Origin of the sequence: Salmonella sp. 2020_1459 (genome assembly GCF_043847915.1) — a bacterium.
GTDB lineage: Bacteria > Pseudomonadota > Gammaproteobacteria > Enterobacterales > Enterobacteriaceae > Salmonella > Salmonella enterica.
In genome coordinates this window covers 398,954-512,078 of the sequence record NZ_JBCMFA010000001.1, presented here as the reverse complement: position 1 = coordinate 512,078, position 113,125 = coordinate 398,954, and the positions used below count along the sequence as shown (strand labels likewise).

Annotated in this window: 116 protein-coding genes, 2 tRNA genes and 2 pseudogenes (2 of these 120 cut by a window edge); 42 read left to right on the top strand and 78 right to left on the bottom strand. The window is 52.3% G+C overall.

Going from position 1 to position 113,125, the window contains the following annotated elements; translation table 11 throughout:
* Positions 1-21: the 3' portion of an SPI-2 type III secretion system apparatus protein SsaU gene (ssaU, locus tag ACH0VJ_RS02610; RefSeq protein ID WP_001291722.1), read on the top strand. 1,038 nt of this gene lie to the left of the window's left edge; 21 of the gene's 1,059 nt are visible here — the last part of the coding sequence; the start codon falls outside the window, past its left edge; its stop codon occupies positions 19-21.
* Between the two features lie 157 nt (positions 22-178).
* Here ssaU and ACH0VJ_RS02605 read toward each other — a convergent pair.
* The 3 genes from ACH0VJ_RS02605 to mdtK form a co-directional block, all read right to left on the bottom strand.
* Positions 179-255 (bottom strand) — tRNA-Val (locus tag ACH0VJ_RS02605).
* A 10-nt stretch (positions 256-265) separates the two neighbouring features.
* A tRNA-Val gene (locus ACH0VJ_RS02600) sits at positions 266-342 on the bottom strand.
* Positions 343-493: 151 nt separating this feature from the next.
* Positions 494-1,867 carry a multidrug efflux MATE transporter MdtK gene (mdtK, locus tag ACH0VJ_RS02595; RefSeq protein WP_001175072.1) on the bottom strand — a complete coding sequence of 458 codons (1,374 nt, stop codon included), beginning with the start codon at positions 1,865-1,867 and terminating at the stop codon, positions 494-496.
* 216 nt (positions 1,868-2,083) lie between these two features.
* Here mdtK and ACH0VJ_RS02590 point away from each other — a divergent pair, with 216 nt between their 5' ends.
* On the top strand, positions 2,084-2,725 hold the full coding sequence (locus tag ACH0VJ_RS02590; RefSeq protein WP_000493973.1) for a riboflavin synthase: 642 nt from the start codon (positions 2,084-2,086) through the stop codon (positions 2,723-2,725).
* A 41-nt stretch (positions 2,726-2,766) separates the two neighbouring features.
* On the opposite strand, the gene cfa is transcribed toward ACH0VJ_RS02590, so the two are convergent.
* On the bottom strand, positions 2,767-3,915 hold the full coding sequence (gene cfa / locus ACH0VJ_RS02585) for a cyclopropane fatty acyl phospholipid synthase (protein ID WP_000098879.1): 1,149 nt from the start codon (positions 3,913-3,915) through the stop codon (positions 2,767-2,769).
* Between the two features lie 289 nt (positions 3,916-4,204).
* A complete protein-coding gene (gene punC / locus ACH0VJ_RS02580; protein WP_001182309.1) occupies positions 4,205-5,410 on the bottom strand; it encodes a purine nucleoside transporter PunC in 1,206 nt (401 codons plus the stop codon).
* 112 nt (positions 5,411-5,522) lie between these two features.
* Between punC and punR the strand changes: the two genes are divergently transcribed.
* A complete protein-coding gene (gene punR / locus ACH0VJ_RS02575; protein WP_000269523.1) occupies positions 5,523-6,455 on the top strand; it encodes a DNA-binding transcriptional activator PunR in 933 nt (310 codons plus the stop codon).
* Here the strand turns inward: punR and purR are convergent.
* The gene (purR, locus tag ACH0VJ_RS02570) at positions 6,452-7,477 is read right to left on the bottom strand and encodes an HTH-type transcriptional repressor PurR (RefSeq protein ID WP_000190992.1); all 1,026 of its coding nucleotides are present in this window, start codon (positions 7,475-7,477) and stop codon (positions 6,452-6,454) included. The genes punR and purR overlap by 4 nt on opposite strands.
* Before the next feature lie 295 nt (positions 7,478-7,772).
* Between purR and ACH0VJ_RS02565 the strand changes: the two genes are divergently transcribed.
* Positions 7,773-7,862 carry a YnhF family membrane protein gene (locus ACH0VJ_RS02565; RefSeq protein WP_000102277.1) on the top strand — a complete coding sequence of 30 codons (90 nt, stop codon included), beginning with the start codon at positions 7,773-7,775 and terminating at the stop codon, positions 7,860-7,862.
* An 82-nt stretch (positions 7,863-7,944) separates the two neighbouring features.
* Here ACH0VJ_RS02565 and sodB read toward each other — a convergent pair whose 3' ends face one another.
* Both sodB and ACH0VJ_RS02555 read right to left on the bottom strand, forming a co-directional pair.
* On the bottom strand, positions 7,945-8,526 hold the full coding sequence (sodB, locus tag ACH0VJ_RS02560) for a superoxide dismutase [Fe] (RefSeq protein ID WP_000007294.1): 582 nt from the start codon (positions 8,524-8,526) through the stop codon (positions 7,945-7,947).
* A 126-nt stretch (positions 8,527-8,652) separates the two neighbouring features.
* On the bottom strand, positions 8,653-9,474 hold the full coding sequence (locus tag ACH0VJ_RS02555; protein WP_001537211.1) for a C40 family peptidase: 822 nt from the start codon (positions 9,472-9,474) through the stop codon (positions 8,653-8,655).
* Positions 9,475-9,808: 334 nt separating this feature from the next.
* On the opposite strand from ACH0VJ_RS02555, the gene grxD reads away from it, so the two are divergent.
* Positions 9,809-10,156: a monothiol glutaredoxin 4 gene (gene grxD, locus ACH0VJ_RS02550; protein WP_000108176.1), complete on the top strand. Its 348-nt coding sequence runs from the start codon at positions 9,809-9,811 to the stop codon at positions 10,154-10,156.
* A 77-nt stretch (positions 10,157-10,233) separates the two neighbouring features.
* Here grxD and rnt read toward each other — a convergent pair whose 3' ends face one another.
* The 4 genes from rnt to ACH0VJ_RS02530 all read right to left on the bottom strand — a co-directional run bounded on the left by rnt (position 10,234) and on the right by ACH0VJ_RS02530 (position 13,213).
* Positions 10,234-10,881, bottom strand: coding sequence for a ribonuclease T (gene rnt, locus ACH0VJ_RS02545; RefSeq protein WP_001282267.1), 648 nt, complete (start codon positions 10,879-10,881; stop codon positions 10,234-10,236).
* A gap of 100 nt (positions 10,882-10,981) precedes the next feature.
* A complete protein-coding gene (gene gloA, locus ACH0VJ_RS02540; protein ID WP_001237787.1) occupies positions 10,982-11,389 on the bottom strand; it encodes a lactoylglutathione lyase in 408 nt (135 codons plus the stop codon).
* Positions 11,390-11,457: 68 nt separating this feature from the next.
* On the bottom strand, positions 11,458-12,555 hold the full coding sequence (locus tag ACH0VJ_RS02535; RefSeq protein WP_000092942.1) for an alkene reductase: 1,098 nt from the start codon (positions 12,553-12,555) through the stop codon (positions 11,458-11,460).
* A gap of 58 nt (positions 12,556-12,613) precedes the next feature.
* The gene (locus ACH0VJ_RS02530) at positions 12,614-13,213 is read right to left on the bottom strand and encodes a TetR/AcrR family transcriptional regulator (protein ID WP_001041824.1); all 600 of its coding nucleotides are present in this window, start codon (positions 13,211-13,213) and stop codon (positions 12,614-12,616) included.
* A gap of 102 nt (positions 13,214-13,315) precedes the next feature.
* Between ACH0VJ_RS02530 and ACH0VJ_RS02525 the strand changes: the two genes are divergently transcribed.
* The 3 genes from ACH0VJ_RS02525 (at position 13,316) to sodC2 (ending at position 15,103) form a co-directional block, all read left to right on the top strand.
* Positions 13,316-13,555 (top strand): DUF1289 domain-containing protein, encoded by a 240-nt coding sequence (locus tag ACH0VJ_RS02525; RefSeq protein WP_001538148.1) that lies wholly within the window; start codon positions 13,316-13,318, stop codon positions 13,553-13,555.
* A 50-nt stretch (positions 13,556-13,605) separates the two neighbouring features.
* Entirely contained in the window at positions 13,606-14,502 is an 897-nt protein-coding gene (locus ACH0VJ_RS02520; protein ID WP_000250727.1) for an aldo/keto reductase family oxidoreductase, read from the top strand.
* 79 nt (positions 14,503-14,581) lie between these two features.
* The gene (gene sodC2, locus ACH0VJ_RS02515) at positions 14,582-15,103 is read left to right on the top strand and encodes a superoxide dismutase [Cu-Zn] SodC2 (RefSeq protein WP_000826820.1); all 522 of its coding nucleotides are present in this window, start codon (positions 14,582-14,584) and stop codon (positions 15,101-15,103) included.
* Here the strand turns inward: sodC2 and ACH0VJ_RS02510 are convergent.
* The 3 genes from ACH0VJ_RS02510 to ACH0VJ_RS02500 are packed head-to-tail and all read right to left on the bottom strand — an operon-like array spanning position 15,079 to position 18,217.
* The gene (locus ACH0VJ_RS02510; protein WP_000777636.1) at positions 15,079-17,118 is read right to left on the bottom strand and encodes an FUSC family protein; all 2,040 of its coding nucleotides are present in this window, start codon (positions 17,116-17,118) and stop codon (positions 15,079-15,081) included. The genes sodC2 and ACH0VJ_RS02510 overlap by 25 nt on opposite strands.
* Complete coding sequence (locus tag ACH0VJ_RS02505) at positions 17,118-17,978, bottom strand: HlyD family secretion protein (RefSeq protein ID WP_023196207.1); 861 nt, start codon at positions 17,976-17,978, stop codon at positions 17,118-17,120. Before ACH0VJ_RS02505 ends, ACH0VJ_RS02510 begins: the two co-directional genes overlap by 1 nt.
* A gap of 2 nt (positions 17,979-17,980) precedes the next feature.
* Positions 17,981-18,217, bottom strand: coding sequence for a DUF1656 domain-containing protein (locus ACH0VJ_RS02500; protein ID WP_000649755.1), 237 nt, complete (start codon positions 18,215-18,217; stop codon positions 17,981-17,983).
* A 194-nt stretch (positions 18,218-18,411) separates the two neighbouring features.
* On the opposite strand from ACH0VJ_RS02500, the gene slyA reads away from it, so the two are divergent.
* Positions 18,412-18,852 (top strand): transcriptional regulator SlyA, encoded by a 441-nt coding sequence (gene slyA, locus ACH0VJ_RS02495; RefSeq protein ID WP_000764554.1) that lies wholly within the window; start codon positions 18,412-18,414, stop codon positions 18,850-18,852.
* A 47-nt stretch (positions 18,853-18,899) separates the two neighbouring features.
* Here slyA and slyB read toward each other — a convergent pair whose 3' ends face one another.
* On the bottom strand, positions 18,900-19,367 hold the full coding sequence (gene slyB, locus ACH0VJ_RS02490; protein WP_000597179.1) for an outer membrane lipoprotein SlyB: 468 nt from the start codon (positions 19,365-19,367) through the stop codon (positions 18,900-18,902).
* Between the two features lie 271 nt (positions 19,368-19,638).
* Here slyB and anmK point away from each other — a divergent pair, with 271 nt between their 5' ends.
* From anmK to pdxY, 5 genes are all read left to right on the top strand, one after another.
* The gene (gene anmK / locus ACH0VJ_RS02485; protein WP_000835021.1) at positions 19,639-20,760 is read left to right on the top strand and encodes an anhydro-N-acetylmuramic acid kinase; all 1,122 of its coding nucleotides are present in this window, start codon (positions 19,639-19,641) and stop codon (positions 20,758-20,760) included.
* An 87-nt stretch (positions 20,761-20,847) separates the two neighbouring features.
* Positions 20,848-21,177, top strand: a complete 330-nt coding sequence (gene mliC / locus ACH0VJ_RS02480; protein ID WP_001132085.1) for a C-type lysozyme inhibitor — start codon at positions 20,848-20,850, stop codon at positions 21,175-21,177.
* Positions 21,178-21,235: 58 nt separating this feature from the next.
* Positions 21,236-21,892: a pyridoxamine 5'-phosphate oxidase gene (gene pdxH, locus ACH0VJ_RS02475; protein WP_001282334.1), complete on the top strand. Its 657-nt coding sequence runs from the start codon at positions 21,236-21,238 to the stop codon at positions 21,890-21,892.
* A 126-nt stretch (positions 21,893-22,018) separates the two neighbouring features.
* Positions 22,019-23,293, top strand: coding sequence for a tyrosine--tRNA ligase (tyrS, locus tag ACH0VJ_RS02470; protein ID WP_000168625.1), 1,275 nt, complete (start codon positions 22,019-22,021; stop codon positions 23,291-23,293).
* 59 nt (positions 23,294-23,352) lie between these two features.
* Positions 23,353-24,213: a pyridoxal kinase PdxY gene (gene pdxY / locus ACH0VJ_RS02465; protein WP_000789732.1), complete on the top strand. Its 861-nt coding sequence runs from the start codon at positions 23,353-23,355 to the stop codon at positions 24,211-24,213.
* 58 nt (positions 24,214-24,271) lie between these two features.
* Here pdxY and gstA read toward each other — a convergent pair whose 3' ends face one another.
* The 12 genes from gstA to blr all read right to left on the bottom strand — a co-directional run bounded on the left by gstA (position 24,272) and on the right by blr (position 34,705).
* Positions 24,272-24,877, bottom strand: a complete 606-nt coding sequence (gstA, locus tag ACH0VJ_RS02460) for a glutathione transferase GstA (protein WP_000765723.1) — start codon at positions 24,875-24,877, stop codon at positions 24,272-24,274.
* A gap of 104 nt (positions 24,878-24,981) precedes the next feature.
* Complete coding sequence (gene dtpA, locus ACH0VJ_RS02455) at positions 24,982-26,487, bottom strand: dipeptide/tripeptide permease DtpA (protein ID WP_000100911.1); 1,506 nt, start codon at positions 26,485-26,487, stop codon at positions 24,982-24,984.
* Between the two features lie 601 nt (positions 26,488-27,088).
* Positions 27,089-27,724, bottom strand: a complete 636-nt coding sequence (gene nth / locus ACH0VJ_RS02450; protein WP_001030325.1) for an endonuclease III — start codon at positions 27,722-27,724, stop codon at positions 27,089-27,091.
* On the bottom strand, positions 27,724-28,416 hold the full coding sequence (locus ACH0VJ_RS02445; RefSeq protein WP_001289628.1) for an electron transport complex subunit E: 693 nt from the start codon (positions 28,414-28,416) through the stop codon (positions 27,724-27,726). Before ACH0VJ_RS02445 ends, nth begins: the two co-directional genes overlap by 1 nt.
* Before the next feature lie 2 nt (positions 28,417-28,418).
* Positions 28,419-29,039: an electron transport complex subunit RsxG gene (rsxG, locus tag ACH0VJ_RS02440; protein ID WP_000920822.1), complete on the bottom strand. Its 621-nt coding sequence runs from the start codon at positions 29,037-29,039 to the stop codon at positions 28,419-28,421.
* 3 nt (positions 29,040-29,042) lie between these two features.
* Positions 29,043-30,101 carry an electron transport complex subunit RsxD gene (gene rsxD / locus ACH0VJ_RS02435; RefSeq protein WP_000231891.1) on the bottom strand — a complete coding sequence of 353 codons (1,059 nt, stop codon included), beginning with the start codon at positions 30,099-30,101 and terminating at the stop codon, positions 29,043-29,045.
* Positions 30,102-32,309 (bottom strand): electron transport complex subunit RsxC, encoded by a 2,208-nt coding sequence (gene rsxC, locus ACH0VJ_RS02430; RefSeq protein WP_000915623.1) that lies wholly within the window; start codon positions 32,307-32,309, stop codon positions 30,102-30,104.
* Positions 32,302-32,880 (bottom strand): electron transport complex subunit RsxB, encoded by a 579-nt coding sequence (gene rsxB, locus ACH0VJ_RS02425; RefSeq protein ID WP_001092600.1) that lies wholly within the window; start codon positions 32,878-32,880, stop codon positions 32,302-32,304. Before rsxB ends, rsxC begins: the two co-directional genes overlap by 8 nt.
* The gene (rsxA, locus tag ACH0VJ_RS02420) at positions 32,880-33,461 is read right to left on the bottom strand and encodes an electron transport complex subunit RsxA (RefSeq protein ID WP_000133178.1); all 582 of its coding nucleotides are present in this window, start codon (positions 33,459-33,461) and stop codon (positions 32,880-32,882) included. Before rsxA ends, rsxB begins: the two co-directional genes overlap by 1 nt.
* Positions 33,462-33,537: 76 nt before the next feature.
* A complete protein-coding gene (locus tag ACH0VJ_RS02415) occupies positions 33,538-33,978 on the bottom strand; it encodes a DUF2569 domain-containing protein (protein WP_000214061.1) in 441 nt (146 codons plus the stop codon).
* An 88-nt stretch (positions 33,979-34,066) separates the two neighbouring features.
* Positions 34,067-34,282: a transcription modulator YdgT gene (ydgT, locus tag ACH0VJ_RS02410; protein WP_000217946.1), complete on the bottom strand. Its 216-nt coding sequence runs from the start codon at positions 34,280-34,282 to the stop codon at positions 34,067-34,069.
* Between the two features lie 297 nt (positions 34,283-34,579).
* Complete coding sequence (gene blr, locus ACH0VJ_RS02405) at positions 34,580-34,705, bottom strand: division septum protein Blr (RefSeq protein ID WP_001708800.1); 126 nt, start codon at positions 34,703-34,705, stop codon at positions 34,580-34,582.
* A gap of 207 nt (positions 34,706-34,912) precedes the next feature.
* Between blr and ACH0VJ_RS02400 the strand changes: the two genes are divergently transcribed.
* Positions 34,913-35,953, top strand: a complete 1,041-nt coding sequence (locus tag ACH0VJ_RS02400) for an oxidoreductase (protein WP_000998242.1) — start codon at positions 34,913-34,915, stop codon at positions 35,951-35,953.
* A 73-nt stretch (positions 35,954-36,026) separates the two neighbouring features.
* On the opposite strand, the gene add is transcribed toward ACH0VJ_RS02400, so the two are convergent.
* The 5 genes and pseudogenes from add to manA form a co-directional block, all read right to left on the bottom strand.
* Entirely contained in the window at positions 36,027-37,028 is a 1,002-nt protein-coding gene (add, locus tag ACH0VJ_RS02395; RefSeq protein ID WP_000565565.1) for an adenosine deaminase, read from the bottom strand.
* Between the two features lie 226 nt (positions 37,029-37,254).
* Positions 37,255-37,386 (bottom strand): annotated as a pseudogene (locus tag ACH0VJ_RS02390) (transcriptional regulator); the annotation flags it as partial.
* A gap of 9 nt (positions 37,387-37,395) precedes the next feature.
* A pseudogene (locus ACH0VJ_RS02385) lies at positions 37,396-37,616 on the bottom strand (glucose PTS transporter subunit EIIB); the annotation flags it as partial.
* A gap of 118 nt (positions 37,617-37,734) precedes the next feature.
* Positions 37,735-39,243, bottom strand: a complete 1,509-nt coding sequence (locus tag ACH0VJ_RS02380) for a YdgA family protein (protein WP_000753334.1) — start codon at positions 39,241-39,243, stop codon at positions 37,735-37,737.
* Between the two features lie 102 nt (positions 39,244-39,345).
* Positions 39,346-40,521 carry a mannose-6-phosphate isomerase gene (gene manA / locus ACH0VJ_RS02375; RefSeq protein ID WP_001170618.1) on the bottom strand — a complete coding sequence of 392 codons (1,176 nt, stop codon included), beginning with the start codon at positions 40,519-40,521 and terminating at the stop codon, positions 39,346-39,348.
* Positions 40,522-40,720: 199 nt separating this feature from the next.
* Between manA and fumB the strand changes: the two genes are divergently transcribed.
* Entirely contained in the window at positions 40,721-42,367 is a 1,647-nt protein-coding gene (gene fumB, locus ACH0VJ_RS02370; RefSeq protein ID WP_000066607.1) for a class I fumarate hydratase, read from the top strand.
* Between the two features lie 167 nt (positions 42,368-42,534).
* The gene (fumC, locus tag ACH0VJ_RS02365) at positions 42,535-43,938 is read left to right on the top strand and encodes a class II fumarate hydratase (protein ID WP_000259121.1); all 1,404 of its coding nucleotides are present in this window, start codon (positions 42,535-42,537) and stop codon (positions 43,936-43,938) included.
* Here the strand turns inward: fumC and tus are convergent.
* From tus to rstA, 5 genes are all read right to left on the bottom strand, one after another.
* On the bottom strand, positions 43,935-44,864 hold the full coding sequence (gene tus, locus ACH0VJ_RS02360; protein WP_000092493.1) for a DNA replication terminus site-binding protein: 930 nt from the start codon (positions 44,862-44,864) through the stop codon (positions 43,935-43,937). The genes fumC and tus overlap by 4 nt on opposite strands.
* Before the next feature lie 75 nt (positions 44,865-44,939).
* Positions 44,940-46,241, bottom strand: coding sequence for a two-component system sensor histidine kinase RstB (gene rstB, locus ACH0VJ_RS02355; protein WP_000732955.1), 1,302 nt, complete (start codon positions 46,239-46,241; stop codon positions 44,940-44,942).
* A gap of 110 nt (positions 46,242-46,351) precedes the next feature.
* Entirely contained in the window at positions 46,352-48,058 is a 1,707-nt protein-coding gene (locus tag ACH0VJ_RS02350; protein WP_000928665.1) for an amidohydrolase, read from the bottom strand.
* Positions 48,059-48,210: 152 nt separating this feature from the next.
* A complete protein-coding gene (gene ompC, locus ACH0VJ_RS02345; protein ID WP_000824315.1) occupies positions 48,211-49,362 on the bottom strand; it encodes a porin OmpC in 1,152 nt (383 codons plus the stop codon).
* Positions 49,363-49,841: 479 nt separating this feature from the next.
* Positions 49,842-50,573, bottom strand: coding sequence for a two-component system response regulator RstA (gene rstA, locus ACH0VJ_RS02340; RefSeq protein ID WP_001080048.1), 732 nt, complete (start codon positions 50,571-50,573; stop codon positions 49,842-49,844).
* A gap of 126 nt (positions 50,574-50,699) precedes the next feature.
* Between rstA and ACH0VJ_RS02335 the strand changes: the two genes are divergently transcribed.
* The gene (locus tag ACH0VJ_RS02335) at positions 50,700-51,035 is read left to right on the top strand and encodes a GlpM family protein (RefSeq protein WP_000524877.1); all 336 of its coding nucleotides are present in this window, start codon (positions 50,700-50,702) and stop codon (positions 51,033-51,035) included.
* A 61-nt stretch (positions 51,036-51,096) separates the two neighbouring features.
* On the opposite strand, the gene ACH0VJ_RS02330 is transcribed toward ACH0VJ_RS02335, so the two are convergent.
* Both ACH0VJ_RS02330 and ydgH read right to left on the bottom strand, forming a co-directional pair.
* A complete protein-coding gene (locus ACH0VJ_RS02330) occupies positions 51,097-52,479 on the bottom strand; it encodes an amino acid permease (RefSeq protein ID WP_000412353.1) in 1,383 nt (460 codons plus the stop codon).
* Positions 52,480-52,777: 298 nt separating this feature from the next.
* The gene (ydgH, locus tag ACH0VJ_RS02325; protein WP_000769294.1) at positions 52,778-53,722 is read right to left on the bottom strand and encodes a DUF1471 family protein YdgH; all 945 of its coding nucleotides are present in this window, start codon (positions 53,720-53,722) and stop codon (positions 52,778-52,780) included.
* A 526-nt stretch (positions 53,723-54,248) separates the two neighbouring features.
* On the opposite strand from ydgH, the gene pntA reads away from it, so the two are divergent.
* Positions 54,249-55,778, top strand: a complete 1,530-nt coding sequence (gene pntA / locus ACH0VJ_RS02320) for a Re/Si-specific NAD(P)(+) transhydrogenase subunit alpha (RefSeq protein WP_001219362.1) — start codon at positions 54,249-54,251, stop codon at positions 55,776-55,778.
* 10 nt (positions 55,779-55,788) lie between these two features.
* Positions 55,789-57,177 (top strand): Re/Si-specific NAD(P)(+) transhydrogenase subunit beta, encoded by a 1,389-nt coding sequence (gene pntB, locus ACH0VJ_RS02315; RefSeq protein ID WP_000014056.1) that lies wholly within the window; start codon positions 55,789-55,791, stop codon positions 57,175-57,177.
* A 174-nt stretch (positions 57,178-57,351) separates the two neighbouring features.
* On the opposite strand, the gene ACH0VJ_RS02310 is transcribed toward pntB, so the two are convergent.
* Positions 57,352-58,386, bottom strand: coding sequence for an AI-2E family transporter (locus ACH0VJ_RS02310; RefSeq protein WP_001118268.1), 1,035 nt, complete (start codon positions 58,384-58,386; stop codon positions 57,352-57,354).
* 417 nt (positions 58,387-58,803) lie between these two features.
* On the opposite strand from ACH0VJ_RS02310, the gene mdtJ reads away from it, so the two are divergent.
* The gene (mdtJ, locus tag ACH0VJ_RS02305) at positions 58,804-59,166 is read left to right on the top strand and encodes a multidrug/spermidine efflux SMR transporter subunit MdtJ (protein WP_000500278.1); all 363 of its coding nucleotides are present in this window, start codon (positions 58,804-58,806) and stop codon (positions 59,164-59,166) included.
* On the top strand, positions 59,153-59,482 hold the full coding sequence (mdtI, locus tag ACH0VJ_RS02300; protein ID WP_001183821.1) for a multidrug/spermidine efflux SMR transporter subunit MdtI: 330 nt from the start codon (positions 59,153-59,155) through the stop codon (positions 59,480-59,482). Before mdtJ ends, mdtI begins: the two co-directional genes overlap by 14 nt.
* 34 nt (positions 59,483-59,516) lie before the next feature.
* On the opposite strand, the gene ACH0VJ_RS02295 is transcribed toward mdtI, so the two are convergent.
* Both ACH0VJ_RS02295 and asr read right to left on the bottom strand, forming a co-directional pair.
* Positions 59,517-60,338: a serine protease gene (locus ACH0VJ_RS02295; protein ID WP_000549641.1), complete on the bottom strand. Its 822-nt coding sequence runs from the start codon at positions 60,336-60,338 to the stop codon at positions 59,517-59,519.
* Positions 60,339-60,606: 268 nt separating this feature from the next.
* Positions 60,607-60,858, bottom strand: a complete 252-nt coding sequence (gene asr / locus ACH0VJ_RS02290; protein ID WP_000756315.1) for an acid resistance repetitive basic protein Asr — start codon at positions 60,856-60,858, stop codon at positions 60,607-60,609.
* Between the two features lie 235 nt (positions 60,859-61,093).
* Between asr and ACH0VJ_RS02285 the strand changes: the two genes are divergently transcribed.
* Positions 61,094-61,186, top strand: a complete 93-nt coding sequence (locus tag ACH0VJ_RS02285) for a KPN_01571 family protein (RefSeq protein WP_001068154.1) — start codon at positions 61,094-61,096, stop codon at positions 61,184-61,186.
* A gap of 66 nt (positions 61,187-61,252) precedes the next feature.
* Here ACH0VJ_RS02285 and ACH0VJ_RS02280 read toward each other — a convergent pair whose 3' ends face one another.
* Positions 61,253-62,506 (bottom strand): MFS transporter, encoded by a 1,254-nt coding sequence (locus ACH0VJ_RS02280; protein ID WP_000091796.1) that lies wholly within the window; start codon positions 62,504-62,506, stop codon positions 61,253-61,255.
* 119 nt (positions 62,507-62,625) lie between these two features.
* On the opposite strand from ACH0VJ_RS02280, the gene ACH0VJ_RS02275 reads away from it, so the two are divergent.
* From ACH0VJ_RS02275 to bioD, 3 genes are all read left to right on the top strand, one after another.
* Positions 62,626-63,525 carry a LysR family transcriptional regulator gene (locus ACH0VJ_RS02275; protein WP_001019577.1) on the top strand — a complete coding sequence of 300 codons (900 nt, stop codon included), beginning with the start codon at positions 62,626-62,628 and terminating at the stop codon, positions 63,523-63,525.
* Between the two features lie 127 nt (positions 63,526-63,652).
* Complete coding sequence (gene mlc, locus ACH0VJ_RS02270) at positions 63,653-64,873, top strand: sugar metabolism global transcriptional regulator Mlc (RefSeq protein WP_000225095.1); 1,221 nt, start codon at positions 63,653-63,655, stop codon at positions 64,871-64,873.
* Positions 64,874-64,998: 125 nt separating this feature from the next.
* On the top strand, positions 64,999-65,694 hold the full coding sequence (bioD, locus tag ACH0VJ_RS02265; RefSeq protein WP_000919206.1) for a dethiobiotin synthase: 696 nt from the start codon (positions 64,999-65,001) through the stop codon (positions 65,692-65,694).
* Here the strand turns inward: bioD and clcB are convergent.
* The 11 genes from clcB to ACH0VJ_RS02210 form a co-directional block, all read right to left on the bottom strand.
* A complete protein-coding gene (clcB, locus tag ACH0VJ_RS02260; RefSeq protein WP_000554918.1) occupies positions 65,650-66,939 on the bottom strand; it encodes a voltage-gated ClC-type chloride channel ClcB in 1,290 nt (429 codons plus the stop codon). The two genes, bioD and clcB, sit on opposite strands and share 45 nt — an antisense overlap.
* A gap of 135 nt (positions 66,940-67,074) precedes the next feature.
* Complete coding sequence (osmV, locus tag ACH0VJ_RS02255; RefSeq protein ID WP_000593088.1) at positions 67,075-68,223, bottom strand: osmoprotectant ABC transporter ATP-binding protein OsmV; 1,149 nt, start codon at positions 68,221-68,223, stop codon at positions 67,075-67,077.
* The gene (gene osmW / locus ACH0VJ_RS02250) at positions 68,223-68,870 is read right to left on the bottom strand and encodes an osmoprotectant ABC transporter permease OsmW (protein WP_000379677.1); all 648 of its coding nucleotides are present in this window, start codon (positions 68,868-68,870) and stop codon (positions 68,223-68,225) included. The genes osmV and osmW overlap by 1 nt, the downstream gene beginning before the upstream one ends.
* Positions 68,871-68,879: 9 nt before the next feature.
* Positions 68,880-69,782: an osmoprotectant ABC transporter substrate-binding protein OsmX gene (gene osmX, locus ACH0VJ_RS02245; protein WP_001211193.1), complete on the bottom strand. Its 903-nt coding sequence runs from the start codon at positions 69,780-69,782 to the stop codon at positions 68,880-68,882.
* Positions 69,783-69,810: 28 nt separating this feature from the next.
* Positions 69,811-70,521: an osmoprotectant ABC transporter permease OsmY gene (gene osmY / locus ACH0VJ_RS02240; RefSeq protein WP_000556891.1), complete on the bottom strand. Its 711-nt coding sequence runs from the start codon at positions 70,519-70,521 to the stop codon at positions 69,811-69,813.
* A gap of 304 nt (positions 70,522-70,825) precedes the next feature.
* Positions 70,826-71,440: a Tat proofreading chaperone DmsD gene (gene dmsD, locus ACH0VJ_RS02235; protein WP_000206567.1), complete on the bottom strand. Its 615-nt coding sequence runs from the start codon at positions 71,438-71,440 to the stop codon at positions 70,826-70,828.
* A gap of 42 nt (positions 71,441-71,482) precedes the next feature.
* The gene (locus ACH0VJ_RS02230) at positions 71,483-72,337 is read right to left on the bottom strand and encodes a dimethyl sulfoxide reductase anchor subunit family protein (RefSeq protein ID WP_000534720.1); all 855 of its coding nucleotides are present in this window, start codon (positions 72,335-72,337) and stop codon (positions 71,483-71,485) included.
* Between the two features lies 1 nt (position 72,338).
* Positions 72,339-72,956 carry a dimethylsulfoxide reductase iron-sulfur subunit DmsB gene (gene dmsB, locus ACH0VJ_RS02225; RefSeq protein WP_000213068.1) on the bottom strand — a complete coding sequence of 206 codons (618 nt, stop codon included), beginning with the start codon at positions 72,954-72,956 and terminating at the stop codon, positions 72,339-72,341.
* Between the two features lie 10 nt (positions 72,957-72,966).
* Positions 72,967-75,402 (bottom strand): selenate/tellurate reductase subunit YnfF, encoded by a 2,436-nt coding sequence (ynfF, locus tag ACH0VJ_RS02220; RefSeq protein WP_000705274.1) that lies wholly within the window; start codon positions 75,400-75,402, stop codon positions 72,967-72,969.
* A 98-nt stretch (positions 75,403-75,500) separates the two neighbouring features.
* Positions 75,501-77,939, bottom strand: a complete 2,439-nt coding sequence (gene ynfE, locus ACH0VJ_RS02215) for a selenate/tellurate reductase subunit YnfE (protein ID WP_001117619.1) — start codon at positions 77,937-77,939, stop codon at positions 75,501-75,503.
* Positions 77,940-78,095: 156 nt separating this feature from the next.
* Entirely contained in the window at positions 78,096-78,404 is a 309-nt protein-coding gene (locus tag ACH0VJ_RS02210; RefSeq protein ID WP_000975516.1) for a DUF1161 domain-containing protein, read from the bottom strand.
* 102 nt (positions 78,405-78,506) lie between these two features.
* On the opposite strand from ACH0VJ_RS02210, the gene ACH0VJ_RS02205 reads away from it, so the two are divergent.
* Positions 78,507-79,217, top strand: a complete 711-nt coding sequence (locus tag ACH0VJ_RS02205) for a YnfC family lipoprotein (protein WP_000743122.1) — start codon at positions 78,507-78,509, stop codon at positions 79,215-79,217.
* Between the two features lie 40 nt (positions 79,218-79,257).
* Here the strand turns inward: ACH0VJ_RS02205 and speG are convergent, their stop codons facing one another.
* Together speG and ACH0VJ_RS02195 are read right to left on the bottom strand one after the other, a co-directional pair.
* A complete protein-coding gene (speG, locus tag ACH0VJ_RS02200) occupies positions 79,258-79,818 on the bottom strand; it encodes a spermidine N1-acetyltransferase (protein WP_000199997.1) in 561 nt (186 codons plus the stop codon).
* Positions 79,819-79,853: 35 nt separating this feature from the next.
* Positions 79,854-80,195, bottom strand: coding sequence for a DUF1283 family protein (locus ACH0VJ_RS02195; protein WP_001066440.1), 342 nt, complete (start codon positions 80,193-80,195; stop codon positions 79,854-79,856).
* 152 nt (positions 80,196-80,347) lie between these two features.
* On the opposite strand from ACH0VJ_RS02195, the gene ACH0VJ_RS02190 reads away from it, so the two are divergent.
* From ACH0VJ_RS02190 to ACH0VJ_RS02170, 5 genes are all read left to right on the top strand, one after another.
* Positions 80,348-80,674, top strand: a complete 327-nt coding sequence (locus ACH0VJ_RS02190) for a YnfA family protein (RefSeq protein WP_000921389.1) — start codon at positions 80,348-80,350, stop codon at positions 80,672-80,674.
* Positions 80,675-80,795: 121 nt separating this feature from the next.
* Entirely contained in the window at positions 80,796-82,010 is a 1,215-nt protein-coding gene (rspA, locus tag ACH0VJ_RS02185; RefSeq protein WP_000706265.1) for a starvation-sensing protein RspA, read from the top strand.
* 10 nt (positions 82,011-82,020) lie between these two features.
* Positions 82,021-83,040, top strand: a complete 1,020-nt coding sequence (locus tag ACH0VJ_RS02180; RefSeq protein WP_000836494.1) for a Zn-dependent oxidoreductase — start codon at positions 82,021-82,023, stop codon at positions 83,038-83,040.
* A gap of 53 nt (positions 83,041-83,093) precedes the next feature.
* On the top strand, positions 83,094-84,473 hold the full coding sequence (locus tag ACH0VJ_RS02175) for an MFS transporter (protein ID WP_114049884.1): 1,380 nt from the start codon (positions 83,094-83,096) through the stop codon (positions 84,471-84,473).
* 143 nt (positions 84,474-84,616) lie between these two features.
* The gene (locus ACH0VJ_RS02170; protein ID WP_001181261.1) at positions 84,617-86,083 is read left to right on the top strand and encodes a mannitol dehydrogenase family protein; all 1,467 of its coding nucleotides are present in this window, start codon (positions 84,617-84,619) and stop codon (positions 86,081-86,083) included.
* Between the two features lie 66 nt (positions 86,084-86,149).
* Here the strand turns inward: ACH0VJ_RS02170 and ydfZ are convergent, their stop codons facing one another.
* From ydfZ to ydfG, 3 genes are all read right to left on the bottom strand, one after another.
* Complete coding sequence (gene ydfZ / locus ACH0VJ_RS02165; RefSeq protein ID WP_000989267.1) at positions 86,150-86,353, bottom strand: putative selenium delivery protein YdfZ; 204 nt, start codon at positions 86,351-86,353, stop codon at positions 86,150-86,152.
* Positions 86,354-86,533: 180 nt separating this feature from the next.
* Entirely contained in the window at positions 86,534-87,220 is a 687-nt protein-coding gene (locus tag ACH0VJ_RS02160; RefSeq protein WP_000215562.1) for a GntR family transcriptional regulator, read from the bottom strand.
* 129 nt (positions 87,221-87,349) lie between these two features.
* Positions 87,350-88,096, bottom strand: coding sequence for a bifunctional NADP-dependent 3-hydroxy acid dehydrogenase/3-hydroxypropionate dehydrogenase YdfG (gene ydfG / locus ACH0VJ_RS02155; protein WP_000636564.1), 747 nt, complete (start codon positions 88,094-88,096; stop codon positions 87,350-87,352).
* A gap of 138 nt (positions 88,097-88,234) precedes the next feature.
* Between ydfG and dcp the strand changes: the two genes are divergently transcribed.
* Positions 88,235-90,277: a peptidyl-dipeptidase Dcp gene (dcp, locus tag ACH0VJ_RS02150; RefSeq protein WP_000106271.1), complete on the top strand. Its 2,043-nt coding sequence runs from the start codon at positions 88,235-88,237 to the stop codon at positions 90,275-90,277.
* A 344-nt stretch (positions 90,278-90,621) separates the two neighbouring features.
* On the top strand, positions 90,622-90,804 hold the full coding sequence (locus ACH0VJ_RS02145; protein ID WP_000807643.1) for a general stress protein: 183 nt from the start codon (positions 90,622-90,624) through the stop codon (positions 90,802-90,804).
* Positions 90,805-90,923: 119 nt separating this feature from the next.
* Here ACH0VJ_RS02145 and ACH0VJ_RS02140 read toward each other — a convergent pair whose 3' ends face one another.
* Positions 90,924-91,451 (bottom strand): 2-oxo-tetronate isomerase, encoded by a 528-nt coding sequence (locus ACH0VJ_RS02140; RefSeq protein WP_001235357.1) that lies wholly within the window; start codon positions 91,449-91,451, stop codon positions 90,924-90,926.
* A gap of 382 nt (positions 91,452-91,833) precedes the next feature.
* On the opposite strand from ACH0VJ_RS02140, the gene ACH0VJ_RS02135 reads away from it, so the two are divergent.
* On the top strand, positions 91,834-92,226 hold the full coding sequence (locus tag ACH0VJ_RS02135) for a YdeI family stress tolerance OB fold protein (RefSeq protein WP_000776348.1): 393 nt from the start codon (positions 91,834-91,836) through the stop codon (positions 92,224-92,226).
* Between the two features lie 347 nt (positions 92,227-92,573).
* Here the strand turns inward: ACH0VJ_RS02135 and mgtS are convergent, their stop codons facing one another.
* Both mgtS and ydeE read right to left on the bottom strand, forming a co-directional pair.
* Complete coding sequence (gene mgtS, locus ACH0VJ_RS02130; protein ID WP_000901531.1) at positions 92,574-92,669, bottom strand: protein MgtS; 96 nt, start codon at positions 92,667-92,669, stop codon at positions 92,574-92,576.
* 247 nt (positions 92,670-92,916) lie between these two features.
* Positions 92,917-94,104, bottom strand: a complete 1,188-nt coding sequence (ydeE, locus tag ACH0VJ_RS02125; RefSeq protein WP_001068043.1) for an efflux MFS transporter YdeE — start codon at positions 94,102-94,104, stop codon at positions 92,917-92,919.
* Between the two features lie 227 nt (positions 94,105-94,331).
* On the opposite strand from ydeE, the gene eamA reads away from it, so the two are divergent.
* Positions 94,332-95,234 (top strand): O-acetylserine/cysteine exporter, encoded by a 903-nt coding sequence (gene eamA / locus ACH0VJ_RS02120; RefSeq protein ID WP_000987750.1) that lies wholly within the window; start codon positions 94,332-94,334, stop codon positions 95,232-95,234.
* A gap of 118 nt (positions 95,235-95,352) precedes the next feature.
* Here eamA and marB read toward each other — a convergent pair whose 3' ends face one another.
* Genes marB through marR form a run of 3 tightly spaced genes read right to left on the bottom strand, consistent with a single transcriptional unit; the run spans position 95,353 to position 96,434 of the window.
* The gene (gene marB, locus ACH0VJ_RS02115; RefSeq protein WP_000783049.1) at positions 95,353-95,568 is read right to left on the bottom strand and encodes a multiple antibiotic resistance protein MarB; all 216 of its coding nucleotides are present in this window, start codon (positions 95,566-95,568) and stop codon (positions 95,353-95,355) included.
* Positions 95,569-95,596: 28 nt separating this feature from the next.
* Positions 95,597-95,980, bottom strand: coding sequence for an MDR efflux pump AcrAB transcriptional activator MarA (gene marA, locus ACH0VJ_RS02110; protein WP_000091194.1), 384 nt, complete (start codon positions 95,978-95,980; stop codon positions 95,597-95,599).
* A gap of 19 nt (positions 95,981-95,999) precedes the next feature.
* Positions 96,000-96,434 carry a multiple antibiotic resistance transcriptional regulator MarR gene (gene marR / locus ACH0VJ_RS02105; protein WP_000843434.1) on the bottom strand — a complete coding sequence of 145 codons (435 nt, stop codon included), beginning with the start codon at positions 96,432-96,434 and terminating at the stop codon, positions 96,000-96,002.
* A gap of 258 nt (positions 96,435-96,692) precedes the next feature.
* On the opposite strand from marR, the gene ACH0VJ_RS02100 reads away from it, so the two are divergent.
* Positions 96,693-97,358 carry a MarC family NAAT transporter gene (locus ACH0VJ_RS02100; protein ID WP_000968968.1) on the top strand — a complete coding sequence of 222 codons (666 nt, stop codon included), beginning with the start codon at positions 96,693-96,695 and terminating at the stop codon, positions 97,356-97,358.
* Positions 97,359-97,404: 46 nt separating this feature from the next.
* Here the strand turns inward: ACH0VJ_RS02100 and ACH0VJ_RS02095 are convergent, their stop codons facing one another.
* Entirely contained in the window at positions 97,405-98,595 is a 1,191-nt protein-coding gene (locus tag ACH0VJ_RS02095; protein WP_079833525.1) for a sugar transporter, read from the bottom strand.
* A gap of 115 nt (positions 98,596-98,710) precedes the next feature.
* Positions 98,711-99,583: a LysR family transcriptional regulator gene (locus ACH0VJ_RS02090; RefSeq protein WP_000366537.1), complete on the bottom strand. Its 873-nt coding sequence runs from the start codon at positions 99,581-99,583 to the stop codon at positions 98,711-98,713.
* A gap of 102 nt (positions 99,584-99,685) precedes the next feature.
* Here ACH0VJ_RS02090 and sad point away from each other — a divergent pair, with 102 nt between their 5' ends.
* The 4 genes from sad (at position 99,686) to ACH0VJ_RS02070 (ending at position 103,602) form a co-directional block, all read left to right on the top strand.
* Entirely contained in the window at positions 99,686-101,074 is a 1,389-nt protein-coding gene (gene sad, locus ACH0VJ_RS02085; protein ID WP_000178412.1) for a succinate-semialdehyde dehydrogenase, read from the top strand.
* 72 nt (positions 101,075-101,146) lie between these two features.
* Positions 101,147-102,073: a glutaminase B gene (gene glsB, locus ACH0VJ_RS02080; RefSeq protein WP_000090080.1), complete on the top strand. Its 927-nt coding sequence runs from the start codon at positions 101,147-101,149 to the stop codon at positions 102,071-102,073.
* The gene (locus ACH0VJ_RS02075) at positions 102,073-102,432 is read left to right on the top strand and encodes a DUF4186 domain-containing protein (RefSeq protein ID WP_000992449.1); all 360 of its coding nucleotides are present in this window, start codon (positions 102,073-102,075) and stop codon (positions 102,430-102,432) included. Before glsB ends, ACH0VJ_RS02075 begins: the two co-directional genes overlap by 1 nt.
* Positions 102,433-102,687: 255 nt before the next feature.
* Positions 102,688-103,602 carry a bestrophin family protein gene (locus ACH0VJ_RS02070; RefSeq protein ID WP_023196380.1) on the top strand — a complete coding sequence of 305 codons (915 nt, stop codon included), beginning with the start codon at positions 102,688-102,690 and terminating at the stop codon, positions 103,600-103,602.
* Positions 103,603-103,657: 55 nt separating this feature from the next.
* Here the strand turns inward: ACH0VJ_RS02070 and ACH0VJ_RS02065 are convergent, their stop codons facing one another.
* Positions 103,658-104,200, bottom strand: coding sequence for a DUF4440 domain-containing protein (locus ACH0VJ_RS02065; protein WP_000513124.1), 543 nt, complete (start codon positions 104,198-104,200; stop codon positions 103,658-103,660).
* 716 nt (positions 104,201-104,916) lie between these two features.
* Here ACH0VJ_RS02065 and ompC (ACH0VJ_RS02060) point away from each other — a divergent pair.
* Positions 104,917-106,035 (top strand): porin OmpC, encoded by a 1,119-nt coding sequence (ompC, locus tag ACH0VJ_RS02060; protein ID WP_000758335.1) that lies wholly within the window; start codon positions 104,917-104,919, stop codon positions 106,033-106,035.
* A 140-nt stretch (positions 106,036-106,175) separates the two neighbouring features.
* Here the strand turns inward: ompC (ACH0VJ_RS02060) and hypA are convergent, their stop codons facing one another.
* The 9 genes in view from hypA to ACH0VJ_RS02015 are tightly spaced (at most 17 nt apart) and all read right to left on the bottom strand, a layout consistent with a single transcriptional unit that may run on beyond the window.
* A complete protein-coding gene (hypA, locus tag ACH0VJ_RS02055) occupies positions 106,176-106,517 on the bottom strand; it encodes a hydrogenase maturation nickel metallochaperone HypA (RefSeq protein ID WP_000544772.1) in 342 nt (113 codons plus the stop codon).
* A 12-nt stretch (positions 106,518-106,529) separates the two neighbouring features.
* The gene (locus ACH0VJ_RS02050; RefSeq protein WP_001189401.1) at positions 106,530-107,417 is read right to left on the bottom strand and encodes an ATP/GTP-binding protein; all 888 of its coding nucleotides are present in this window, start codon (positions 107,415-107,417) and stop codon (positions 106,530-106,532) included.
* Positions 107,405-108,466 carry a hydrogenase expression/formation C-terminal domain-containing protein gene (locus tag ACH0VJ_RS02045; RefSeq protein WP_001109926.1) on the bottom strand — a complete coding sequence of 354 codons (1,062 nt, stop codon included), beginning with the start codon at positions 108,464-108,466 and terminating at the stop codon, positions 107,405-107,407. Before ACH0VJ_RS02045 ends, ACH0VJ_RS02050 begins: the two co-directional genes overlap by 13 nt.
* 17 nt (positions 108,467-108,483) lie before the next feature.
* Positions 108,484-108,894, bottom strand: a complete 411-nt coding sequence (locus tag ACH0VJ_RS02040) for a hydrogenase (RefSeq protein WP_000155985.1) — start codon at positions 108,892-108,894, stop codon at positions 108,484-108,486.
* On the bottom strand, positions 108,891-109,190 hold the full coding sequence (gene hypC, locus ACH0VJ_RS02035; RefSeq protein ID WP_000334904.1) for a HypC/HybG/HupF family hydrogenase formation chaperone: 300 nt from the start codon (positions 109,188-109,190) through the stop codon (positions 108,891-108,893). The genes ACH0VJ_RS02040 and hypC overlap by 4 nt, the downstream gene beginning before the upstream one ends.
* Positions 109,190-109,798, bottom strand: coding sequence for a HyaD/HybD family hydrogenase maturation endopeptidase (gene hybD, locus ACH0VJ_RS02030; RefSeq protein ID WP_000852664.1), 609 nt, complete (start codon positions 109,796-109,798; stop codon positions 109,190-109,192). Before hybD ends, hypC begins: the two co-directional genes overlap by 1 nt.
* Before the next feature lie 5 nt (positions 109,799-109,803).
* On the bottom strand, positions 109,804-110,547 hold the full coding sequence (gene cybH / locus ACH0VJ_RS02025; protein ID WP_000924456.1) for a Ni/Fe-hydrogenase, b-type cytochrome subunit: 744 nt from the start codon (positions 110,545-110,547) through the stop codon (positions 109,804-109,806).
* Entirely contained in the window at positions 110,498-112,300 is a 1,803-nt protein-coding gene (locus ACH0VJ_RS02020; RefSeq protein ID WP_000331200.1) for a nickel-dependent hydrogenase large subunit, read from the bottom strand. Before ACH0VJ_RS02020 ends, cybH begins: the two co-directional genes overlap by 50 nt.
* Before the next feature lie 2 nt (positions 112,301-112,302).
* A protein-coding gene (locus ACH0VJ_RS02015) for a hydrogenase small subunit (protein ID WP_001194448.1) crosses the window boundary here: on the bottom strand, positions 112,303-113,125 show its 3' portion. 281 nt of this gene lie beyond the right edge of the window; only the last 823 of its 1,104 coding nucleotides appear in the window; the start codon falls outside the window, past its right edge; the stop codon is at positions 112,303-112,305.

Here is a 113,125-nt window from a genome sequence, read left to right as displayed (position 1 = left end):
CATTCTACCGAAACACCATAAATGCTTTTGGTATGCTTCTTCAGGCCACTGCGAAGGTTAAGAGGGTAATAGCGTATAGAGCAGTGCTTGACGATAAAGGTGAGAGACTGAAAATAATCGCTTTTAGCCTGGCACAAGCACCAGATAGCGTATTATAAAATTAAACAAGATAATGGATTGGTGCGTCTGAATGGACTCGAACCATCGACCCCCACCATGTCAAGGTGGTGCTCTAACCAACTGAGCTACAGACGCATTAAAATGATGGTGCGTTCAATTGGACTCGAACCAACGACCCCCACCATGTCAAGGTGGTGCTCTAACCAACTGAGCTATGAACGCAACGTTGTAGGTGACAACGGGGACGAATATTAGCGTCACAACCGCAATGAGGCAAGAGGGAAATCGCAATTTTCTTCCTGAAATCACCTGATTGCGGTGGAAATATGCAACATGTCGAGAAAATAGCCGCCATGCGACGGCTATCGTCGTATTATCGCGCAGCGCGCTGCAAAATGATGGCGGACGGCTGACGTTGTAGATAGCGCATCCGTAGCATCATTAACACCGCCGCCGAGGTCAGGCCGATGATGAACCCCATCCAGAAGCCTGCCGGTCCCATACGATCCACCACCAAATCCGTTAACGCCAGGATATAACCGCTGGGTAAACCTAACACCCAGTAGGCGGTAAAGGTGATAAAAAAGATGGAACGCGTATCTTTATAACCGCGCAGAATACCGCTGCCGATAACCTGTATAGAGTCGGAAATCTGGTAAACCGCAGCGAGCAGCATTAATTGCGCGGCAAGCGCCACGACCTCAGGGTTGTCATTGTAGAGCAAAGCAATATGCTTACGCAGAGTAACGGTAAAAATAGCGGTAACCACAGCCATACAAATGCCGACGCCTAAACCGGTACGCGCTGCGGTTTGCGCATCCAGCGTTGAGCCCTGGCCCAGACGATAACCCACTCGAATCGTTACCGCCGCAGCCAGCGACATCGGCAGTACGAACATCAGCGAGCTAAAGTTAAGCGCAATCTGATGACCGGCGACATCCACAATACCTAATGGCGAAACCAGCAGCGCAACGACCGCAAATAACGTCACTTCAAAGAACAGCGCCAGCGCAATCGGCAACCCCAGTTGAATCAGGCGCTTCATGGCGACGCTATCAGGTTTGCCAAAGCCTTTTTCATTACGAATATCACGCATTGAACGCGCGTGTTTAATGTAAGAAAGCATGGCGATAAACATCACCCAATAGACCGCCGCAGTCGCAACGCCGCAGCCGATACCGCCGAGTTCCGGCATACCAAAATGGCCATAGATAAAAATATAGTTCACCGGAATATTCACCAGCAGGCCCAAAAATCCCATCACCATACCCGGTTTGGTTTTGGCCAGACCTTCGCACTGGTTTCGCGCTACCTGAAAGAAAAGGTATCCTGGCGCGCCCCACAGCAGCGCGCGAAGATAACCCACGGCTTTATCGGCCAGCGCCGGATCAATATTATGCATAGAGCGGATAATGTATCCGGCATTCCACAGGACGATCATCACCAGCACGGAGACAAAGCCCGCCAGCCAGAACCCTTGTCGAACCTGATGCGCGATACGCTCACGACGGCCGGAGCCATTGAGTTGCGCAATCACAGGCGTCAAGGCCAGCAGTAAGCCGTGACCAAACAAAATGGCGGGAAGCCAGATAGAGGTGCCGATAGCGACGGCAGCCATGTCCGTAGCGCTATAGCCTCCCGCCATGACGGTATCGACGAATCCCATTGCGGTCTGTGCCACTTGCGCAAGGATCACCGGTATCGCTAACGCTAATAACTGACGCGCTTCACTGGTATACTTCTGCACGTATTCACCTTTTATTTTGTTGTTATATGAAAGACTAAAAAGCCGCCGTAGTGGCAGCCAAAAGAAATAGCAGGGGAAATTTCAGTCTATTGTAGCGGGGTATTACTATTTCTCCAGTGAAAAAACAGTTGTTAACGGCGCATTGCTGGCAAGCTGTTTTTCCACCTGCTATTGTGCTGAACAGTTCTGCTTTTATTTATTTCAGGAGTTGAAGATATGTTTACGGGGATCGTACAGGGTACCGCGAAACTGGTATCGATTGATGAAAAACCCAACTTTCGCACCCATGTGGTGACGTTACCGGACTACATGCTGGAGGGGCTGGAGACGGGGGCGTCGGTAGCGCATAACGGATGCTGTTTGACGGTGACTGAAATAAACGGTAACCAGATAAGTTTTGATCTGATGAAAGAAACGTTGCGCATCACCAATCTGGGCGCGTTGAGGGTAGGTGATGAGGTCAACGTAGAGCGCGCCGCCAAATTCAGCGATGAAATCGGTGGTCATCTGATGTCGGGGCATATTATTACGACGGCGGAGATCGCGAAAATCCTGACCTCCGAAAATAACCATCAGGTGTGGTTTAAAGTGCAGGATGCGTCCCTGATGAAGTATATCCTGTACAAAGGCTTTATCGGCGTCGACGGCATCAGTTTGACCGTCGGCGAGGTAACGCCAACGCGCTTCTGCGTGCATCTCATTCCGGAAACGCTGGAACGTACTACGCTTGGCAGAAAAAAACTGGGTGAGCGTGTGAATATCGAGATCGATCCGCAAACGCAGGCGGTTGTCGATACCGTAGAACGCGTACTGGCTACACGAGAAAATGTGGTCAGAAATCAGGCCGACATTGGCTAACGGAAAATAAGATTCCCCCGCATGAAATGCGGGGGAGATGATTAGCGAGGAACGCGCAGACCGTTTTCAACGCCGCGCGTAAATACCACCTGCCAAAGCTGGATATCACGCGCGCGAAACGCACCCGCGCAGGCGTTGAGATAATAGCTGAACATACGTTTAAAGCGCTCGTTATAATTGCCCGCAATCTCTGGCCAGGCATTGATAAAGCGCTCATGCCACGCCATCAGAGTCGTGTCATAGTCGGCGCCAAAGTTATGCCAGTCTTCCATTACAAAGTGTGATTCGCTGGCCTCGGCGATTTGACGAACAGACGGCAAACAACCGTTGGGGAAAATATACTTATTGATCCACGGATCGACATTATGATCGGTTTTTTTAGAACCAATAGTATGGAGCAGGAAAAGACCATCCGGTTTTAAATTCCTGTCAACGACTTCAAAATAGGTGTTGTAGTTTTTTGGCCCGACATGTTCGAACATGCCGACGGAGACGATTCGGTCAAACTGATCGTTAAGGTCGCGATAATCTTCCAGGAGAATGGAGACATCCAGACCTTCGCAACGCGTCTGCGCCATTTTTTGTTGTTCAGCGGAGATCGTTACGCCCACCACGCTAACGCCATAATGGGTCGCCATATATTGCGACAGGCCGCCCCAGCCGCAGCCGATATCCAGCACACGCATCCCCGGTTGTAGCTGTAGCTTTTCGCAAATTAATTTCAGCTTGGCTTGCTGTGCCGCTTCCAGCGTATCGGCATCTTTCCAGTAGGCGCAAGAATATTGCATATAGGGATCGAGCATACGGGAAAAAAGGTCATTACCAAGATCGTAATGTTCCTTGCCGACAATCCAGGCGCGTTTTTTACTTTGTAGATTAATCAGACGCGCGCCGAGGATACGGAGCGTATCTTTAACATGGTGGGGGAGTTGATTTTCAAGACCGGCACGTAAGACTTTGCTGAAGAAAATATCCAGACGCTCGCATTCCCACCAGCCATCCATGTAACTCTCACCTAACCCCAACGATCCTTCCTGAAGGACGCGTTTAAAAAAATCGGGATTCTTAACACGAATGTCAGACGGGGCGGAACCATTAATTGTAATATCCGCGCGACTTAACAATTCGTTGGCGATTCGGTACCAGTTATCATCCGGTACGCTGACTTCTTCTATACACGATGAACTCATAGCTTCTCCATCACTGGACGGTGATCAGAACCTTAAAACAGCGTAGACGCTTTTTTGGCTTTGTGAGAAATCCCACGGACAATTCCGTGAGCCAGTTATCCGACGTAGAACAGAGGAAGGGAGGAGCCCTTGCCGAAAAGGCCATCCATGGTGAATCGGGAACGCTCCGGTTCCCGTTAATGCCTAATAATTATCGTAATATAAACAACCGGGAATCAGTATAGGCCGCAATTTTTGATGATTCAACCGAAAATTGTTAGCGTGCTAATTACCAGCGGTTAACAAGTCTTTAGTGAGACTTGTCGTGGGCGACATTGGCATGGGGAAATCCGGTCTCAGCGCAATCTGCATGAGACTGCATTTTGTAACCTAACGCCGCCAGAACAACGGTAGAGAGCATTACGCTGGTGGTGGTCAGCAGCGGCGTGCTGATGAGCCATGAAACCACCAGGCTTGCCAGGAAACATAACCCCAGTTGCAGCGTATTTTGTAGCGCCGCAGCGCGCCCCGTGGCTTGAGGGAAAGGGCGTAACGCTTGCGCGACGACGATAGGGTAGATGGCACCATTAGCAATCGCCATTACGCAGAAAGGAATCAGGATCTCCACCAGTGAGGCATTATTCAGAAGGCCCGCTCCCCAGGTGGCGATAACGCTCAGCGCATACAGCCCTAACAGCCACGGAAGCAATTGGTAGCCCTGCCATTTTTGTAGCGCCGCGCGGCAACCATATCCGCCAATCAGAAAAGCGATGGTTTGCGGAACATAGCTCAGGCCAATCACTGCCGGGCTGTAACCCATCGCGCTGAGAATAAATGGGGACCCTGTTAGCCACGCAAAAAAGCTGGCGGAACAGGCGGCATAAATCAGCACATTACCGCGATAGGTTTTAGAGCGTAACAACGTCGCGAAAGTGAGTTTATCCTGTCCTTCGGTACGCGCTTTTCCCGATGGTTTTAAGCGCAGCGCCGGCAACATCAGCAACAACGTAATCACGAACAGAGTGGCGAAAATCGCCTGCCATGAGAAATGCGTCAGTATCCAGCTTCCCAGTAAGGGCGCAAGCGCCGGGGATAATCCCACCAGTGGCATGATCGTGGCGAAGATACGGTTAATTTTTTGCGAAGGATAATAATCGGTCACCAGCGCTTGCCAGATTACCGTTGCCGCGCAAACGCCGACGGCCTGCACGAAGCGCAGCGTCAGCAGTGCTGCCGCGCTTTCTACCCACAGCATCCCCAGACTTCCGAGCGCAAAGATAGATAACCCCAGCAGTAAAATCGGTTTACGGCCATAACGATCCGATAGCGGTCCCCAGAGGAGTTGCGCGACGGCAAAGCCAGCTAAAAACAGGCTGAGGCTGGCGCTGACCGCGGCGGCAGGCGTTTGTAAATCCGCCTGTATGGCGGCAAACGCGGGCAGGTACATGTCCGTAGCCAGAAATCCCAGCACGCTAAGGCCGGCTAACCAGACTAAAAAACCTTTTCCAGGTTGCATATTTGTTTCTCTTTCTTATCAGACAGACATTGTCGCAGAGTGTAGGGAGTGAAATTACGGTTGTGAAACGTTAATATTTGTCCAGTGAATTCAAAATTTTTGTAGGCAAATTATGTGGTCGGAATACTCGCTTGAAGTGGTTGACGCCGTGGCGCGCAATGGCAGTTTTAGCGCGGCGGCGCAGGAACTGCACCGTGTGCCTTCAGCAGTCAGTTACACCGTTCGTCAGTTAGAGGAGTGGCTGGCCGTACCGCTTTTTGTACGACGTCACCGTGATGTTGAACTGACGCCTGCTGGCGTCTGGTTTTTAAAAGAAGGGCGTTCTGTTATCAAAAAAATGCAGATCACTCGCCAGCAGTGTCAGCAAATTGCTAATGGCTGGCGCGGGCAGTTAGCTATTGCGGTGGACAATATCGTCAGACCAGAACGTACCCGGCAGATGATCGTCGATTTCTATCGCCATTTTGACGATGTGGAACTGCTGGTTTTTCAGGAGGTGTTTAACGGCGTCTGGGACGCGCTCTCCGACGGGCGTGTCGAACTGGCGATTGGGGCGACGCAGGCGATTCCGGTAGGGGGGCGTTACGCTTTTCGGGATATGGGGACCCTGAGCTGGAGCTGCGTAGTGGCAAGCGATCACCCGCTGGCGTCGATGCCTGGGCCGTTAAGCGATGATACCCTGCGCAACTGGCCGTCGCTGGTCAGGGAAGACACTTCGCGAACCTTACCGAAACGGATTACCTGGCTGCTGGATAACCAAAAAAGGGTCGTCGTACCGGACTGGGAGTCATCGGCAACCTGCCTGTCGGCAGGACTATGCGTGGGAATGGTGCCGACGCATTTTGCCCGACAGTGGATAGACAGCGGAAAATGGGTGGCGCTGACGTTAGAGAATCCGTTTCCCGATGCGGCCTGTTGCGTGACGTGGCAGCAAAACGAAGCCTCGCCCGCGCTGGCATGGCTGCTGGACTATTTGGGCGATAGCGAAACGTTGAATCGGGAGTGGCTGCGGGAGCCAGAAGAGGCTCCCGACAGTGGGGATTAACGCCGATAGTCGCGGAACGGGCCGTCAGCGACCGAGCGACGCTCAACCAGGCGTGGATGAACTTCAATAGACTGTGACTCTTCACGCTTATTGACGATGCGATCCAATAGCATATTAAATGCGGTTTCACCTAAAGAGTCTTTGGGCTGGTGAATCGTCGTCAGCGCCGGGGTAAAGAAACGGGCGTTACGCACATTGTCATAACCGATCACCGAAACGTCCTGCGGTACGCGAAGCCCCATTTCGTCAGCCGCGCAAAGCGCGCCCATCGCCATAATATCGCCGCCGCAGAAAACGGCGGTAGGGCGATGTGACTGCGATAAAATTTGCTGCATCGCGTGGTAACCGGATTCCGGCTCGAAGTCGCCCTGAACAATCCAGTTGTCCGGCACGTTGATCAGCGCCTCCTCCATGGCTTTCATAAAGCCTGCCAGCCGGCCCGCGCCGGTGTTGCGCTCCAGCGGGCCGGGAATAACGCCGATATCCCGGTGGCCGCGTTCAACCAGATAACGACCCGCCATATAGCCGCCTGCAAAGGCGTTATCAATCACCGTGTCGGTAAAATCGGCCTTCGCCTCACCCCAGTCCATCACCACCATCGGAATATGGCGATACTCTTCCAGCATGGAAAGCAGAGGTTCTGGATACTCAGAACACATCACCAGCAGGCCATCCACGCGCTTTTGCGCCATCATGGACAGGTAGGCGCGCTGTTTTTCCAGGTTATTCCAGGCGTTGCCTAAAATCAGCGTATAGCCTTTCTGGAAACAGTTTTTTTCAACTGCCTCGATAATTTCGGCAAAATAGGCCGCTTCGCTGCTGGTCGCCAGTAAGCCTATCGACTTGGTATGGTTAACCTTCAGGCTACGCGCGACGGCGCTGGGAGAGTAGTGCAGCTCTTTAATTGCCGCCCAGACCGCGTTACGCGTTTCTTCAGCGACAAAACGCGTTTTGTTGATTACGTGTGATACAGTTGTAGTGGAAACGTTTGCTCGTTTCGCTACATCTTTAATTGTTGCCATTACATTTCACTCCAGACCCTCGCTAAGCTCCTGAGAAACGCCAGGTAAACGTTTGCCTACACACACCCTAATCGCAACATCAGGGTTGCGGCACGCCGGAAAAACGACACGGAACGTCAGGAAGGGGTCAATGGCCGTTACGCTAATTCAGTAAGCCTGGAATTTTGTCTGATCTTGAGGAAAAGGGGAAGCGTTAAAAACAGTTATCAATATAAAACATGAGAGATTTTTGTGCGGGAATGTGCAAAAATGCGCTACATCACTTTTTGTGTGGGAATAAAAAGGAGAAAACTTGATGAGTACCGACCTGAAATTTTCGTTGATTACTACGCTGATTGTTCTGGGCGTGATTGTCGCAGGTGGATTAACGGCCGCTCTGCACTGATTTCCTCTCTTCTGAGGGTGGGCGTCTCCTCTATTCTATCCCTCTCTAAAACGCAGAAGGCGTACCTTCTGCGTACTCAGACTTATGCGGCGAGATTTTTCGCAACAAATTCCCAGTTAACCAGCGCCCAGAAATGCTCCAGATAGTTTGGACGGGCGTTGCGGTAGTCGATGTAATACGCGTGTTCCCACACATCAACCGTCAGCAACGGCGTTGCATCCGTAGTCAGCGGCGTACCGGCATTTGAGGTAGAAACGATAGCCAGTTTGCCATCAGCGCTTTTTACCAGCCATGTCCATCCGGAACCAAAGTTTTTGATAGCGGCATCGGTGAATTGCGCTTTAAATTCCGCGAAGCTGCCAAAAGATGCCGCGATAGCATCAGCCAGTTTCCCGGTCGGTTCGCCACCGGCGTTTGGCGCCAGGCAGTTCCAGTAGAAGGTGTGGTTCCACACCTGAGCGGCGTTATTAAAGATGCCGCCTTCGGAGGCGCGCACGATCTCTTCCAGCGATTTGCCTTCAAACGCCGTGCCTTTGATCAAATTGTTAAGATTGGTCACGTAAGTCTGATGATGTTTGCCATAGTGATATTCCAGCGTCTCAGCAGAAATATGCGGCGCCAGAGCATCTTTGGCATACGGTAATGCAGGTAATTCGAACGACATTGCTTCTCTCCTTATTATTAATATTGCGCACGCACAATACCCCTGGTGCGCGTAAGGATAGGGTAGCAAATTGAGCGGTGGCGCAAAAGAAGAAGTTATCCTGTCGTTAAACGACAGGATAAAATATTAGCGAATTGTTTTAGGCGTCATCACCCGGCGGGCGCCGACATAATGACGTTGCCAGTATTCTTCGTTCAGTGAGGTGATCTTAATTTCCTGACCGCTGCGCGGAGACTGGATAAACTTACCGTTGCCGACATAGACGCCAACGTGATCGGCGGTGCCGCGCCCCTGCGTACGGAAGAACACCAGATCGCCGTTTTTCAACTCGCTACGCTCAATGGGCGCCGCGTCACGCAGGTGATACATCTCATTCGCCGTTCGGGGGATACGGATCTTCACTAAATCTTTATAGGCATAATAAACCAGACCGCTGCAATCAAAACCGGTGCGCGGCGACGCGCCTCCCCAGTGATACGGTTTACCAATCTGATTCATGAGTTTGGACATCGCGGTTTTCGTCGCTTTTTGTACTTTTGCACGATGCGCATCGGCAATAGAGGCCGGCAATGTTCCTTTCCCCTTCACGCAGTGCGGCTTACGGCCTTTACGCGTCGTGCATTTTTCCGTTACGTCGAGGGCGGCGATTGACGTGGGCGCGGTTCTGTTACGACGATGCGTCGTATGACGAGATTTTGTGGCGGCGGTGGTACGTTTTGGCGTAGAAGCGGAAGAAGAACGGCTGGTTTTTGAGGTTTTTTTTACGTTTTTTTTGCTGGTTTTACTGATCTTTTTCGTTGTGCTTTTCTTTTTATCTGCCGTTTTCGTGACATGAGAAACAGCAGGCGTCGCTTTGGCTTGCCTGGAAGCATGGGCCATTGGCGTAAAAGGGAGAGTAGTAAAAAGTAAAGCACAGAGCGTGATCGAGATTTTGTTTATCCGCGCCACTGAGCAATCCTCTGTTAAAGGCAGGCGATTCATGCCTGCGTATGATTTACAAAACCTGATAATTCTAATCTACAAAAGCACAGATTGGTAATTGCTTTTGGTTTCTGAAGCTGTGTTTCGTTAACAGATGTAAAAAAATAGCAATTAATGCTAAACACGAACGCGTTATCGACGAATCACTGCGTGGCAACCCGCTTAAAAGATATTTTGTATACAACTTATTCCCGCAGACGGTAAAATAATAAGGCATGATGAAAATGTTATTTTCCGTTGCCAGCCTGACCCGTTACAATGACAGGCTTCAGTCGTAAAAGTAGTTTAAGGAAGCGAGACAATGAGCACCACTATCGAAAAAATTCAGCGCCAGATCGCTGAAAACCCGATTCTCCTGTATATGAAAGGTTCACCGAAACTGCCAAGCTGTGGTTTCTCTGCGCAGGCCGTTCAGGCGCTTTCAGCCTGCGGGGAACGTTTTGCCTATGTTGATATCCTGCAAAACCCGGATATTCGCGCTGAATTACCGAAATACGCCAACTGGCCGACATTCCCACAACTGTGGGTGGACGGCGAGCTGGTCGGCGGGTGTGATATTGTGATTGAAATGTATCAGCGTGGTGAGTTGCAGCAGCTTATTAAAGAAACTGCGGCAAAATATAAAACTCAGGAGCCGGACGCAGAGTAATCTGTGCAAGGAGAAAGCGACCTGTAAAGGTCGCTTTTTTACCGCCATCGTGAGCAAGAGCGGCGTTGTTAGCCTCGTTATTTGTCCGTCGGCAAAGGTAACGGCCAGCCGCCCAGGCGCTTCCAGCGATTGACAATTTCACAAAACAGCACCGCTGTCCGCTCGGTATCATACAAAGCGGAGTGGGCCTTTTCACCGTCAAACTCCATACCTGCCGCCAGGCACGCTTTTGATAACACCGTTTGTCCCAGCGCCAGTCCGCTCAATGCCGCAGTATCAAAGGTGACGAACGGATGAAACGGGTTACGTTTCAGCGAGGCGCGCTCTGCGGCGGCCATCATAAAACTGTGATCAAAAGTGGCGTTATGCGCGACCATAATGGCGCGGCTACAACCGCTGTCTTTGATACCTTTACGCACCATTTTGAAAATAGCGTGTAGCGCCTCATATTCACTCACCGCGCCGCGTAGCGGGTTAGAGGGATCGATACCGTTAAACGCGAGCGCTTCCGGCTGTAAGTTGGCTCCAGCGAACGGCTCCACATGGAAATGCAGCGTCATGTCCGGCATCAGCCAGCCTTGTTCATCCATTTTCAGCGTGATGGCGGCGATTTCGAGCAGCGCATCGGTTTTAGCGTTAAATCCTGCAGTTTCAACGTCGATGACGACAGGATAAAAACCACGAAAACGGTCGCACAGACCGGAAAGTTGAGCGTTATCGGACATCTGAGTCTCTTAATACGAAAAAATGCAGCGCGTATTATGGCAAATTTTACGCCGGGATGCAGTAAAACAACGGGCGCAGTGACCTGCGCCCGGCGGGGGATCAGTTACCCAGACCGCGGCCTGCGTCTTTAGCTTCAATCAATTCGATTTTATAGCCATCCGGATCTTCAACGAAGGCGATGATGGTCGAACCGCCTTTTACCGGCCCCGCTTCACGGGTCACGTTGCCGCCGTTCTGACGAATGCGTTCACAGGCTTCAGCGGCATTGTCAACGCTCAGCGCGATATGCCCGTACGCATTGCCCATGTCATAGCTCTCAACGCCCCAGTTATAGGTTAGTTCGATGACCGCTTCTTCCGTTTCCGGACCATATCCCACAAAGGCCAGCGAGTATTTGTATTCCGGATTCTCACTGGTACGCAGCAATTTCATGCCCAGAACGTTGGTGTAAAAAGCGATGGAACGCTGCAAATCGCCGACGCGCAGCATAGTATGCAATAAACGCATTTTCGTTGTCCTTAAAATAGTCAAGATATTCAAAGTATAGCGGCGATGTGAGGCCGCTATCAATGAAATTACAGAGTAGGGTAGTCAGTGTAGCCTTCCGCGCCGCCGCCATAAAAACTTTCGGGACGCTGTGGATTAAGTTCCGCTTTACGTTGCAGACGCGCCACCAGATCCGGGTTAGCGATGTAATCGCGACCAAACGCCACGGCGTCAATCAGCCCTTTTTCGATCAGATCTTCCGCTTTTTCTGGCGTATAGGCGCCAGCGCCGATGATGGGGCCGTGGAAACACGCGCGCACTTTTTCACGGAATGCGTCGCTGTACGGTTCTCCGCCCGCCCAGTCTGGTTCAGACATATGCAGATAAGCAATGCCGCGTTTGCCTAACGCTTCAATCAGATAAAGGGCGTCAGCTTCTTCATTCGGGCCGTTATCGACATTCTGGAAAGTGCCGACAGGAGAAAGGCGGATGCCGATACGGTCCGCGCCCCATTCCTTAATGCCGGCATCAACCACTTCCAGCACCAGACGGGCGCGATTCTCTACGCTGCCGCCGTACCGATCGGTACGGTGATTAGAAGACGGTGAGAGGAACTGGTGCAGCAGATAACCGTGCGCGGAATGCAGCTCCACCAGGTCGAAGCCTGCCTCTCGGGCATTGGCGATAGCCTGGCGGAAATCGTTGACGATCCCGGGGATCTCATGAGTCTCCAGCGCGCGCGGCGTGGAAGTTTCTACGCGGATGGCCTGACCGTTTTCGTCACGCAAAGAGGTGCGGGTTCCCGCATTGATAGCGGATGGCGCGACGGGCGCTTGTCCGCCTGGTTGCAGGCTGGCGTGTGAAATACGGCCCGTATGCCACAGTTGCACCGCCATATGGCCGCCCTGATCATGAACTCCCTGAGTGATTTTTTTCCAGGCGGCGATCTGCTCATCGCTGTGTAATCCCGGTGCGCCGGCATAGCCTTTCGCCTGTGCGGAGATTTGTGTGGCTTCGCTGATGATCAATCCGGCGCTGGCGCGTTGACGGTAATATTCCGCCATTAACGGCGTAGGAATGTCGCCCGGTTCAATACTCCGCAAACGCGTCAAAGGCGCCATAAATACGCGATTTGTCGCCGTGATGGCACCCACCTTGAGGGGGGTAAACAGTTTTGCTGATGACATAGTGGCTCCTGATATAAGTAGACCGGTCGTCTTGTAAGAAAGGAAATAAAAACGCCTGTTACTGCTCAGGCGTTGCAATGATGGTCTTAACATGCGCCAACGCATTTTCCAGCGGCGCGGCGCTACGGGATATTTTGGCCTGCAAATTGGCACCCAGCCACAGGGCATAAAGTACCTGCGCCTGTGGCAACGGCTGGCCGGTGAAATGTAAACAGTGGCTATTACGGCCCTCTTCCAGCGCGCGTGCAAGCAGTGCCATGATCTCCTGCGCTCCTTTATCCATCGTAGAGCGCATATCCTCCGACAGATCGCAGACCTCCGCTGACAGTTTCACCGTCAGGCAACCGCTAATGGCGCCTTGCTGGCAAAACTGCTTTAACGTTTCCTGATACCAGGCGAGAAGACGATCGCGATGATTACCGGGACCGGAGGTGAAGTGCGCCGTAAGACGCTGATGATAGCAGGCGTAATGTCGCTCAAGCATGGCGACGCCGAAGGCTTCTTTCGAGCGAAAGTAGTGATAAAACGACCCTTTAGGCACCTGGGCGGTTTTGAGCAACTCGCTAAGCCCCATGCCGGTAAAACCCCGTTGCATACAAAGCTGCTCGCCGGTGGCCAGCAGATGTTCGCGGGTATCGTGTTCGGTTTGCTTATTCATAGCAGGCAGTATAGTAGACCAGTCGGTCTACTGCAAGCAGAGTTGCCATAATGTCAGTTAGCGTCTTCAATAGTCATAAGCGTCAAACGTTGAGGAGGGGATGTGGCCGAGCAGTTGGAGTTTTTTCCTGTAGCAAGCCCATGTCGCGGTATCTGCCAGTCTGATGAGCGTGGCTTTTGTCGGGGCTGTATGCGCAGCCGCGACGAACGGTTTAACTGGCAAAAAATGAGCGATGCCGAGAAACAAAATGTACTGCGGCTTTGTCGCCAGCGTTTCTTGCGTAAAATACGCGCAAATAAGCCTCTCCCATCGGAAGATCCTCAACAACCTTCACTCTTTTAAGCGCGGAATTGCGTATACTCAACCTCATTATTCTCTATGAGGAATCTGTTATGGTTCAGCGTGTCACCATCGCTCCACAAGGTCCGGAGTTTTCGCGTTTTGTCATGGGTTACTGGCGTTTGATGGACTGGAATATGTCCGCGCGTCAGCTAGTGAGTTTTATCGAAGAACATCTGGATTTGGGCGTCACTACCGTTGACCATGCGGACATTTATGGCGGTTATCAGTGCGAAGCGGCGTTTGGCGAGGCGCTAACGCTGGCGCCGCATTTGCGGGAAAGACTGCAAATCGTCACCAAATGCGGTATTGCCACCACTGCCAGAGCGGAAAATAGGCTCGGTCATTATATTACCGATCGCCGCCATATTATTCTGAGCGCCGAACAGTCATTAAAAAATCTGGCGACAGATTATCTGGATATGTTGTTAATTCACCGTCCCGATCCGTTAATGGATGCGGATGACGTCGCCGAGGCGTTTCAACATCTGCATCAAAGCGGCAAAGTGCGCCATTTTGGCGTTTCTAATTTTACGCCAGCGCAATTTACGTTGCTGCAATCGCGCCTGCCGTTCACCCTGGCGACCAACCAGGTGGAGATCTCGCCAGTTCACCAGCCTTTGTTGCTGGACGGCACATTAGATCAATTACAGCAACTGCGTATTCGTCCGATGGCCTGGTCATGTCTTGGCGGCGGTCGGCTGTTTAATGATGAGGCTTATCAGCCGTTGCGCCAGGAACTTTCCGTTATCGCACAAGAACTCAACGCTAGTTCTATTGAACAGGTGGTCTATGCCTGGATTTTACGTTTGCCGTCGCAGCCGCTGCCGATTATTGGCTCGGGTAAAATCGAACGCGTACGCGCCGCACTAGAAGCGGAAACGCTGTCATTGTCGCGTCAACAGTGGTTCCGAATCCGCAAGGCGGCGCTGGGTTATGACGTGCCGTAATCGCCAACTCGTTGACTTTCCGTACATGTTTTCGCCAGTGGTTTACACTTAACAGGCGACCACATGTAACGGAGGTTTTATGAAGCGATTAAGTTTAGCGATGGTGACGCTGCTGGCCTGTGCGGGTGCGCAGGCTGCCAGCGAGAAAGTAGAGATGAATCTGGTGACGGCGCAAGGCGTAGGACAGTCTATCGGCACCGTCGTCATCGATGAAACCGAAGGCGGCTTAAAATTTACCCCACACCTTAAAGCGTTGCCGCCGGGCGAGCATGGTTTTCACATTCATGCCAACGGTAGCTGCCAGCCCGCGATTAAAGACGGCAAAGCGGTTGCCGCAGAAGCCGCTGGTGGTCATCTGGACCCACAAAATACCGGTAAGCATGAAGGACCGGAAGGTCAGGGGCATCTGGGCGACCTCCCGGTGTTAGTCGTTAATAATGATGGTATCGCCACCGAACCGGTTACTGCGCCACGTCTGAAGTCTCTTGATGAAGTGAAAGATAAAGCGCTCATGATCCATGTGGGCGGCGATAACATGTCCGATCAGCCGAAACCGCTCGGCGGCGGCGGAATGCGTTACGCCTGCGGCGTCATTAAATAACCCGGAGACAGTGTTCCCTGCGCTGGAGCCTGTTCCAGCTGCGACAGCGAACAGTGTAAACGCCAGATAATCGCCGCCAGCTCATGCGCGGCGGGTTGATGATGATGTGCGAGCGTGTCGCAGATACGCTGTAGTTCCTGTAGCGTGACGGCAAGCGGGCGTTGCTGCACGCCGCGCTCGCTCATCACATCGCGCAGCAGGGATATACAAATATCCCGCACCCGGGAAAGCGGATCGGAACGCGACTCCCAGGCGCGCAGCTGCCACACCACATGCGAGCAGTTCAGCAGCACCACTCCCCAACGTAATAACCACCGGCGCGCCAGCGCATCCTGACTATTGCTGAGCTGACTGACGTGATGATAGGTCAGCGATTCAAACTCGCTTTCGCTATGGGAAGGGTGACGGCTAAGCTGATCGACGAAATCCCGGCGTAGCGCGCGGATATGGCGGCGGCTTTTTACGGCATCGGAACCGGGGCGCAAAATCGCAAACGCCAGCCAGGAAATCGCGACGCCGACGATCTTGGCGGTATTATCGTTAAGGAAATCGGCGAAGTCGTACACCGGCGGATTGGTCACGGCGATGAATGAGCCCATAAAGACGATAAGCTGCCCCCACAGTCCCGCCAGCTTAGGCATCTGCAGTTTAAGCAGTTGCATCGTGACGAACAGCGGAAAAAGGAAAAGTAAGAATTGCCACAGATCGGTGATTTGCACCATCAGGCCAAATTTCACCACGAAGCTGAATAAGGACAGCAGCACTAAAGTACGCATTAATAAGGTGAGCGACTTAAACGGCGTGGCGACGATGGAGTAGAGGACGCAACTGATCGCCGCCAGGGTTAATGCGCCGGGCCCGGATTCCCATTGCGCGCCAATACTCCAGGCGCCAATCACCGTGAGCGTGCAAAAGGTACGCACGCCGCTCCAGATGGCCTCTGCGTTATCCGTATGCCGCGCAAGGCCGGGAGTGCGGCGGATATGGATTTGATCCACCGGCGCGCCGCTTTCGATCAGATATAACTGGCGGCTGCTGCGCAGATATAAGTGGCAAAAATAGCGTAATCGCTGCCAGAACGCGAGGTGACGATAATCCTGTTCATCCTGCGGGCGTAGCGGCGCAATAATCCGCGCCACGGTGTAGCTGTCCGCGCGCGGTTTTGCCAACTCAGCTAAGAGTTGTTCAATGACTTCGCGGCTGTTTTCCGGCGGCGTCGGCCAGTTTAAAAGCATTCTACGCAGACTGGAGATCACGCTGGTTAGCCGTAATTGCTGGTGTAACAATGCATTTAGCAATGCATTCTGGCGGCGAAAACGGTAGTGACTCCAGAAGGCCTGAATACGCAGCAGGTTCATGGTCAGGATTTGCCCAATAACCCCCTCATGCGCGGAGCGGATAGCGTCGGTAGTCTCCGGCTGCCATAGTAGACTGGCATGTTCCAGCAAGCGCGCATGCATGTTTTTCAACGCGGTGAGCAGGGCAGTGCCATCCGATGTGCTGGGTAGGATCATCATCATCATGCCGCCACAGAGGATGCCGACGATAACTTCACATACACGTGCCTGGGCGATATCCCACAACTGCGTGATTTCTACAATATTAACCATCGGGAACGCGATGATCGCCGCCGTGTAGCCGGACAACTGGAAAGCATAAGCGACATTATTGGTAAAATGCGCGCAGGCCCAGGTACAAAAACCGATCCAGGCGGCCATGCTAAATAAGAACAACCAGGGTTCATTCAGCGTATGGCCAGCAATAATCAACGCGGCGGTCGCGCCGAGTAAACTCCCGGCAATACGCCCCAGACTTTTACTGATTACGCCGCCTACGGTCGGAAAGCTCACCACTGCGGCCGAAGTCATCGCCCAGTAGGGCTCATCCAGATTGAGATAATAAGCGAATGTCAGCGCGAGACACATGGCAATGGTATTGCGCAACGCGTAACGCCACTGGCCGGAGGTCGCTTTAAACCAGGGCGTATTTCGCAGGGCCGGCAGGGAGAGTTTCATTACTGCTGTCCAATGGCTACGCTGCAGGTAGTGCCGGAGACGAGCGTGATATCCTGCGGCAAAGCGTCAAATTCGATACGTACCGGTACGCGTTGCGCCAGACGTACCCACGGTACGTTGGGTTTGATATCGGGCACTAAACCGGAGTCACTTTCCACGCTTTGATCGTAAATAGCGCGCCCGATACTGCCAACGTGACCCTGTAACTTAACATTGCCACTATACAGTGTTATTAATGCAGGCTCACCTTCGCGGATGTGGCGTAGTTTGGTTTCTTCGAAATATCCCATTACATAAAATGAATGGCTATCTACCAGGGCGAAAAGTGGCTTACCGGTGCTGGCATAATCACCGGTACGCGTGGAAAGGTTGGTCACCCAGCCGGATACCGGCGCTTTTACTTCCGTCTGGCTAAGCTGCCACTGCGCCTGTTTTAACGTTGCCAGTGCGACATCTACGTTGGCCTGCATCGCTTTAACATTCAGATTGGCGCTATCCAGATCTTCAGCAGAGATGTAGTTACGCGATAAATGTCGACGTCGATCGGCTTCATTATTCGCTTTTGCCAGATCGGACTGCGCTTTGGCCAACTGCGCCTGCGCGTTAAGTTCTGCAATATGGAAGGGCGTTTTATCAATGACAAAGAGAACGTCCCCGGCGTTGACGAACTGATTATCTTTGATATTGAGTTGGGTAATGCTGCCAGAAACCTGTGGCGTTACGCTGACCTGTTCCGCGCGGATTTTACCATCGCGCGTCCACGGTGACTGCATATAGTAATTCCATAACCACCACGCGGCCAGAACGGCGACGACGGCGACAATGAGAGTAGAAAAATATTTTATTGTTTTTAACGACATATTTACCACGCGATCAGTAAAACGAGGCCCAGACATACGCACAGCGTAAAGAGGGAGAGATCCATTAACAGGGGATGCCAGATTTCATCAGAGTATATCCGGTCACGCAGGAGTCGGTGAATAAACAACCAGATAACGAACCCAAGCGCAAAGGCTTTAAAGAATGGCGGAAAGTAAACAGATGCTCCCAACATGAGATCTTGTAAGGGCAATCCTGTGGCGTTGAGTATACACTTCACAAGCAATGTTCCTTTGCGTCAGACATCGATGCTTTAGTTTTAGCCAAAACTGAAGCTACAGGTGCCAGGTGCGCACTATGTCTGAAAAAATGTCTATTGGTAAGCAAATTTAGCAATACATTTGTTTTGAGAATACAAATACTGCACACTATTCTAAAATCAGCATAATAACTTAGCAAGCTAATTATAAGGAGATGAAATTGGAATCGCCACTAGGTTCTGATCTGGCACGGTTGGTGCGCATTTGGCGTGCTCTGATTGACCATCGCCTCAAGCCTCTGGAATTGACGCAGACACATTGGGTCACGTTGCACAATATTCATCAATTGCCGCCTGACCAGTCGCAGATTCAATTGGCTAAAGCGATAGGCATTGAGCAGCCATCGCTGGTACGCACGTTGGATCAACTTGAAGATAAGGGGCTAATTTCGCGGCAAACCTGCGCCAGCGATCGTCGCGCTAAGCGGATTAAACTGACCGAAAAAGCGGAGCCGCTGATCGCTGAGATGGAAGAGGTCATTCATAAAACGCGCGGTGAAATTTTGGCTGGGATTTCTTCAGAGGAGATTGAGCTTCTGATTAAACTTGTCGCTAAACTTGAACACAACATTATGGAATTGCACTCTCACGATTGAGGTGCAGGGGCATACGTGTGGCCATGTGACCACACGTAAAGCCTGGTTTAGCGTGGAGAGACAGTAACCTGGCTGCCGTTGCTGGCCAGCACGACACGCTGACCTGCCGAGAAACGCGTATTTCCTTGTTTCTGCACAACCATAATGGTGTTGCCATCGTCTTTACGAATTTCCAGTTCCACACCCTGGGTTTTATTCATTGCGCTCTGGACGCCCTGGCCCGCTACGCCACCAGCCACCGCGCCTGCCGCGGTCGCCAGTGAACGACCCGTACCGCCGCCGATAGTGTTGCCGAGGAATCCGCCCAACACCGCGCCGCCGATAGCGCCAATCACGTTAGAATCATCACCGCCCTGAATTTGAACCGGACGAACGTTAACGATAGTACCGTACGTTACATTCTGAACTTGTTTAGCCTCGGATGCGGTATAAACATCACCCGAAAGGCTATCATTGTTAACACACCCAGCTAAGGATAACCCCATCAGTGAAACGGCCAGTACACGTTTAATCATTTACCCATCTCCTGTTCTTCACGAAACGCTATTTCAGCATCCCTATAGCTAAATTATATGGCATTTATGCAGTTAAGGTCATATCTTCTGCTGAAAGAATGTAAAAATCATAATCAGAAGTTAATTAACCAATCTTAAACGAAGTCGGAAGCAAGAAAAGATAGGTCATTGATATCCGTGGACGACACGGCAAAAAACGTGACGTGGGCATAGCATTACAAAATACGTTATGCCGAGTGTTAAGGCTTAACCCAGCTTAAAAGGAAGAGGTATGAAATCGGGCCGTTTTATTGGCGTTATGTCCGGAACCAGCCTTGATGGCGTGGATGTTGTACTGGCGGCAATTGATGAAACCATGGTTGCGCAACAGGCAAGTCTCACCTGGCCTATTCCCGTTCATCTGAAAAAAGGCATTCTCGATATTTGCCAGGGACAGCCGCTTACGCTCTCGCAACTCGGCCAGCTTGATACCCAGTTAGGCCGGCTTTTTGCACAGGCGGTTAATGCGCTGTTAGCGCAACAACGTTTGCAGCCGCGGGATATCGTCGCCATTGGTTGTCATGGGCAAACGGTCTGGCATGAGCCGACCGGCGAGGCCCCGCATACGCTGCAAATTGGCGATAATAATCACATCGTCGCCCATACGGGGATTACAGTGGTCGGCGATTTTCGGCGGCGGGATATTGCGCTGGGCGGACAAGGCGCGCCGCTGGTGCCCGCTTTCCATCACGCGCTGTTGGGACATCCGACGGAAAAACGTATGGTCCTGAATATCGGCGGCATCGCCAATTTATCTCTGCTTTTCCCCGGACAGGCGGTGCGCGGGTACGACACGGGGCCGGGTAATATGTTGATGGATGCGTGGATTTGGCGACAATGCGCGCAGCCCTACGACAAAGACGCGGCATGGGCGAAAGAAGGTCAGGTTATTCTTCCATTGCTGCAAAAGATGTTGCGCGATCCGTACTTTGCTGCGTCGGCGCCCAAAAGTACAGGACGCGAATATTTCAACTATGGCTGGTTAGAGCGTCATCTTACGGCTTTCCCTGGCGCAGACGCGCGCGATGTACAGGCCACGCTGGCGGAGCTGACGGCGGTCTCCATCGCCCAACAGGTGCTGCTCAATGGCGGCTGCGAGCGGCTGATGGTCTGTGGCGGCGGAAGCCGGAATCCGTTAGTGATGGCCCGTCTGGCGGCGCTGTTGCCCGGTATCGAGGTTTCGACCACCGATAAGGCGGGGATCAGCGGCGATGATATGGAAGCGCTGGCCTTTGCATGGCTTGCCTGGCGAACGCTCGCGGGCCTGCCGGGAAATTTACCTTCCGTGACGGGGGCTACAGAAGCCAGTGTTTTAGGCGCTATTTACCCGGCTAACCCAATAACTCAGAGTTAACTGAATTTTTCCCGGACCCTATATCGGTAAACTAGCAAGGTCAGGAAGGGGCGTTTGCCCTTCCAGAAGCAGGAGAGCTTTCGGGATATGCCTATGAAAAAGATCGCAATAATGTGTTTACCTGTGCTGCTGACCGGCTGTAGCGTTTATCAACAATTTGTTGAACGTATGCAAACGGATACGCTGGAATACCAGTGTGATGAGAAGCCGCTTACCGTTAAAGTCAATAACCCGCGTGAAGAGGTCAGTTTTGTTTATGACAATAAGCTGCTGACCCTGAAGCAAGGAATCTCGGCCTCGGGCGCGCGTTATACCGACGGGATTTATGTTTTCTGGTCGCAAGGCGAGAGCGCCACGGTCTATAAACGAGACAGAATTGTGCTTGATAACTGTCAGTTACAAAATCCGAAGCGTTGAGATTTTCAGTATGGGGGCGCACAATAGCGCCACCCACTGATTATTTCTGATCAACGCCATGTCTGATAACGACCAATTGCAGCAGATCGCGCATCTGCGCCGTGAATACACGAAAGGCGGCTTGCGTCGCCGCGATTTACCCGCTGAACCGTTAACCTTATTTGAGCGCTGGCTTGGGCAAGCGTGCGACGCCAGACTGGCCGATCCAACGGCAATGGTCGTGGCGACCGTAGATGACAAGGGTCAACCGTACCAGCGTATTGTGTTGCTCAAGCATTATGATGAAAAAGGCCTGGTCTTTTATACCAACCTGGGAAGCCGCAAGGCGCATCAGATTGAGCACAATCCGCGTATCAGCCTGTTATTTCCCTGGCATATGCTTGAACGCCAGGTGATGGTGACAGGCAAAGCCGAGCGTCTCTCCACTCTTGAGGTGGTGAGGTATTTCCACAGCCGTCCGCGCGACAGCCAGATCGGCGCATGGGTCTCTAAACAATCCAGCCGCATTTCCGCGCGCGGTATCCTCGAAAGCAAATTCCTGGAGCTCAAGCAGAAGTTTCAACAGGGCGAAGTGCCGTTACCCAGCTTTTGGGGTGGTTTTCGCGTGAGTATCGAACAGATGGAGTTCTGGCAGGGCGGCGAACATCGTCTGCACGATCGCTTTTTATACCAACGCGACGACGGCGCGTGGAAAATCGACCGTCTTGCGCCCTAAAGATGCAAAAATCTTGTTTTAAGCACTGGTGCGGATGAATCCGCCGTTTTATGCTATGTCTCTTTCGCGTCTGGCGAAAAGTCGTGTACCGGCAAAGGTGCAGTCGTTTTATACATGGAGATTTTGATGGCAAGCAGTAACTTGATTAAACAATTGCAAGAGCGGGGGCTGGTAGCCCAGGTGACGGACGAAGACGCGTTGGCAGAGCGACTGGCGCAAGGCCCGATCGCGCTCTATTGCGGCTTCGATCCTACCGCTGACAGCTTGCATTTGGGGCATCTGGTTCCATTGTTATGCCTGAAACGCTTCCAGCAGGCAGGGCACAAACCTGTTGCGCTGGTAGGCGGCGCGACCGGTCTGATTGGCGACCCGAGCTTTAAAGCCGCCGAGCGTAAACTGAACACTGAAGAGACCGTTCAGGAGTGGGTGGCGAAAATTCGTAAACAGGTTGCCCCATTCCTGGACTTTGATTGCGGCGAAAACTCCGCCATCGCGGCCAATAACTATGACTGGTTCGGCAGCATGAATGTGCTGACTTTCCTGCGCGATATCGGTAAACATTTTTCCGTTAATCAGATGATCAACAAAGAAGCGGTGAAGCAGCGTCTGAACCGTGACGATCAGGGTATCTCTTTCACGGAGTTCTCTTATAACCTGCTACAGGGGTACGACTTCGCTTGTCTGAATAAACTGCACGGCGTTGCCTTACAGATTGGCGGTTCTGACCAGTGGGGGAACATCACTTCCGGTATCGACCTGACCCGTCGCCTGCACCAGAATCAGGTATTTGGTTTGACCGTTCCGCTGATCACCAAAGCTGACGGCACGAAATTCGGTAAAACCGAAGGCGGCGCTGTCTGGCTGGATCCGAAGAAAACCAGTCCGTACAAATTCTACCAGTTCTGGATTAACACCGCAGATGCCGATGTTTATCGCTTCCTGAAATTCTTCACTTTTATGGACATTGAGGAGATCAATGCCCTGGAAGAAGAAGATAAAAACAGCGGTAAAGCGCCGCGCGCGCAGTATGTGCTGGCCGAGCAGGTGACGCGCCTGGTTCATGGTGAAGAGGGGCTGGTCGCGGCGAAACGGATCACTGAATGCCTGTTCAGCGGTTCACTGAGCGCGCTGAGCGAAGCTGACTTTGAGCAGTTGGCCCAGGACGGCGTACCGATGGTTGAAATGGAAAAAGGCGCCGACCTGATGCAGGCGCTGGTAGACGCCGAACTCCAGCCGTCGCGTGGTCAGGCGCGTAAGACTATCGCCTCCAACGCTGTCACTATCAATGGTGAAAAACAACCCGATCCTGAATACATCTTTAACGATGAGGACCGTCTGTTTGGCCGCTATACCTTATTACGTCGCGGCAAAAAGAACTATTGTCTGATTTGCTGGAAATAAGGCATTAAGTAACAGGGAGTGAGAAATCACTCCCTTATTTTTGATGTTCAGGTAAAAAAATGAAGAATATCCTCGCTATCCAGTCCCATGTTGTTTTCGGACATGCGGGCAACAGCGCCGCCGAATTTCCCATGCGCCGTCTTGGCGCGAATGTTTGGCCGCTGAATACCGTTCAGTTTTCTAACCACACGCAATATGGTAAATGGACCGGCTGTGTCATGCCGCCCAGCCATCTGACTGAGATTGTCCAGGGGATTGCGGACATTGGCCAGTTAGCGCACTGCGACGCCGTACTTAGCGGTTACCTGGGATCTGCCGAGCAGGGAGAACACATTCTCGGTATTGTGCGCCAGGTTAAAGCGGCAAATCCGCAGGCAAAATATTTCTGCGATCCCGTGATGGGGCATCCGGAAAAGGGCTGTATCGTGGCGCCTGGCGTCGCAGAGTTCCATGTGCGTTATGCGCTACCCGCCAGCGATATTATCGCGCCTAACCTGATTGAACTGGAAATTCTCAGCAAACATAGCGTGAATAATGTGGATGACGCCGTGCAGGCGGCGCGTGAACTGATTGCTCAGGGGCCAGAAATTGTACTGGTAAAACATCTCGCCCGCGCCGGTTACAGTTCAGAACGCTTTGAAATGCTGCTGGTGACAGCGCAGGAAGCCTGGCATATTAGCCGTCCGCTGGTGGATTTCGGTTCACGTCAGCCGGTTGGCGTTGGCGATGTCACCAGTGGTTTATTGCTGGTCAAACTTTTGCAGGGCGCGACGTTGCAGCAGGCGCTGGAGCACGTTACGGCGGCAGTCTATGAGATTATGATCGCCACCAAAACGATGCAGGAGTACGAACTGCAGGTCGTGGCGGCCCAGGACAGGATCGCTAACCCTGAACATTACTTCAGCGCAACGCGGCTGTAATTATTGCTGCTAAAAAGAGGCCGGATGGCGGTACAGCGAGCTATCCGGCAACATGACATTAATTCAGTCCTTCCGCTTTAAGCGCTGCCGCAACGGTCGGTCTTTTTGCGACACGCTGCATATAACTTTCAATATGCGTTAACCCGTCCATATTCAGTTTTACGCCATAGGCCCAACGCAATACGGTAAACAGATAAGCGTCTGCGATGGTAAAACGCTGGCCGCAAATCCACTGGTCGTCTGAAAGCGACTCATCCACATACTGAAATTTCTTTTCCAGACCGGCGCGAACGGCGGGTTTGAGTGTTTCCGGCGTGTCAGGGCGGAACAGCGGGGTAAAGCCTTTATGCAGTTCCGTTGCAATATAGTTGAGCCATTCCAGCGTATGATAGCGAGCAAGGCTACTTACCGGCGCCAGAAGCTGGCGGTCGGGAACGCTGTCGGCGAGGTACTGCATAATGGCGACGCCTTCAGTCAACAGTGTACCGTCATCCAGCAGCAGAGCCGGAACCTGTCCTTTAGGGTTGACTGCCAGGTAATCATCACCGTTTTCCAGGCGTTTTTTTGCGAGATCGACGCCATCAAGCGTAAAGTCTTTGCCAATTTCGCGCAGGGTAATATGGGAAGCAAGAGAGCAGGCACCCGGTTTGTAGAACAGTTTCATCGGTAACTCCTTTTTGCTGAGGTTTAAAGTATGGTAGTGCGGGGACGAGCAAAAAAAAAGCCGCTAACGTACAGTTAGCGGCCTGAATGTTGTTTCCCGGAAAATTAAACTGTAGCGGCTTTAGAGCCTTTTTCAGCGGTATCATCGTCCTGGGTCATACGGTTCAGCTTAGGCGCTGTCAGCAGCATCAGGACGGCGATAACGGCGGTTGCTATGCCAATCTGCATAAATACGCGACCATAGACTTCCAGGGACATCAGTGGGTCAGTCACGTCGCTCGGCACAGCCATCAGGTTGGCGACATAGCCGCCGATGATGTTAGCGCCTGCCGTTGTCAGGAACCAGCTGCCCATGATGAAGCCCATCAGACGCTGCGGAACCAACTGTGCGACCATTGCCAGTCCCAGACCGGAGATCATCAGCTCACCGATACTTTGCAGGCCGTAGCTTGCGATCAGCCAGTTTACGGATACGATGCCGGCATCGTTCGCAAATTTGGCGCCCAGCGGCAGAATCAGGAACGCGCCGGAACACAGCACCATACCAATGGCGAATTTCATCGGCATCGGCAGCGTATCGCCCATCCTGTTATAGATAGCGGCCAGAATCGGGCTGCCGATAATGATCCAGAATGGGTTCAGCGCCTGATACTGTTCCGGTTCGAACGCGATACCGAGAATAGAGTGCTCGACGTTACGAATGGCAAAGAAGTTCAGCGACGTCGGCATCTGGCTGTACAGTACGAAGAAGATAATCGCCTGCAGCATCAAAATAAAGGCGACGATCATTTTACGGCGAGCCGCGCCGTGCATGGAAAACGCTTCTTTACCGAAGATAATGACGATGCCAAGAGCGATTACGCCCAGCACCATACGCGCGATATCCTGGTTGTGCAGCAGCCAGGTGGCGACCGCAATCAGAACGACAATACCCACGATTGTCAGCAGCAGATTACGGAAGTTGATCGGTTCAAAGTCGGGTTTGGAACCGTAGCTTTTCACCCAGCGCTGGCAGAAAGCAAAGTTAACGACGGTTATCAGCATACCGACGACGCTAAGTGCAAACGCGGTGCTCCAGCCATAACGCGCCGCCAGCCACGGCGTCGCCAGCATAGAGAAGAAGGAGCCGATGTTGACGGACATATAATACATCGTAAATGCGCCGTCGAGACGCGGATCGTCCTTCGCGTAACAGGTAGACAGCAGGGAAGACGGGTTAGCTTTAAACAGACCGTTACCCACAGCGATAGCCGCCATGCCCATATAGACGATGCCAGCGTCATGACCAGACCATGCGACCAGCGCATAACCGATAGCCAGCACCACGGCACCCAGCATAATAACGCGTTTGGTGCCCAGAATTTTATCACCTAACCAACCGCCAATGGCGACCAGGCCGTACACCAGTGCACTGAAGGAAGAGAAAAGGGTGATGGAATCCGCTTCTGACATACCCAGTTGTTTTACCAGGTAGACGGCCATAATGCCTTGCAGGCCGTAATAACCAAAACGCTCCCATAACTCTATCGAGAAGATGAGATAGAACGCCTTCGGTTGTTTGAAAGCGTTCAAACTGACGCTTTCAGTTGGTTTTTTGTTTGCAGTAGACACTTTTACCTCTTTTTTACGCCCCGTATTAACAGGGGTTGTCTGGCGCGTGATGAGTCAGACTCATCCGTCCGATTGTTATATTGGAGGGGAAACGGCAGGTAATGTTCACTATCTTTCCTCTCCAGACAAGAGCTTTGTAATAATCTGTTACATATAACTCTTCTGGTTGAATCGTCCGATGTCAGAAATGTTATCCAGCGTTAAATTTCTTCATTTGAAGAATGGCAGATTTTTACACTGCAAAAAGGCCATTAGTTTGGGTGAAAGGCGATATCTTCTGCTATTTAAGGTGAAAAGCAGTGATATAGGCCATTATCTGAAAAAATGGCAGAGTAATGTTTTGTAGTGAAAACGGGGCGTCAGTCTATCCGGTTGTAAATGTAACCTTAGATGTCATTAAATTTCACATGAAGTTATCAAAGTGATCCTGATCACGGATAGATAGAATTTTTTGCGATTAAAAAAATGATTAACCTGACGTGGAGTGAAAACGAAAGCACATTACATCAGAAAAAGGACAGAGACTGGAATGATTGATGGCTAAAATAGATCCAGGCCGAAGGTGGGAGCGCGCTGGCGTGACGGACGCACTCCGACCATATCAAATATCGACTTTTTCTTTGTATTCGCAAAGATCTTCAATGAGGCAGGAGCCGCAGCGGGGTTTTCGGGCGATACAGGTATAGCGGCCATGCAAAATTAACCAGTGATGGCAGTCCACTTTGAACTCATTCGGCACCACTTTCAGCAACTTCTCTTCTACCTGCTCGACATTTTTACCCGGCGCGAACTGCGTTCGGTTGCATACACGAAATATATGCGTATCAACGGCGATGGTCGGCCAGCCGAAGGCGGTATTTAGCACCACGTTAGCGGTTTTACGCCCCACGCCGGGAAGCGCTTCCAGCGCCGCCCGATCCTCCGGCACTTCGCCATTATGCTTGTCCAGTAAAATACGGCAGGTCTTAATCACGTTTTCCGCTTTACTGTTAAATAAGCCGATAGTTTTGATATAGGATTTCACGCCCTCTACGCCCAGCTCCAGCATCGCGGCTGGCGTATTGGCGACCGGGTAAAGTTTGGCGGTAGCCTTGTTCACGCTGACGTCGGTTGCCTGCGCGGAAAGCAACACGGCAATCAGCAACTCAAATGGCGACGTGAAATTGAGTTCCGTTGTGGGGTGCGGGTTGCTGTCGCGCAGGCGCGTCAGAATTTCCAGCCTTTTTGCTTTGTTCATCAGACTTTCCCTGTTTCACCTGCCGGAACTGCGGAAGGCGCGGTTTCGGCGCGGCGTTTCTTCATTTTTTCATCAATAAGATATTTTACCGCCAGCATGAGTCCCAGACCGATAAACGCGCCTGGCGGCAGCATCGCCAGCAGGAAAGGCGAGTCGGTGTGAAATATCTCGACCCGTAATACTTTTGCCCAGCCTCCCAGCAGGCTATCCGCGCCATCGAAAAGCGTACCATTCCCGAGGATCTCGCGCAGTGAGCCCAGCACGAACATCGCGCCTGTCGCGCCCATGCCGATAGAAAAACCGTCCAACGCGGAAAGCCACGGTCCTTTTTTCGCGGCAAACGCTTCGGCGCGACCAACAACAATGCAGTTCGTTACAATCAGCGGAATAAAAATCCCTAAAGACTGATACAAACCGAACGCATACGCATTGATCAGCATCTGTACTGCGCTTACCACCGAGGCAATGATCATAACGTAAATCGGGATACGGATTTCTGCCGGCGTCCAGCGACGTAGTGCGGACACCGTAAGGTTGGTCAGCGTTAATACCAGCGTTGTGGCCAGACCCAGCCCCAGAGCGTTGGTTGCCGTAGACGTCACCGCCAGTAAAGGGCACAGGCCAAGTAGCTGCACCAGAGCAGAGTTATTTTTCCATAACCCCTGAACAACAATGTCTTTTATTTCGCTCATGGCTATTCTCCACAGGCGGTTAAATGGGGGAGCTGAGCGGGCAGTGATTCGGCGTACAGCCCGGCGCGTTTAACCGCATTCACTACGGCACGCGGCGTTATTGTCGCCCCGGTAAATTGGTCAAAATCACCGCCATCTTTTTTCACCGCCCAGTGCGTATCATTTTCACCGCTGATGGTTTTACCGCTAAAGTGGGTAATCCAGTCAGACAAACGGCGCTCAATTTTATCACCTAACCCTGGCGTCTCATGATGTTCCGTCACACGCGTCCCCAGGACGGTACCGTTGAAATCTGCGCCAACAATAAGCTGGATAGCGCCGGAATAGCCATCTGGCGCGGTGGCCTCAATGATGGCCGCTACGGGTTTATCATCCTTGCGAGCGATAAAAACACGGTGTGTGCCTTTGCCGAGGGCGGGCGCATCGACCAGATAACAACTCTCTTGCAGATTATTATTGTAACGATCTGGCGGCAATACCTGATCGAACAGGGCATGTTGTTGTTGCAGCGCTTGTTCGTGGATGGTTGATTTTGTCATCTGATTAATCACCGCGGTCAATCCCGTAGAACCTGCGGCAAAAAGCGCCAGCGTAATACCGTGTTTACGAATCGTTTTCAGCATGGTTTATCCTTTGCGATGTCCATAGACGCGGGGTCGCGTGTAGTAGTCGATCAGAGGAACCGTGATATTCGCCAACAGGACAGCAAAAGCAACGCCGTCCGGATAGCCGCCGAAGCTACGAATCAGCCACACTAATACCCCAGCCAGCGCGCCGAAAATTAAACGTCCACGGTTGGTCGTGGAGGCGGTAACCGGATCCGTTAAGATAAAAAATGCGCCCAGCATGGTGGCGCCTGACAGCAGATGAAGCTGCGGCGAGGCCAGCGTAGCGGGCGAGAAAAGCCAACCTAACGCGGCGCATAGCGCCAGTGTGAGCAGAAAACTGACCGGGATATGCCAGCGGATAGCTTTTTGCCACAGCAGGAATACGCCGCCGACAAGCCAGGCGAGGTTAACCCACTGCCAGCCCACGCCAGCCAGCGCGCCGCTGTATATCGGGTACTGCATGATTTGCTCAACGGAGTGCCCGGCGCGCAAGGACGTTTTAAACGTATCCAGCGGCGTCGCCTGGCTGATACCGTCAATACCGATACGTAGCAGCGTCATATCGCCGCCGCTGGCGGTATGCCCGGTAAAAATCATCCGCAACGTGTCCAGCATATCGGGCGTTGTTGCGGCTATTTCATAAGGCGGCAACCAGCTTGTCATTTGCACCGGAAAGGAAATTAATAGCACCACGTAGCCGATCATGGCCGGATTAAAGGGGTTTTGTCCCAGCCCGCCATATAACTGTTTAGCGATAATAATGGCGAATCCGGTTCCCAGCACGACCATCCACCAGGGCGCAAGCGGAGGGATGCTGACCGCCAGCAAAAGCCCCGTCAATAACGCGGAATAATCCTGCAGGTGACTGGCGACCGATTGTTTGCGCAGCCTGAGGACAATGGCTTCTGCGACGAGCGCCGTGATAGCAGCCAGAACGATCTGGAAAAGCGTTCCCCAACCAAAAAACCACGTCTGCGCGGCAATCCCCGGCAGAGCGGCGATTAATACCAGCAACATGATTCGCGATGTCTGGCGCTGGTTATGGGTATAAGGCGAGCTTGCGATTCTGAATACCATTTAATCCTCGTTGACAACCTGCTGCTGTGCTGCTTTTTTTGCCTGAACGCGGGCGATAGCCGCAGCAACCGCGGCTTTACGCGGGTCGGCCGGTTCGGCAGGTTCGCTTCCGGTCTGCTGCTCCTGCTTACGGGCTTTGGCGCGGGCGATCGCCGCTTCCACCGCGGCTTTGCGCGGGTCGGCCGGTTCGACAGGTTCGCTTCCGGCCTGCTGCTCCTGCTTGCGGGCTTTGGCGCGGGCGATAGCCGCTTCCACCGCGGCTTTACGCGGATCGATCGGTTCGGCAGGTTCGCTTCCGGTCTGCTGCTCCTGCTTGCGGGCTTTGGCGCGGGCGATAGCCGCTTCCACCGCGGCTTTGCGCGGGTCGACCGCTTCGGCAGGTTCGCTTCCGGCCTGCTGCTCCTGTTTGCGGGCTTTGGCGCGGGCGATGGCCGCCTCCACCGCGGCTTTGCGCGGATCGACCGGTTCGGCAGGTTCGCTTCCGGCCTGCTGCTCCTGTTTGCGGGCTTTGGCGCGAGCGATAGCCGCCTCCACTGCGGCTTTACGCGGGTCGTCGCCGGGTATCGCGCTGTCAGCCACCGGATGAGCGGCTTGTTTAGCGCGCGCTTGCGCTTTACGCGCTTCACGGGCCGCGATGACGGCGCTATTGTCTGGCAGACTACCCGCTTGAATAACCACCGGTTGCGTGGCCAGCGCCTGTTTCTCTTTTACCCGCGCCAGCGCAGCGGCAATGGCATCCTGATCTTTTGCCGCTGGTTGTACCGCTGCGCTCTTATGACGTGCAAGGCGGGCGGCTTTTTCGCGCTCCAGTCTTGCCTGACGAGCCTCAAAACGTGCTTTGGCTTCGGCGGCGCGTTTTTCTTCAAGCCTGATCGCATTAATCTCCGCTTTTTCCTGACGGAAATATTGGACGAGCGGAATATTACTCGGGCAGACCCAGGCGCAGGCGCCGCATTCTATACAATCAGCAATATGGTGAGCGGTAGCCTTGTCATGCTGCTGCCCTTTGCTGAACCAATAAAGCTGCTGCGGTAAAAGGTCGGCAGGGCAAGCGTCAGCGCAAGCGCTGCAACGAATACAGCTTTTCTCTTCCTGAGGCGCTCCCATTTCAGTCACGGATGGCGCCAGCAGGCAGTTGGTGATTTTTACGACCGGTACGTCAAGCCAGGGAAGGGTGAATCCCATCAACGGGCCGCCCATGATGACCATCTGGTCAGCAGAAGGGCAGAACCCGGCATCGTTAAGCAAATGACGAACGGGAGTGCCGAGCCGCGCCCAGACGTTACCCGGGCGGCTTACCGCTTCACCCGTTAAGGTGACGACGCGTTCTGTGATCGGTTCGCCGTCAATCACGGCGCGTTTAACGGCATACGCCGTACCGACGTTTTGCATCAGCACGCCAATATCAGAGGAGCGCCCGCCGTGGGGAACCTGTTTTCCCGTCAGTATTTGGGTGAGCTGTTTTGCGCCGCCGGAAGGGTATTTGGTTGGGATCACACGTAACGAAATATCGTGGGCGTCAGCCAGTACGGCGCGCAGCATGGAAATAGCCTGCGGTTTGTTATCTTCAATGCCGATTAATACCTCACGCGGTTGCAGAATATGCGCCAGGATGCGAATACCTTCCACAATCTGCGCGGCGCAGTCCTGCATCAGACGATCGTCCGCCGTAATGTAAGGTTCGCACTCAGCGGCATTGATAATAAGCGTGGTGATTTTATCGCCGCCGCCCTGCAATTTAACGCCGGTGGGAAACCCTGCGCCGCCAAGCCCGGCAACGCCATACTGATGAATGCGTTCAATGAGCGCTTCACGGCTGTGGGCGCGGTAATCAGACCAGCCCTCGCGTTCAATCCAGCGGTCCTCGCCGTCGGCATCAATGATGACGCTTAACTCCGCCAGCGCCGAAGGATGTGCCGTCGAGTGGGGGGCAATAGCGATAACCGTCCCGGAGGTGGGCGCGTGTACCGGCAGCATTCTCCCACGTCCACGGGTAAGCGCCTGGCCGCGTAGCACGCGATCGCCGACGCTAACGCACAACTCGCCCTCAGCGCCAATGTGCTGTTTTAAGGGGATAACGAAGCGCGGCGCTAAAGGCACCTGACGCAGCGGCGTGCCGTTTGACTGGGTCTTCATTTCGGGCGGATGAATACCACCGTCGAAATCCCAGATTTTATCTTTTCTGAAAGCGGAAAATAGTTTAAGCATGTTGTTCCACGGGAATGATGCGAACGGGAATGGTGTTCAAATCCCATTTCCAACTGTCGGGCGTCTCATTCACCGGACGTAATTCGATGCAGTGCGTCGGACACGGATCGACGCACAGATTACAGCCAGTACAGAGATCGCTCATGACCGTGTGCATGGCGCGCGTTGCGCCAACGATGGCGTCAACCGGGCAGGCCTGAATGCATTTTGTGCAGCCAATGCAGTTATTTTCATCAATAACTGCCAGCATACGTACTGGCGCGGCCTGCTGTTCTTCACCATCGCATGGCTGCGGCTCTACGTTTAGCAGCTCTGCCATTTTCAGCATGACGGCTTCGCCGCCGGGCGCGCAACGATTGATTTTCTCGCCCTGGAGACCCACGGCTTCGGCGTAGGGGCGACAGCCGGGATAGCCGCACTGACCACACTGACTCTGCGGCAAAATCGCATCGATTTTTTCAACAACCGGATCATCTTCAACCGCGAATCGGCGGGAGGCATAACCCAGAATGGCGCCGAACACCAGGCCCAGAAGGGTCAGGGCGCCAACGGCAATCCAGATAGTATTCATTACAACTTCACCAAACCACTAAAGCCCATAAAGGCCAAAGACATTAATCCTGCGGTAATCAATGCTATCGCGTTACCACGAAAAGGGGCGGGCACATCCGCCACGGCAAGGCGTTCGCGGATAGCGGCAAACAGAAGCATCACTAATGAAAAACCGACGGCGGCGGAAAATCCGTACAGCGCCGACTGAAGAAAGTGATGACCGAGATTAATATTCAGTAACGCTACGCCCAGAACCGCACAGTTAGTGGTAATCAGTGGTAAGAAGATGCCTAACAAGCGGTATAACGCCGGGCTGGTTTTCCGCACAACCATTTCGGTAAATTGCACGACCACAGCAATGACGAGGATAAAGGCCAGCGTCCGCAGATAAATCAGATCCAGCGGAATAAGTATCCAGGTGTCGATAAGCCAGGCGCATATCGACGCCAGCGTCATGACAAAGGTCGTCGCGAGGCCCATCCCCATGGCGGTTTCCAGTTTTTTGGATACGCCCATAAAGGGACAAAGGCCCAGGAATTTGACCAGTACAAAGTTATTGACCAGTACAGTTCCGACAAAGAGCAGCAGGTAATCAGTCATGTTTCGGCCTGAAATAAAAAAGCCGCCTATTATCTGTCAAACTACCACAGGCGACAACAGGTTAACTGTAGGGTTATTACGGATTAACAAACGTTGTTTTAACGCGCGCTGAACGTTTGAGATAAGGCACAATGAGCGCCGTCGCCAACAGTGGGAAGAGTAACTGACGCACGGCAAAGGCATCTGAGACGGGCGAAAAGGCAAATGCTTTAACCGCCAGTAACACCGACACCAGCAGCCAGATAATGTAATGCTTCGGCACGCAGCGTCTGCGCTTGAAGAATGCGATCGTCAACCACAGGGTATAGTACCACATGGCGATAGCGGTAATAAATGAAATGCCCCATAGCAGTAAATTACCGGTTTCCTGTCCGCTAAGCGTCTTGAACGTTTGCGGTGTGGCAAGCGCCATAACGTAGAGTAATAACGCCAGCGAGGCGCTCAACAACGCGACTAACAGCCAGGCTAACGGGCCAAGAAGCCAGCCTCCAATTCGTTGTGGCGGTGTTGTAGTCATATCTTCTCCGGGGTTACGCGCATTAACGGTCATGCCGCTCATTTTGGGGCAAATATTATAAGGTTTTTGATGTTAAACGCTACTTTCTTTATTGCACATAGCGCCAGACGGATTGCGGAACCTGACCTACATCAAACAGGCGTCCTCCGGAAACCAGTTCGGCACGGCGGTGATCTGCAGCGCGATACATATTAACAATGTCCATGTCATCAGTAAGGGTATAGTTAAGGTGGTCGAACAGTTTTTCCAGACTTTCGAGCGAACTAATTTTGCGGAATTTTAATAGATAATCCTGAACAGTCATATAAAGTTGATCCATATTAAATATAATGCCAACGGAGTAGTCACTGATAAAAAATAAACAAAACCGCACCAGTGAGAGGTCAGGGGTGCAGGTAAAAAGGGAATATTCTTACCGGTAAAGAGTCAGGCGCCACATGGCGCCTGGGGCGAAAGGTTAACGCGCTTTCCTACAACAGGCAATAAACGTCAGACCAGATAGGACATATTTCGTTTTTTTTGCCGGTTTTTGACTTTTCTTTGCACCCCCCGGGGCGCCGCTTACCGTGCCACGCGAAAATGCCTTTACATTATCTGACGCTTACTTCTTCTGAACGGAAGCCGTGGGCTCTGGTGGTTGGTAATTGTCAATATGGTTGGCAATACCTAAAAGAATGACTGAGATAACGAGAACTATCCACCCAGTTAATTCAATAAGACGATTCATTATTGACGACATTTGCTTTGATTTATCCATAAACACAGGGGGTAAATGTTACTTTCCTGGCGAACGGTCGGCAAGAGGGAGGGAAACGTTTTCAGCCTCTGTTCTGTAACAAGTTAATCATTTGATGCTACGTTGATGGTCAGGACGCTATTGCGGCTAATCGCACGATGGTGTGGAATAGCGATATCTAAAACCGGAGGCAGTGAGATGAATGACAAAATCCGCGTTGGGTTAATCGGTTATGGCTACGCCAGTAAAACCTTTCATGCGCCCTTAATTATGGGAACGCCAGGGCTAGAGCTTGCGGCGGTATCCAGCAGCGATGAAACAAAAGTGAAAGCAGATTGGCCGGCGGTTTCCGTGGTCTCTGAGCCCCGACATTTATTTAACGATCCGCATATCGACCTTATCGTGATCCCGACGCCCAACGATACCCATTTCCCGCTGGCGAAAGCTGCGCTGGAAGCCGGTAAGCATGTGGTGGTTGATAAACCCTTTACCGTGACACTGTCACAGGCGCGAGAATTGGATGCGCTTGCGCGGAGCACTGGCCGGGTACTTTCCGTCTTCCACAACCGACGCTGGGACAGCGATTTTTTGACGCTGAAGGCCTTGCTGGCGGATGGCGTGCTCGGCGAGGTGTCCTTGTTTGAATCCCACTTTGATCGCTTCCGTCCCCAGGTGCGCGACCGCTGGCGCGAGCAAGGCGGGCCGGGAAGTGGTATCTGGTACGATCTGGCGCCGCACTTGTTGGATCAGGCCATTCAACTTTTTGGCCTGCCGGTCAGCATGACGGTGGATTTAGCGCAACTGCGTCCGGGCGCGCAATCTACAGATTATTTCCACGCGATTTTATCCTACCCCCAGCGCCGCGTGATTTTGCACGGTACGATGCTGGCCGCGGCGGAATCCGCGCGATACATCGTTCATGGTTCGCGCGGTAGCTATGTTAAATATGGCCTCGATCCCCAGGAAGAACGGTTAAAAAACGGCGAGCGTTTACCGCAGGAAGACTGGGGATACGACATGCGTGACGGCGTATTGACCCTGGTTGAGGGAGAGACGCGCAAAGAAGAGAACTGGCTTACGTTGCCGGGTAACTATCCGGCATATTATGCCGCTATCCGCGATGCGTTAAACGGTAACGGTGAAAATCCCGTGCCGGCAAGCCAGGCGATTCAAATTATGGAGTTGATTGAACTGGGCATGGAATCGGCAAAACATCGCGCGACGCTGTGTCTTGCCTGAGATGTCGCATTTCTCCGCCTGGGATAGCATTAAACCGCAGGCGGAGAAGAGCGTTAGTGTCAATAAAGCAATCTTACGCCGCGGCCACTTTTTCGCGCAGCGCACGTTTTTCGCCATCGCTCAGAAAGGCGATTTCCAGACCGTTAATCTGCGCCTGGCGAATCTGTTCGCGGCTCAATCCTGCCGCTGGCGCGGCGACGTGATATTCATGGATAATATCTACGCCCTGAACAGCCGGATCGTCCGTATTAAGACTGGCGAGAACGCCATGCTCAAGGAAGGTTTTGAGCGGATGGTCTGCCAGCGATGCGACGGTACTGGTCTGAATATTCGAAGTCAGACAGGATTCAATACCGATACGCTGCTGTGCAAGAAAATCCATTAACGCGCGATCTTCGACAGCTTTTACGCCATGTCCGATACGTTCGGCCCCCAGTTCGCGAATCGCCTGCCAGATACTTTCTGGCCCTGCGGCTTCGCCTGCGTGAACGGTAATATGCCAGCCCGCATCGCGCGCCCGATTAAAGTGCGACAAAAACAGACTGCCGGGAAAGCCCAGCTCATCACCGGCTAAATCCAGCGCGGTGATTTTTTCTCTGTGCGCCAGCAGCGCATCAAGCTCCTGTAAACATGCCGCCTCGCCGAAGGTACGGCTCATAATGCCAATGAGTCGTGCCTCGACGCCAAACGTGTTACAGCCGTCGCGTACACCGTCGATAACGGCTTCAACCACGCCTGCGATCGGTAACTGATGCGCCATCGCCATATAGCCGGGCGAAAAGCGAAGCTCGACGTAATGCAGGCCGTTACGTGCGGCATCTTCAATATTTTCAAAGGCCACACGGCGGCAGGCGTCAAGCGATGCCAGGACTTTTACCCCCCAATCGAGCTTAGTGAGAAAGCTTACTAAATCGGGTTCGGTTGAGGTGACCTGGACATGCGGAATCAGCGTTTCCAGCGTTTGGGCGGGAAGGGCGATGTTGAACTGCCGACCAAGATCCAGAATTGTTTGGGCGCGAATGTTGCCATCAAGGTGGCGGTGGATGTCAGTCAAAGGAAGCGTAATATCAATCATGGGCGCACTCAATTTTTAATAAAAGTGCGCACCATTATACTACAGATTGATAATGCTCTGGAAATTTTGCAAAAACGGAGTCATTACGTTGCAACTTCGCGAGAGCGCGGAAGAAATTTTGTATCATTCTCTTTAACGCGCCCCCGGTCAGCTCACGGGGGGGCGTCTCTGTTATCGCCTCTCAGGATAAAGGGTCAACCCCCCGCTTGTAGACGGTATCAGCGAACGGTGCGGTGGCAAAATCCATATCCGAGATCGTAAAGGGGAGCAGATCGGCTTCGCCAAAACGATCGGCGACATAATCCCACTACGTACACCATGTCCCGCGTCGGTCAACTTCCTGTGAAAAATCGAACATATCCCTTCTTTATGCCTGAACGGTATTCATCAGGCCAACCATTTCATCTTTTACCGACTGAACCTGCGGGCCGATAATTACCTGCAAATTATGCTGATTGAGCTATACGATGCCTGTCGCGTGATTGTCCTTCAATGCCTGGACATCGACAAACGACATATCTTTCACTGACAGGCGTAGGGGGGGATGCAGTTGTCCAGACTCACGATGTTTTCCGTGCCGCCTATTGCTCACGACGAGCACCATGTGCGGAGTCAAACGATAGCCGCTCGCCTGGTAACGCAAAAGTAGAGGCTGCGCGTCGTTCGGCGCAGACCGGGTGCAGCGTCGCGACACCCGGCAAGGCGATTATTGTTGAGGCAGCGCTGGAACGTCCGGAACGGAAAGCGCCGGCATCCCAAACAGGCCGACAAAGTCTTCCAACGGCATTTTTTGTCCGTTGAGCGTGATCTGGCCATTGGCGTACTGCAAACTGGAGGCGATAGTATTATCCTTCAGCGTTGTCAGTCGGAACATCTGACCCATTGCGGACAGCCCCTGCACCTGCTGTTTTGCCAGTTTTTCCGCATCATCCTGCTGATAGCCTTCCAGTTTTGCTATCTGCGTCATAAACTCGACCGCCATGTCCATTGGAATTGCCAGTTTCGCATCCAGCGATTTCACGGAGCGGTCGACTTCCTGCGCCAGCGTTTGTGGTTGTGCCGTTGTGGTTGCCGGATCTTTGAGGAACAGCGACAGATTCAGCGTGGTTTCCCCTTTGGCGTTTTTCCAGCTAAGCGGCGCCAGAGTCAGTACCGGATCGCCTTTTAACAGCACGGGGAGAGCGCTAAAGAACGCTTCGGTGACTTTTTGCTGATAAAGCTCAGGATTCTGCGCCACGTCCGGCTGATTCAGCAGCGCCTGCGTTTGCGCATGATATTGCTGACTAAACTGGTGCCAGGCTTCGCCGTCGATTTGGCCGACTTTCAGCGTTAATTTACCGCTGCCCAAATCCTGATTCTGCACTTTCAGGCTGTTAAGCGAGTAATCCAACTGGCTGTTAATGGTTTTTCCGTCGTTGACGAGATCGGACTTGCCGGCAATTTCCATCCCTTCCAGCACCGCCATCTCTTTACCCTCAATGGCGATGGACAGTTTATCCAGCGTTAACTTTTGGTCGCCCACACGTTCGCCAAAGCTTGCCAGTTTACTGGTACCGTCGGTTTTCAAATTATTAAAGGTGAGTTGGACCTTCTGGTTATATTCGTTAACGGCATCGACCAGGCCGCTCTGCGCTTCGCCCGACAGCGAAACCACATTACCGTCTTTATCGGCGTTAAGCTGGAACTCGCCGCCGCTAAAGGCGACCTTTTCACCGGCATTCTCGTAGTTTAACGGCTTGAGAGAGATATCAGAGCGGGTATCGCCGCCATAACCAATGCGGGTATTGATAACAAAGGGCGTGTCGCCTTTCGCGATATCAAAGAGGGGTTTTGCCGCATCGTTATTCACCAGGGTGGTTTTTACCGACGCCATAGAAGGGATCAGATTGAGCGTTTTGAGCTGGGCGAGCGGGAAGGGGCCATGTGAAACGGACTCGTCCAGCACAATGCTTTGCCCGGGTTTCAACCAGGTAGTGTCTGCGCCGGCAACCGGTTTGACAACAAGTTGCAGATGGCTACTGAACACGCCACGCTGGTAGTTTTGATAACTTAATTCGACACCGGCCTCCGGCGCAGTACGCTTGAGCTGTTCATTGGCCTGAGTCACCATTTCTGCAAGATGGTTCTCCAGCTTTTTCCCCGTATACCAGGCGCCGCCTGTCCAGACGATGCCAAGTGCAATCACTACACCTGCAGCTACCAGTGTTTTTTTCATATCAATTGTCCATAAAAATGAAACCAGGCGGATTAAACCGCCTGGAGGAGTTTTACGTCTGTTATAAGCTTAGCAAGAGTTGTTAAAAAATTCAGTACGTTGCTACAGCTTGTTATAAACACGCGCTAAACGGCCTGTGCCGCTGGCGTTAACCGGAGACTCATCCGCGCCGATAAAGGCAGATTCACCCGGCTTCAGTACCAGACGCTGTTCATCTTTACGTAACACCGCCTCACCCTCAACGCAGAACAGAATCGCGGCGCTGTGTTGGCCGATGCTCGTCTCCTGAAGCGCCAGGTCGTGCAGTGAAAAAGCAAAATCGTCAACCGGAATTGGGAAGTCCAGCTCCGCGCCGCTTTTCACCGGGGCAGTCAGCAACTCGCCGGCAGGCTTAGGTTCGAACTTCACGTTCGCGACCAGCTCAGGGATGTCGATATATTTTGGCGTAAGGCCAGCGCGCAGAACGTTATCGGAGTTCGCCATGACTTCCAGCGCAACGCCCTGCAGATAAGCATGAGGCGTTTCGGCAAACAGGAACATCGCCTCGCCGGGATTCAGTTTGACCACATTCAGCAACAAAGGAGAGAAAAGCCCGCTGTCGTCAGGATAATACTCTGAAATCACGCGGATCGTTTGCCACGGTTCGCCTTGCTGGCTGTTAAGCGCCGCTTTGAGTACGGCTAACGCGCGGGATTTTTCTTCGCCTTGCATATTCAACAGGCTGGCGAAAAGCTGGCTCAGACGTTCAGCGTTCGGCGCCTGCAAAAAGTGGGCGATAGCGGAATGCGCGCCGGCGATAGGTTGCAGTAAAGAGACAATGTCAGAAAATTCGCGGAACGCGTTCATCGCCAGGAAAGGCGTCAGGGCAAAAACCAGCTCTGGCTTATGGTTAGGATCTTTATAGTTCCGCTCTGCGGCATCCATGGGGATACCCGCCGCATTTTCTTTCGCGAAACCGATTTCGGAGTTGCGTTTATTCGGGTGCACCTGAATAGAGAGCGGCTGCGCGGCGCACAGTACTTTAAACAGAAACGGCAGTTCGCCGAAACGGTTGGCTACCGCTTCGCCCAGCATGGCGGTTTTATTCTTTTCGATGGCGTCACGCAGGGAGACGGTTTCGCCGTTGGCGGTGGTGATTCGCGAGCTGCTTTTGGGATGCGCGCCCATCCAGAGTTCAGCCATTGGCTGCTGCTGCGGATTGGCGATGCCATAAAGTTCCGTTAACGCAGTTTTACTTCCCCAGGCATAGTTTTGCACTGAGTTAATGAGTTTTTGCATTATCAAGCCCTGTTTCAATGTGGAGATCAATGGGAGGTATTAAACCAAGAAACCCGCATGAAGTAACCTCCGGGCGTAAAAAGTCGTACTTGTCTCAGTTTTTGTTAAAAAATTGTGTAGGATAGTGTTACTCGCTTTGAGTCGGGCAATGGAACACCTGCCCAGAGAATAACCATACCGAGCGGTAAGTGAGAGCACAATGTCAAACAAACCCTTCTTTTATCAAGACCCTTTTCCCCTCAAAAAGGACGATACCGAGTACTACTTGTTGACCAGCGAACATGTTTCCGTCGCCGAATTCGAAGGACAAGAGATCCTGAAAGTCGCGCCGGAAGCGCTAACGTTGTTGGCGCGTCAGGCCTTCCACGATGCGTCTTTTATGCTACGTCCCGCGCATCAGCAGCAGGTGGCGGATATTCTGCGCGATCCGCAGGCCAGTGAAAACGACAAATATGTCGCGCTGCAATTCCTGCGAAACTCCGATATCGCGGCCAAGGGCGTGTTGCCCACCTGCCAGGATACCGGTACGGCCATTATTGTCGGCAAAAAAGGCCAACGCGTCTGGACTGGCGGAGGTGATGAAGCGGCGCTGGCTCGCGGCGTATATAATACCTATATCGAAGATAACCTGCGCTATTCACAGAACGCGGCGCTGGATATGTACAAAGAGGTCAATACCGGTACTAACCTGCCGGCGCAGATCGATCTCTACAGCGTCGATGGCGATGAATATAAATTCCTCTGTATCGCTAAAGGCGGCGGATCGGCGAATAAAACCTACCTCTATCAGGAGACAAAAGCGCTTCTGACGCCGGGTAAGCTCAAAAATTATCTCGTCGATAAGATGCGTACGCTGGGCACCGCCGCCTGTCCGCCGTATCACATTGCGTTTGTCATTGGCGGCACCTCGGCGGAAGCGAACCTGAAGACCGTTAAGCTGGCCTCGGCAAAATACTATGATGCGCTACCGACCGAAGGCAATGAACACGGGCAGGCCTTCCGCGATATTGAACTGGAAAAAGAATTGTTGCTTGAGGCGCAAAATCTTGGCTTAGGCGCGCAGTTCGGCGGCAAATATTTCGCTCACGATATTCGTGTCATCCGATTGCCGCGCCACGGGGCATCGTGTCCGGTAGGTATGGGCGTGTCCTGCTCCGCGGATCGAAACATTAAAGCGAAGATCAACCGGGAAGGGATCTGGATCGAGAAGCTGGAGCACAATCCCGGTAAATATATTCCAGAGGCGCTGCGCCAGGCGGGAGAGGGCGAGGCGGTGCGCGTTGATCTTAACCGTCCCATGAGCGAGATACTGCAACAACTGTCGCAGTATCCGGTATCAACGCGCCTGTCGCTGAACGGCACGATTATTGTGGGCCGCGACATCGCGCACGCTAAACTGAAAGAACGGATGGACAGAGGCGAAGGTTTGCCGCAGTACATCAAAGATCATCCTATCTATTATGCGGGGCCGGCAAAAACGCCGGAAGGGTATGCCTCCGGGTCGCTTGGGCCGACTACCGCAGGACGAATGGACTCTTATGTTGATCAGCTCCAGTCGCAGGGCGGCAGTATGATCATGCTGGCGAAAGGCAACCGCAGCCAGCAGGTGACCGATGCCTGTAAGAAACATGGCGGCTTCTACCTGGGCAGTATCGGCGGCCCGGCAGCCGTTCTGGCGCAGGGTAGTATCAAGCGCCTGGAGTGCGTGGAATATCCTGAACTGGGTATGGAGGCTATCTGGAAAATTGAAGTGGAGGATTTTCCGGCCTTCATTCTGGTGGATGATAAAGGCAACGATTTCTTCCAGCAGATTCAGTCATCGCAGTGCGCGCGCTGCGTTAAGTAATGTCGCCGCCCTGCGGGGCGGTAACATGATTCGCTATTTTGCCGGAGAACGGCGCAAGCGCCTTATCCGGTCTACACCGTTGTGTTGTTATCGTTAATACTCATAAGACCGCAAACATGTGAGCAATGTCGACACATGATCTCATCAACTTGAGTAAGGAGCAGGTAATGGTAACGGTACGCCGCGAGAAAGATTCAATGGGCGCGATTGAAGTCCCGGCAGATAAACTGTGGGGGGCGCAGACTCAACGTTCGCTGGAGCATTTTCGGATTTCCACGGAGAAAATGCCCGTCTCGCTCATTCACGCTCTGGCGTTGACCAAGCGCGCTGCTGCGAAGGTCAACCAGGACTTAGGGTTGTTGGCGGCGGAAAAAGCCAGCGCGATTATCCAGGCGGCTGATGAAGTGCTGGCGGGAAAACATGCTGATGAGTTTCCGCTGGCGATTTGGCAGACCGGGTCCGGTACGCAAAGCAACATGAATATGAATGAAGTGTTAGCGAACCGCGCCAGTGAAATTTTGGGCGGCGTTCGCGGTATGGAACGCAAGGTGCATCCCAATGATGACGTCAATAAGAGTCAAAGCTCAAACGATGTGTTCCCAACCGCCATGCACGTGGCGGCGTTACTGGCGTTACGCGAACACCTTATCCCGCAATTATCCGCATTAACGGATACGCTTCGCGATAAATCCCACGCTTTCGCCGATATTGTCAAAATTGGCCGTACTCACCTGCAGGACGCGACGCCGCTCACCTTAGGCCAGGAGATTTCCGGTTGGGTAGCCATGCTGGAACATAACCTCAGACACATTGAGCACAGTTTACCGCACGTCGCGGAACTGGCGCTCGGCGGAACCGCAGTAGGGACAGGGCTTAATACCCACCCGGAATATGCCCGGCGCGTGGCCGAGGAACTGGCGACGATTACCGCGGCGCCGTTTGTTACCGCCCCGAATAAATTCGAAGCGCTGGCGACCTGTGACGCGTTGGTACAGGCGCATGGCGCATTAAAAGGACTGGCGGCCTCGCTGATGAAAATCGCCAACGATGTTCGCTGGCTGGCGTCCGGCCCGCGCTGCGGCATTGGCGAGATTGCTATCCCGGAGAATGAGCCAGGCAGTTCCATTATGCCTGGTAAAGTGAACCCGACCCAGTGTGAAGCGGTAACGATGCTATGTTGCCAGGTAATGGGTAACGATGTGGCCATCAATATGGGGGGCGCATCGGGCAACTTTGAGCTCAACGTCTATCGTCCGATGGTTATTCATAATTTTCTGCAAACGGTGCGCCTGCTGGCCGATGGCATGGAGAGTTTTAATAAACACTGTGCGTCAGGAATCGAGCCAAACCGCGAGCGTATTACGCAGTTGCTGAATGAGTCGCTGATGCTGGTCACTGCGCTCAATACGCACATCGGTTACGATAAAGCGGCGGAGATTGCGAAGAAGGCGCATAAAGAAGGGCTGACGCTAAAAGCCTCAGCCGTGGCATTAGGATACCTTAGCGACGAGGAGTTCGACGCCTGGGTACGTCCGGAGTTGATGGTTGGCAGTATGACGCCGGGACGTTAATCCGCCACATACAGGTGCAGTCGCGGAATAATCAGTCGCAGCGGCTGCGCCTGTGGTTTAAAACGGTGCTGAATATTATCGGCGTCATAGTTTTCCAGCCCGCCAATATCCGGCACGCCAGCGCCGTTGTCCGTGTTGATTAATGCGATAATCGGCGTGGGGCAGGCGTGTTGCACCTGTTTTTGCTGGCCTTTATACCAGATGCGGGCGATCGGCTGTACTTTAACCGGACGCTTAATCTTGAGTCGGGCCTGCTGCGGTAAGGCAGCGATATCCTGATATTCCCGTTCCAGCTTGAATTGCCATTGTTCGCGCGTCCACGGCGGGACGCTGCGCGGCGACGCGAGGCTTTTTTTCAACTGGCTCAGAACCTCATCCCGGCTTAAATTTTTAATAATATGTTTATTTGCCCAGCCGAAACGTATGGTGGCGGGGTTATTGATAAGCGTCAGCGTGCGGTAAGCGTTCAGCGTAATTAAGCCGGGGAGATGCCGATGCACCCACTCAAAACGTGCCGCTGAGGGAAGACCGGACTCTACCGTAACCATCTGCTCGAAGGTGGTTTTCAACTGGTTAATGCGCTGTATCTGATTTTCCAGATCTAACTGTATCGCATTATCCACTTGATAGCATAAAACGCCAGGCAGGCGGACGGCGGCTTTACTGCTGCGATTTTCGGACTGCTGTTGAATAAACAAATGGCGATAGTGACGTAGCGCCAGCGTTTCGGCCTCTTTCCCCAGATGTTGCGTTACCTCGATAGTATCCAGCGGCGCATGTTCCGCCTCTTTGGTCACCTGCGGCAGTGAAAAGACACGGGCGATAAGTAGCGAATGCTGCTGTAGATTATCCGTCAGCGCCGCCAGGTGTTGTTCTATCTGGCGAAAAGTGCCATTCAGGCGTTCAACGAGATCGTAGCGGGACATGGTATCACTCACTTTAGTTACAACATACTATCTGTATAGCACAGTTCCCGCCGCTCAACCAGCGTGCAAAATACGTCAGGCAGCGGTCACGTTGGGCATCGCGTGCCAGACCGGCCAGTGAAAGCTAAATTTTGCGCCGCCCAGTTCGCTCTCGTCACAGACGACGCTACCGCCCATCGCCAGGGCGATAGAGTGTACGATGGCGAGTCCAAGCCCGCAGCCGCCTGTCGCCCGGTCTCTACTGGGGTCGAGTCTGACAAAAGGTTCAAATACGCGCTCACGCGCATCCGCTTCAATGCCGGGGCCGTCATCTTCAACTATCAGCGTTGCCTGACTGCCGTCGAGTAACAGGCTGACTTGAACGGTGGTACGACTGTAGCGCAACGCATTATTCAGCAGGTTATCCAGCACTCGCGACATTAACCGCATATCAAGCGCGCCATAATCGCCGATTACACATGTGACAAGGTTTACGGCGCGTTCCGGGGTCACGCTTTGCACATCCTGCAAATGCGCGAGCAACCAGGCGGGGAGGTCGGGTTCGGTCAACATCAGTTCATTTTGCGGTCGGTCAAGGCGCGCATAGGTGAGCAGTTCTTCAATCAGCGCTTCCAGTTGACCAATATCGCGATTGAGCGCCTGTGATTCCGGCGGTGTCAGATTTTCACTCATTTCAAGCCGATAGCGTAAACGTACCAGCGGCGTGCGAAGCTCATGGGCGATACCGTCAATCAGCTGTTTTTTACTGGCGATCAGGGCATTAATGTTATCCGCCATCTGGTTGAACGCGACGCCCAGACGTTCGAAACTGGAGCCATTATCGAAGTGCAGGCGTTCAGTCAAATGACCCTCGCCAAAGCGCTGCGCGGCGGATTCGAGCCTGAGCATTTCTTGCCAGTGCGGGCGCATCCAGATAAACACAGGAAAGGCGAGAGAAAAGGCAATGAGCGCCATTAAGGCGATATCCAGCAGTCGCATTTGATGCAGGAAATAGAGATAGGGAACCGGGCCAACCGCCAGGACGTAATGGCTGCGCGGGATACGCTGAATAAAGGTGTATTGATCGTCAAGCGCGACAATATCGCCTTCACGCAGTCGCTGCGTGGTGGCGGCATCAAGCTTATAGTGATTTAACGGTTCAACGCGTAAATCGAAAGAGAGGTTCAGGTCCATCTCTTTTAACGTTTTCCCCCATTCACGCGGCGGAATTTCCCGCAGTTCGCTGCGCATCAGATAGAGCGAACTTTTCATCAGATCGTCGAGCGATTGCCTGCCCGCGCGTTCGGCGGTGAATTTGTACACCAGTCCGACCAATAAGGTCATGACCAGAAAACAGACGAACAGCAAAAGGTAAAACTGCACAAACAGCTTTTTCATCAACGCCCACCGGATCTCAATACATTAGCTCTATCGCGCGCTGACGAAAAAGATTTCCCGTCAGCGCCGCTGGTGGGTTATAAAAGCAGGCTTTGCGTCAACTGACAACCTCATTGTCCGGCGTTAAGGTCCGGACTTTCGTGAACAATGCGTCCATCGACAAGCGTCAAAACAGCGCGAATGGTATCAATTCTGTCTTCGGGCATCGTCATAAATGGCTGATTGAGTACCGCCAGATCGGCCTGTTTTCCGACGCTAAGCTGGCCCCGGTTTTGTTCGGCAAAGGCGAGCCAGGCGGCATGACGTGTATATAACGCTAGCGCTTCCAGACGCGTGAGCCGCTCGCTGGCGGGTTTACGCACGGAACCGCCTGACGCTATACCGGTGATATGATATTCGATAGCGTGCCAGACACCGGCAATGCCAATACGCGTCGAATCGGTACCGCCAGCTACGACAAGCCCTTTATCCAGTGCCAGTCGAACCGGCGGCGAATTGTCCGTCGCGCCGGGTGGATTGGCGTCACGGATGGCAAGCCCCTCAAAGTAAGGCCCCATTTGCACAGTGTATGCCAGACCCAGCTTACGCATTCGCTCAAGCGTCTGTGGCGAACCGGTATTCAGGTGCGCAATAGACCAGCGGAGAGGGCGCAGATCGTACTGCTGCGCTACCTGCTCAAAAATCGTCAATATCGCGTCGGCGCTGTCATCGGTATAGGCGTGGATCTCAAGCGGTATTCCCCGTTTTGCCGCAAACGTCGCGACCTGGCGAAGCGCGGTTTTGTCTTGCTCTGAGGAAGAAAAACCTGGGGCCATCCGCACGCCGTCATTCATTCCGGCCACCAGGCTTTCCCCCAGGCCAAGAAAAGCCAGTTGCCCGTCATCGGCACGCGCCGGGCGAAAGGCCATCAGGTTGCTGAACCACTGCGCTTCATGACCTTTCGCTTCTGGCTGTACCGGAATGCGATACCCCACGCGCAGCGGTAAATCCCCCTGGTTTCGCATTGCAAATAAAGGCTCATAAGCGGCGGCAGGCCCGGCAGAGGGGTCAATGATGCCGGTCACGCCGCGAGCGTTCATATCAGCGAAAAATTCCCGCAGACCGCCCTCGCGATCGGCGTTACTACTTATGCTGGCAAAAAGCTGGTTAAACGCGGCGATGTCACCAAATAATTTCCCCGTGGCGCTACCTTTTGCGTCGCGCTCTACGCGGATTCCCGCTAAATCAGGAGGAGGGGTGTCGTTAAGGCCAAGTACGTCTATACCGCGCTGATTCACTAACGCATAGTCGTAAAGATACTGAATATAAGCTGGATGATCGGGAAGGGCGTGGCTCAGTTCGGCTACCGTCGGCGCCCGGTTTTCTGCAAATTGCGCCGGTATCCACGATCCCACTACGGCTACCCATTGATCGTGGGGACGACGGTTCGCGTCGGCGCGTAATTTATCCAGCGCGTCTTTAAGCGAAGGGCTGTCGTACCAGTAGGTTTCGAATGTCCAGGTTTGTCCGCCGCGAATGGCGTGGATGTGGGTATCGGTCAGGCCGGGTATCACGGTTTTACCCTGTAAATCGATGGTACGGGTATGGTCGCCGCGCCATTCATTTGTCGCCGTATCATCGCCAATCGCCACAATCCGCGAGCCGGAAATCGCCAGCGCGCTGGCCTGCGGCTGGGCATCATTCAGAGTGATGATATTACCGTTATGTAAAATAATATCCGCTGCCGGGCGGGCGGCGGTGGCTGCGCCTGTGGCCGTGAGCAGAAAGAGAAGCGCGGTTCTGGAAAGCAGAGGCGGGACGAGACTGATCATTAGCATGTTCCTTTTGTCGGGCGATAAGCAAACCATAGAGAGCGAACAAGAATTGTTCAATCTGTGCCCAGGGAACAGTGCGTTCTGTTTTTAGAACGGTGGTGATAAAAAAAGAAAAGCCCGCCGAAACGGCGGGCTTGAGAAGAATTAATGAATAATTAGAACTGGTAAACCATACCCAGCGCGACGATATCATCAGTGCTGATACCGGCATCTTTATAGAACTGGTCGTCATCATCCAGCAGGTTGATTTTATAATCAACATAGGTGGAGAAGTTTTTGTTGAAATAGTAGGTAGTCCCAACAGAAACATATTTAACCAGGTCTTTATCGTCTTTGGTACCAGCAGGGCTTGCTGCTGTGCCAGGCATATTCAGATCCTTACCTTTAGACATCAGGAAAGAAACTTCAGGACGCAGACCGAAATCAAATTGGTACTGTGCAGTTACTTCATAGTTCTGAGTTTTATTCGCTACGCATGAGCTGCAATCGTCATTGCCGTAAGGCGTCATATTACGGGTTTCTGAATACATTGTGGCCAGATAGATATTATTGGCATCATATTTAGCACCAACAGTCCATGCATCCGCTTTATCACCGCCAGCGGTAGAGTAATTAACCTGCTCATTAGTACGATCGGAAGTGGTATATGCCGCGCCGAAACTTACGCCCATACCCAGATCATAAGTTGATGAGATACCGAAGCCGTCACCGTTAGCGTTCTTCACGTTACGATCGCCACCGTTATTAGTGCCTTCCTGCTCATGAGAAACCTGGTTTTCATTGGCACCCTGATATTGCAACGCGAAGTTCAGACCGTCTACCAGACCGAAGAAATCAGTGTTACGGTAGGTGGCCACACCGTTAGCACGACCGGTCATGTAGTTGTCAGCGTAAGTATAGGAGTCGCCGCCGAACTCAGGCAGCATATCGGTCCAGCCTTCCACGTCGTACAGGACGCCGTAGTTACGACCATAGTCGAATGAGCCGTAGTCGCCGAATTTCAGACCGGCGAATGCCAGACGAGTCCAGGAATTAGCGCCTTCGCCTTCGGTAGTGTTAGCCTGAACGTTATATTCCCACTGGCCGTAACCGGTCAGTTGGTCGTTAATCTGCGTTTCGCCTTTAAAGCCGACACGCATATAGGTCTGATCGCCATCTTTAGAAGAGTCATCAGAGAAATAGTGCAGGCCGTCTACTTTCCCGTAAAGGTCCAGTTTGTTGCCGTCTTTGTTATAAATTTCAGCGGCGTGTGCTGCGCCAGCAGCCAGCAGAGCCGGGATGACAAGTGCCAATACTTTTCTTTTCATTTTTTTATCCTTAAAAACTTAACTTATTTGCAAAAGATTGAACTTCTACAGATTCGTTGAATCAAAGGCATCCTAATCTGAATAATATTATTTCAGCAAATGCTAACTTTTCTTATATGTTATTAATTAATACAAAAGTTACTATCGGAAACGCATATATTTATGGTGAATATATTTGTTATTATGTATTCATGCCTGTGATTTGTTTTATTTCACAATTTGCGAAAAAAGATGGCAATATAGCGGCGGGCAGACATTCTGTTATCAATTTTGTGAACTGGCTTCGAGTTTTTTTAATTTAACTTTCTTGAGCGAAAAAGACGTAATCATGAACCACAACGCAGAGAAAACGGTAATAAAGGGGCCGTTTCGACTAATAAAAATAGCATTCATGTATACAATGTCTGTTTTTTGAACAGTGGCGGTGATGAGCATCGCCACTATGACTTGATAAAGGCAGGTAAAATTTGTCGGCTAACTTATCCCGTCGTTTCGTCCCAGGCATGAGGGGCAAAAAGATAGCCTTTATTGCGAATGGTCTTTATACGATAGGGCTCAGCAGCGCTATCCAGCAGTTTCTTACGCAGGCGGGAAATCGCCACATCCACGCTGCGATCCAGACCATCATAATTGACGCCGCGCAGCGTTTTTAGCAACGCGTCGCGATCCATAATTTGTCCGGCGTGTGTCGCCAGTTCCCAGAGCAATTCAAAATCGGCGGTGGAGAGCGATATGAAATCGCCATTGAGCTGGACCGCCCGGTTAAGGGGATCGATGGTTAACGCGCCAAAACGCAGCGCTTTATGCGGCGTAAGCGCGCTCTCCTGAAGACTTTTTGCCTGTTGCGTTTGTTCGCTTTGCCGCAGGTGTAAGCGCAGACGCGCCAGCAAAACGGCCGGAGGCGTGGTTTTGAGGATGTAGTCGCAGGCGCCCATCTCCAGCGCCAGAATATGATTCATATCACTGTCCAGCGAGGTGAGCAGGACAATCGGGCCTTGCCAGCGGTGGCGTAAATCGCGACATATCGTCATGCCATCTTTACCTGGAAGCATAATATCCAGTAAAACCAGATCGGGCTGAGTGGTGAGGATAAGATCCTCCGCCCGGTCACCACGCGGCTCAACAATGACATCAATATCATGTTTCGCCAGATAAGCGGCAATGAGAGAACCCACTTCAGCGTCGTCTTCAACAAATACAATGCGGTTCATATTATAAATGGAGAATAGAAAACGCCAACATACACCGCCTCTGTTTTCCCTTCCATAAATCTTTTCTAAACGAGAGCGGTTCCGTTATGCTACACGCTGTTGTTATTAGCGTGTTAAGGCAAGGTAATGGGACTCGTGATTAAAGCTGCCCTGGGGGCGCTGGTCGTCGTATTGATTGGTCTGCTGTCAAAAACGAAAAATTATTATATCGCCGGATTAATTCCTCTGTTTCCAACGTTTGCGCTTATCGCGCACTATATCGTGGCCAGCGAGCGGGGCATCGACGCGATGCGTACCACCATCGTCTTTAGCATGTGGTCGATCATTCCTTATTTCATTTATCTTGCAACGCTATGGTATTTCAGCGGCGTGATGCGCCTGCCCGTCGCGCTTGGCGGTGCGGTGGTCTGCTGGGGGCTAAGCGCGTGGCTGCTGATTTTTTGCTGGATTAAATGGCATTAATATTGGCAAAGACCGTGGTTTCCCCATCGTAATACAGACGGATATTACGATGGGGAGGTTGTCAACCCACCAGCATCCACGTAGCCGGAACCGCCGCGACCAGCAATAAACCAATCAGCACGACTTCCTGACGATTTAATACGTTGTCATGCTTGTGCGTCCGACGCGCATACAGGAAAACCAGTAATCCAGGCGCGTACAGTACGACGGACAGCAGCAGGTGCATGGGACCCGACGCGTATAACAACCATAAGCCATAAATACAGGCTCCGATACCGACCGCCCGATGGAGGGGACGTGTTGCAATCTTCAGCAGAAATGCGCCGACCAGAAAGTAGGGCACCAGAATCATTTCTGACGCAATCGTCAATAGCGTGTTGTAGTCCGAACCGGTCAGCCAGATCAGCACCAGACAGATTTGCACACAGATATTGGTGAGCCATAACGATGCAGAAGGCGCGCCTTGCGCATTTTGTCGCGCGAAGATGCCCGGGAAGGATTTATAGGCTGCCGCCAGAAATGGCACCTCCGCCGCCATAATAGTCCAGCTTAGATAAGCCCCGCAGACAGACACAATCAGTCCCGCTGCAATAATAATTTCTCCCCACGGCCCCATCATTTTTACCATTAGTCCGGCCATCGACGGGTTACGCATCTCCGCCAGTTCCGGACGCGCCAGAACGCCAAGAGAAAGCAGCGTGACCAGGAGATATATTCCCAGCGCCGCGAGGACCGCCAGTAGCGTGGCGCGGCCTACATCGCGTTTATTTTTCGCTCGGGCCGAGACGACGACGGCGCCTTCAACGCCAATAAACACCCACAGCGTAATAAGCATGGTGTTCTTGACCTGTTCCCATACGGGAATACCGAGTTCAACACCAGTGAAGTCCAGTGTGAAGGTATCCAGTTTGAACATCATGATAGCCAGCACAATAAACGCGCCGAGCGGCAACAGTTTCGCCAGAGTCGCGACCAGATTGATGCTGGCTGCCGTTTGTACGCCGCGCAGGATGAGGAAATGGACAATCCAGAGCAAGACTGAAGCGCCGACAATAGCCTGCCAGGTATTACCGTCACCAAACAGACGCAGGGCAGGCGTATCGGTAAAGAAACTCAGCGCTGAAAAGACGATAACCAAATAGGATACGTTGGCGATGACCGCGCACAGCCAATAGCCCCAGGCAGAACAAAAGCCAATCAGTTCGCCGAAGCCTTCGCGGGCGTAAGTAAAGATACCGCCGTCAAGCTCGGAGCGAATGCGCGTAAGGATTAACATGGCGAATGCCAGTAAGAGTATCCCCACGCCGGTAATGGCCCAGCCAATTAACAACGCAGCCGGACTGGCAACGGCGGCCATATTCTGGGGCAGACTGAAAACACCTGCGCCAAGCATTGAGCTTAAAACCAGCGCGGTCAGCGCGCTCAGTCCCAGTTTTTTTTCCATTGGTATCCAGCTATAAAAATGAAATTGGAAGAATAATTATTATGGCAAAACGCATAAAAATGGTGAAAGCCACTAAGGCGCGGGATTTTACGGAGAGAAGGGACCGCATGCAACGGCCTGGATAAGATTTATCGCCAAAAAAGCGAAAAGTGAGATTCATCGCGATATTTGACGGAACTGGCATCCCGCGAGAAAGTGCCGGATGGTGGCTTATCAGGCCTGCCGTTGAACGATCGTGTAGGCCTGATAAGGCAGGTATGCCGCCATCCGGCGAGAAAGCCTGATGGCGACGCGCGCCTTATTTATAGAGGTCGGCGCTGATGGTGATGTTATTACCGCGCTCCTGCCACTGACGCGTAATATGATAATACTTAGCGCCTTTCTTCGCCGCGCGTTTGGCGACCTGGTAGGAGATTTCTGTCATATTGCCGTAGTTGCCGGTGAACTTAACGCTGTCGAAAGGCACCATCATCGCAGCCGTCGCTTTATTCAGCTCCTCAACTTTTGTGCCATCCGGTAGTGTGACAGTGTAACGCCCGCCTTTGGAGGATTGCGTTTCGAAGAAACGGCCTACTTCGGCGCTCGGCGAGGCTGACGTGGCGACGCCTGGAATTTCGACTTTCTTCGCAGCTTCGCCGCCCTGAGCCAGCGCAGCGCGGCCAGCTTCAGAGTCTGCCGGAATAGCGTCCGGGCTCTGGACGATGCGTTTTTTCGCATCTTGTTTATAGATAAATGCAGTGATGCGCTGGTTTCCGCCCTGATTCGCATCTATCTGACGAACAATATAGAAAGCGTATGCGCCTTTTTGTTTCGCCGCTTTCGTAATGGCATCGTTAACTTCCGGCTGGCTACGGTAGAAGCCCTGAACGGTGACGGTGTCATACGGTTCTAATTGTACGGCCTGGTCTTTCGGTAATTCCACGATGCCATTAATGACACGATTTTTGGGCGCGTCGGCTTTCGGCGCGTCGGCTTTATACACGTCCGCCACAACACGCCAGTTACCACTGTTGCCGAACTCCGAGGTGTCGACAACATAGAAGGAGGCTGCGCCTTCTTTATCTGCGCGGCGGGACACGGCGGAGACCGCATCGCCAATAGCATTAAAACGACCGGTAATAACGATGCGATCATAAGGTTTTAGTGCAGCCGCTTGCTCCGGCGTCAGTTCTGTTGCTGCATGGACAGAAAAAGCAGCCGCAGAAAGCAGAGCCGACGCCAGGAGAGTGTTCTTAAGCTTCATAAAAATAATCCTTCGCCTTGCGCAAACCAGGTACTGGTATTGTTATTGACTAGAAACGTGGCTGATTATTGCATTTAAACCATATGGATGTCTGCGGGATTTTTCACGCATCGTGTCATGTATCCTATCTTTGATGATAACATTTGCCGATATGTCGAAAAAAACGGCGTCCGGGCGGCTAAGCTAATGAAGCGCATAAATTTAATAAGTTAATTTAATGTTAATTTCTTGATCGCGCCAGGGGTTTAATGATGTTTTGCTGTCAAATTTGAGCGAATTATCAGCCCTCGCAGGCCATTTTCAAGGCATTATGGCTGCTTAGCGGCTGAATCGTTCATGTTTTGCAAATTTGATAAAAAATTCTGTTTTTTGGCGCTAGATCACAGGCGTTATTTTCAGTAGGTTATAGAGAGTTTGTAACGGTTTTATTCTGCTGGGGTAACATTTACCTCAAACGCGGGCAGGCGTACGCTTCTCGCGCTTACTGACAAACCATCATCAAAAATATCGATGGAAGGGAACATTTATGCGAATTGGCATACCAAAAGAGCGGTTACCCAATGAAACCCGTGTCGCTGCGACGCCGAAAACGGTAGAGCAGCTACTGAAGCTGGGGTTTAGCGTCGCTATCGAAAGCGGGGCGGGTCAACTGGCAAGTTTTGACGACAAAGCGTTTGCGCAGGCTGGCGCGGATATTGTAGACGGCAATGCTATCTGGCAGTCGGAAATTATTCTCAAGGTTAATGCGCCTGAAGAAGAGGAAATCGCTTTACTGAACCCCGGGACTACGCTGGTCAGTTTTATCTGGCCTGCGCAAAATCCTGGGTTAATGGAGAAACTTGCCGAACGTAAGGTTACGGTGATGGCGATGGACTCCGTGCCGCGTATTTCCCGCGCGCAGTCGCTCGACGCGTTAAGCTCAATGGCGAATATCGCGGGTTATCGCGCCATTGTAGAGGCCGCGCATGAATTTGGGCGCTTCTTTACCGGGCAAATCACCGCCGCCGGGAAAGTGCCGCCGGCGAAGGTGATGGTGATTGGCGCGGGCGTAGCCGGTCTTGCGGCTATCGGCGCGGCAAACAGCCTGGGGGCGATTGTCCGCGCGTTTGACACTCGTCCTGAAGTCAAAGAGCAGGTCCAGAGTATGGGGGCTGAGTTCCTCGAACTGGATTTTAAAGAGGAAGCCGGTAGCGGCGATGGTTACGCCAAAGTGATGTCCGAGGCGTTTATCAAAGCGGAAATGGCGCTCTTTGCCGCCCAGGCCAAAGAAGTCGATATCATTGTTACCACCGCGTTGATTCCGGGCAAACCTGCGCCGAAGCTGATTACCCGCGATATGGTCGATTCTATGAAGGCTGGCAGCGTGATTGTCGACCTGGCCGCGCAGAATGGCGGTAACTGCGAATATACCGTCGCCAATCAGGTTGTGACGACGGACAATGGCGTAAAAGTGATTGGCTACACCGATCTACCGGGGCGTTTGCCGACGCAGTCATCCCAGCTTTATGGCACCAACCTGGTTAACCTGCTGAAGCTGCTGTGCAAAGAGAAAGACGGCAATATTGACGTGGATTTTGACGATGTCGTGATCCGTGGCGTGACGGTGATTCGCGACGGCGACATTACCTGGCCTGCGCCGCCAATCCAGGTTTCCGCGCAGCCACAGGCCGCGCCTAAAGCAGCACCTGCGCCAAAAGAGCCGGAAAAGCCCACTTCACCCTGGCGGAAGTATGCGTTAATGGCGCTGGCGATCATTCTTTTTGGCTGGCTGGCCGATGTCGCGCCAAAGGAGTTCCTCGGCCATTTTACCGTGTTTGCGCTCGCCTGCGTGGTTGGTTATTACGTGGTGTGGAACGTGTCTCATGCGCTTCATACGCCATTAATGTCGGTGACCAACGCAATTTCAGGGATTATTGTTGTCGGGGCATTATTGCAAATTGGTCAGGGCGGCTGGGTCAGCTTCCTGAGCTTTATCGCGGTGCTTATCGCCAGCATTAATATTTTCGGTGGCTTCACCGTGACTCAGCGTATGCTGAAAATGTTCCGGAAAAACTAAGGGGTAACACATGTCTGGAGGATTAGTTACAGCTGCATACATTGTTGCCGCGATCCTGTTTATTTTCAGTCTTGCCGGGCTTTCAAAGCATGAAACGTCCCGCCAGGGGAATAACTTCGGTATTGCCGGGATGGCGATCGCGTTGCTGGCGACCATTTTCGGGCCGGATACCGGCAACGTGGCATGGATTCTGGTCGCCATGATTATTGGCGGCGCGATTGGCATCCGCATGGCGAAAAAAGTTGAGATGACCGAGATGCCGGAGCTGGTCGCGATTCTGCACAGTTTCGTGGGCCTGGCAGCGGTACTGGTTGGTTTTAACAGCTATCTGTACCATGACGCCAGTCTGGCGCCGGTGCTGGTGAATATCCATCTGACCGAAGTCTTCCTCGGTATCTTTATTGGCGCAGTCACTTTCACTGGATCGATCGTAGCGTTTGGTAAACTGCGCGGCAAAATCTCTTCTAAGCCGTTGATGTTGCCTAACCGTCACAAAATGAACCTGGCGGCGCTGGTTGTTTCTTTCCTGTTGCTGCTGGTTTTTGTTCGTACCGAAAGCGTGGGTCTACAGGTTCTGGCGCTGCTGCTGATGACCATTATCGCGCTGGCGTTTGGTTGGCATCTGGTCGCTTCTATCGGCGGGGCGGACATGCCGGTGGTTGTTTCAATGCTGAACTCCTATTCCGGTTGGGCTGCCGCGGCGGCTGGCTTCATGTTGAGCAACGATTTGCTGATTGTGACCGGCGCGCTGGTCGGTTCGTCAGGCGCGATCCTGTCTTACATTATGTGTAAAGCGATGAACCGCTCTTTCATCAGCGTTATTGCCGGTGGGTTCGGTACTGACGGCTCCTCAACAGGCGACGATCAGGAAGCTGGCGAACATCGCGAAATTACGGCGGAAGAGACCGCTGAGATGCTGAAAAACTCCCACTCCGTCATTATTACGCCGGGGTACGGGATGGCGGTGGCGCAGGCGCAGTATCCGGTGGCGGAAATCACCGAAAAACTGCGTGCACGCGGTATCAACGTGCGTTTCGGCATTCATCCGGTGGCGGGTCGCCTGCCGGGGCATATGAACGTGCTGTTGGCGGAGGCGAAAGTGCCTTATGACATCGTGCTGGAAATGGACGAGATCAATGATGATTTCGCCGATACCGATACCGTGCTGGTGATTGGCGCGAACGATACGGTGAACCCGGCGGCGCAAGACGATCCCCGCAGCCCGATCGCCGGTATGCCGGTTCTCGAAGTGTGGAAAGCACAGAATGTCGTGGTCTTTAAGCGTTCAATGAATACTGGTTATGCTGGTGTGCAGAACCCGCTGTTCTTTAAAGAGAATACGCAAATGCTGTTTGGCGATGCCAAAGCCAGCGTGGATGCAATTCTGAAAGCGCTTTAATCTTTTAAACGTGCGGCGGCCTCTTCGGAGGCCGTTTTTATACACTTCATCCTTTAAACCGCCTCTTTGTTGGCTGCGCTCAGAAACCCCGGTCACATCGTTATCTATGCTCCCGGGGATTTCTTCCCTTGCCGCCGCGAGGCATCTTGAATGATTTTGTGTATGTATTGCATTTTATCTTTTGTTTAAATCGCTAAGCAGAACAGCGATACTCTGCCCGCCGGTGGTCTGTTCGAGGGCGATTTTGACAATGATGGTTAACGGAACGGAGAGCAACATACCCACCGGACCTAATAGCCAGCCCCAGAAAATTAACGACAAAAATACCACTAAGGTTGAAAGGCCTAAACCACGTCCCATGATACGTGGCTCAAGGATATTGCCGAAGACCAGATTAATCAGCAGATAGCCTGCCAGCACCAGCAGCGCATCATAAAACCCGTTAAATACCAGCACCTGAATAATGGGCGGCAGGGCAGCGAGCACCGATCCAATATTAGGAATATAGTTCAGCGCGAAGGCCAGTAGACCCCAGACAAAGGCGAAGCGGACATCCAGTGCGGCCAGCATGCCCCATGCGACCAACCCCGTCACGATACTGATCGCTGTTTTTAACACCAGATAATGGGAAACGCTATCAAGCGCGCGTTGAATTGCCGCCATGCCCTCCACCGGACGGCTCATCATCTGCTGCAGTTTTTCAGGCAATTGTGGAACCTCCAGCAGCATAAATACCACGGTCAATAACAATAAAAAGATGGACGACATGGCATTGGACAGCTGGGTGAGCAGGTTCGTTACCAGAGTCATGGCGGCGTTTGGATCGATATATTTCGCCAGCTCATCAACCGACACGCCAATGCCTGCTCGCTGTAACCACGGTTCAATACGTTGCAACGGTATCACCAATGAGGAGCGATATTGCGGTAGGGTACGAGCCAGTTCATTTAATGATGTCCCCAAATAGGCCAGTAGCAGTACCATTAACATAACAATAATCACAATGAGCAATGATACTGCGATAACGCGCGGAATTCGGCATCGGGTCATCCGTTGCACAACGGGATTGAGAACGACTGCAATAAATAACGCCAAAATAAAGGGAACAATGATATCTGCGGCGAAGCGGATACCGCTCAGAATAACTACCAGCATTCCCAGCATAATGACGATTTTTAGACCATTGAGCGTGATGATCGGTTTTGCCATATCAGTCCCTGTTTTCTGATGCCGACTCGAATAATAATGTGATGTCGGTCGACCTGTTCTGGTTAAAATCAAACACTTCAGGTAAAGAAGTGAAAATATTTTGAGTTAATTCCTGGCTTATGATACAAATCAGGCGTGTTCAACTACCGAGGACAATTATCATCCGCGATGACGAGAAGCAACACTGCGGATAATTGTAATATTATGGACAATATGTTCAGCGCTTTTTTCTCCACGCAAACGCATCTTCACTCTACCTCCTTTTTCCTGCTTATCGGCGAGCAGCACTGGCGTAACGCACTTTAGTCTCTCACTTCTGCCTGAGCTGGCGCAACGCGCTGTGCTAACTGATTTTATTTTTTAGTTTGCTGCGTGCAGCAGACTCGAAAGAGTATATTCTCATGCAGGAGAAGTGTCATGTTTTACTGGATTTTATTAGCTCTGGCTATCGCGACTGAAATTACCGGCACGCTCTCAATGAAATGGGCTAGCGTGGGTAATGGCAATGCGGGTTTTATTTTAATGCTGGTGATGATCACGCTGTCATATATATTTCTTTCTTTTGCGGTAAAAAAGATTGCCCTGGGTGTAGCGTATGCCTTATGGGAAGGGATCGGCATTTTATTTATTACCATTTTTAGCGTGCTGCTATTTGATGAAGCATTATCAACCATGAAGATTGCCGGCTTGCTGACGCTGGTCGCCGGCATCGTATTGATCAAATCAGGGACGCGTAAACCCGGCAAACCGGTGAAGGAGGCGACTCGTGCAACAATTTGAATGGATACACGGCGCCTGGCTTGGGTTGGCAATAATGCTGGAAATCGCGGCTAACGTACTGTTGAAATTTTCGGACGGCTTTCGCCGTAAATGCTATGGCATCTTATCGCTTGCCGCTGTTCTGGCCGCCTTCAGCGCGCTTTCCCAGGCGGTAAAAGGGATAGACCTGTCGGTGGCGTATGCGTTATGGGGCGGTTTTGGTATTGCCGCCACGCTGGCGGCGGGCTGGGTGCTCTTCGGCCAGCGCTTAAATCCCAAAGGCTGGGTTGGCGTGATATTGCTGCTCGCCGGAATGGTCATGATCAAATTTGCCTGAGACGATCGCTGCCGGTCAGGCAGCGATTCGCGTATTAGTCCTGCGCCAGGGCTTTCAGCTTATCGCGAAAGCCGGTGACGGATATAGCGCGGTTATCGGCGCGCCAGCGATCTTTAGCCGCAGGGGCGGAGCTTTGTACGCCAATGAGCTGCCATCCGCTATCCGTGTGCAATAAGAGCGGCGAGCCGCTGTCGCCAGGTAACGTGTCGCACTGGTGTGAGAGTACGGCATTCTGCGCCCAGCCGGTCACGACGCAATCCTGATGGGAATAGAGCGCATCCAGATGATCTTCCGGATAACCGGACTGCGTGACTTTTCGGTCTGCGGCTTTCAACGCCGCAGTGAGCGCCGCTTTATCGCCGGTAAATAAAGGCACTGGCGTGATACCGGAAGGTGGGTAGCGCAATATTACCAGACCAAAATCCCAGCTTGCCGCGGCAGGCGGCACAATCCAGCCATCGCCATCCGCTTTCAGACGTCGGCCCAGCGACGGTTCAACGCGGCCTTCAATGCCGTGGATTTCATAGCGCCATACTCCTTTTCGCGCCACAAAACGCAGCGCAACCGCCTTGTCTGGTTTTCCTTTCGGTGGCGTTAGCAGGCAGTGACCTGCTGTCAGGGCGATATGCGGGGAGATAAGCGTTGCCGTACACAAATTACCGCTGGCGGTCTCTAGTTGCCCGATGGCATCCCACGGCGATTGGGTAGGATCGGCGACGGGCACCCGATCGTCATGGTTAAAAAAAAGCGTTTTAACGTCGCTGGCATCCGTGGCGTCTGTTTCAGCCCCCCCGGCTTTCGCCATAACCGGTAAAAAACACACTATGCCCAGTAATACAGCAATGGTTTTATGCATATCACACTCTGGTGGGTAATTATGATTATTAACAACAAACCCTCAGTACTACTATAGACGTGACGGTAAGAAAGTGGGAGTAAAATCAGATAACTACACTCAGGAAAGATAGAAATGCGTGGCAATAACGGCGCATAAAATAAGCACGATAAGAATGAGCTCAAAGCGGTAGCGAGACACTTTTTTGCCCTCCCGGAAGGCGGCGCTAAACCAGAACAATTTAGCGCCGTAAAAACGGGCGCGGGGGCGCGCCGCAGCATGTTACGACTTACGCAGCCGGCTGCGAAGTTGTTTTTGACGTAGATTTGGCTGGGGCTTTTTTGCCATCTTTTTTCTGGTGCTTTTTAGCCGCTTGCGCTTTTTGCTCAACGGTTTTTTTATGCTGTTTTTTGTGGTGCTGGGTGTTCTGGGTTGTTTTGGCAGGCGTTGCGGTTTTCGCAGGCGTTGCAGTCTCAGCCGCGAATGCTGCGGAAGAGAGACCCATTGCAGCGGCAACAACCAGAGCTAATACTTTTTTCATTTTGATACCCTCGATTTGGTTTTCATTCAACCCCACTGCGGGGCCGGTGAAATGACTATATCGCTGTTATCAAAAGGCTTCCGTGAGTGATTGGTTTCGGCATGTAACGCTATGTACAATCCCCCGGTAACGTGATGTCAGCCCCCACCATAATAGGTAGCTTTACGTTACCGGCCGTTATTTTTGGTCGCAGAGTCGGTAATATCCGCCCTCCAGAATAACAGGCACACCGTATATGAATCCGATAATCTGGGTGGTATTTACGCTTCTGGCGCTGGATGCAATCAGAGAAGTTATGGGCGTATCAAGCCTGACAGGTCTATGGTGAACAGTGAGTCGTGGCGTGAAACCAGCCCGGCGATAGCGCACGTTGCTATCGCCGGATTATTTCTTTTCAGGCGTGAAGACGATGATGTAACCGCGTCCCGACCAGGATGGCCAGCACCAGCATTAGCGCGATAAAACCACCTACGCCGTTCCAGCCGTAGCTATGCCAGAATACGCCGCCTAGCGTCCCGGCGATACTGGACCCCAGATAATAGCTGAAAAGATAAAGTGACGAGGCCTGTCCCTTCGCCCGGCGCGCACGCGGGCCAATCCAACTACTGGCCACGGAGTGCGCGGCGAAAAAGCCGGCGGAAAAAAGCAGCATCCCGGCAAAAATCAGCCAAAGCGAGGTAAAAAGCGTCAGTAAAAGCCCACCCAGCATTACTGCGGTAGAGAACAGCATCACCGGCCCCCGGCCATAGCGTGAGGTCATTGCGCCAGCTTTCGGCGAGCTCCATGTGCCGGTGAGATAGGCTACGGATAACAGTCCGACCACGGCCTGGCTTAATTCCCAGGGGGAGAGCATCAGGCGATAGCCAATGTAGTTAAACAGGGTGACGAACGCGCCCATCAGTAAAAAGCCTTCCGCGAACAGCAGAGGTAACCCCCGATCGCGCCAGTGGAGACGGAAATTAATAAATAGCGTTTTAGGCCGTAGCGACGTGGGACGGAAATGTTGCGAGGCGGGTAAAATCTTCCAGAACATCAGTGCTGACGCCAGCGCAAAGCATCCGATGGCCGCCAGCGCGATGCGCCAGTTAAAAAAGTCGGTCATGACGCCGCTTAATAAACGCCCGCTCATCCCGCCGATGGAATTACCGCTAATATAGAGCCCCATGGAGAAAGCGACAAAGCTGGGATGGATTTCTTCACTCAGGTAGGTCATTCCCACCGCGGCGACGCCGCTTAACGACAGACCGATCAGCGCACGCATAATCAGAATACCATGCCAGCTGGTCATCATGGTTGATAACAATGTGCAGCAGGAGGCTAATAACAAGGCGGTGACCATCACCGGTTTACGGCCTATCGCATCAGAAAGCGGGCCGGTAAAAAGTAAGCCGATAGCCAGCATGGCGGTAGAAATAGAAAGTGAAACGCTGCTGCTGGCGGGGGAGACGCCAAACTCCTGGGAAAGTACCGGTAGTATAGGCTGAACGCAATAAAGGAGCGCGAAAGTCGCCAGGCCCGCGGAAAAAAGGGCCAGCGTGACGCGCATGAAAGGCGCTGTACCGCGTTTAATAAATTGAACCGGCTGAGAATGGCGTTGTTCATCGATATCGCTCGCCGTGGCGTCATCGAGAATAGTTGTACGACTCACGTTAAATCCTTGCTTTACATCTCCGTCAACAGGAGACGGGTATAACCGACATGTAAAGCATAGAAAAAGCAAAATATTCTGTCTAATATATTAATTGTCTCAAATAAGACGTTAAAAATATGAATATCGAATTACGTCATTTACGTTACTTTGTGGCGGTAGCAGAAGAGCTGCATTTTGGTCGCGCCGCCGCGCGCCTCAATATCTCGCAGCCGCCGCTCAGTCAGCAGATACAAATTCTGGAGCAGCAGGTCGGCGCGCGATTACTGGCGCGGACCAACCGCAGCGTAGCGTTAACGGCCGCCGGGCGACAGTTTCTGGTGGACAGCCGACACATCCTGAGTCTGGTAAACGACGCCGCCGCTCGCGCCGAGCGGCTGCATCAGGGCGAAGCGGGTGAAATCCGTATTGGCTTTACGTCTTCAGCGCCTTTTATTCGGGCGGTATCGCATACCTTTTCGTTGTTCCGCCAGTCCTATCCGGGAGTGCATATGCAAACGCGTGAAATGAATACGCGTGAGCAAATCGCGCCGCTCAACGAAGGCGTACTGGATATTGGCTTGCTGCGGAATACGCCGCTGCCCGACACACTTAATCGCGAGGTGATTTTGCATGAGCCGCTTATGGCCATGATCCCGCGCGAACATCGGCTGGCGCAAAAGCCGGTCGTCAGTCTGACAGAACTGGCGGAAGAACCTTTCGTCTTTTTCGATCCGCATGTCGGGACGGGCCTCTACGACGATATTCTCGGCCTGATGCGGCGCTATAACCTGTCGCCGACCATCACGCAGGAGGTTGGCGAGGCAATGACCATTATCGGTCTGGTGGCGGCGGGACTGGGTGTCTCGATTCTGCCGGCATCCTTTAAGCGTGTACAGATGAGCGAGATGCGCTGGGTTCCCCTGGCAGAAGAGGACGCCGTATCTGAAATGTGGCTGGTATGGCCGAAGCATCATGAACAGAGTCATGCCGTACAGCGGTTTTGCCAACTGCTATTACTGGCTGCCCGACGGGATTAATTACGCTTAAAAAGGGTGAAAATGTGCAGTTAATCACACGGCTAAGCAAAAAGTTGACGGCGAGTATTGAAGTGTTTCACCATAGCACACAGATTATTTCGGAGCGCGAAAATAAAGGGAGTGAGCGGTGGTTGCTGATAGTCAGCCTGGGCATATCGATCAAATTAAGCAGACCAATGCTGGCGCAGTGTATCGCCTGATTGATCAGCTCGGACCGGTATCGCGAATTGACCTGTCTCGTCTGGCGCAGTTGGCGCCTGCCAGTATTACGAAAATTGTTCGCGAAATGCTGGAAGCGCATTTGGTTCAGGAACTTGAAATTAAAGAGGCGGGCAGTCGTGGACGTCCCGCCGTCGGGCTGATGGTGGAAACGGAGGCCTGGCACTATTTATCTATTCGTATTAGCCGTGGCGAAATTTTCCTTGCGCTGCGCGATCTTAGCAGCAAACTGGTGGTAGAAGAGTGTCTGCCGCTGCCGTTAACCGAAGCCACGCCGTTGCTTGAGCGAATTATTACGCACGTTGATCGGTTTTTTACCCGCCATCAGCAGAAACTGGAGCGTCTGACCTCCATTGCCATTACGTTACCGGGCATTATCGATACCGAAAACGGCGTTGTGCACCGGATGCCGTATTATGAAGACGTCAAAGAGATGCCTTTGGGAGATGCGCTGGAGCGGCACACCGGCGTACCGGTTTACATTCAGCATGATATTAGCGCCTGGACGATGGCAGAGGCGCTTTTTGGCGCTTCACGCGGCGCGCGCGACGTTATCCAGGTGGTGATTGATCATAATGTGGGGGCGGGCGTTATCACCGACGGTCATTTGCTTCATGCGGGCAGTAGCAGTCTGGTAGAGATTGGGCATACCCAGGTCGATCCTTATGGTAAGCGCTGTTATTGCGGTAATCATGGCTGTCTGGAGACCATCGCCAGCGTCGATAGCGTGCTGGAACTTACGCAGCTTCGGCTTAATCAGTCGATGAGTTCAATGTTGCACGGCCAGCCGTTAACGGTAGATTCACTGTGTCAGGCGGCGATGCAGGGAGATCTATTAGCAAAAGATATTATTAGCGGCGTTGGCACGCATGTCGGACGCATTCTGGCTATCATGGTGAATTTATTTAATCCGCAAAAAATTCTTATTGGTTCGCCGCTAAGTAAAGCGGCTGATATCCTTTTTCCGGCCATTGCTGACAGTATCCGTCAGCAGGCGCTGCCCGCCTACAGTAGGAATACGGTAGTGGAAAGCACGCAGTTTACCAACCAGGGCACGATGGCCGGGGCGGCGTTGGTAAAAGACGCGATGTATAACGGCTCTTTGTTGATTCGTCTATTACAGGGTTAACATTTTTTAACTGTTGTACAAAAATTTGCGCTAACTCAAGCTGATTGCCCTTGCCATATCTTAGACTTTCTCCACTGTATTATTTTCCTGGCTTATATTTTCGAAGCATAACGGTGGAGTTAGTGATGCTGAAGCGTTTCTTTATTACAGGTACAGACACTTCTGTTGGGAAGACGGTGGTTTCCCGCGCATTACTACAAGCGTTAGCGTCGGGTGGTAAGAGCGTTGCAGGGTATAAACCTGTCGCTAAAGGGAGCAAAGAGACTGCAGAAGGGATGCGCAACAAAGACGCGCTGGTATTGCAAAGCGTCTCTTCGCTGGAGTTGCCGTATGAGGCGATTAATCCGATCGCGTTAAGCGAAGAAGAAAGCAGCGTCGCGCATAGCTGTCCTATAAATTACACCTTGCTGTCCAACGGTCTGGCGAGCCTGAGCGATAAAGTGGACCACGTGGTTGTGGAGGGTACTGGCGGCTGGCGTAGTTTGATGAATGATTTACGTCCATTGTCCGAATGGGTGGTACAGGAACAGTTACCGGTATTGATGGTGGTAGGGATTCAGGAGGGGTGCATTAATCATGCGCTACTGACTGCGCAAGCTGTCGCTAACGATGGACTGCCATTAATTGGCTGGGTGGCGAATCGTATCAATCCTGGCCTGGCGCATTATGCTGAAATTATTGATGTGCTTGGGAAAAAACTGCCAGCGCCGCTGATTGGCGAGTTGCCGTACCTGCCGCGCGCCGAGCAGCGTGAGCTGGGGCAGTATATTCGTTTGTCAATGCTCGGCAGCGTGCTGGCGGTAGATAGAATCATGGCGTAACGTTCGCGAGAGCACTGACGCGACTACACAGGCAATCAGCAGACCGGGGAGTAACTGATACTCGCCGGTCATTTCACAAATCATCAGGGTGGACATTATCGGCGCATGGGTTGTCGCCGCCAGTAGCGTCGCCATACCCGCCAGCCCCAATAAAATTGCTATTTCATCCGAGCCTGGCAGCCAGAATCCCCATATCCGACCCAGAAACATTCCAATTGATAATCCGACAAATAATGTTGGCGTAAAGACGCCGCCCGGCGCGCCAGACCCGCTGCTGGCGAGCACCGCCAGGATTTTGCACACAAAAATTCCGCCAATCAGCGAGAATAGCGGCGGAGAGAGCAAAAATGATTGTACGACGCTATAGCCGTTTCCCCATACCGTGGGCGTGAGTAACGACAGTAATCCGACAATAAGCCCGCCCAGCGCCAGTTGCCAGGGCGGGGACAATTTTAAGCGTAAGAAACTATTATGGCTGGCCGTCATCAGCCACATCAGCAACGGACCGCACAGACCGGCGACCAGGCCGGTACTGACTATCATGACGTACTCCCGCGCGTGGAGATCAACGGTCAGATGTACGGTATAGAGTAGTGAATCGCTACCGTTTAATACATGGGTGGTTAGTAGGGCGACGACGGCGGAAACGACAACCGGGCCGAGGGAAGCCAGCATTAAGGTACCGAACAGGATTTCCGCGATAAACAGGCTGCCCGCCAGCGGCGCATGGTAAGCGCCCGCCATGCCCGCAGCGGCGCCGCTGGCGATCCATAATTTCCATTCCTCACGCGGCGTGAAGCGTCGGGCAAAGCTGGATGCCGCCAGCGAGGCGAGGAGGATCATTGCGCCTTCGCGACCAATTGCGCTGCCGCTGACCACGACCAGCAGCGAGGCCAGCGATTTCACCAGACTGGCGCCAACGTCAAATTGCCCGTCGGTTTGCAATGCTTCCATATAGTCAGTGGGCGCATGGGGGCGCTGTTGGTTCATTTTTTGCCACCCCCACAGCAACAGACCAGCGGCCAGGCCGCCAAGCGCCGGCGTAATCAGCCGTCGCCAGGGCGAAAGCCCCTCAGCCGCATTCACCAGACTGCCGGTGTCATTACTCAGGAAAATCCACTCCAGCAATTGCATCGCATGACGGAAGGCGGCGACAGCCAGCGCCGCGAGAATACCGATGAGCGTAGCGATCAGCAGGCGACGAAACATCGCGCGCAGATCCGGGTAAGCGTGTAAACGATGCATGAGCGGGTAAACAGGGAGTTTCAGGATAGCCTATTCTGCGGGGAAATGGCGTCAGACGCAAAAGCACTATGTGCGATATAATATTGCGTACAATAATGATATTGCCGGATAGCGAGAGGCCATCCGGCGGCAGCGTTAGCTGTTTTCGTGAATATTTAGCGCCCGACGCGTGCGGCCTGAGCTGAGATAATCGGCGATGTAATCCTGAGAGATTTCACCGTTATAGCGTCCGTCTTCATCAACGATCGGCATCCAGCTGGTATTACTTTCGTACAATCTGGACAGCACAATACGCAGATTATCTTCCGCTTTGCCCGTAATACGGAAAGGATGGGTGATATCGGCGCAGATTCCGCTGGCGTTCCGAGCCTCCCGGCGCTTCACAAATCCCAGTGGCTTACCGTCGTTGTCAATGACGGTAATGGCGCGAATATCGTGATCATCCATAATGCCGAACGCCTCGCTTAACGGCATGGAAGGCCGCGCGGTAATGGTTGGCTGTTGGTCGGTCACATCGCCCGCGGAGACCAGTAGCAAACGCTTTAACGTTCTGTCCTGACCGACAAACGACCCGACAAACTCGTTAGCCGGTTTGGCCAGCAGTTCATCAGGACTGGCGCACTGTACAATTCGCCCCTGACGGAACACGGCGATACGGTCGCCGAGTTTTAGCGCTTCGTCGATATCATGGCTGACCAGCATCACGGTCTTTTTTAGCTTACGCTGCATATCCAGAAACTGGTTCTGGATCACTTCGCGGTTAATGGGGTCCACCGCGCCGAAGGGCTCATCCATCAGCAGTACCGGCGGATCGGCGGCCAGAGCGCGGATCACGCCAATGCGCTGCTGCTGTCCCCCGGACATCTCCTTTGGATAGCGATGCAGAAATTTTCTGGCATCCAGCGCCACCATGTCCATCAACTCTTCGGCGCGTTGCTTGCAGCGCGCTTTGTCCCAACCCAACATGCGCGGCACAACGGTAATATTTTCTTCAATCGTCATATTAGGAAACAGGCCGATTTGTTGGATAACATACCCGATATTGCGGCGTAGCGTTACCGTATCCATATCGTTGGTATTCTCGCCGTTGATAAGAATATTACCGCTGCTGGGCGCGATCAGCCGGTTGATCATCTTTAACGTGGTGGTTTTGCCGCAGCCGGAGGGACCGAGTAAGACGCACATTTCGCCTTCCGGCACGTTCAGGTTGACGTTGTCGACGGCTTTTAGCGGCTGACCCTTTTTCTGTACAAATTGTTTGGTGAGATTTTCCAGTTTTATCATTATCGTATCCCCTTAGGTGTCAGTACGACTTGCAGACGATGCAACAGCCAGTCAAGCACAATCGCCAGTAGACAGATCATCAGCGCGCCGGCAATTAACATGCGAATATCGCTGCCGCTAATGCCGTTTAACAGTAGCAGCCCCAGACCGCCAGCGCCGATCACCGCGGCAATCGCCATCACGCCGATATTCATCACTACCGCGGTGCGGATACCCCCGAAAATAACCGGTAGGGCCATTGGGATTTCGACCCAGCGCAGCCGTTGCCAGAAAGTCATACCGATGCCGCGTCCCGCTTCACGCAGACCGGGCGGCAAACTATCAAGCGCAGTATGGGTATTCCGGACAATCGGCAGTAAAGAGTAGAGAAAAACGGCCGTCACAGCGGGCAGAACGCCAATACCATGCCCGATCAGCGAAAAGAGCGGAATCATTAACCCAAACAGCGCGATAGACGGAATGGTAAGAAGTAGCGTGGCGGCGCCCAATACCGGCGTTGCCAGCCATTTGTGGCGTACAATCAAAACGCCTAACGGTACGCCGATGATAATCGCCAGACCGACGGCCAGCGCGACCAGCCAGAGATGCTGAAAGGTAAGGCTGGCGAGATAGCCTGCGTTATCCAGCATATAATGTATCGTATCCATAGGCGCTCCTTACAGCAGACCTTTGTCCTGCAAAAATTGATGGGCTACCTGTTGCGGCGTGCGATGCTCGATATCGACCTGGGCGTTTAGGGTCGATATCACATCGTTATTGAGCAGGCCGGAAAGGGTGTTTAAGGCGTCATCAAGGCCAGGATTGGCTTCCAGCACCTCTTTACGCACCACGGGCGTGACAGCGTAACTTGGAAAGAAGCCTTTATCATCTTCCAGCACTTTCAGATCAAACCCTTTCACCCGTCCGTCGGTGGTATAGACCAGCCCGGCGTCAACCAGCCCATCCCGAACGGCGTTATAGACCAGCCCTGGGTCCATCTGTCGTATTTGCGGGCGATCGAGCTGCATCTGGTAGGCTTGCTGAAGGGGCTTCATCCCGTCGCTGCGCCCGGCAAATTCCAGATCGAGGCCGAGCATCCAGTTGTGGTCAGGATCGTTCTGCCGGACTTGTTCGATTTTTGCCACCATTTGCGAGATGGTGGTGATATTTTCCGACTCGGCGCGTTTGCGTTGCATCGCGAACGCGTAAGTATTGTTCATGTCAGCCGGTTTGAGCCATACCAGGCCCAGCTTCGCATCCAGGCGTTTTACCGTGTCGTAGGTTTCCTGTGGACTCATGCGCTTGTCGATACGGTTGAAAATAATCAGCGATGTACCGGTGTATTCCCAGGTAATATCAATTTGTTTATTCACCATCGCATTACGTGAAATCACCGCGGCGATATTGGTTTGCGGCTGAACCTGAAAGCCTTTCTTCTGCAAATACTGAACGGTCATTGCGGAAAGAATATGCTGCTCGGTAAAGCTTTTGGTGGCGAGAACCAGCGGCGCGGCCTGCGTCTGGCTACTGAACAACAGCGTTGCGGCAAGCCATCCCAACAGGTGTTTTTTGAATCTCATTTAACGCTCCTTATTGTTATTTATGCGTTCAGACGGTATGAGGGCTAAGGCGTCGCCCAAACCAGGCAAGCAGAGTGTCAAGAATCAGCGCGAATAACGCCGTGGCCGTTGCGCCGAGGATCAACGTCGGAAAATCGTTGAGATAAATTCCCGGGAAAATCAGCTCGCCGTAGCTGCTGGCGCCGATCAGAAAGGCCAGCGGCGCGGTGCCGACATTGATGGCGGTCGCGATGCGAATACCGGACAGCATCACTGGCCACGCATTAGGTAGCTCTACCTGACGAAGCCGCTGCCATTTTGTCATCCCAATCCCGTTCGCCGCTTCAATCAGTGAGGCGGGAACGGAACAGAGGCCCGCATAGGTATTGCGGACGATAGGCAGAAGAGAAGCCAGAAATAGCGCGACAATGGCGGGCGTATCGCCGATCCCGATAATCACCATCGCTAAGGCCAGGACGGCCAGCGGCGGCAAGGTATTACCAACATTAAAGATTTGCATGACATATTCAGCAAATCCTTTTGCCGCAGGACGGCTGAGTAAAATCCCACTCGGGATACCGACCAGTAAAGCAAAAAACATGGACGTAAAGACCAGCATCAAATGCCGTTGTCCAAGATACAGCAGATCGACCTGACGCGCTTTCAGCGTCTCCAGACCGATTCCCCAGATAAACAGCGCCAGTAACAGCAGAATGACGATAGTGAACCCAAGTACGCGTTTTAGGGTGTGGGTGTGCATTGCGGTGTGTCTCCCTGTTTGCATGTGTTATGGCGACGTTAAGAGTCGCGTGTTGTTATGCCATGTTCCGGCAGGGTGCTTTGAGCTATAGCAACAGGTCGGGAAGGATTCCAGCGGAGCGTGATGTTTAACACTGTTAAACATCTATTAACAATTATGTTTTGCCCTTATGCGGCTTAGCGTGAACATTCACGATAAAGAATTATCTTAAAAATAGAAGCGTAGTGTGACGTTGTCACTTTTTGTAGATAAAAATAGGCCACAATGGGAGAAAAGGCAGGTAAAATCCTGCCTTTTGTGGGGATTAACGGAATAACGGTTTTACAGCGACGGGAATAATGAGTTGAGCTTGCCATTGCGCCAGAGTCAGACGCGCCAGTTGCCCCAACGCCTGATAAAACGGATGCCCGGCATGATCGATAAATACGTCCAGAAAGCGGGACGACCACGGAAACAGATGCCAGGCCAGGAGTTGTTCGCATTCATGATGACGGCCATTCTCGGCAAGCCAGGCCGCCAGCAGCAACAGCGACCCAAAATGATCTTCTGGCTCGTTTTGCTGCATTTCAAACTGAATCCCGTTTTCGCGCATCCACTGACGTAGCGCCAGCGTAGAATCACCAAATAATACGCTCTCACGATCCAGCCAGACGGAACCCCACGGCGGAGACGGCAGAGCGTAAGGGCCGATAAACAGGCGCTGCCAGGCCTGTGGCAACGACTCTTCGCTGTGGGTCTTAAACATAGCCGCCACAGGCGCAAGCGCCTCGGCATCAAGCGGCCACTGCGCCTGCCAGTCGTCGGTTAATAGCGCCTGAACCAGAGGAGCGGTTTCGTGGCTTTCCGGCGAATAATAAAACAACGCGCCAAGAACACGCGCCGTTACTGCAAAATCATCACGTTGTAAAAAAGTGGTCATTCAAACAATCCCGAAAGGTGCGGGTCGCCCCGCACGCATAAATTAACCTGCGACGGCCATACCTACGGTCATATGCAGGCCATAAAAAAGTCCGCGGCCAATAATTTCGCCTGCCAGCACCAGCACGACACCGAGCAGCAAACCAACGGTATGCGGTTCGCGGCGACGGATTAGCGGACATAGCCAGCAGCCTAATCCGGCAGCAAGCAAGACAATGCGCCAGACCTGTAGCATACCGTAATCCGGTGCGAGATGGCTGGCCTGTTGCACGGAACTGTGAATGGTTGAGAGAGACAGTCCTTGTAGTACGATGACCGTCACGCACACCACCAATGCCAGGCCGCTAATACTGGCAAACGTCACGCTGCAAAATGGGACGCGCGCGATGCGTAGCAGTAACGCCGCAAACACCGGGCCGCACAGGAATGCCGTGAGGAAAAAGGCCAGCGTGGTGTAGCCATTATACCAGGTTGGCACGGTATCTATCTGATAAACGAGCGTCATTGCCCAGATGAATGCAACGCCGAGCGCCATACTGACCAGCAGCCACACTTTACCCAGCGCCGGGGGCATTTTACCGAGTACCGCCACCAGCCACCAGATGCCGCCTACGGCAAAGAACACCGATCCTGCGGCGATTTCATTACTCAGTGCGGAAGCGCCTACGCGGTTAAGCGAGTTAAACGCGCGCATCGGCGAGCCGAGATGCATAATCGACGCGAGGAATCCCAGTCCCATCACCAGCCACAGAAAAAACATGCTGCGCACGATGCGTTGTTTTGCCACATCGTCTTTCGTGGTTAACCAGCCATATCCACTCACGATCAGCGCCCCGGCCACACATTGACCCAGCACCGTAAACAGGACCAGCGGCCATTCATGCCATCCACTTCCCATCTTATACCTCCTTCGGATTGGCCAGATAACCGGTAATGTCCCCGGTCGGGCGGCTGTTGGCGTTGGGTTTAATCACAATATTCGGCTTCGTGAAATGCGCGCGCGGCAACGGCGCGACGGCAGCCAGCTCTCCGTGTTTTTTACGCAGTTCGTCTATCGGGCCAAAGTCCAGCGCCCGCAGCGGACAGGATTCGACGCAGATCGGTTTCTTGCCTTCCGCCACCCGGTCATAACAGCCGTCGCACTTGGTCATATGACCTTTGGCGGCGTTGTACTGCGGCGCGCCGTACGGGCAGGCCATGTGGCAGTAGCGGCAGCCGATACAGACCTCTTCGTTCACCACCACAAAACCGTCATCGCGCTTGTGCATCGCGCCGCTCGGGCAGACTTTGGTACAGGCCGGGTCTTCGCAGTGGTTGCATGAAATGGAGAGATAATAGGCAAAGACGTTCTGGTGCCAGACGCCGTTATCTTCCTGCCAGTCGCCGCCCGCGTATTCATATATCCGCCGGAAACTGACGTCGGGAGTGAGATCTTTGTAGTCCTTGCAGGCCAGTTCGCAGGTTTTGCAACCGGTGCAACGACTGGAATCAATAAAAAATCCATACTGGGTTGTCATCGGTTACTCCTTACGCCTTTTCAACCTGAACAAGATTACTGTGTGACGGATTACCTTTCGCCAGTGGGGAAGGCCGGTGCGACGTCAGAATGTTAATGGAGCCGCCGCGATCGACTTTGTCGCCAAACATGTCGGCATTTAACCAGGCGCCCTGGCCGATAGCGGTGACGCCAGGCAATATGCGCGGCGTGACTTTTGCCGGAATGAGCATCTCTCCGTTCTGGTTAAAGACCCGCACGGTGTCGCCGTGCTGAATGCCGCGCGCTTGCGCATCAATCGGGTTGATCCAGATCTCCTGCGGACATGCCTGTTGCAGGACGTCGATATTGCCGTAGCTGGAGTGGGTACGCGCTTTATAGTGGAAGCCGGTTAGCTGTAGCGGGTAGCGCTGACGAAGCGGATCGTTCCAACCGTCAAAGCCTGGCGTATAGGCGGGTAAAGGATGGATAATCTCATCTTTCTTCAGCTCCCACGTGTCGGCGAGGGTTGCCAGACGCTCGGAATAGATTTCGATTTTACCGGACGGCGTTTTCAGTGGGTTGGCGGCAGGGTCTTCGCGGAAGGCGCGGAAAGCGACGTAGTGCTCCTCCGGGCATTTTTTCTTGAAAATCCCTGTCTGTTTCATCTCTTCGTAATCCGGCATTTCCGGGTTGCGCGCTTTGGTTTTTGCGTGTAGGTATTTGACCCACTCATGCTGCGTGCGGCCCTCTGTGAAGGTCTGGTATACGTCCGGACCAAGCCGTTTAGCCACTTCACTGAGCGTCCAGTAAATGGGCTTTCTTTCAAATTTCGGCGAGGTGGCGGGCTGACCAAGAATGACATAGCCCATATTGCCTGCGGATTCGTGGGAAATCAGATCTTCCTGCTCGGTCGGCATTAAATCAGGCAGCAGAATGTCGCAATATTTTGCCGACGCGGTCATAAAGTGCTCGATGCCGACGATCATTTCACATTTACTGTCGTCCTGAAGCACCTCGTGGGTGTGGGCGATATCGCCATGCTGATTGATCAGCGTATTACTGGCGTAGCACCACAAAAATTTGATCGGCACGTCGAGCTTGTCTTTTCCCCGCACGCCGTCGCGTGTGGCGGTCATTTCCGCGCCATGATCGATAGCGTCGGTCCAGGTAAAGACCGAAATCTGGGTTTTTACCGGGTTCTCCAGCATAGAAAACCATTCGACGCCCAGATCCCAGGTGCCTTCGCGCACGCCGGAATTACCGCCATTTATGCCGACGTTACCGGTGAGTACAGACAGCATGGCGATTGCGCGTGCGGTCTGCTCCCCGTTAGAGTGGCGTTGCGGTCCCCAGCCCTGGCAAATGTAAGCCGGTTTCGCCGAGCCGATTTCCCGCGCCAGTTGAATGATTTTTTCCGCCGGAATACTGGTAATCTGCGCGGCCCATTGCGGCGTTTTAGCAATACCGTCGTCGCCCTGACCCAAAATATAGGCTTTATAGTGCGCGTTACGCGGGGCCGAGGCGGGCAGAGTGGTTTCGTCGTAGCCGATGCAGTATTTATCCAGAAACGGTTTATCAATAAGATCTTCGGTAATCAGCACCCAGGCGATTGCCGCCGCCAGCGCGCCATCGGTACCCGGGCGAATCGGCAGCCACTCGTCTTCGCGGCCGGCGGCAGTGTCGTTATAACGCGGGTCAATGACGATCATCCGGGCGTTGGAGCGTTCGCGCGCCTGTTCGACATAGTATGTCACGCCGCCGCCGCTCATACGTGTTTCCGCGGGGTTATTGCCAAACATCACCACCAGTTTTGTATTGGCGATATCATCCGGACTATTGCCGTCGTTGCCGCCGAACATATAGCTCATGGCCGCGCTGATTTGGGCGGTGCTGTAGCTACCGTAACGGCTGAGATAGCCGCCGCAGGCGTTCATCAGGCGATACGGTACGTTAGAATTGGTAATATTGCCGCCGTCCACGCCGGTACCGTAAAGGACATGTACCGCTTCGTTGCCGTAATCCTTGAGGATACGTTTCAGGTTATCGCCGATGGTATCCAACGCTTCATCCCAACTGATACGTTCGAATTTGCCTTCTCCTCGTTTACCAACGCGTTTCATCGGATATTTCAGGCGATCGGGATGATTCATCCGGCGACGAATAGAACGACCGCGCAGGCAGGCGCGTACCTGATGGTTGCCATATTCATCGTTGCCCGTGGTATCTGATTCAACCCAATATACGGTGTCATCTTTTACGTGCAGGCGCAGCAGGCAGCGGCTGCCGCAGTTAACGGTACATGAACTCCAGACCGCTTTTTCTGCCACATTGCCGGATGCGAGGTCTGCTGCGGCGTGTGCGATGCGGGAGAACGGAAGGGTGAAAGCGCTACTGGCAAGCGCAAGGCTACCGATAGCGGAGGTTTTCACCAGGCTTCGTCGGCTGATACTGGCCGCCATTAATGCCTCAGGGTTGGTGATTTTCATAACAGCTCACTATGCTCATCCAAAAAAGAGTTTTAAATGTCGTTGTGTTCGCAAAACGGGGAGCGCCGGGCGCGTAAAAACGTCCCGGAGCAGGCGGCTTAGATTTTTTCGATTTCCACCAGATTTGTATGTTGAGGATTCCCTTTTGCCAGGGGGGAAGGACGCAGCGTCGTGAGCGTATTGATGCAGGCGCCATGGTCGATTTTATCGCCAGCCATATCCGCATTATGCCATGCGCCCTGACCCATCGCGCTGACGCCCGGCAGAATACGCGGCGTGACTTTGGCGGGTAGACGCACCTCTCCACGATCGTTAAAGACGCGAACCTTATCGCCATTCGCGATACCGCGTTTTTGCGCATCAAGCGGATTTATCCACACCTCCTGGCGACAGGCGGCCTGCAGAACATCAATATTGCCGTAGCTTGAATGGGTACGGGATTTATAGTGAAAGCCAAACAGCTGTAGCGGGAAGGTGCTCCGCTTCGGATCGTCCCATCCTTCAAAAGTAGGGGTATAAATCGGCAGTGGGCTTATCACGTCGCCTTCCGCCAGCTCCCAGGTACTGGCGATGTGAGCGAGTTGGCTCGAGTAGATTTCGATTTTACCGGACGGCGTTTTTAACGGATTGGCCTGCGGATCTTCACGAAATTTTTTATAGGCGACAAAGTGGCCGTTGGGATCTTTGCGTTTATAGATGCCCATTTTTTTCAGATCGTCATACGCGGGCAATGCCGGATCTCTTGCCTGCATTTTGGCGTACAGATATTGCAGCCATTGCGCCTGGGTACGGCCTTCGGTAAACCGCTGATACACATCGTCGCCGAGGCGTCTGGCGATTTCGCTGAGTACCCAGTGGATGGGCTTGCGCTCGAACTTAGGCGTCGTCGCCGGTTGGATAAAAATCAGATATCCCATATTGCCGGCGTAATCATTGGGGATGATATCCTCCTGTTCGACGGTCATGAGATCCGGCAGTAAAATATCAGCGTACTTCGCGGAAGAGGTCATAAAGTTGTCGATGACCACAATCATTTCGCATTTCGCTTCATCCTGAAGAATTTCATGGGTTTTATTAATATCCGAATGCTGATTAATCAGGGTGTTGCCAGCGTAGTTCCATAGAAATTTGATCGGGACATCCAGCTTATCTTTGCCGCGTACGCCGTCGCGCAGGGCGGTCATTTCCGGGCCGCGCGCAATGGCGTCCGTCCAGCTAAAGCAGGAGATGGCGGTTTTAACGGGATTCTCCAGGACCGGCAGACGTTCAATGGTAATGGTGTAAGTGGATTCGCGTGCGCCGCTATTACCGCCATGAATGCCGACGTTGCCGGTCAGAATCGGTAACATGGCGATGGCGCGAGCGGTTTGTTCGCCGTTCGCCTGACGCTGTGGGCCCCAACCCTGACAGATGTAGGCCGGCTTGACGCTGCCTATCTCGCGCGCCAGTTTGATAATCCGATCGGCGGGGATGCCGGTAATGTGTGATGCCCACTGCGGCGTTTTGGCGATACCGTCCTCGCCCTGGCCCAAAATATAAGCCTTATAATGGCCATTGGGGGGCGCGTCAGCCGGAAGGGTCTTTTCATCGTAGCCGATGCAATAGTTGTCGAGAAAAGGCTGGTCAACGAGATTTTCGTTAATTAATACCCAGGCAATTCCCGCCACCAGCGCGGCGTCGGTGCCGGGGCGAATCGGTATCCACTCGTCTTCACGTCCGGCAGCGGTATCGGTATAGCGCGGATCTATCACGATCATGCGCGCATTTGAGCGTTCACGCGCTTGCTCCAGAAACCAGGTAATGCCGCCGCCGCTCATGCGTGTTTCAGCCGGATTATTGCCGAACATGACCACCAGTTTACTGTTTTCGATATCAGACGTGCTGTTGCCGTCGTTGGAGCCATAGGTGTAGGGCATGGCGCAAGAAATTTGCGCGGTACTGTATGAGCCGTATTGATTCAACGAACCGCCGTAGCAGTTCATCAAACGCTTCACCGGCGAGGCGGCAGGCGACGAGCGGGTTATGTTGCCGCCTACGATGCCGGATGAATAGTGGATATAAACGGCTTCATTGCCGTAGGTCTCTACGGTCTTTTTCAGGCTGGCGCTAATGGTGTCCAGTGCTTCCTGCCAGCTAATGCGTTCAAATTTGCCTTCGCCGCGGCGGCCAACGCGTTTCATGGGATAGTTAAGGCGATCCGGATGGTTAATGCGCCGACGGATTGAACGGCCCCGCAGACAGGCGCGAACCTGATGATTGCCGTAGACATCGTCGCCAGTGTTATCAGTTTCAACCCACCAGACTTCATTATCTTTTACATGCAGACGCAGGGCGCAGCGACTGCCGCAGTTGACCGAACAGGCGCCCCAGACGATTTTATCTTCTTCGTTGCGCATGGCCTGCTGCACCGCCGCGGTCGCGGTACGCATCCCAAACGGTAAAGATACGCCTCCGGCAGCCAGCGCCAGTGAGCCAAGCGCCGCTGATTTCACTAACGTCCTGCGGCTAACGCCTGTTTGTTGCTTTTCTCCGGGCATCACTCACTCCATTGTCGTTATTATTTCGCTATATATTGATAACTATAACGAAATTATTAACATGCTAATGATGTAATGAGTTTACCCCTTTGGGAGTAAGGATTATTAATCCATGTCAAAGAGCGTTACCCTCCGGACCCGGAGGGCAGGAGGAGGTTATTGCGGTTCGGCGGATGAACCGTCCTGAGCGGGAGAGGTATTGGCTGGCGCATTGCCGCTGCTGGTGCGGGTATAAAGAATTTTATGCGTGTCGTTCGCGCAATGGCCCACCACCTGTGAGTCCGGCTGATCGGCCTGGTCGTTAGGAACGATAGTGAGCGTAAAATTATCCGCCGGCACGCCGTTATTGATGATACGTTGTTCGATATCGCTTTTTACTCTCTCGCACGATCCCGGTGCCGCCATTACCAGCGAGGGGGCGCTAACTAACGCCAGAGCGGCTATTGCAGTTGCGATTTTCATCATGAACTCCTGTGATTAAGACGATGTTCTAAGCTTAGCATTTTTCGTGTAAATAACTGTATTTGCTAATATGATGATAAATATCTTTTCATCCTGGTGATACGTGTGAAGAAACCCCTTTTACTGACGTTATTGTGCATGATACTGGCAGGTTGTGATAACCCGAAATCCCTTGAGTCTTTTACGCCAGAAATGGCCAGTTTTTCGAACGAATTTGATTTTGATCCATTACGTGGTCCGGTAAAGGATTTCAGCCAGACATTGATGAGTGAGAATGGCGAAGTGGCGAAGCAGGTCACCGGTACGCTTTCACAGGAAGGCTGCTTTGATACGCTTGAGTTACACGATCTGGAGAATAATACGGGGCTGGCGCTCGTGCTGGATGCCAATTATTACCGGGATGCTCAGACGCTGGAAAAAAAGGTGCAGTTACAGGGGAAGTGCCAGCTGGCGGCGTTGCCTTCGGCGGGCGTGACCTGGGAAACGGACGACAACGGTTTTGTGGTATCGGCGACGGGCAAAGAGATGAAGGTCGAGTACCGCTATGATAGCGAAGGCTATCCGTTAGGTAAGACAACCATAAACTCGCAGAATACGCTCTCTGTGACGGCAAAACCCTCCGCGGACCCGCGTAAAAAGCTGGATTACACGGCAGTCAGCCGGGTGGATGATCGACAGGTCGGCAACGTCACACAGAGCTGCGAATATGATGCGTACGCGAACCCTGTTGACTGCCGGCTTGTTATCGTCGATGAGAGCGTTAAGCCGGCAGTGTCCCACCATTACACCATTAAAAATCGTATCGATTACTACTAAACCGGGCGCGGTGCGACTCTCCGTGACTACCGCGCCGCGTTTACTGCGCGGTGGGTTTCAGGAGCGTAGAACCGGACGTTTTATGTTCATCCAGATACTGCTGCTGGAAGATACACATGCGGATGGTGTTACGGTATTCGCCGTTAATGAAGAACTCATGAATCAGCTCGCCTTCTACTCTAAACCCGAGTTTACGGTAGATGTGAATCGCTTTTTCATTCTCTTTATCGACGATCAAATACAATTTATAGAGATTGAGTACGGTAAATCCGTAATCCATCGCCAGTTTGGCCGCGCGTGACGCCAGGCCTTTTCCCTGGTACTCCGGCGAGATAATAATCTGAAATTCCGCCCGCCGATGCACATGGTTAATTTCCACCAGTTCTACCAGCCCGGCGTTTTCACCATCGCATTCGACGACAAAGCGCCGTTCGCTTTGGTCGTGGATGTGTTTGTCGTAGAGATCCGACAGTTCGACAAAAGCCTCATACGGCTCCTCAAACCAGTAACGCATAACGCTGGCATTATTATCAAGCTGGTGGACAAATCGTAAATCTTCACGCTCAAGCGGGCGCAGTCTGACCTTGTAGTCACTTGTCATACTGTATCCTTACACTTCCTTTTAGTTATCCTGCATCAGGGCGTAATAACGCGACCTGTACGACGATCCAGACACCGCAGCGTATTGGGCTCCCAATAGGCGTTGATGTTGGCACTTTGCTCGCATTTATCGCGGTTATCAAAGGCGGCATCGGCTTTGTCCCACTCTTTTTCTGCGCGGGTATTCACTTTCTGACGCAGACTGCGAGTGTCGTTCCATTGTTCCTTTTCCATCGCCGCTTCCTGACGACTTTGTGCGCTATCTCCCGATTCAATCACCAGTTTACTGGTTTCAGCGAATGCGGAAGTAGTATATACAACGGCCGCCAACGTAAGCATTGCCGTCAGGCACAGGCGTTTGCTCAGCGTATTGTTCATCACAACATCCTTTCATTAGAGGGGAAAAAGCGGTAAACCACCTGTAAATTCTACACCAATCCTTATGCCTGGCATATACACAAGAATGGCCGGATAACCGTAACGATATTCTGTTGTATTATCACTTATCATTTCGTAACCAAATGAATCTCATGCTAAAGACGACTCTGCTTTTCTTTGTCACCGCTCTCTGTGAAATCATTGGATGTTTTCTTCCCTGGCTATGGCTTAAGCGCGGCGCCAGCGTGTGGTGGCTTCTGCCCGCCGCTGCGTCACTTGCGTTATTCGTCTGGCTTTTGACCTTGCATCCGGCGGCGAGTGGGCGGGTTTATGCGGCTTACGGTGGGGTATATGTCTGTACTGCGCTCCTGTGGTTACGTGTTGTCGATGGCGTCCGGCTCACGGTTTATGACTGGTGCGGCGCGCTGATCGCGCTGTGTGGAATGCTGATTATCGTCGTCGGATGGGGACGTACGTAACATTGCCGCGCGACCAGAACATTTTGTGATCTGGCAGCGCTTTTTACATCAATATACTTGTATGGTAGTAGCTCAGTTGGGTAAATTTCCTGCATCCCATAATGCGATGTAAGGAATAAACATGAAGATTGTAGGGGCTGAAGTTTTTGTTACGTGTCCAGGGCGTAACTTCGTCACCTTAAAGATAACCACGGAAGACGGGATCACCGGTCTGGGGGATGCCACCCTGAACGGACGCGAGCTCCCGGTGGCCTCGTACCTTACCGATCACCTGTGCCCACAGCTCATCGGGCGGGATGCTCGCCGCATCGAAGATATCTGGCAGTTCTTCTACAAAGGCGCGTACTGGCGCCGTGGCCCTGTCACCATGTCCGCCATTTCCGCGGTTGATATGGCGCTATGGGATATTAAAGCCAAAGCCGCCAATATGCCGTTGTATCAGTTACTCGGCGGCGCTTCGCGTGAAGGCGTCATGGTGTATTGCCATACCACAGGCCACACCATCGACGATGTGCTGGAAGACTACGCGCGTCATAAAGAGCAAGGGTTCAAAGCAATCCGCGTGCAGTGCGGCGTTCCGGGGATGAAAACCACCTACGGCATGGCGAAAGGCAAGGGGCTGGCCTATGAGCCTGCGACAAAAGGCCAGTGGCCGGAAGAACAGTTGTGGTCAACGGAAAAGTATCTCGATTTTACGCCAAAGCTGTTTGACGCCGTGCGTAATACGTTCGGTTTTAATGAACATCTTCTGCACGATATGCATCACCGACTGACGCCTATTGAGGCTGCCCGCTTTGGCAAATGTATTGAAGACTATCGTTTGTTCTGGATGGAAGATCCGACGCCGGCTGAAAATCAGGCGTGCTTCCGCCTCATCCGCCAGCATACGGTCACGCCGATTGCGGTAGGCGAAGTCTTTAACAGTATCTGGGATTGCAAACAGCTCATTGAAGAGCAATTGATTGACTATATCCGCACCACGCTTACCCATGCTGGTGGTATTACCGGGATGCGCCGCATTGCCGATTTTGCCTCGCTCTACCAGGTGCGTACCGGTTCGCATGGGCCGTCCGATCTGTCGCCGGTTTGTATGGCCGCTGCATTACATTTCGACCTGTGGGTGCCTAACTTTGGCGTACAGGAGTATATGGGCTACTCCGAACAGATGCTGGAGGTTTTCCCGCATAACTGGACGTTCGAGGGCGGCTATATGCATCCGGGCGACAAGCCAGGACTGGGCATTGAGTTCGATGAAAAACTGGCGGCGAAATATCCGTACGATCCAGCCTATTTGCCGGTGGCCCGCCTGGAAGACGGCACACTGTGGAACTGGTAAGGAGCGAAAAATGAAAAGCATCGTAATCGAAAAACCGAATACATTAACTATCGAAACGCGCGCGCTTCCGCAGCCTGCGCCGGGTGAAGTTCGTATTAAAGTGAAACTGGCGGGTATCTGCGGTTCCGACAGTCATATTTATCGGGGACATAATCCCTTTGCAAAATATCCCCGTGTCATAGGCCATGAATTTTTCGGTGTCATCGACGCGGTAGGCGACAACGTCAATCGCGACCGGATAGGAGAACGGGTATCCGTCGATCCGGTGATCAGTTGCGGGCATTGTTACCCTTGTTCAGTCGGTAAACCCAATGTGTGTACCTCGCTGGTGGTGCTGGGCGTGCATCGTGACGGCGGTTTCAGCGAGTATGCGGTGGCGCCGGCCCGTAATGCTCATCGCATACCGGACAACATCGCAGACCATCATGCCGTCATGGTTGAGCCGTTTACCATTGCGGCAAATGTGACGGGGCAGGTGAATCCAACCGAACAGGACGTGGCGCTTATCTATGGCGCAGGCCCGATGGGACTGACGACCGTACAGGCGCTGAAAGGGGTTTATCAGGTTAAAACCGTCATAGTCGTTGATCGCATTGAAGAGCGTTTAGCGATGGCGAAGCAGAGCGGCGCTGACTGGACCCTCAATAATGGTCAACATTCACTGGCGGAATTTCTACAGCAGAAGGCGCTAAAACCGACCTTGATTGTCGATGCCGCCTGTCATCCCGCTATCCTGCAAGAGGCGATTACCCTTGCATCGCCTGCGGCACGCATTGTCCTGATGGGATTTTCCAGCGACCCGTGTGAGATTGTACAGCAGGGTATTACCGGAAAAGAGCTGGCTATTTATTCATCGCGTCTTAATGCCAATAAATTCCCGGTCGTGATTGACTGGCTGAATAAAGGGCTTATTGATCCGGATAAGCTGATAACGCATACATTTGATTATCAACATGTCACCGACGCGATTGAGCTTTTCGAGAAAGACCAGCGTCAATGCTGCAAAGTCTTACTCACGTTTGCGAAATAATATAAATAATTGCGAGTAAGTGGTACGCATCTTACCTCTTAGAGATTGCCTATATGACACAAATAAAGCATGAACGATCGACTCAGGATTTAGTGCGCGCTGCCGTATCTGGCTGGTTAGGCACCGCGCTTGAATTTATGGATTTTCAGTTATATTCACTAGGCGCGGATCTGGTCTTCCATGAGATATTTTTCCCGGAACAGTCTGCCGCGATGGCGCTTATTCTGGCAATGGGCACCTATGGTGCAGGTTATATAGCCAGAATCATCGGCGCCTTTGTTTTTGGTAAAATGGGCGACCGCATCGGACGAAAAAAAGTATTGTTTATTACCATCACCATGATGGGGATCTGCACCACGCTGATTGGCGTACTGCCGACGTATGCGCAAATCGGCATTTTTGCGCCAGTATTACTGGTAACATTGCGAATTATACAGGGGCTGGGCGCCGGGGCGGAAATTTCCGGCGCGGGTACTATGCTGGCCGAGTATGCGCCGAAAGGAAAGCGTGGCATCATTTCCTCGCTGGTCGCGATGGGCACCAACTGCGGTACGTTGAGCGCGACGGCGATCTGGGCGGTGATGTTCTTTGCGCTTGAACGCGAACAACTGATCGCCTGGGGATGGCGTATTCCTTTCCTGGCGAGCGTCGTTGTCATGATATTCGCGATCTGGCTGCGAATGAATTTGAAAGAAAGTCCGGTATTCGAAAAAGTAAGCGAAGGCGAAAAATCGCCAGCGTTAACGCCTGCGTCAGAAAATACATTGGGCGCGATGTTTACCAGCAAATCTTTCTGGCTGGCCACCGGTTTACGTTTTGGGCAGGCGGGGAATTCTGGGCTTATTCAAACCTTCCTTGCCGGATATTTAGTTCAGACGTTATTATTTAACAAATCTATCCCAACCGATGCGTTAATGATAAGTTCCGTAATTGGTTTTATCACTATCCCACTCTTGGGGTGGTTGTCCGATAAATACGGTCGTCGGCTGCCGTATATAATATTGAATATCTCCGCGATTATTCTCGCCTGGCCGATGCTGTCTATTGTGGTAGATAAAACGTATAGCCCTGGCGTAATTATGGCGGCGCTCATTGTTATTCATAACTTTGCCGTGCTGGGATTATTTGCGCTGGAAAACATCACCATGGCGGAAATTTTCGGATCGCGTAATCGCTTCACCCGGATGGCGATTTCAAAAGAGGCAGGGGGCCTGGTGGCGGTCGGTTTTGGCCCCGTCCTCGCAGGGATCTTTTGTAACATGACCGATTCCTGGCTGCCCATCTTAATTATGCTGGTGCTCTACTCGTGTATTGGTCTGATTTCTGCGCTGTTGATGCCGGAGGTCAGAGATCGCGACCTGAGTTTGCCTGAGGATGCGGCGGAAGCGACAGCGGCAGAGAAGTTACGCCACTCCGCAACCCAGACGAGTTAAATCGTGTCGACGGTATGGCCGGAACGCTAATGCGGTTTCGGCCATGCTGTCCGGTCACTTTTGTTTAATTAGCGTAAATCCAAATGCACCAGGGCAGGCGTTACCCTGCGACTGCTCCGCTTTCAGAATATAGAGGTTATAAAATGCAAAACAGGCTTTTATCGGCAAAGGCGACGCTTCCTGATTACGATCGCGCGGCGCTGGCGGCGCGGATGGTCCATCTCGGTTTTGGCGCGTTTCATCGCGCGCATCAGGGGGTTTATACAGATATTCTGGCTGCGGAGCAGCATAGCGACTGGGGCTATTATGAGGTTAATCTTATTGGCGGCGAACAGCAGATTGCCGATCTAAAGCAGCAGGATAACCTCTATACCGTGGCGGAGATGTCGGCGGAAGCCTGGACGGCGCGTGTGGTGGGCGTCGTCAAAGCGGCGTTGCATGTTCAGGTTGATGGTCTGGAACGTGTGCTGGCGGCGATGTGCGAACCGCAAATAGCGATTGTGTCTCTGACCATTACCGAGAAAGGGTATTGTCATTCGCCAGCCACGGGCCAACTTCTGCTGGAACATCCCATGATTGCCGCCGACCTGCAAAATCCGCATCAACCGCTAACGGCACCGGGTATTATTGTCGAAGCGTTAGCGCGTCGTAAAGCCGCAGGCTTACCGGCATTTACCGTGATGTCCTGCGACAACATGCCGGAAAATGGGCATGTGACGCGTCAGGTTGTGACGGCTTACGCCCGGGAGGTGGATGCGGAACTGGCGATATGGATCGAGCAAAACGTGACATTTCCGTCAACCATGGTTGATCGGATTGTCCCTGCGGTCACGCCGGAGACGCTGGATAAAATCGAACAACTGACCGGCGTGCGCGATCCGGCGGGCGTCGCCTGCGAACCGTTTCGTCAGTGGGTGATAGAAGATACGTTTGTGGCGGGGCGTCCGCAGTGGGAAAACGCGGGCGCGACGTTGGTCGCCGACGTGGTTCCGTTTGAAGAGATGAAACTGCGAATGCTTAACGGCAGTCATTCATTCCTGGCTTATCTGGGGTATCTTGCCGGCTATCAGCATATTAATGACTGCATGGCTGACGACAACTATCGTCTGACCGCGCAGGCGTTAATGTTACGCGAGCAGGCGCCCACGCTGAAAGTCCAGGGGGTAGATTTACAGCGTTATGCCGATCAGTTGATTGCGCGTTACCGTAATCCGGCGCTGCGTCATCGTACCTGGCAGATTGCGATGGATGGCAGCCAGAAACTTCCGCAGCGTATGCTGGACTCCGTTCGCTGGCATCTTGCTAATCATAGCGATTTTGATTTGCTGGCGCTGGGCGTGGCGGGGTGGATGCGTTACGTTGGCGGCGTGGATGAGCAGGGCAAGGCGATCGACGTCAGCGATCCGCTATTGCCGGTTATTCAGCGCGCCGTGGCAAACAGTGAAGAAGGCGCAAGTCGTGTTAAGGCGCTGCTGGGAATGGCAGAAATTTTCGGCAACGATTTGCCGCAGGCGGCGCGGTTTACGCAAAAAGTGCAAGAAGCCTATGACAGTTTACTGACATATGGCGCGAAAGCGAGCGTGGCGAAATATGCCGAGCGGTTGAAGTAGCGCAACAGAGACCCGGTAGCATTATGCTACCGGGAAGGCCGGAGCGGTTCTTAGCGGCCAGTAGTATCAGTTCATGCCAAGACGAATCAGTTCGACCGGCGCGAATTTACCTTCACAACCTTCGACAATCACCGTTTTGCCGCGGCGAATTTGACCTGCATCCAGACCTTCGCTCTCAATGGCTTTGATAATCCCGGTATGACCCGTGCCGCTTATCATGACCCGGCTACCGGTAGTGATTGCGTTACGGTTACGATCGTATGTCATCATGGTGTTTTCTCCTTTCAAACTTACTGCCAAAGCCCGCAGGTTTCCCCGCATGACGGGCGACATATAAATACGCTTATCGTTGCGAATTTTTTTTGTTTTTGATCAAGCTCACGGCTTTTTAGGCGGGAATGTGCAGGGTGAGAAAGCGGAGAAGGCGTCTCACCCCGACGTTAAAGGGGGTTAGTCTTCGCTAAACCAGCCGCTGTTTTCCTGACGGATAAGCTGAACGGATTCGCTAATTTCCTGCAAATGCTGGGTCATGGCGCTCTCAACCGCATTGCCGTCACGATTTTCCAGCGCGGAGAAAATATCATGGTGCTGGCGCAACAACATCTCCGGCGGAGAAACATGATCCAGACTCATATAGCGAACCCGGTCGATTGTCGCTTTGATATTTTCAATGGTATCCCACGCTAACTGGCAATCGGCGATCTGCGCCAGTTTTTGGTGGAAATCGTCATCAAGCTGGAAAAAATCATCAATCTGTTTGCGCTCGATGGCAATATGTTGCAGGTGCAGGTTTTGCGCCAGTTGATAGCACTGGTTGTCGGTGATCATCGCCGCCGCACGGCGGACCACCGCGCATTCGATCGCCTGCCGTACAAAACAGCCATTCTGTACCTGAGAAAGCGAAATCTTATTCACATAACTACCGCGCTGAGGGCGGATCTGAATCAACCCATTTTCCGCCAGCTTTATAAAAGCCTCGCGCACCGGTTGACGCGAAACGTTAAAACGGGTTGAGACCTCTTTTTCTGATAGCGGCGTGCCAGGCGGGATCAGGCAATGCACGATATCACGCCGAAGAATACGGTAAATTTGCTGGTTGACAGGCTGTGTAGGGTTAAGCTGCGTTTCGACGGTCATTCATTCTTACTTTTTAGGCGGTTGACCCGGATACTCTACCACTTTTCCGTGGCGGTCTATACCGATCATGTTTCTGGTTGCAGATACGTTTGCCAGGGATTACCCGGCCCGCAGACCGGGTATAACCCCTTAGCTACGGTGGACGCTGAGCCCTGCGAAGGATTGGGTAACAGGCATCATTTCAACGGTATTAATATTCACATGCGCGGGGAGTGTGGCCACCCACCATACCGCTTCGGTAATGTCTTCTGGCGTGAGCGCGGTGGTATTTTCGTAGGTTTTACCCGCTTTCTCATCGTCGCCTTTGAAACGGACGCTGGAAAACTCGGTACCGCCAACCAGACCCGGTTCAATGTCGGTCACGCGAACCGCCGTGCCGTGTAAATCCGTGCGCAAATTCAGGCTAAACTGGCGCACAAAGGCTTTCGTCGCGCCATAGACGTTGCCACCAGCATAAGGCCAACTGCCGGCGGTTGAACCGATGTTAATGATATGACCGCGATTACGTTCGACCATTCCTGGCAGCACGGCGCGGGTCATATAAATTAAGCCTTTATTATTAGTATCGATCATAGTTTCCCAGTCTTCTACGCTGGCTTTATGCGCCGGTTCAAGACCCAGCGCCAGACCGGCGTTATTGACCAGCACATCAATATCGCGCCACTGCGCAGGCAGAGAGGCCATCATCTCTTCGATGGCCGCGCGGTTGCGCACGTCCAGTTGGGCGGTCAATACGTTCTCGCCAAGCTCATCTTTTAACGCTTGCAGGCGTTCATGACGACGTCCCGTGGCAATGACTTTATGTCCATTCTCAACAAAACGGCGTGCAATGCACTCGCCAAACCCTGCGGTTGCTCCAGTTACTAAAACGATCATCACACAGTTCCTCAACGCTTTTTGTGTTGTATTACCATAGCACGCGGCGTTTATGAAAGGGTAATCCTGGTTAACACGGTTGCGGTCAGCATAGGGGGAAGCTTACTCTTATGATCAACCTATTTTCAGGAGTGAAAAATGTCGACGAATCCTTTGTTAGACCAGAGTATGTTGCCTTATCAGGCACCGCGTTTTGATCGGATCAAAGATTGCCATTATCGTCCTGCTTTTGATGAGGGCGTGCGGCAAAAACGCGTGGAAATCGAGGCCATCGTCAATCATCCGGCGGCCCCTGACTTTACGAATACGCTTCTGGCGCTGGAGCAAAGTGGGGCGCTTCTGTCACGCGTCACCAGCGTTTTTTTCGCGATGACGGCCGCGCACACTAACGATGAACTCCAGCGGTTGGATGAGGCCTTTTCTGCCGAGCTGGCGGCGCTCTCCAACGATATTTATCTGAATAGCGCGTTATTCGCTCGCGTGGACGCCGTCTGGCAACAGCGTCACTCACTGGGGCTGGATGATGAGTCGCTACGGTTGGTCGATGTTATCCATCAGCGTTTTGTGTTGGCAGGCGCGCAGCTTGCCGAAGAGGATAAAGCGCGACTGAAGGTATTGAATACTGAATCCGCGACCTTAATGAGTCAGTTTAATCAGCGTCTGCTGGCGGCAAGTAAAGCGGGCGGGCTGGCGGTAGATGACGCGCATTGCCTGGCAGGATTAAGCCCGGAAGAAATGACCGTCGCTGCTGAAGCGGCGCGTGAAAAAGGCCTGGAGGAGCGCTGGTTCATTCCGCTCCTTAATACGACGCAACAGCCTGCGCTTGCTACGCTGCGCGATCGCCAGACCCGCGAAAATTTATTCGCAGCGTCATGGACTCGGGCGGAAAAAGGAGATGTCCACGATACCCGCGCTATCGTTCAGCGTCTGGTAGAGATTCGTCGCTGTCAGGCAAAACTGCTGGGTTTCCCCAATTATGCCGCATGGAAAATGGCCGATCAGATGGCGAAAACGCCGCAAGCCGCACTGAGCTTTATGCGTGGCATTGTGCCGCCAGCGCGTCAGCGTGTACTCAATGAACAGGCGGAAATTCAGAACGTCATTGATGGTGAGCAGGGCGGCTACACCGTTCAGGCCTGGGACTGGATGTTCTATGCCGAACAGGTACGGCGGGAAAAATATGCGTTAGATGAAGCGCAACTGAAGCCCTATTTTGCCTTAAATACGGTGTTGCAAGAGGGGGTTTTCTGGACCGCCAACCAGCTATTCGGCATCACCTTCGTCGAGCGTTTTGACATTCCGGTGTATCACCCTGATGTTCGGGTGTGGGAGATTTTCGACTCCGATGGTGTCGGCATGGCGTTATTTTATGGCGACTTCTTCGCGCGGGACTCGAAAAGCGGCGGCGCGTGGATGGGGAATTTTGTCGAGCAATCCACACTCAATGAAACCCGGCCCGTTATATACAATGTATGTAACTATCAGAAACCGGTTGATGGGCAGCCTGCATTACTGCTTTGGGACGACGTTATTACGCTCTTCCATGAGTTTGGTCATACGTTACATGGTTTGTTTGCCGTTCAGCGCTATGCCACGCTTTCAGGTACCAATACGCCCCGCGACTTTGTCGAGTTTCCCTCCCAGATTAATGAGCATTGGGCGAGCCATCCACGTGTGTTCGAACGCTACGCGCGTCATGTCGACAGCGGTGAAAAAATGCCTGCTGATTTACAGGAAAAAATGCGCAAGGCGAGTTTATTTAATAAAGGTTACGATATGACTGAATTGCTCGGCGCCGCATTGCTGGATATGCGCTGGCATATGCTGGAGGAGAGCGTAGCAGAGCAGTCTGTCGCTGAGTTCGAGCAGCAGGCGCTGGCCGCCGAGCATCTTGATTTACCGGCAGTGCCGCCCCGCTATCGCAGTAGTTATTTTGCCCATATCTTCGGCGGCGGCTACGCAGCGGGATACTACGCCTACCTGTGGACGCAAATGTTAGCGGATGACGGTTATCAATGGTTTGTAGAGCAGGGCGGCCTGACGCGTGAAAACGGGCAGCGTTTTCGTGATGCTATCCTTTCCCGGGGGAATAGTACTGATTTAGAAACGCTTTATTCAGCCTGGCGTGGACATGAACCGCATATTGACCCCATGTTGCAATATCGTGGGCTCGATCGCTAAGCTGATACGGTTGTTCGGCACTGTCGAACAACCGCCTGAAAATGAATCCTGCACTTCTGATGACAGCCAGTTAAATTTATGGGGTTAAGTTGTCTGAATATAACAAGGGCGTGCATTCGGATTTTTCTACTTATTTTCCCGTGGTGGCTTGATTGCCAAAGATTTATTACCGCTTCGCTGTTGATGTTTTCAAAAAATATATTTTCCGCCACGCATCGGAATTATGTAAATAATGCAGAAATGAATTTGACACTGCGCACAGGGCGACTAGATTTAGAACTGTATCACATGATATGAGAAGACATATCATATTTAAAACGCAACATCATCATGAGGATTATATTATGGCAGAACATCGCGGCGGTTCCGGTAATTTTGCAGAAGATAAACAGAAAGCCTCAGAAGCAGGTCGTAAAGGCGGCCAGCATAGCGGTGGGAACTTTAAAAACGACCCACAGCGTGCATCTGAAGCGGGTAAAAAAGGTGGCCAGAACAGCCACAGTGGCGGACGGAAATCCGGCAATTAATTTTACTGCTGATATTTCGTAAATATATTCTGAAATATTGCACATACGATGCGGGCCATAGGCTCGCATTTTTTTATTCTGACCGGGAGTTATTCTGACCGGTCAGATGAAATTATTGTTTATGCTTTCTTCGTTAACAGAAAAAGCAATTCAGCGAGGGCGAAGCGTACGCATTTTTCCAATACTTCCTGACAATCTCCGTTGAAATGTTGTCGGCTTGTAAAAGTTGTATTGTTAATATTCCAGGCAAACCAAACGGTGCCCGCCGGCGTGCCATCTTCGCCGCCTTCCGGACCGCCATAGCCGCTGATCGCTATGCTGATATTGACCTCAGCCTGATCCTTAGCGCCCTGTGCCATTTCAGTAACGACCGCTTCGCTGACGGCGGTATGTTCGGCAAGACTGTGGCGTTGTACGCGTAAGATTTTTGCTTTGGCTTCATCAGTAAAGGTGACATAACCCACACCGTAAAATGAGGGCGTATCTTCTGCTGCGCACAATGCTGAAGCCAGTTTCCCGCCAGTGCAGGATTCTGCAGTGGTCAGACGGAGTTTCTGGTTAACCAGTAAATCACCAAGTTTTTTTGTCAGGCTATCGACGGATTCGGCTTCATCAAGGGTGACAATATCGTGCTGTTCTAATCTCATCGTTTATTTTTCCGTTACAGAGACAAATGAAATATGTTCGTTCTTCTCAAGTATGGCATATTTATTTTATGACATTGTCAGTGAATGATTGTTTTCCTGCGGCGATGACTGTCATTGATTATGCGTAAGGCCATTATCCTCAAAAAATAAAGCCGATTATTCTGAATTGCTATCCAGATGTTGATGCATATGACTTCAGCTATGTGGCAAGTTCTCTATTACGCCGTTACGCTTTTGCGCTCACCGGCGCTGATATCGGTTGCATATTAATCCGGATGGGTTGATTTTATTGCTTAATATTCTGCGGGTAAATTCATGTTTGTAAAAACTAAAAATAGCGGCCAGACTTAATACGTCAAATAGACGTTATTAAGGAGAGAGCATGAAACTACAGGTGGCTGCATTTCTAAGTTTTCTGATAATGCCTTACGCGCTAGCGGATGATCAAGGGGGATTAAAAAAAGACGTGGCACCGCCGCCGCCTCATGCTATTGAGGATGGTTATCGCGGTACGGATGATGCAGAAAAAATGACCATCGAACAGGCAAAAACTCTGCATGATGGCGCGACCGTTTCGCTGCGCGGCAACCTTATTGATCATAAAGGCGACGATCGCTATGTATTTCGTGATAAATCCGGCGAGATTAACGTGATAATTCCTTCCGCCGTATTTGATGGGCGGGAAGTTCAGCCGGATCAAATGATCAACATTAACGGTAGTCTGGACAAGAAAGCGAAGGAACCGCTTGTTCGCGTGAACCGACTGCAAAAATAACGCGCGCTAACCGGCAATCTCCAGGTCAGCCATACGGGGCATGCGGCTGGCCTGATACCATGGGTCTTGTAAAAGCGCCTGGGGGACAAAAGGTCCCATAATGTCTTATTCAGGTCTGGGTGCGTATCGTTTAAGCTTCATTGATATTGACGGTGCTACAGTCGTTAGCGATCCGTTATCCTCGCAAGAATTTGCCCGGTAGCGTATAAGCAAAACACAAATCTATCCATGCAAGCATTTACCGCTGGTGAACCGGCGGTTTTTTTTTGCCTGCCATCCAGACAAAAGCGGCCCCTTGCGCAACGATGCAGCAAGGGGCCGGCTCTGCGAGGGATTATCTCCGTTCATTAATCATCCCATTTGTGACTGAACCAGGCGGCCAGAAATCCGGAAAATAAAATAATTCCTAATACAACGATAAAAAGGTTAATACTGCCTAACATCTCGTTTCTCCTTATTTTAGCGTGCATCCTCTTTTTTAAAAAACCTCGTACAGACTATAGTACTAATTTATACTTAAGCAAAGTCTGAATTGCGTATTTATTTTACTGGAAGGGTAAAACATTAGAATATTTTCGTCAGCGCCCAGGAATATTCCTGAATTACCGCAGTGACAGCAGATAATTAGCCTGCAATATATAGGGTTAACCCGGTGCGCCAGAAACGGCGCACATCACTGGCTGCAGATAATTAGCAGGTGATAGCCTGTTGCGTAGGGGTAATCCGCATTCCTTTTAACATCAGTGCCCAGGCGAACACAATGGCGATTATCAGGACAACGAAAAGCGACCAGGCGGGAAGCGTCGTCAGGATGACGCCGCTGGCCAGCGGGTTTACTGCCGCACCCAGCCAGCCCAGCGATTGCGCTGAAAAATAGCTGGCTTTCATCCCGGCAGGCGCAATGTTGTCAATTAACATATATTCGCCGGGGGCATAAATAATTTCGCCAATCGTGAATACTGCCGCTGAAAGCCCCCAAAAAAACAGATTGTCGCCTGAAAAAATAAATCCGATGAGCCCGGCGATAAAAAAGACGGTGCCGGTCGTCATCATTGGTCGAATATTGACGGCGGTAAGTCGACGGCCCACGGCGTATTGCAAACTGACCACAATAACCGCATTAACCGGCAGGACGACGGCTACCACTTTTTCCGCGAAGCCGCTATCGGCAACGACCATAACGTACTGTGAAATACAGGACGCAAAGGCGCCCCCCACAAAGGAGGCCAGAAATGCCGAAAGCGTAAACCACAATAATGCTTTGTCGCGCAGCAGAACGGAGGGAGACCAGATAGCGGCATTTTTCCCCTCGCTGGCGGCAACCGAACGTGTCACCCATACCTGAATAAAGACCAGCGGAAATGCGGAGCAGATAGCGGCAAGCCAGAAGGGTAAATTGATGCTTTGCATCACCAGCAGCGTGCCGAGCGGCGGGCCAACCGTCCAGCCGATATTGAGTACGGTATAATTGAGCGAAAAAATCCGTGTTTTTGTTGTCGCGGTGAGGTTATCGGCGAACCAGGCCTTCAGGACGGTAGAAAAAACCGAATAGGCGCAGTTAATAAGCGCAAAAAGCAGGACAACCAGTACGACATTGTGCACCATTGGGATGGCGATAAATCCGCAGGCGAAGGCGATAATCGCGAGTAACATGTAGCGCTTTTTATCAAACTTGTCCGCCAGAATCCCAAAGCCAAGACTAAAGACGACGCCGATCGTTAACGCGCTGGTCAGCGCGTAGCCAATCAGATCCACGCCTAAACCGTACTGACGGTTAAGATAGATGGTCATAAAGGGGAGCGTGGCGCCGCGTCCAATTGTCAATAACAGCGATGCGGCGAGTAGAGCCAACGTCGAACGTCTCAATCCTGGATTCATTTTTCCTGCCTGAAATGGAGGTTACGTATCGGGACGTTTTAATCTACCGTGCCCGCAAAAGCATGATGTCTGTACGCTATAGCGTAGTCTTAACATACCATAACGCAGGATTTTGCCCATCGTGTGTTGTTCAATGCCATGCTCACGGTAAAAAGAAAAGTCCTGTTATGGCGCACTGATTTCCGATAACTTACCTTTTTACAAAATTTTAATAATGACAGGGGCCGATGATGTCGCGTAAAGACGGTTTTTTGGCGTTACTGGTGGTTGTCGTATGGGGGCTCAATTTTGTTGTCATCAAAGTAGGCCTGCACCATATGCCGCCATTATTGCTGGCAGGATTACGGTTTTTACTGGTGGCGTTTCCGGCAATTTTCTTTGTCGCCCGGCCTAAAGTCCCGCTTACGCTGTTGCTGGGCTATGGGCTGACGATAAGCTTTGGGCAGTTCGCCTTTCTCTTTTGCGCGATAAAGTTTGGTATGCCCGCAGGACTGGCGTCGTTGGTATTACAGGCGCAGGCCTTTTTTACCATGGCATTGGGGGCGTTTGTTTTTAGCGAGCGGTTACAACGTAAGCAGTTGGCGGGGATTGCCCTGGCGATTATAGGTGTACTGGTATTGATTGAAGCCAGTCTCAACGGACAGCATATAGCGATGTCGGGATTTATGCTGACTCTGGCGGCGGCATTTAGCTGGGCCTGCGGCAATATCTTTAATAAAAAAATTATGCAACATAGCCCGCGCCCGGCGGTGATGTCGCTGGTGGTCTGGAGCGCGCTGATCCCGATCCTGCCGTTCCTGCTGTCATCGCTGCTACTGGAGGGGGCGGATCACATTACGCAAAGCCTTATTACCATTGATATGACGACGATATTGTCGCTGCTGTATCTGGCTTTTGTCGCCACTATACTTGGCTACGGCATCTGGGGCGCGTTACTGGGACGTTATGAGACCTGGCGCGTAGCGCCGTTATCATTGCTGGTGCCGGTAGTCGGGCTGGCGAGCGCCGCGGTGTTACTCGGGGAAACGTTGACCGGGATGCAACTTGCGGGCGCAGTACTGATTATGGCTGGACTCTATATCAATGTGTTTGGATTTCGTGTGCGCCGTACTGCGCGTGTCAGGGGATGAGGCATTATGTTACTAAGAAGACAAACGCTAATTTCAGACCATGCCGCGGGGTAATAGCGGCGGACTTGTCATAGCCAGACGGTACTAAAAAAATGCCCCGCAAAACGGGGCAAAGAGGTTAAAGGTGTTGGTCGTTATAATAGGGCACGCCTAATTCATCTGACTTATCGCTGTTCACGCTCACGGGGTGAAGGTCATTTGGCGGATCGCCTACACAGGGCAGCAGCATCACATCGCGGCTATTTTGCGCCACAGGTAACAAAGTTTGTTCTGCAATGCCATATCCGGAGGCGATAAGTAACAGACCCGGCAGGGCGGGAAACAGCATTTTCATGGTGCTCTTCGCGTGGCGCATAAACAAACTAGTAGTTGCCATGGTTCAGCGGCAGCATATACCGTGATTCGCCATGCATATTGGTGATCCGGTATTTGTGTGGCGGCACATCAAAGTAGTTTTTGAACGTCCGGGTCAATGTTTGCTGTGACTCAAAGCCATAGCGTTCCGCCAGATAGAGAATGGGCTCGTTGCTCTCTTTTAATTTTTGCGCGATTTCCGTCATTTTACGGCTGCGGATGTATTGGCCTAATGAATGACCGGTCTCTTTTTTAAACATCCGTTGCAGGTGCCATTTGGAATATCCTGAACGCTCAGACACTTTTTCCAGTGAGAGCGGCGACTCCAGGTTATCCTCGATCCAGTCCAAAATGCTATGAATAGTAATAGCGTCAGTGTTGCGTCTGGACATCGTCATACCTCTTTTTTGTCTACGGCAGAATTTTCTTGAGCAAATACTCAAGCGTTGCCACTTCGTCCGCCGTTAAGTTTTTTGTTAATTCCTGATGCAGGTCTTGCCCTGGTCGTTGATGACATTGCTCACAAATTGCCGCGCCGTCCGGCGTTAGCTTCACCAGTACGCCGCGTTTGTCATTAGGATTCGGCAGTCTTTCGATCCAGCCTTTGCACAGCAGGCGGTCGAGCATTCGCGTCAATGCGCCGAGATCGACAGACAGCACTTTTTTAAGTTCAACCGGGGTAATACATCCCGCGCAGCGTATCGAGCACAGCACTTTAAACTGTGTTGCGGTGATATCCAGCGGAGATAAATAGTTATTTAACAGGCGATCTTTTTTTTGATTTACCATGTAGATCAAGCGACCCAGCGGAATGATTTCATTGAACAGATCACTGGTGCTTTTCAAAATGGTTGCCCCGGCAAGTAATTAATTTCGTCAGATACTATTGCCCAGGAAAGTATAAGTCAACTAAATGAATTGGCCGATGCCACGATTTGCTAAAAGGCGTCCGGGGTATTGTGCTGTGATAACTTGTAACTAATTGATAATTACAGGTTATAGGTTGTAGAGGATATTAACTTGCACACTGGCGAAATGGCGCGCCTGGGCAATTTCACTTTATACTTCCGGTTCATGAAACGCTGATGGGTAAGAGATAGTATTATGATGGATTTGTTTAAAGCGATTGGATTGGGGCTGGTCGTACTGCTCCCGTTAGCCAATCCGCTAACCACCGTGGCGCTGTTTCTTGGCCTTGCGGGCAATATGAATAGTGCGGAACGCAACCGGCAGTCCTATATGGCTTCGGTTTATGTCTTCGCTATTATGATGGTGGCGTACTACGCCGGGCAGTTAGTCATGAACACCTTCGGTATTTCGATTCCAGGGCTACGGATCGCCGGGGGGTTAATCGTGGCGTTTATCGGCTTCAGAATGCTTTTTCCGCAGCAGAAGGCGCATGAGTCGCCGGAAGCGAAAAGCAAATCGGAGGAGCTGGCAGACGAACCGACGGCCAATATTGCGTTTGTTCCACTGGCTATGCCAAGCACCGCAGGACCGGGGACCATCGCAATGATCATCAGTTCCGCTTCCACGGTGCGTCATGGCGGCGAGTTTCCCGACTGGGTCATTATGGTCGCGCCGCCGATTATTTTTCTTGCCGTGGCGGTGATCCTGTGGGGATGCTTACGCAGTTCTGGCGCTATTATGCGGCTGGTGGGTAAAGGGGGGATTGAAGCGATCTCCCGCTTAATGGGATTCCTGCTGGTGTGTATGGGCGTGCAATTTATTATCAACGGCGTGTTGGAAATTATTAAAACGTACCACTAAGGCGCATTGTCGTCTGCCGGAAACCTGTTCCCGGCAGACGAATGTCTTAATGCGGTTGTTCTTCCAGCGTCACTGGCCATTTGCGGAATATGAGCACAGCCCATACCAGCGCGGCACAGGCGGGTATGGCGCCAATATAGCCGATGGCCGACATTGACCAGTGCAAACTCACCTGATTGCCTACCAGCGCGCCAGCGCCAATACCAATATTAAAGATGCCTGAAAATAGCGCCATTGCGACATCGGTCGCGTCCGGGGCCAGCGACAGTACTTTTACCTGCATACCGAGCCCTATCACCATAATCGCGATGCCCCAGAAAATGCTCAGTATGGCCAGATGCGCTTCGCTATCCGCCGCAGGCAGCAGCAGAAGCAGACAGACAACCAGCAGGGCAATAGCGATACTGACGAGCGACGAGGCATGACGATTACCCAGTTTACCAAACACAAGGCTGCCGATGATCCCGGCGCCGCCGAGGATCAGTAACAGGACGGTAGCAAAATTCGCACTGAGCCCGGCGACATTCTGAACGAACGGTTCAATATAGCTATAAGCTGTGTAATGCGCAGTCACCACAACGACGGTTAGTACATAGAGGCTCATTAGCGCCGGGCGCCGGAATAGCAAAGGTAAACTTTTTAGTGAGCCGGAATGCTCGCTCGGCAATTTCGGTAGAAGCTTAATCAGACATAGCAGCGTAATTAATGCGCCCATGCCGATGGCAAAAAAGGTGGTGCGCCAGCCAAAATACTGACCAACAACGCGACCTATCGGCAGCCCAAGCACCATGGCCAACGCGGTGCCGGTCGCTATCAGACTTAATGCCTGCGCGCGTTTCCCGGCAGGGGCCAGGCGGATCGCCAGAGAGGCGGTTATCGACCAGAAAATAGCGTGGGCGAAAGCGATGCCAATACGGCTAATGACCAGCACGGTAAAGTTCCATGCCAGAAAGGAGAGCACATGGCTGGCAATAAACAAAACAAACAGACAAATGAGTAGCTTACGGCGCTCCATTTGACTGGTAAGAAGCATAAAAGGCAGCGACATGACGGCAACTACCCAGGCGTAAATGGTTAGCATGATGCCGACCTGCGCGGTTTGCATATGAAAGCTTTCAGCAATGTCTGACAGCAAACCAACTGGCACAAATTCTGTGGTATTGAAAATAAAAGCGGCAATAGCAAGCGTAACTACCCGTAGCCACGCGACCTTGCGGGAAACTGGATTGATTGTCATAAAAATATTTCGGGTTAGTTGCGAGAAGGTGAGGCCGCGATCTTAAAACGTTTACTGGCGAAAAGACAATCATTTTGTGACCTGCTTCTCATTTACTTCGCAGGCCGTTTCGTCTTCAGTCGGCGCTCGCCAGTTGGGCGTTAAGTAACTCGATAAAGGCCTCAAGCTGACGCGTCATCGCCCCGCGCCGCCACATTAGCCATGTGTTAAGCCAGCGCCACTTCTCCGCCAACGGCCAGGCTTCCACCTGATGATGTCCTGGCATACTGTTGAGCATACTTGCTGGCATCAGCGCAATACCTGCGCCGGCAATTACGCACGCCAACATTCCATGATATGACTCCATTTCGTGAATCGTACCGGGGGTCGCGCCATCGGCATGAAACCAGCTTTCGAAATGCCGTCGGTAAGAACAGTTGGCGCGAAAAGCATAGATGTTATAACCATTCACCTCGCTGGCCCGCGAAACGACGGAATGGCCGTGTGGCGCGACGATCATCATCTCTTCCTGGTAAGCCGGTATACCTTCCAGCCCCGGATGCATTAGCGGGCCATCAATAAAGGCGGCGTTCAGCTTTCCTTCGAGCACGCCATCCAGCATGGCGCCGGAAGGACCGGTCGTTAACGCGAACTGAATTTTAGGGTAACGCTGGTTATAACCCGCCAGCAGCGCGGGGATACGTACGGCGGCAGTACTTTCTAACGCGCCGAGTGAAAACAGTCCTTGCGGTTCCTCTCCGGCAACCACCATGCGGGCTTCATCGACCAGCGCCAGGATCTGCTGGCTGTAACGTAAAAAGTTATGCCCGGCTGGTGACAGCCTGAGTCGCTGGTTTTCGCGAATAAACAGAGAGACGCCCAGGTCGGCTTCAAGCTGGCGGATACGCGTGGTCAGGTTGGACGGAACGCGGTGTACTTTTGCCGCCGCCTGCGTAATGCTGCCCGTCAGAGCGACAGCGTTAAACATTTCCAGTTGCGTCAGGTCCATGGTTTTCTCAATTCGTGAATAGTCTGGTTAATATTATTCATTTTTCAGAAAGGGTAAAGGGCGTCATGATGGTACAACTCCCCTGATAACGAGAGAAAGAACATGACCATGATGACTGCAACACAGGCGTTATCCGTTAATCCTGCGACCGGCCAGACGCTGGCGGCAATGCCCTGGGCTAACGCGCAAGAGATTGAACATGCGCTGAGTCTGGCGGCGAGCGGTTTCAAAAAGTGGAAAATGACATCAGTAGCGCAACGGGCGCAAACATTACGCGATATTGGTCAGGCGCTTCGCGCTCATGCAGAAGAGATGGCGCAATGTATTACGCGTGAAATGGGTAAACCCATAAAGCAGGCGCGTGCGGAAGTGACGAAATCCGCCGCGTTATGCGACTGGTATGCGGAACATGGCCCGGCAATGCTGAATCCTGAGCCTACGCTGGTAGAAAATCAGCAGGCGGTGATTGAATACCGTCCGCTGGGCGTCATTCTGGCGATAATGCCGTGGAATTTTCCTTTATGGCAGGTGTTACGCGGGGCAGTGCCGATACTGTTGGCGGGGAATAGCTACTTGTTAAAACATGCGCCCAATGTCACGGGTTGCGCGCAGATGATAGCCCGAATCTTGACGGAAGCCGGTACTCCCGCTGGCGTCTATGGATGGGTGAACGCCAATAATGAGGGCGTGAGTCAGATGATTAACGATCCGCGAATCGCGGCGGTGACGGTGACCGGTAGCGTGCGCGCCGGCGCGGCGATTGGCGCTCAGGCTGGGGCGGCGCTGAAAAAGTGCGTACTGGAACTGGGGGGCTCGGATCCGTTTATTGTACTCAATGATGCCGATCTCGAGCTGGCGGTAAAAGCTGCGGTTGCAGGACGCTATCAAAACACCGGACAAGTCTGCGCCGCCGCCAAACGTTTCATTGTCGAAGAGGGCATTGCGCAGGCGTTTACCGATCGCTTTGTAGCGGCTGCCGCAGCATTAAAGATGGGTGATCCTCTGGTTGAAGAGAATGACCTGGGGCCGATGGCGCGCTTTGATCTGCGTGATGAACTCCATCAACAGGTGCAGGCTTCCGTCGCCGAAGGCGCACGGCTACTGTTGGGCGGCGAGAAAATCGCCGGGGAGGGCAACTATTATGCCGCGACCGTTCTGGCGGATGTCACACCTGACATGACGGCATTTCGTCAGGAACTTTTTGGGCCTGTTGCCGCCATTACCGTTGCAAAAGATGCGGCGCACGCCCTCGTGCTGGCGAATGACAGTGAGTTTGGCCTGTCGGCGACGATCTTTACCGCCGACGATACGCTGGCCGCGGAGATGGCGGCGCGTCTTGAGTGCGGTGGGGTATTCATTAATGGGTACAGCGCCAGCGATGCGCGTGTGGCATTCGGCGGGGTGAAGAAAAGCGGCTTCGGTCGCGAGCTTTCGCACTTTGGTTTACACGAATTTTGTAATGTGCAGACCGTCTGGAAGAACCGCGTCTAATCGCCCTGACGTCGCGTGGCGCCCTCTGCTATACTCGCAGGCCTTTTCAGACCTGCGAGCAAGGAGCATGTTGTGGCCAGGGCCATGGATAATGCAATTTTAGAGACGATTTTACAGCGCGTTCGCCCCCTCATTGGCCAGGGCAAAGTCGCTGACTATATTCCGGCATTAGCGTCCGTCGAGGGTTCAAAGCTGGGGATAGCGATTTGTACCGTGGACGGGCAGCATTATCAGGCGGGCGATGCGCACGAACGCTTCTCTATTCAGTCTATTTCGAAAGTGCTTAGTCTGGTGGTGGCGATGCGTCATTATCCGGAAGAGGAGATCTGGCTGCGCGTCGGAAAAGATCCTTCCGGCTCGCCGTTCAATTCGTTGGTTCAGTTAGAGATGGAACAAGGCATCCCGCGTAATCCATTTATTAATGCGGGCGCGCTGGTGGTATGCGACATGTTGCAAGGGCGGCTTAGCGCGCCGCGTCAGCGGATGCTGGAAGTTGTGCGCGCGCTTTGCGGCGTATCGGATATTACGTATGACGCTACGGTCGCGCGCTCTGAATTTGAGCATTCCGCCCGTAACGCCGCGATTGCCTGGCTGATGAAATCATTCGGTAATTTTCATCATGATGTGCCTACCGTGTTGCAAAATTACTTCCACTACTGTGCGTTGAAAATGAGCTGCATGGAACTGGCGAGGACGTTTGTCTTTCTGGCGAATCAGGGCGAGGCGTTTCATCTCGACGAGCCGGTAGTTACCCCCATGCAGGCCCGGCAGATTAATGCGCTAATGGCGACCAGCGGTATGTATCAGAATGCCGGAGAGTTTGCCTGGCGGGTGGGATTGCCCGCTAAATCCGGCGTGGGCGGCGGTATTGTCGCCATTGTGCCGCATGAAATGGCGATTGCCGTCTGGAGTCCGGAGCTGGATCCTGCGGGAAACTCTCTGGCAGGTATCGCCGCGCTTGAGCAATTAACACAAACGTTAGGACGTTCGGTATACTGATGAATGCGCTTGAACCGCTCTTTGCCCGCCTGGCGCGATCGACATTTCGTTCGCGTTTTCGTCTCGGGATAAAAGAAAGACAATATTGCTGGGATAAAGGCGCGGAGGTAATTGATAAACACGCCGCCGATTTTATCGCCCAGCGACTGGCGCCAGCTCACCCGGCGAATGATGGTAAGCAAACGCCGATGCGGGGCCATCCGGTATTTATCGCGCAACATGCGACGGCAACCTGCTGTCGCGGGTGCCTGGCGAAGTGGCACCAGATACCTCAGGGAGAACCGCTGAGCGAAGCGCAGCAACAGTATATTGTCAGCGTTATCCATTACTGGCTGGTCATACAAATGAATCAGCGGTAGAGCAGCGCGTCGTTGCTGACGCTTTCCCCGATAAATCACCCTATACCACTGATAGCAGCCGTTGACCGTCATATATCTCATGTGCTGAAGTGTCTTTTTAGTTACAACATACATTTGGTTGTTTTTTTTCAACGCCCGTCAGCACCGTGCAAAAAAATGTTCTACAGGGCAGGGGATCTGTGTATCACCAGAAGCTTGCAACCTTGATCTGGATCACGTTTAATGACAGTGCTTTTTTACCTGCTGAAGATAATCATGATCGTTAGACCACAACAGCACTGGATTCGCCTGATATTTGTCTGGCATGGTTCCGTGTTATCTAAAATCTTTTCACGACTGCTCCTTAACTTTCTTCTTTCTATCGCCGTTATTATCATGCTGCCCTGGTACACAATGCTGGGTATTAAGTTTACCCTTGCGCCGTTTAGCATACTGGGCGTCGCTATCGCCATTTTTCTTGGGTTTCGCAATAATGCCTGTTATGCGCGTTACGTCGAAGCGCGACATTTGTGGGGGCAGTTGATGATCGCTTCACGCTCAATACTGCGTGAGGTGAAAACAACCTTACCTGATGAACGCGGTATCGAGGATTTTATTCGGTTACAAATCGCTTTTGCCCACTGTTTGCGTATGACATTGCGTCGACAGCCTCAAACGCAAGTTCTGGGAAACTATCTTGACCAGGGCGCGTTACAGAAAGTTGTCGCTTCCCATTCGCCCGCTAATCGTATCTTATTGCTGATGGGAGAGTGGCTGGCGATTCGCCGCCGCAGCGGAAAGCTTTCCGATATTTTATTTCATAGCCTCAACAACCGTTTAAATGATATGTCGTCAGTGTTGGCCGGCTGTGAACGCATCGCCAACACGCCGGTGCCTTTTGCCTATACGTTAATTTTGCATCGTACGGTTTATCTTTTCTGCATTATGTTGCCATTTGCACTGGTGGTTGATCTGCACTATATGACGCCGTTTATTTCGGTGCTTATTTCTTATACGTTTATCGCGCTGGATGCGTTAGCGGAAGAGTTGGAGGATCCGTTCGGTACTGAAAATAATGATTTACCGCTGGATGCGATATGCAATGCGATAGAAATCGATTTACTGCAAATGAATGATGAAAGGGATATTCCGGCAAAACGGATACCGGATAAGCACTATCAACTGACCTGAGTTTGTCTTAACTGGCGCAGAATGTTCATCTGCGCCATAACCTGAAGAGCAAAGCTTAATAGCCTTCTCCAACGCCGGTTTTGGCTGGACCGGAGTAGTGGACATGAACGATTCGCCATCCTGTGTTTGGTATCTTCGCCCACACTTGGCTTTCGCGGCCTGTCGTGTGTTGAGTCTGCCCATTATCACGGCGTACCGCGGTAAAATGCCAGTCGAACTCTGCAACGGCGGCATTGCCATACACATGAATAGCAGGGGGAGCGTCCAGTTTTAATGTGCGTTTGCTGAAGGTTTTACCCATAGTGGCGCCATAAAAATTTTCAGCGATCTGCGACCATCCGCGTTCGTGACCGCGTGGATGAATAAAACTGGTTTCCGGTGAAACATAAAAGAGCTGCTTGCCTAACGTTGGGTCTGCCTTATCTATTGAATAAAGGTAGCGGTTAATACCTTCTGTAATTTTTTGTTTAACGGTCGACGTAGCTTCATTTTGTGCGGCGGTTGGCGTTGCCGCTGATGCCGATGACGCCATCAGAGTTAACGTTATCGCGGCGGCAGAAAACAATAGTGACGTTTTTTGCATAATAGTTATACCCATATGGTCTGTTTTTGAGACGCTTTATCTTTCCTGTTACGTTCACTTTTATACTAAAGGAGCATGGCTCACGAACAATAAAAAACATCCTTCTATAAAACTACCCCGAAAAGGGAGTAGTGCAATTAAGAATATCGTATTTGTTTGTAACGACATGACTCAAAATATCAACATTTAGAGTTTCAGTATTGTTGTTGTCCATTGACTTACTTTTATGTTTATTACCGCTGGTAAATAGTTAATCTTATGAATAGTGATATGCAAATGACCGTTTGCGCTATGTGATAATTAACCATAGTAAAAATACACGAAGCGAAGAAGTGCTATTTCAGTAGTACTGATATTTTCATAACGCTAATTTAGAAATAAATGTAAACGTAACAAATTATACACAAAAATAAGAAGGACTGTGGCCTCAACTGACTTGATTATGATTCCGTCTTAACGAATGTCAGCCGAGTGTTCAGTGCCATTCTCGCCCTGGCATCCCCGACCGTAAGCCAGTTCTCTACTGGTAACCCCCTTGTTATTACAGCAGAAAACAGGGCATATCATTGATGTAGTCATGCTTAACTTGCATTTTAACATCACTAATACATAGCAAGCTAATATTACACTTTGAAACTTAACGCACGGTAATTGTTAGTGATATTGTCCTGGACAGTTCCGCGAGCAGGTTTTGCGGAAAGTCCAAAAATAAGACAAATAAGGCATATAAAATGAAAAAAGTAGTGGTGTTATCTGCGGTAGCCGCAGCCGTAATGATGGCTGGAGCCGCCAACGCAGCAGAAATCTATAACAAGGATGGCAATAAGCTGGATTTGTATGGCAAGGTCGACGGCCTGCATTATTTTTCCAGTAATCATAGTACGGATGGCGATCAATCTTATATCCGTATGGGTATTAAAGGCGAGACTCAAATTACCGATCAACTAACCGGTTTTGGACAGTGGGAGTATCAGGTCAACGCCAATCGTCCGGAAGATGGTGACTCCAGCGGTTCCCCGCAAAGCTGGACGCGTCTCGGTTTTGCTGGTTTGGCATTTGCCGATATGGGGTCTGTTGATTATGGTCGTAACTATGGCGTGTTATACGACATTGGTTCATGGACTGACGTACTGCCTGAATTTGGTAATGATTCGTATGAAGCTTCCGATAATTTTATGACCGGACGCGCGAATGGCGTTCTGACTTATCGCAATAATGATTTCTTTGGTCTGGTTGATGGTCTGAATATTGCGTTGCAGTATCAGGGTAAAAATGACGGCCTGTCGAAAGAAGGCGATCCTTTAAGTAATAATGCCAGAAAAAGTATCGCGTACCAGAATGGCGATGGTTTCGGGGCATCAGCGACATATGATTTGGGCATGGGGGTGAGCCTGGGGGCAGCCTATACCAGTTCCAAACGCACGCTTGATCAGATGACGCAAGATAAATACGACAATGGCGACCGCGCTGAAGCCTGGACTGGCGGCGTGAAGTATGATGCCAATAATATTTACCTGGCGGCAAACTATACCCGTACTTATGATATGACCTATATGGGCGATACATTGGGCGGCTTTGCACATAAAACCGATAACTGGGAAATGGTAGGGCAATATCAATTTGATAATGGCTTACGCCCGTCACTGGCATTCCTGCAATCCAGAGCCAATGATGTTGATGGACTGGGTTCGTTCGACCTTGTGAAATATATTGATGTGGGTTCCTATTACTACTTCAATAAAAATATGTCCGCGTATGTTGACTACAAAATCAATCTGCTAAAAGATGGCAACCCATCGAATCCTAATACAGACAACACCGTGGCGCTCGGCTTAGTCTACGAGTTTTGATAAAACTTGCTGATTAAGACAGTTTAGGGATACCCTCCTTTTCCCAAAACTGGGTCACTGCTTAACCTTTATTATTGTTAATTTATTCTTTTATTATTTCAGGACGCTTCTGGCGTCCTTTTTTATTGCCTATTCGTTGACTATTCGACTTCGATCTCGCGAATGCGCATTCTGCTACTGTCATCTATCTGCACTTTGCCTGAATGACAAAAGGGACAACAGAGTGTGGATGTTTGAGAGGTGAAGGGTTGATTACAGGACAGACACCAACCTTGCGCCGGTGCGATAGTAATGTGGAAACGCGCATTGTCAGCAAGGGTATGACGAGCGGCGACGTCCAGGCCAAAATGCAGCGCCGGCACCTCAACACAGGCCATAACGCCAATCTCCAGCCAGACTTGCTTTACCTTGCTGAACTGGTGATTTACTGCCTGTTCCTCCAGCAATTCGATAATATTTTGCGCCAGGGCTAATTCATGCATGGGCCAGCTCCTTCATTCAACAATATTTACGGCGACACAAGGATCAATTACCTGTAACTGTTGCGACCACAATGAGAGTGGAATAGTGGCCAGTTCGCGAGCAATGACGCCGTCAGGTTGGGCGTGACGTGTGGTAGGCGAGATAATACGGTAATCAAGAATATTGCCTGACGTCGTCAGTCTGGCCTGATGAACTAACCATCCTCGCGCGGTTTCCACTACCGCTATTTTCCATTCGCCATCATCAAAACGATTCCAGCGCAGGGTGGGAAGGGCGCTCAAACTTCGGGCGAGCGTAATGCAGCGGGCCAGCAGACGTAGCGCAGTCGTTTTACCGCTAAGACAACAGGCTGACAGCAGCGGATATTCGATAGCCAGAGGCGAGACATCCAGGGGACCATGGGTTATTAACGTATGGTCCGGGGACGATGCCATCGGTAGTGTAGGTGTAATGATATTCTGTACTGCCGCCAGCCAGCGGGCGGTTTCAGAACGCTCTTGCAAAAACCAGGCTTCCCAGCCCTTTACGCCAGCGGCAAGCCAGGTCTGAGGATCATCGTCAAAAAAGATTGTGCTTGCCAGCGGGGATAACTCTCCGCGACGTAACAACGCCCATTCTTCAGCGGTTGCCTGTCGGTGGCTAAACAGGGGGAGCCAGTCTGTCAACGCGCGACGGAGCGTTTCTCGCGCCAGCTCTTGTTGTGCGGCCTGCATATCTGGCTTCTTTTCAGGAAACAACAGTAAAGCCGCCGCCGCGCTGTGCGCCTGAGCGCACAACGTAAACAAACGTGAAATTAGCGTTTTTGCGTATACCGGCGTTGCGCCCTGTAGCAAACGACCGATCGGCGCCTCCTGCCAGATAATCCGTAGCGGGTGAGAATAGACGGTCAATCTTTGCACGAATTATTACCTTCATCGATCACCATAAACCCGGACTTACTGGTTTCGCAAACCGGACAGCACCAGTAATCAGGTAACTGGTTGAAGGGCACGCCGGGTGGAATTTGCCATACATCATCGCCCAGCGCAGGGTCGTAAACCCACCAACATACTTTGCACTCCATGCGCACCACTGGCTCATTTTCTGTGACCGGGTATTCTTTCAACCATTCCAACGTATTTTTTAGCCCCGCGTAGGCATCTTCGATATCGTCGATGCCTGCAACGGCGATATCAGGAATGTCCGCTATCTCAATCATATCTTGCAGTAATGTGTTCATATCATTGAAATAATTGACCCGCCATACGCCGGGAAAATGCGTGCTTACAATCCGGCATTTACCATATCCGCGTGAAAAAATAGCGCTACAGCCTTCGCCTAAAAAATGATCCAGATACTCGCGATCGGCATCGTTTACTGGCAACAGCGTTAAGTTAATGATATGCGGCTCTTTTACCGGCTGTTTTACGCGCTCGGCTATTTCATGCGCGATAAAGGCGCCATTCATCAATCCCGCCGGTTGTGGCGGCAATTCTGGCGTAATCGGCGGCTGCGGATGCGTCTGCCAGATGCTCTCCGGGATCGGGCCAATGATAATTTCATCGGCAACCCGTTGCTGGTCAGCGTTATATTCACGCACACGCCAGACGCCCGTAAAAACCGTCTCCTGAATACGCTGTTCTTTTCCATCGGATAATAGTACCCGGGCGGAGATTTCACCTTCGCCGAGCAGTTGATCCAATAAACCGCTATTCTGTTGCTCAGTGGCATTCAGCTTATAGCTCAGGGGAAAGGGGAGCGTTGCCACTGGGTTATCCATATCGCGAATAAGCGTAGTCAGGATGTGTCTGGCAACACGGAGCTCAGCGGGCAGCGCCTGTTCCGGTAAAACCGGCGTCAGCGGGAGATTAATGCCGGCGGGGATAGGAAGAAAGTTAAAGTCTTCCTCTTCTGGCTGCGAGCCTGGTCCGGCAATATTAACGAGTGGAATAGTTCTGGAATAATTCACGTGTGTTACCTTTCATTCTATTGCGTGATAACGGGAATATCCTGACGATAGCCCGGTGTGGTCAGCAATGCGGCCACCCGCTGAGAGTATTCTTGCCAGCTATATAATCCCGCCAGACTGCCGACAAAACGGTGCTGGCGAAAGAAAAGCAGCGCCGGATATTTCAGAATGCGATACTCCCGGGCGATCAGTTCACTCTGTTCGCTATCCGCAAATGCCGCGGTATAAGACGTCGCCGGAAATTGCTTGAGGATCTCCGGGATGATGACCCAACTGTCGGCGACTTCCGGATGTTTGTTGGGGTCGCTTTGCAGCAAAACCAGCACAGTCGGATGCGCATTAATCAACGACGGGAGCGTTTGCGCATCGGTAACCAGAAAGCCTTTATCCGCCAGTGGACAAACAGGATTTTGGGGTGAGATAGTCATTTTTTTAAATGCTCCGGTAATTCAGGCGTGCGAGACAATAAATCGGCAAAACCGGTCAGCGGATCGCTTTGCGTGAGCATGGCCTGTTCCAGTGAGTCCAGCGCCGCCAGTACCTCAGCGGCTTCCGCTTCGTCCATTTCTCGTCGTGCTGCGCCGCCAAATGTCAGCAGCCATGCGCCTGCTAAGGGGGGAGCCACAAGCCGAATATCAACGTCGATAAGCTCGCCGTGTCGGTCGCGGCATTTGGCGAACCACTGACCGGGTGAAATAACCTGCACAGGAACGCCGATACACATTATGATTTCTCTCTCTGTAGCACCCGAATATCGCCGACCCGGCAAGCGCTTTGCGCATCTGGGCGTTCATCTTCGTAGCGTTCCATACACAGGCTGTAATGATTGAGTCTTTCAGTGGGCAAGGCCGCTGAAGAGGCGGTGATACCCCATTGCGCCAGCACTTCCTGCGCGAGATAGACCGCAGGCATCAGTTGCGCCTTTACCTGCGGCGTAAGACTCCCGCCATAGTCATCCAGACATTCCGGCTGCACGCCAATCAGCACAATCTCCGATAACTGGCCGCCGGTTAATTGCAGCAATGCCAGCACTTCAGAAAAACTGGTCTGATGTAAACTGAGTTTTTTCGCCGTCAGATAGGCGGGAACCTGTTCATCACGAAACATCGCCAGCGAACCTGGCGCCATACCAAAATCGATAGCATCCATGATTAACAGTTTTTCGGTCTGTTGCAGCCAGGGCAGCAGCGCCAGCCCCTGCGTACCGCCATCAACAACGTCAACTTTCTCGTTATCGGCATACTGTTCAAACAGCTTTTCCGCCGCTCTGACGCCGAACCCTTCATCTGCCCAAAGCAGGTTGCCAAGCCCTAAGATTGTTACTTCTGCCATTGTTATCACCTGAACCAGCGCCAGCCGCTTATCATGACGGAAATCACGCTTTGTCGGCTCATAATGTCTTCGCGGATAGCGGTATAAACATGCGCAATGACGAAGGCGATAATGAACCACATGCCCAGCCGGTGCCAGAAATGCAGCGCGAGGCTATCGTTGCCAGTCAGGCGAATCATCCAGCCAAACCATTGATACGCCCAACTGTCTGTTCCAAGTCCTTCGCCATAGAGCGCAAAGCCGCTACACACCATCAGTACGGACATCCAGAAATAGAACATTACCGCCAGTCCCGCTACCGGATTATGTCCATAGTAACGATGGGCCTCTTTTTCGAGGAAAAAATACCAGCGGATTTCGCTGATAACGCCTTTGCGCCAGGCGCGGCGCCAGAACGGAACCAGAAACATCTCCCTGGCGTACTCATTGCCGACACATGCCCAGTAAATACGAAACAGCAGCGCGACAGTAAAAATATACGCCGTGGTAAAATGGATCAGTCGTATCCAGCCCATCCAAAACATAAAGGTCGCTTCACCTTGAATCGATGGCAGGGGGCGGCCAATGAAATATCCTGTAACAGCCAGGACGACAATGGATAACGCCGTGATCCAGTGCCATAAACGGACCGGCGCTTCATAGATATAGTACCCCTGGCTGGTTATTTCTTTGAGATGCATTGAGACCTCCGAATCGTCGTCATCGTACCTGAACCCTGACCAGCTCCCCTCCATGATTATCAATAACATGGGTGGAGCAGGCCAGGCAGGGATCGAAGCTGTGCAGAGTACGTAAAATCTCCAATGGTTGATCGGGAACGGCGAGTTTAGTCCCCATTAACGCCGCTTCGTACGCGCCAATTTGACCTTTATCGTCACGCGGCCCGGCATTCCAGGTTGTCGGTACCACACACTGATAGCTGTCGATTTTCTGATTTTCAATTTTTATCCAGTGGCCCAGCGCGCCGCGCGGCGCCTCGCTGAAACCAACGCCTTTTGCCGATGTAGGCCAGGTATCGGGTTCCCAGAGCGTGACGTTTGCCGTCGCCGTATCGCCGGACTTGAGGTTACGCATCAGACGATCGAAGAAATATTGCAGCGTATTGCCTGCCCATACGGATTCCAGCGCACGCGCGGCAGTACGTCCTAATGTAGAAAAGAGCGCTTCTTTAGGCAGCTTTAATACGCTAAGCAGTTGATCCACGGGTTCTTTAAATTCCGGTTTATTTTGATGATATCCAATCAGATAACGCGCCAGCGGACCTACCTCCATCGCATGTCCCTTCCAGCGCGGCGATTTAATCCATGAATATTTAGCGGACTCATCCACCTGTTCGATAAAGGTTTTTGTGCCTTTATAGTGTTCGCCCATGACCAGTTGCGGTTCGGTCAGACCATCCCACGGATGCAGGCCCTTATCGTTATTGCCGTTACCATAGGTATACCAGGAGTGAGTGACAAACTCCTGAATCTCATCGGGGGCGGTTAAATCGACAGGATGAATTTCGTCGAAACGACCGTTAATGATAGCCCCACGCGGAAGCAGAAGATTACTGGCGGAATAATCGTTAGGGTTATCCGGAAACTCGCCATAAGCCAGCAGGTTCATGCTCGATAACCCGCCGCCGATTTTTGCCCAGTCTTTGTAATAACTGGCAATCAGCAAGACGTCCGGAAGATAAACCTGTTCGCAGAACTGGCGAGCTTTTTGGATGATGGAACTGACAAGGTTCAGGCGTTCCATATTCACTGCGCCGACCGCGCCCGTTTCGTCAAGGTTGATGGCGCAAGGAACGCCGCCCACCAGCCAGTTAGGATGCGGGTTTTTACCACCGAAAACGGTGTGAATTTTTACGATCTCTTTTTGAAAATCGAGCGCTTCAAGATAGTGGGCGACCGCCAGCAAATTGGCTTCCGGCGGAAGTTTCATCGCCGGATGTCCCCAGTAGCCATTACGGAAAGGGCCAAGTTGACCGGACTCGATAAACCGCTTCAGTCGATTTTGCAAATCGCGGAAATATCCCGGCGAGGATAGCGGCCATGCGGAAAGGCTTTGCGCGATGGCGGAGGTCTGATGCGGGTCGGCTTTCAGGGCGGCAACCACATCAACCCAGTCCAGCGCGTGCAGATGATAAAAATGCACCAAGTGATCGTGAACGTGTAGCGTAGCCTGCATCATATTACGGATACAGTTTGCGTTGTCCGGAATCGCGATTCCCAGCGCATTTTCTACGGCACGGATTGAGGTCAGAGCGTGTGTACCGGTGCAGACGCCGCAAATGCGTTCAACAAATGCCCAGGCGTCTCGCGGATCGCGACCTTTCAGGATAACCTCCAGGCCGCGCCACATGGTGCCGGTCGACACGGCGTTAGTAATAACATTATTACTGTCGATATTCACTTCGCAACGCATATGCCCTTCGATGCGAGTAACCGGATCGACCACAATTCGCCGTCCGCTATTGTCCAGCGTAAAACCCTGAGTCTGATAAGGATATGCCATAATTATTTTTTCTCTTCCGGAGCGTTTTCTGATGACGTGTTGTTTTTATTGCGGGCGTGTTTTATGGCGCTCACCGTGGCGTGAGCGATGGCGGCAGCGCCCGCGACGCCGGCAACGCCCAGTCCGATTTTATCGGCGGTAGCTTCAATGCCGGTTTGCGGAATGCCCGTTGCCCGGCTGTAAAAAGAACCGTAATCCCAGAATCCATCTTCCGAACATCCGAGGCATCCATGACCCGACTGGATAGGAAAAGACACGCCATCATTCCAGCGAACGGTTGAACAGGCGTTATAGGTGGTCGGGCCTTTACAGCCCATCTTGTACAGGCAATACCCTTTTCTGGCGCCTTCGTCATCCCACGCTTCCACAAACTGACCGGCATCGAAATGCGCGCGTCGGTAACATTTGTCATGAATTCGCTGGCCATAAAACATTTTTGGTCGTCCAAGACGATCAAGGGGAGGGATGCGATCAAATGCCAGCATATAGGTGATAACGGCGGACATCACTTCAGGTATAGGCGGGCAGCCTGGCACTTTAATAATGGGTTTATCGGTAATTAATTTGTGAACCGGCGTAGCTTTAGTTGGGTTGGGACGGGCTGCCTGCACGCAGCCCCATGATGCGCAGGACCCCCAGGCGATAATCGCTTTAGCATCCGCGCTGACGCGTTTTAACTTCTCCAGGAACGGCTCGCCAGCCAGTATGCAAAACATCCCATCTTCATTCAGCGGCGCGTTACCTTCCACGGCAACGATATAATTTCCTTTGTACTCACGCATCACATCCGCCAACGCCTGCTCAGCTTGTTGCCCTGCGGCGGCC

Bases quoted from the DNA above. Each gene is read 5' to 3' on its own strand.
- ACH0VJ_RS02590 (WP_000493973.1), top strand. From the start codon at position 2,084: ATGTTTACGGGGATCGTACAGGGTACCGCGAAACTGGTATCGATTGAT.
- cfa (WP_000098879.1), bottom strand. From the start codon at position 3,915: ATGAGTTCATCGTGTATAGAAGAAGTCAGCGTACCGGATGATAACTGG.
- punC (WP_001182309.1), bottom strand. From the start codon at position 5,410: ATGCAACCTGGAAAAGGTTTTTTAGTCTGGTTAGCCGGCCTTAGCGTG.
- punR (WP_000269523.1), top strand. From the start codon at position 5,523: ATGTGGTCGGAATACTCGCTTGAAGTGGTTGACGCCGTGGCGCGCAAT.
- purR (WP_000190992.1), bottom strand. From the start codon at position 7,477: ATGGCAACAATTAAAGATGTAGCGAAACGAGCAAACGTTTCCACTACA.
- ACH0VJ_RS02565 (WP_000102277.1), top strand. From the start codon at position 7,773: ATGAGTACCGACCTGAAATTTTCGTTGATTACTACGCTGATTGTTCTG.
- sodB (WP_000007294.1), bottom strand. From the start codon at position 8,526: ATGTCGTTCGAATTACCTGCATTACCGTATGCCAAAGATGCTCTGGCG.
- grxD (WP_000108176.1), top strand. From the start codon at position 9,809: ATGAGCACCACTATCGAAAAAATTCAGCGCCAGATCGCTGAAAACCCG.
- rnt (WP_001282267.1), bottom strand. From the start codon at position 10,881: ATGTCCGATAACGCTCAACTTTCCGGTCTGTGCGACCGTTTTCGTGGT.
- gloA (WP_001237787.1), bottom strand. From the start codon at position 11,389: ATGCGTTTATTGCATACTATGCTGCGCGTCGGCGATTTGCAGCGTTCC.
- ACH0VJ_RS02535 (WP_000092942.1), bottom strand. From the start codon at position 12,555: ATGTCATCAGCAAAACTGTTTACCCCCCTCAAGGTGGGTGCCATCACG.
- ACH0VJ_RS02530 (WP_001041824.1), bottom strand. From the start codon at position 13,213: ATGAATAAGCAAACCGAACACGATACCCGCGAACATCTGCTGGCCACC.
- ACH0VJ_RS02520 (WP_000250727.1), top strand. From the start codon at position 13,606: ATGGTTCAGCGTGTCACCATCGCTCCACAAGGTCCGGAGTTTTCGCGT.
- sodC2 (WP_000826820.1), top strand. From the start codon at position 14,582: ATGAAGCGATTAAGTTTAGCGATGGTGACGCTGCTGGCCTGTGCGGGT.
- ACH0VJ_RS02510 (WP_000777636.1), bottom strand. From the start codon at position 17,118: ATGAAACTCTCCCTGCCGGCCCTGCGAAATACGCCCTGGTTTAAAGCG.
- ACH0VJ_RS02505 (WP_023196207.1), bottom strand. From the start codon at position 17,978: ATGTCGTTAAAAACAATAAAATATTTTTCTACTCTCATTGTCGCCGTC.
- slyA (WP_000764554.1), top strand. From the start codon at position 18,412: ATGAAATTGGAATCGCCACTAGGTTCTGATCTGGCACGGTTGGTGCGC.
- slyB (WP_000597179.1), bottom strand. From the start codon at position 19,367: ATGATTAAACGTGTACTGGCCGTTTCACTGATGGGGTTATCCTTAGCT.
- anmK (WP_000835021.1), top strand. From the start codon at position 19,639: ATGAAATCGGGCCGTTTTATTGGCGTTATGTCCGGAACCAGCCTTGAT.
- mliC (WP_001132085.1), top strand. From the start codon at position 20,848: ATGCCTATGAAAAAGATCGCAATAATGTGTTTACCTGTGCTGCTGACC.
- pdxH (WP_001282334.1), top strand. From the start codon at position 21,236: ATGTCTGATAACGACCAATTGCAGCAGATCGCGCATCTGCGCCGTGAA.
- tyrS (WP_000168625.1), top strand. From the start codon at position 22,019: ATGGCAAGCAGTAACTTGATTAAACAATTGCAAGAGCGGGGGCTGGTA.
- pdxY (WP_000789732.1), top strand. From the start codon at position 23,353: ATGAAGAATATCCTCGCTATCCAGTCCCATGTTGTTTTCGGACATGCG.
- gstA (WP_000765723.1), bottom strand. From the start codon at position 24,877: ATGAAACTGTTCTACAAACCGGGTGCCTGCTCTCTTGCTTCCCATATT.
- nth (WP_001030325.1), bottom strand. From the start codon at position 27,724: ATGAACAAAGCAAAAAGGCTGGAAATTCTGACGCGCCTGCGCGACAGC.
- ACH0VJ_RS02445 (WP_001289628.1), bottom strand. From the start codon at position 28,416: ATGAGCGAAATAAAAGACATTGTTGTTCAGGGGTTATGGAAAAATAAC.
- rsxG (WP_000920822.1), bottom strand. From the start codon at position 29,039: ATGCTGAAAACGATTCGTAAACACGGTATTACGCTGGCGCTTTTTGCC.
- rsxD (WP_000231891.1), bottom strand. From the start codon at position 30,101: ATGGTATTCAGAATCGCAAGCTCGCCTTATACCCATAACCAGCGCCAG.
- rsxC (WP_000915623.1), bottom strand. From the start codon at position 32,309: ATGCTTAAACTATTTTCCGCTTTCAGAAAAGATAAAATCTGGGATTTC.
- rsxB (WP_001092600.1), bottom strand. From the start codon at position 32,880: ATGAATACTATCTGGATTGCCGTTGGCGCCCTGACCCTTCTGGGCCTG.
- rsxA (WP_000133178.1), bottom strand. From the start codon at position 33,461: ATGACTGATTACCTGCTGCTCTTTGTCGGAACTGTACTGGTCAATAAC.
- ACH0VJ_RS02415 (WP_000214061.1), bottom strand. From the start codon at position 33,978: ATGACTACAACACCGCCACAACGAATTGGAGGCTGGCTTCTTGGCCCG.
- ydgT (WP_000217946.1), bottom strand. From the start codon at position 34,282: ATGACTGTTCAGGATTATCTATTAAAATTCCGCAAAATTAGTTCGCTC.
- blr (WP_001708800.1), bottom strand. From the start codon at position 34,705: ATGAATCGTCTTATTGAATTAACTGGGTGGATAGTTCTCGTTATCTCA.
- ACH0VJ_RS02400 (WP_000998242.1), top strand. From the start codon at position 34,913: ATGAATGACAAAATCCGCGTTGGGTTAATCGGTTATGGCTACGCCAGT.
- add (WP_000565565.1), bottom strand. From the start codon at position 37,028: ATGATTGATATTACGCTTCCTTTGACTGACATCCACCGCCACCTTGAT.
- ACH0VJ_RS02380 (WP_000753334.1), bottom strand. From the start codon at position 39,243: ATGAAAAAAACACTGGTAGCTGCAGGTGTAGTGATTGCACTTGGCATC.
- manA (WP_001170618.1), bottom strand. From the start codon at position 40,521: ATGCAAAAACTCATTAACTCAGTGCAAAACTATGCCTGGGGAAGTAAA.
- fumB (WP_000066607.1), top strand. From the start codon at position 40,721: ATGTCAAACAAACCCTTCTTTTATCAAGACCCTTTTCCCCTCAAAAAG.
- fumC (WP_000259121.1), top strand. From the start codon at position 42,535: ATGGTAACGGTACGCCGCGAGAAAGATTCAATGGGCGCGATTGAAGTC.
- tus (WP_000092493.1), bottom strand. From the start codon at position 44,864: ATGTCCCGCTACGATCTCGTTGAACGCCTGAATGGCACTTTTCGCCAG.
- rstB (WP_000732955.1), bottom strand. From the start codon at position 46,241: ATGAAAAAGCTGTTTGTGCAGTTTTACCTTTTGCTGTTCGTCTGTTTT.
- ACH0VJ_RS02350 (WP_000928665.1), bottom strand. From the start codon at position 48,058: ATGCTAATGATCAGTCTCGTCCCGCCTCTGCTTTCCAGAACCGCGCTT.
- ompC (WP_000824315.1), bottom strand. From the start codon at position 49,362: ATGAAAAGAAAAGTATTGGCACTTGTCATCCCGGCTCTGCTGGCTGCT.
- rstA (WP_001080048.1), bottom strand. From the start codon at position 50,573: ATGAACCGCATTGTATTTGTTGAAGACGACGCTGAAGTGGGTTCTCTC.
- ACH0VJ_RS02335 (WP_000524877.1), top strand. From the start codon at position 50,700: ATGGGACTCGTGATTAAAGCTGCCCTGGGGGCGCTGGTCGTCGTATTG.
- ACH0VJ_RS02330 (WP_000412353.1), bottom strand. From the start codon at position 52,479: ATGGAAAAAAAACTGGGACTGAGCGCGCTGACCGCGCTGGTTTTAAGC.
- ydgH (WP_000769294.1), bottom strand. From the start codon at position 53,722: ATGAAGCTTAAGAACACTCTCCTGGCGTCGGCTCTGCTTTCTGCGGCT.
- pntA (WP_001219362.1), top strand. From the start codon at position 54,249: ATGCGAATTGGCATACCAAAAGAGCGGTTACCCAATGAAACCCGTGTC.
- pntB (WP_000014056.1), top strand. From the start codon at position 55,789: ATGTCTGGAGGATTAGTTACAGCTGCATACATTGTTGCCGCGATCCTG.
- ACH0VJ_RS02310 (WP_001118268.1), bottom strand. From the start codon at position 58,386: ATGGCAAAACCGATCATCACGCTCAATGGTCTAAAAATCGTCATTATG.
- mdtJ (WP_000500278.1), top strand. From the start codon at position 58,804: ATGTTTTACTGGATTTTATTAGCTCTGGCTATCGCGACTGAAATTACC.
- ACH0VJ_RS02295 (WP_000549641.1), bottom strand. From the start codon at position 60,338: ATGCATAAAACCATTGCTGTATTACTGGGCATAGTGTGTTTTTTACCG.
- asr (WP_000756315.1), bottom strand. From the start codon at position 60,858: ATGAAAAAAGTATTAGCTCTGGTTGTTGCCGCTGCAATGGGTCTCTCT.
- ACH0VJ_RS02285 (WP_001068154.1), top strand. From the start codon at position 61,094: ATGAATCCGATAATCTGGGTGGTATTTACGCTTCTGGCGCTGGATGCA.
- ACH0VJ_RS02275 (WP_001019577.1), top strand. From the start codon at position 62,626: ATGAATATCGAATTACGTCATTTACGTTACTTTGTGGCGGTAGCAGAA.
- bioD (WP_000919206.1), top strand. From the start codon at position 64,999: ATGCTGAAGCGTTTCTTTATTACAGGTACAGACACTTCTGTTGGGAAG.
- clcB (WP_000554918.1), bottom strand. From the start codon at position 66,939: ATGCATCGTTTACACGCTTACCCGGATCTGCGCGCGATGTTTCGTCGC.
- osmV (WP_000593088.1), bottom strand. From the start codon at position 68,223: ATGATAAAACTGGAAAATCTCACCAAACAATTTGTACAGAAAAAGGGT.
- osmW (WP_000379677.1), bottom strand. From the start codon at position 68,870: ATGGATACGATACATTATATGCTGGATAACGCAGGCTATCTCGCCAGC.
- osmX (WP_001211193.1), bottom strand. From the start codon at position 69,782: ATGAGATTCAAAAAACACCTGTTGGGATGGCTTGCCGCAACGCTGTTG.
- osmY (WP_000556891.1), bottom strand. From the start codon at position 70,521: ATGCACACCCACACCCTAAAACGCGTACTTGGGTTCACTATCGTCATT.
- dmsD (WP_000206567.1), bottom strand. From the start codon at position 71,440: ATGACCACTTTTTTACAACGTGATGATTTTGCAGTAACGGCGCGTGTT.
- ACH0VJ_RS02230 (WP_000534720.1), bottom strand. From the start codon at position 72,337: ATGGGAAGTGGATGGCATGAATGGCCGCTGGTCCTGTTTACGGTGCTG.
- dmsB (WP_000213068.1), bottom strand. From the start codon at position 72,956: ATGACAACCCAGTATGGATTTTTTATTGATTCCAGTCGTTGCACCGGT.
- ynfF (WP_000705274.1), bottom strand. From the start codon at position 75,402: ATGAAAATCACCAACCCTGAGGCATTAATGGCGGCCAGTATCAGCCGA.
- ynfE (WP_001117619.1), bottom strand. From the start codon at position 77,939: ATGCCCGGAGAAAAGCAACAAACAGGCGTTAGCCGCAGGACGTTAGTG.
- ACH0VJ_RS02210 (WP_000975516.1), bottom strand. From the start codon at position 78,404: ATGATGAAAATCGCAACTGCAATAGCCGCTCTGGCGTTAGTTAGCGCC.
- speG (WP_000199997.1), bottom strand. From the start codon at position 79,818: ATGACAAGTGACTACAAGGTCAGACTGCGCCCGCTTGAGCGTGAAGAT.
- ACH0VJ_RS02195 (WP_001066440.1), bottom strand. From the start codon at position 80,195: ATGAACAATACGCTGAGCAAACGCCTGTGCCTGACGGCAATGCTTACG.
- ACH0VJ_RS02190 (WP_000921389.1), top strand. From the start codon at position 80,348: ATGCTAAAGACGACTCTGCTTTTCTTTGTCACCGCTCTCTGTGAAATC.
- rspA (WP_000706265.1), top strand. From the start codon at position 80,796: ATGAAGATTGTAGGGGCTGAAGTTTTTGTTACGTGTCCAGGGCGTAAC.
- ACH0VJ_RS02180 (WP_000836494.1), top strand. From the start codon at position 82,021: ATGAAAAGCATCGTAATCGAAAAACCGAATACATTAACTATCGAAACG.
- ACH0VJ_RS02175 (WP_114049884.1), top strand. From the start codon at position 83,094: ATGACACAAATAAAGCATGAACGATCGACTCAGGATTTAGTGCGCGCT.
- ACH0VJ_RS02170 (WP_001181261.1), top strand. From the start codon at position 84,617: ATGCAAAACAGGCTTTTATCGGCAAAGGCGACGCTTCCTGATTACGAT.
- ydfZ (WP_000989267.1), bottom strand. From the start codon at position 86,353: ATGATGACATACGATCGTAACCGTAACGCAATCACTACCGGTAGCCGG.
- ACH0VJ_RS02160 (WP_000215562.1), bottom strand. From the start codon at position 87,220: ATGACCGTCGAAACGCAGCTTAACCCTACACAGCCTGTCAACCAGCAA.
- ydfG (WP_000636564.1), bottom strand. From the start codon at position 88,096: ATGATCGTTTTAGTAACTGGAGCAACCGCAGGGTTTGGCGAGTGCATT.
- dcp (WP_000106271.1), top strand. From the start codon at position 88,235: ATGTCGACGAATCCTTTGTTAGACCAGAGTATGTTGCCTTATCAGGCA.
- ACH0VJ_RS02145 (WP_000807643.1), top strand. From the start codon at position 90,622: ATGGCAGAACATCGCGGCGGTTCCGGTAATTTTGCAGAAGATAAACAG.
- ACH0VJ_RS02140 (WP_001235357.1), bottom strand. From the start codon at position 91,451: ATGAGATTAGAACAGCACGATATTGTCACCCTTGATGAAGCCGAATCC.
- ACH0VJ_RS02135 (WP_000776348.1), top strand. From the start codon at position 91,834: ATGAAACTACAGGTGGCTGCATTTCTAAGTTTTCTGATAATGCCTTAC.
- mgtS (WP_000901531.1), bottom strand. From the start codon at position 92,669: ATGTTAGGCAGTATTAACCTTTTTATCGTTGTATTAGGAATTATTTTA.
- ydeE (WP_001068043.1), bottom strand. From the start codon at position 94,104: ATGAATCCAGGATTGAGACGTTCGACGTTGGCTCTACTCGCCGCATCG.
- eamA (WP_000987750.1), top strand. From the start codon at position 94,332: ATGATGTCGCGTAAAGACGGTTTTTTGGCGTTACTGGTGGTTGTCGTA.
- marB (WP_000783049.1), bottom strand. From the start codon at position 95,568: ATGAAAATGCTGTTTCCCGCCCTGCCGGGTCTGTTACTTATCGCCTCC.
- marA (WP_000091194.1), bottom strand. From the start codon at position 95,980: ATGTCCAGACGCAACACTGACGCTATTACTATTCATAGCATTTTGGAC.
- ACH0VJ_RS02100 (WP_000968968.1), top strand. From the start codon at position 96,693: ATGATGGATTTGTTTAAAGCGATTGGATTGGGGCTGGTCGTACTGCTC.
- ACH0VJ_RS02095 (WP_079833525.1), bottom strand. From the start codon at position 98,595: ATGACAATCAATCCAGTTTCCCGCAAGGTCGCGTGGCTACGGGTAGTT.
- ACH0VJ_RS02090 (WP_000366537.1), bottom strand. From the start codon at position 99,583: ATGGACCTGACGCAACTGGAAATGTTTAACGCTGTCGCTCTGACGGGC.
- sad (WP_000178412.1), top strand. From the start codon at position 99,686: ATGACCATGATGACTGCAACACAGGCGTTATCCGTTAATCCTGCGACC.
- ACH0VJ_RS02075 (WP_000992449.1), top strand. From the start codon at position 102,073: ATGAATGCGCTTGAACCGCTCTTTGCCCGCCTGGCGCGATCGACATTT.
- ACH0VJ_RS02070 (WP_023196380.1), top strand. From the start codon at position 102,688: ATGATCGTTAGACCACAACAGCACTGGATTCGCCTGATATTTGTCTGG.
- ACH0VJ_RS02065 (WP_000513124.1), bottom strand. From the start codon at position 104,200: ATGGGTATAACTATTATGCAAAAAACGTCACTATTGTTTTCTGCCGCC.
- ompC (WP_000758335.1), top strand. From the start codon at position 104,917: ATGAAAAAAGTAGTGGTGTTATCTGCGGTAGCCGCAGCCGTAATGATG.
- hypA (WP_000544772.1), bottom strand. From the start codon at position 106,517: ATGCATGAATTAGCCCTGGCGCAAAATATTATCGAATTGCTGGAGGAA.
- ACH0VJ_RS02040 (WP_000155985.1), bottom strand. From the start codon at position 108,894: ATGACTATCTCACCCCAAAATCCTGTTTGTCCACTGGCGGATAAAGGC.
- hypC (WP_000334904.1), bottom strand. From the start codon at position 109,190: ATGTGTATCGGCGTTCCTGTGCAGGTTATTTCACCCGGTCAGTGGTTC.
- hybD (WP_000852664.1), bottom strand. From the start codon at position 109,798: ATGGCAGAAGTAACAATCTTAGGGCTTGGCAACCTGCTTTGGGCAGAT.
- cybH (WP_000924456.1), bottom strand. From the start codon at position 110,547: ATGTTATTGATAATCATGGAGGGGAGCTGGTCAGGGTTCAGGTACGAT.
- ACH0VJ_RS02020 (WP_000331200.1), bottom strand. From the start codon at position 112,300: ATGGCATATCCTTATCAGACTCAGGGTTTTACGCTGGACAATAGCGGA.